We start from the raw sequence: 112005 nt of genomic DNA on the forward strand, positions 1-112005 counted from the left end.
TCGCCGCGCTGCAACGGTACTTCGAGCCGCTGCACCAGGCCGCGGCCACCCTGCCGATGACCGACTTCCGCCGCCTGACACCGGACAGCCTGGTGCAGCGGACGGCCTTCGGCGACGGCGCTCTGACCGTGACCGCCAACTTCTCCACCACTACGCACGACGGCCTGCCCGGCGGCTGCGTCGACGCGGTGCTCAAGGGCGGCAAGGCCCGGCGCATGTGTCCGCCGGGCCTGTGACCGCACGGGTCCGGTGAACCGTTGCGGTTCGACGGCTCGACGGTTCGACGGCCGGGGCCGATCAGCAGGTGCGGAAGGTGTAGTTCCCGGAGCCGCGGACCGAGACGTCCAGGTCGCGCCGCACGATGCCGAGCTTCGACCCGAAGCCCGCGCAGGCGCGGTCGAAGCCGCTGTCCTTGTACTCGATCACGAAGACACGGTCGGCATACGCCTTGGCGTACGCGCCGCACTCGTTGTACTGCCCGCACTCCTCGGCGACGGCGAAGTCGAAGCCGATCTTCGTGCGGTCCGAGAGCATGTCGGCCGTGTTCTTCTGCCCGACGGCGAGACCGGCGGCGTGTGCGCGGCCGGCCAGCAGCTTCGCGAAGGCCGCGTTGTCCGCCTTCGTCAGCCGGCCGCCGGAACGCTCGTAGGAGTCGAGGTTGTCCGGCTCCACCGCCTGGAAGCCGCTCCTCGCGCAGCCGTCGATCCAGCCGCCGACGACCGCGGCGAGACGGGAGCGCTTGCCGGGCGTGGACGTGTCCAGCAGCGCCTCGTCCCAGTCCTCGTCGATCACCGGACGCTTGCCCTTGCCCCGCAGGACCAGGTCGGGATGGTTCTTCGTCCACCAGCTCAGCGCCTCGGGCTGGGCCTGGAACGCGTTCACGTAGCACACGTTGTAGAGGCCCTTGGCGGGCTTGGCGGACCGGTCGCGGGACACGGCGGTGACGCCCTTGGCCGGGGTGTACGGGCCGCCGATCTGGTAGTCGAACGTGGCGTCCGCCGCGGGGAGCACCACCTTCGGCGCCGCCTTCGCGGCCGGGGTGTCCGCGAAGACGTCGGACAGCGTCAGCCCCGTCCCGAGAGCGGCGGCTACCCCGACCGCACCGGCGACGACGGTGCTTCGGCGGCGGAGGAAAGGTACAGCGGAGTGCTTCGACACACGGACTCCTGTGCAAAGGTCGTACTGACCCGCACATCCTGGGCCGCCGACCGTGAGGATTTCATGAAGGGCGCGGTGCCCGGCGGTGCCCGGCCGACCGCGGCAGCGGTCCCAGCGTCAGCACGAAGGCCGAACCGCCGCCCGGCCTGCGCCGGACCGTCACCTCCCCGCCGTGCGCGGCGGCGACCTCCCGCACCAGCGACAGCCCGATGCCCGTGCCACCGCCCCCGGAGCGGAACCGCTCCAGCAGGCCGGGCAGCTCCTCCGGGTCCACCCCGGTGCCCCGGTCCGCCACCGTCACCGCCGTACCGCGCACCATGACGTCCACCTCGGCGCGGTCCTGTGGATCTCCCGGTGTCCGCCCGTGGCGCAGGGCGTTGGCCAGCAGATTGCGTACCGCGATCCGCACCAGCGCCGGATCCGCCGTCGCCACCGACGCGTCCAGAAAGGTCGTCACCGTGTGCCGGGAGACCGGCAGTTCCTCGCAGACCCGCTCGACCAGCTGGTCGAGGCGCAGCGGCACCGGCCGGAAGGTGTCCGTCGCCTGGAGCCGGCCGCGGGTGAGGATGTTGTCGACCACGTCCGTCATCCGGTCCGTGGCCCGCCGCAGCCGTGGCAGATGTGAGTGCAGGCCTCCCGGATCGGTGTCCGCGATGTCCACCGAGCCGCGCATGACCGCCACCGGGGTGCGCAGCTCGTGTGCCGCGTCCGCGAGCAGCCGTTCCTGCGCGTCCAGCGCCTCCCAGGCGGGCCGCATACTCCGCCCGGACAGCACGTATCCGGTCACCGCCGACAGCAGGACCAACAGGCCCGAGCCGGACAGCACCGCCACCACCAGCCGCCGGTGCTCGGTCCGCCCCTTCCCGGGGTCGCCGACCACGACCACCGCGCCGGCCGTCTGCTGCGACTGGTCCTGGTAGTACGGCAGCGCCAGCAGGTACACGGAATCGCCCGCGTCGGTCCGGGCCCGCGTGCTCACCGTGTCGTCGTCGGACATCGCCCGGTGCGCGATCCGGTCGACGGCGTCCGTCTCGACGTCCATGCCGGGGCCGCGCGAGGTGAAGAGCCGCCGCAGCCGTCCCCCGTGCGCCTGAAGCACGATCACCTGCGCGCCCGCGCTGGTCGCCTCGTCGTCGTACAGGCCGTCCAGCTGGATCCCCGCGTCGGTGTAGTAGATCAGCGACACGGCCACCGCCGCCCGCCGGTGCAGGTCCTCGTACTCGGCGGACTGCCAGGACCGCGCGTCCGTACGGATCACCAGCCATGACAACGCGCCCACCCCGGCCAGCGTGATGAGCGTGTACGCGAGCGTCAGCCGCCACTGGAGCCGGCCGAGACGGCGGCGAGCCGGGGACGGACGCGCGCTACGCCGCTCTCCGGCGGTCCGGCCGTCCCGCCAAAGGAGAAACCGGGTCAGGAGCCTTTGCCGCGGTGCCCGGCGCGCACGGCTTTCCGCCGAGCGCCGCTCTTCGTGAACGCCCGTCACACCGGATCCGCGCCGCCGAGGAACCGGAACCCGTGCCCGCGCACGGTCTGGATCGGCGAGGGCGGTCCGAGCTTGCGCCGCAGCCCCGCCACGACCGCGTCCACCACGTTCGAGACGGGGTCGGCCATCTCGTCCCAGCAGTGCTCGATCAGCGCCGAGCGGGTGACGACCTCCTCGGGGTGCAGGAGGAGCAGGCGCAGCACCGCGTACTCCTTGGGCGTCAGGGACAGCAGGATCCCGGCCCTGCGGACCTCGCGGCGGGCCTCGTCCATCTCGACGTCGGCGTGGCGAAGCCGTACGGGCGTCCGCTCCGGTGCCCGGCGGACCAGACTGCCCACCCGCACCACCAGCTCCACCATCGCGAACGGCTTCGCCAGATAGTCGTCCGCCCCGGCGTGGAAGCCGTCCACCCGGTCCGGGACCTCGTTCATCGCCGTCAGACACAGCACCGGCGTCGTCCACCCCCGACGCCTCCGCTCCCGGAGCGCGTACAGCGTGTCCCCGGACGGCACCATGCGGTCCAGGACCACGCAGCTGTACGGCGCGAGGTCGAGCAGCACGTCCGCGTCCGGCCAGTCGCCGACAGCGTCCACCGCGTACCCGGCACCCCGCAGCCCGGCCTCGATGACATGCCGAAGATCTTCATCGTCCTCGACCAGGAGCACACGCATGGTTCTGACTCGTCCTTGGGACTAGGGCGGCGCAGGGGGAGGGGCGCGCCGCTTCGCCGGAGGGGGGTGGGGGAGTCGGCGAGGACGACATAGTAGACACCTGGCGAGAACCCGGCGGCGCCCGGGTGGCCGGCCATGCCCACCCTGCCCTGAGTCGTACGGCGAGTCGCGCCGGCCCCCTGAGCCAGCCCCGAATCCCGCCCGAGCCTCGCCCGTCCCCCCGACCTCACCCCTCCCCACCCACCAGCAACCGCGACACCCCCTTCGCCGCGCCCTCCATTCCGCCCTTCGACAGCACCTCGCCCAACAGCGTGATGTGGTGCACCACCGTCCCGCCCTGCCGCTCCTTGGCGGTGAGGCCGGCGTCGGCCAGGATGCCGGCGTGTTGGCTGGCGGTGGCCGGGGAGATGCCGAGGGCGGTGGCCAGTTCGGTGGTGCTCAGGGGGCCGCCCGCGGCCAGGGTGCAGAGTGCGGCGGCCCGGGTCCGGCCCAGCAGGGCCGTCAGCGCGGGCGGCGGGCTGACCTGTTCGTCCATGAGCAGCAGCCGGTCACCCGGTATCGGATAGATGAGCACCGGCTGCTCCTGCGGGGCCTCGAAGCCGGCGATCACCAGCCGCCCGGACGCGAAGACGGCCGGCTGAAGCAGCAGGCCGCGCCCGCCCAGGTCGACCTCGGTCAGACAGGGTGACATCGGCAGGGTCAGCACGGGCCGCTCCCAGTGGATGTCCGGGCGCAGCGCGGCCAGCACCTCGTCCAGGCCCCCGGCGGCCAACTGCCGTGCCCGGCGGCGGTGTTCCGCCGCCACCAACAGGCCGATCCGCTCCCAGTAGGGGGTGATCGCCGCCGCCTGGTACTCCGCCGTGAGATCGCCGAGCAGCACCCGTGACCTGCGCTCCCCGGCTGCCAGATCCCTGGCGAACGGCGTCAGCCGGCGCAGCCGGCCCAGCCCGTGCACATAGTCGCGGCCGGTCCGGTCCAGCCCGGCCGCGGTGGCCTCGGCGGTGTCGCGGCCGTCCTGCCGTACGGTCAGGAACTCCGGCAGGTCCGTCGCCGAGAACAGATCGAAGAGCATCGCCGAGCGCGGCCGCCAGCGCCGGGCGAGCTGCTCGCGCCACTGCCCGAGCCCGCTCCCGGACCTGCGGGTCGCCAGCATATGGAGGCTCAGGACCAGTTCGCAGGACATGTCCGCCGCCGGAGCGATCCGGGTGCGCGCGAGGTCCTGTTCGGTGAAACGGATCTTCAGCACCCCCCGATCCTGGGCTCGTCACCCGCCCGCGACAAGGGATTCGACCAGAGACGAAACCTTGGCCCCGGGCGCCCTCGCCGCCGCATCGTCATCGGCAGCCGGACCGAGACGGCCGGACGGCGGACGAGAGAAGGTCCGCCGCCGGGCCGACACCCACGCAATCCCGAGGAGAGAAACCGATCATGCGCATGCACAGCTGGACCCGCCGCACCGCCGCCCTCACCCTGGGCGCGGCCGCCGCCCTCGCCCTCGCCGTCGGTTCCGCCGACGCCGCCGGGAACCTCGCGACCGGCAGCAGCGGCCCCGCCGTCGTCTGCCTCCAGCGCGCCCTGGACGACGTGGACGGCGCCGGCCTCGGCCAGGACGGCCAGTTCGGCACCCTCACCCGCAACGCCGTCATGCACTTCCAGAGCGAGCACGGCCTGAGCGCGGACGGCGTCGTCGGCCCGAACACCGGCGCCACCGTCAAGAACGCCGTCAGCCAGGCCTACTACGCCGCTCACCGTGCCAACGACCCGTCCCAGGTGGAGCTCGGCAACTGGACCTCCACCTGCAGCGGCCGGCTGCCGGGCTGACCCCGGGACGGAGGAGGGGTCCAGCGCTTGGGGGTGGTGCTGGACCCCGCCCCATGGATCGCCGGGAAGGGCGGTCCGGGAACCGCGAACTCGGTGACGTACGGCCGAAGGCGGCTCCACCCGCCGTTGTTCCTGCCGCACCGCCCATTGGTAGCGTGGCCTGGTTCGCGAGGCGATGGATCGGAGGGTGCGGTGGCCACGGAGGTCGTCGTCAGGGCGGGGCTCGGGTACGGGCCCAGTGGCAAGCTGCTGGACGTGTACCAGCCCGCCGATGTGTCGGAGCCGGCGCCCGCGGTGCTGCTCTGGCACGGCCAGGGCCCCGACGAACGGGACGTCCTCGGCACGATCGCCCGCGCCGCGGCGGAGCGGGGCGCCGTCGTCCTCGTCCCGGACTGGCGTCCCGACGCCCCGGACGACGGCCGGACCCACCTGGAGGAGTCGGCCGACTTCGTACGACGGAACGTGGCCGGTCTCGGCGGGGACCCGGAGCGGATCGTGCTCGCCGGCTGGTCCCGGGGCGCCAAGGCGGCGGTGGGCGTCGCGCTGAACCCCGAGGGGTTCGGCAACTGGCGGCCGCGAGCCGTCGTCGGGATCGCGGGCGCGTACCGCACGGCGGCCCCGAGCACCGGAACCGTCCCCATCGAGGACCTCCGCCGGAACAGCGACTCGCTCGCACCCCTGCCCGTATGGCTGGTGCACGGCACCGCGGACCCGGTGGTGGACGCCGAGCGCTCCCGCGAGCTGCACACGGCACTGGCCGAACACGGCTGGCCGACCTCCCTCGACGAGGTCGCGACCGATCACGCCGGTGTCATCATGACCGAGTTCGTGCCCGAGCGTCAGCGCTGCCTGCCGAGCAGCGCCGACCACGCGGTCGCGGCGGGATCGCGGACCGCCGACGTACTGGCCCGCGCCGCCGGAATCGCCGTCCCGCGCGAGAACCGTCGACCGTGATCGTCCGGGCCTCGTCCGCCGCTGAGCGACGGGGTGTTCAGCGAGGGCCGGTGGGCGGCGGATGGCCGAATGGCGCCGCCGCCGACGGTCCGAACGGCAGAGTGGCCCCATGACGACACCAGATGCCAAGGCCGATCTCCGCCGATACCTCCAGTCCGCCCGTGACGCCCTGCTGTGGAAGCTCGAAGGGCTCTCGGAGTACGACGCCCGCCGCCCGCTCACCCCGACCGGCACCAACCTCCTCGGCCTGGTGAAGCATGTCGCCAGCATGGAACTCGGCTACCTGGGCGACGTTTTCGGACGACCGTCCGGTGAGCCGCTGCCCTGGCTGGCCGAGGGCGCCGAGCTGAACGCGGACATGTGGGCCACCGCCGACGAGTCACGCGCGTTCGTGGTGGAGCTCTACCACCGCGCCTGGGCGCACGCGGACGCGACGATCGAGGCGCTCACGCTCGACGCGACCGGCAAGGTGCCGTGGTGGCCGGACGGCAAGAACGAGGTGACGCTGCATCGGGCCGTCGTCCATGTGATCGCCGAGACGGAACGGCACGCCGGACACGCCGATATCGTCCGGGAACTCATCGACGGCGACACCGGACTGAGCCAGGGCAACGACAACATGGCGTCGCACGATCCGGCGTGGTGGGAGACCTACCGCAGCCGTCTGGAGCGGGCCGCACGGGACGCCGACCGGGGCACGTCACCGCGGACCTGAAGGGGGGCGCCATGCGAGAGGGGCCGGGGCCATCGATTCGCGTGCGACGAGGAAGGCCATGCCGACCGACTCGTCCATGGTGACCCGGTCGGCCGGATCCGCGGCGGCGGTGCCCTCGGGCAGGCCGACCCACCCGGTCCGCTCGGCCGGCGGCTCAGGGACCCCGACCGATGAGGCTCGGCTCGGGCGTCGGTGAAGCGGCCCTGGGGCGGCGGAACAGCGTCTAGGTTGGCGCGCAGGTCGCCCTGCCGCTGGTCGCGGTCGTCGCACTCGGAGCGAGCACGTCCGACGTCGGGCTGCTGACCGCCGCCACCACCGTGGCGTTCGCGGTGATCGCGCTGCCCGCGGGCGCGCTGGTGGACCGCGGCTCCAAACGGTCCATCATGATCGTCTGCGACATCCTCCGGCTGCTGATCATCGGCTCGGTCCCGCTGGCCGCCGCCCTCGGCACCCTGACGATGACACAGCTCTACGCCGTCGCCGTGGCCGCCGGTGTGTGCACGGTCTTCTTCGACGTCTCGTACCAGAGTTACGTGCCCTCACTGATCCGCGCCGAGCACCTGCTGGACGCCAACGGCAAGCTCGGCGTCACCCAGGCGTTCGCACAGCTCGGCGGCCCCGGCCTGGGCGGGGGACTGGTCGCGCTGTTCGGCGCCGCGGGCGCGATGACGGCCGACGCGATCTCCTACCTCGCCTCGGCCGGGGCGATCCTCGGCATCAGGACGCGCGAGGAACCACCAGCACCGCGGCGCGCGGACGAGACCCTGCGCGGCCAGATCGCCGAGGGCCTGGCCTTCGTCGTCCGGCACAGGATATTGCGGCGGATCGTGGCGTGCACGGGCACCTCGAAGCTGTTCAGCGGCATGGGCAGCGCGCTGTCCATGGTCTTCCTGATCCGGGTGCTGCATGTGCGTCCCGCGCTGACCGGGCTGATCATGGCGGGCGCGGCCGTCGGCGGGATCGTCGGGGGAGCGTACGCCGGCCGGCTCGCCCGCCGGATCGGTTCGGCACGGATCATCTGGGTGTCGATGCTGGTGTTCAGCGCACCCCAGGTCATCGCGGCGGCCGCCTGGCGCGGCTGGGGGATGCTGCTGTTCCCGCTGGGCTGGGGCATCGCCTACTTCGCCGAACATCGCGCAGGTCAGCTACCGGCAGTCCGTGACCCCGCCCGAGCTGATGGGCCGGATGAACGCCGCCGTCCGCTGGGTCGTCTGGGGCACGCTCCCTGTCGGCGGCGTCCTCGGCGGGGCACTGGGCACGCTGATCGGGGTGCGGCCCGCGCTCTGGCCGGCGTTCGGCGGGTCGTGGGCGGCCTGGTGGTGCGGGTGGCGGAGAGGGCAGGATTTGAACCTGCGTGGACCCCTGGGGGTCCGACCTTGAGGCGTGCTCGCTGGTCCCCGATCAACCACTCCGGGCACCTCTCCTCGCTCCCGGCTCCCGGTCGTTCCCGAGTGCCGTTCACATGAACAAGAGTGGCAGGGGCCCCTGACGCGTGGCTGATGCGTCCCTGACGGGGCTGTGCCGATCCATCGTCACCGGGGCGGGGACGCGGGCCGGCCGAGGTCTTCCCCGCCGGGTGCTCCGGTGACGGTGGCGAGGGCATGCCGCAGCGCGTCGGCCAGCTCGCCCGCCTGTTCGCGCGTGTACCAGGCGCGCGGCTGGACGAGGTCCAGGCAGATCGCCTCCCGATGGCGGGTGACGAAGAGGGTGGGGAGGGGGCCCGGCGGGACGGTGATGACGTACGGGCGCTCGGCGGTCAGACCGTCCGGCAGGGTCGGCGCGGTGCAGTGGCGGGAGACGTTGCTGACGGCCACTGTGATGGCCGCGGAGGCCAGCCGGGTGAGCATGCGCGAGGTGGCCAGGTACTCCAGCTCGGCGTGACCGGAGTCCAGGGACGCGTGGACCTGCCGGTCGATCTCGGCGGCGACGAGGCCGAGTTCGGTGTCGGGACCGACGAGGGCGGTGGCGGAGGTGGTGGACGCCGCGAAGGCGAACTCGTCCGCCGGAAGCGGGGGTTGCAGCCGCGATCGTACGTCGACCGGGATCAGGCAGGTCAGTTGTACCGTTCCGTGCTCGCAGGGCAGCAGCTCGCGTACGGCCCTCATCGCCAGGGCGCAGACGGTACTGTTGACGCTCGCCCCCGAACGGCGCGCGTGCCGCACCAGTGAACGGGTCTGTCCGGCGGACAGCGCTAACCGGTGGCGGTGCGCCCCCTGCTCCGGCCCGGGTGCGCCGTCGCGGGCGGCGCGCGGAACGAGGACGGCCGGCCGCGCCGCGTCCAGCCGTGCCGACCAGTCCGCGGCATAGGCGGCGACATCCGAGGCGCCGTACCGCTCCCGGAGCCGTTCCTCCACCGGCCGGGGCAACTCCTCGTGAGGGTCGGTAGCCGCCGTGCCGGTTCCTTCCTCGGCCAGACCCCGGTAGATCCCCCAGAGCCGCCGATGCAGCGCCATCAGGCAGGCGCCGTCGCTGACCGCGTGCCAGGCGAGCAGTGCCAGGGCGTGCCGGTCGGGTCCCTCGCGGTGCAGAAGGACACGCAGCACCTGCTCACCCGGCCGCAGGAAGGCCGCGTCCTGCGGCGCCCATCCGTCGGGTACGACGTCCAGATCGACGGCCGCGTCGGCGTGCTCACGCCGCAGCACCAGACCGTCGGGCCCCTCGACGACGCGGGCCGCGAGCACGGGCATCCGGTGCGACAACTCCCGTACCGCTGCCCGCAGAAGCGCGACGTCCAGATTCCCGTGCACCGTCCAGCCGACGACGACGGGACCACCGGCCATGGCCATCGCCGCCTCACTGGGCGCCAGTACTCGCCGCGGTTCCAACTCCGCCTCCTGCGCTCGCGCTTGGCAACTACCGCTTCACATAAGGAAGTTGGCGATGCTTAATGGTCCCACTACGGACATCGAAGCACCTTGCGTACGGGGGAACCATGGACAGAAACGGGTCCGCCGGGCCACCGGTGCCCTCTTCGCCGCCGCCCTCCGAAGGCGTCGATCTCCGGGTCGGCAAGCGACTGCTCTGGGTGGGCGAGGCGGCCTATCCGCTGCACAACCTCGTGCGGGTCTACACCGCCGAGTTCAAGCCCAAACGATGGGAAGCCTTCTGGCACTTCGCGATCGGAGGCGCCATCGGGCTCCTGGTGGCGCACGGGATGCCGCCGCTGCGGCTGGTGGGATTCGTCGTGGCGGTCGGGCTGTTCCTGCGCTTCCTGAAGGTGCTCTCGGCACCGAGCAAATACGTGCTCGCCATCGACACGTCGGGCGCGGCGAGCGCGCTGGTGACGCTCCCGGACCGAAAGGAGCTCCACCGGCTCGTGGAGGCCATCGTCGAGGCCGTGGAGAATCCGGACAAGGAACTCCATGTGCGGGTGGACTCCGTCCAGTTCAACCGCCGGGAGTACCACCAGGGCGATCGGGTCAATGTGTACGGCGGACTGAACAACGTGGGCATCCTGAAGAAATGAGCGGCGTCGCCCACCGGTACGGGCGACGGCAGGGACTGGTACCCCGGGGTCGAGCGAGCGGGGCTCGGCACGCCATGACCGCCCCCAACGGGTAGCCCGTACGACGTACTCGCCGAACAGGGTGCCCGCTCACCGCCCGCTCACCCGCTCGCCGTCCCACCGGCCTACTCGATCGATACGATCGGCGGATGATACGGGTGCGCCCCATGCGGGAAGAAGACATCCACGGTGTCTCCACGGTGCGGGTGAAGGGCTGGCAGGCCGCCTACGCGGGCATGGTGCCGCAGGACCACCTGGACGCGCTGACGGTGGCGGAGGACGCCCGCCGCCGACGCGACATGTTCGAACGCGCCGGGGGTACCGTGCTGAACCTCGTCGCCGAGGAGAACGGCACCGTCGTCGGCTGGGCGGCACTGGGCCCCTCCCGCGAAGACGACCGCCGGCCTCGGGACGGCGAACTCCTCGCCCTCTACGCCGCGCCCGACCGCCTCGGCACCGGCATCGGCAGGGCCCTGATGCGCCGGACTCTCGCCGCCGCCCAGGAACGCTCCTTCCGCCGCCTCGTGCTGTGGGTGCTCGCCGCCAACACCAGGGCCCGGCGCTTCTACGAGCACGCCGGCTTCCTACCGGACGGCGCCTCGACGCACTGGCCGGTCAGCGGCGTCCTGGTGCCGGAGGTCCGCTACAGCAGGGACTTGGCGCAGCCGAACCCGGCCCTCTCGCGGCGACCGGCCGCCGATTGACCTGGCCGTCACCACATCCGCCCTATACCGACAGGGAGTTCAGGTCCGCGACCTCGCTCTCCGACAGACGAATCGCACCGGCCGCCACGTTCTGCGCGAGGTGGTCGACGTCGCCGGTGCCGGGGATCGCGAGGACGTGCGCGCCCTGGTGCAGGGTCCACGCGAGCCGGATCTGGGCCGCGCTCGCTCCGTGGACGCGGGCGATGGTCCGCAGGGCGCTGTGGTGGTCGTCGGCGGTCGCTCCGGCCGTGCGACCGGTGCCCGCGATGGAGTAGAACGGCACGAAGGCGATGCCCTGTTCGCCGCAGGTCCGCACAAGCCGCGCCTGTTCGGGCGCGGCCCCGACGCCGTGCATGTTCTGGACGCAGACCACGGGGGCGATGGCCTGGGCCTCGGCGAGATGAGGGGCGTGGATGTTGGACAGGCCCAGGTGGCGGATGAGCCCCGCGTCCCGCAGATCGGCCAGCGCGCCGAAGCGCTCCGCGATCGGATCGGTGCCCACGATCCGCAGGTTCACCACGTCCAGATGGTCGCGCCCGAGCTGGCGCAGGTTCTCCTCGACCTGCCCGCGCAGTTGCCGTGGCGTCGCATGGGGCAGCCACTTCCCCGAGGTGTCCCGGCCCGGTCCGACCTTGGTGACGATGACGAGGTCGTCGTACGGGTACAGCGCCTGGTTGATGAGCTCGTTGGCCGACCGCAGCGGCGAGAAGTAGAACGCGGCCGTGTCGATGTGGTTCACACCGAGCTCGATCGCGCGCCGCAGCACCCGGATCGCCTGCTCGCGGTCGCGTGGCACCGCGTCGGGCACCAGGGCCTCGCCGTGCTGCGGCAACCGCATCGCGCCGAAGCCGACGCGGTTGACCGTGAGATCGCCGAGTGTCCAGGTGCCCGAGGCCGCCGCGTCGATCGTGCCGGAGGTGATGTGCGAAGTCATACCGGAATGATCCGCACCCGATAGCGTGACCGCCATTGATTCGAACATGTGTGAATCCTCGGGGGTGTTCGTCATGGCCGAACTGGCCTTCACGGCCGGCGACCTGGCACAGGTACGGTTCGTCGTCTCACCGATGTGGCAGGTGGTGACCAGCTTCCGGCTGCTCTCGAACCACGCCGACCACGCCCGCCACGCCGACCGCACCTCCGTGTCCCCGGTGCACCGCCCGTGGATCGAGCAGGTCCGGCCACGGCTGGCCGCCGCCGGACTGCACCGGGGATGGCTCGCCGGGCTGATCCCGCCGGCCGGCTTCTTCCCCTACTTCCTCAACCCCGCTCCCACCGGCGCGGCCCCGACCCTCGCCACGGAACTGGCCGCCGTCCGGAACGCCGACGCCGACCGGATCCGCCGCGACCTCGACCACCTCGCACACCATCAGGGCCCCCTCGACCCCCGCCTGCGATCGCTGCGCCACGACCCGGACACCCGCCTGGCCCGCCTCACCGAGGAGATCCACACCTACTGGGAACTGGCCCTCGCCCCCTACTGGGCACGCATCCGGGCGACGCTGGACACCGATGTCTTCCACCGCGCCCACCAGGTCGCCGAGCACGGCGCGGGCCACGTCCTCAACGACCTGCACACCGCGGTGAGATGGGACGACGGCAAGCTGCACCTCACCCGCCGGAGCAGACCCCTGTCCCGCGCCGCGGCGGGCCCCGGACTCCTGCTGGTGCCCTCCGCCTTCACCGGCCCGCGCGTACCCACCCGGGTCGCACCCCCCGAACCACCGCAACTCGTCTACCCGGCCCGCGGCACCGCATCGATCTGGACACCCCGTCCCGCCACCGGCACCGACGCCCTCGCCGCCGTACTCGGCCGCTCGCGGACCCGTCTGCTGACCGAACTGGACAGCCCGGCCTCCACCACCCAGCTGGCCCACCGCACCGGCCTGTCCCCGGCCGCCGTGTCCCACTACCTCACCGCGCTCCGCGACGCGGGCCTGGTGAGCGCCCACCGGGCCGGCCGCTCCGTCCTCTACGCCCGCACCACCGCCGCCGAGACTCTCCTCGAAGCAGCCGCCGACGCCTGAGACGTCAGCGCCGGGCAGCGGCCGGAAGCCGCGCAACTCGCCGCCGTACACAGGGCGTTGCGAGCACCCTCAAGCGCCGCCCACCGCCCTGAGGATGAACGGCAGCAGCCGGTCGGCCGTGCGCTCCGCGGTGACCGCGTCGACCTGGTCCGGCCGCCGGGGAGTGAGGAGGAACCTGCTCATCACCGGCCCCGCGACCACGTCGCCCAGGAGATCGATGTCCTCGACCGGGGGGATCTCCCCTCGGTCGACCGCCCGCCGCACCGCCTCCTCCACCCGTCGGTGCACCGGGCTGAGGAAGGCGTCGGTGAGGGCCTCGGCCAGGGCGGTGTTCTGGGTGGCTTCGCCGATCAAGGCCTGCATCAGCCGGCCGCCCTCGCCGGTCAGCGTGGCCGCCTTGGCGCGCAGGACGGCCCGCAGGTCGCCTTCGAGGCTGCCGGTGTCGGGCTGCGTGTCGAGGGTCTCGTTGTAGGCCGCGGCCGCGGCGATCACAAGGTCGTCCTTGGAGGACCAGCGGCGGTAGAGCGTCGCGGTGGAGACGCCCGCGCGGGCGGCCACCGCGGCGGTGGTCAGCCCGCCGTAGCCGCTCTCGGTCAGGATGGCCAGCGTGGCGCCCAGCAGCGCCTGGTCCCGCCCGGCGTCCCGGGGCCGCCCGCGGCGCGGCGCCGCCTCAGACATCGCGCATCCGGGCACGGCGGCGGTCGGACGCGCCGGTCGTGGCCGCCGTACCGGCTGGGTCGGGGAACGTGGTGCAGACCATGCCATCAGCATACCGTCAAACGAAACGAAAATATTTCGTTTCGTATATGGTCGCGGGTATGAGCGCCTCCACCGAAGCACGGTCTGCCGAAGCCCCGTCCGCCGAAGCCCCGCCCACCGGTGCCGTGCCGCCTGCCGACGCGGCGGCGACCGTCGCCCGCCTGCACTCCGCCTTCGCCACCGGCCGCACCAGGCCGATCAGCCGGCGGAAGACCCAGCTGCGCGGCCTGCGCCGACTGCTGACCGAGCAGGAGGACGTCTTCGCCTCGGCCCTGCGTGCCGACCTCGGCAAGAGCGCCGTCGAGGCGTACGTCACCGAGATCGGCTTCACGGTCAAGGAGATCGACCACACCCTCCGCCACCTGGACCGCTGGCTGAGCCCCCGCACGGCCTCCGTGCCGCTGACGCTGCGCCCGGCCAGGGCCCGCACCGTACGGGAGCCCCTGGGCACCGTCCTGATCATCAGCCCCTGGAACTACCCGCTCCAGCTGGCCCTGGCCCCGCTCGTCGGCGCCCTCGCCGCGGGCAACTGCGCCGTCGTCAAGCCCAGCGAACTCGCCCCCGCGACCTCGGCGGCGCTCGCCCACTGGCTGCCCCGCGCCCTGGACCCGGAGGCGGTGGCCGTCGTGGAAGGCGGCGTACCGGAGACCACCGCCCTGCTGGAACAGCGCTTCGATCACGTCTTCTACACCGGCAACGCCGCCGTGGGACGCATCGTGATGCGCGCCGCGGCGGCCCATCTCACCCCGGTCACCCTGGAGTTGGGCGGCAAGAGCCCCGCCGTTGTCGAGCCCGGCGCCGATCTGCGGGCGGCGGCCCGCCGGATCGCCTGGGGCAAGTACATGAACACCGGCCAGACCTGCGTCGCCCCCGACTACATCCTCGCGATCGGCGAGACCGCCCCCGAGCTCGAACGGCACCTGACCGACGCGATCCACGCGATGTACGGCGCCGACCCCGCCACCAGCGGCGACTACGGCCGCATCGTCAACGAACGCCACTTCGACCGGCTGACCGCGCTGCTGGCGGACGGCCGTACGGTCACCGGTGGCGTGTACGACCGTACGACCCGCTACATCGCCCCCACCGTGCTCGCCGATGTCGCCCCCGAGGCACCGGTGATGCGGGAGGAGATCTTCGGCCCGATCCTGCCGATCGTCCGCGTCCCCGACCTGGACGCCGCGATCGACTTCATCACCGCACGGGACAAGCCCCTCGCGCTGTACGCCTTCACCGCCTCCGCCCGCTCCAAGCGCCGCCTCGCCACGGAGACTTCTTCGGGCGCTCTGTCCTTCGGCGTCCCCAACGCCCATCTCGCCGTCCCCGGCCTGCCGTTCGGCGGCGTGGGCGCGAGCGGCATGGGCCGCTACCACGGCGAACACTCCGTGGACACCTTCAGCCACCCCAAGGCCGTCCTCGACAAACCGCTGTGGCCGGACACCCTGCGCCTGGCCTGTCCGCCCTTCACCGCACGCAAGACGGGCCTGCTCCGGCGCTTCATGTGACACCACCGGACGCCCACCGCGTACGACCGACCGGTGCGGCGGGCCGCTTTCCGGACGTGAGTACGAACAACTGGGCGTCGACTGCCTCCTGGTGTCCGTGATGGTCGACGGCGCCGCGCGTGCGGCTGTCGCGCAGGCCCATGCGACCCCTCTACGACTACTGGGTGGGCCACTCGGTCCCGGCCCAGTCCGGGGCGACCGCTCCCGCCACGATCACCGCGCCCGGTGGACAGCAATTGGGCTCTCGGCCTTGGCTACTGGAGGGGTGTGAGGGTGTGGGTGAGAGCGGTGAGGGCGCGATGGGTGTGGGTTTTGACGGTGCCGACGGTGACCTGGAGGAGGGTGGCGATCTCGTTCTGTTTGAGGTCGTGCCAGTGGCGGAGGACGAGGGCTTGCTTTTGACGGATGGGGAGTTGCTGGAGGGCTTGGTGGAGAGTGTGGTGGTCGTGGTGCTGGAGAGCGGTGGTCTCGGCGGATAAGACGGTCTCGGTGGTGGTGGACCGGGCGTGGTGGTGGATCGTGTGCTGACGGCGGTGATGCATGCGGGTGAGGTTGTGGATGGTGGTGCGGAGATAGGCGAGGGCGGCTTGCTTCCGGTGGAGGTGGTGCCAGCGTTTGCAGAGCTGGAAGTAGGCCTCGGCGACGATGTTCTCGGGGTCGTCGGCACCGAGACTTGAGGCGAGGCGGAGCAGAGGCGTGTACTGGGTTTGGAAGAGCCGGGTCAGAACCGTCTCCCGGTCGCTTTCCTCAAGGTCCAGGTCGAGGTCCCGGTTCAGATCCGGGTCCCGGTCCGCTTGCGTGGCTGCCGCTGTTTCGTCGGCCGTGGTTGCGCGTGGTGTACGTCTGGTGCCGGTCATGAAGTGGTGACATCCCCTGTTGCGTAGCCGCGTCACGGCCCACGTCCCTCGGATCCCCCGGGCTTCCAGGTGCGCTGCCCGTCGGGGCTCAACTCCGCCGTTTGGGCGTGGTGTCGAGGTGCGGGAGGGAGTGATTCGCCTCGTGCGCCGTGACGTTCTTCGGCTCTTTGCTGTCAATCCATTGCGGGTCGAACCGGTCTGCGGTGCTCTGCTGTCAGGTCGGCGCGTGGAGTCGTCTCCTGTCGAGTCGGCGCGTGGTGATGTGCCATGAACGAGGTGTGCGATCCCGTCGGCACTGGTCTTCGGGATGACCCCGGGGCAGAGGCGAGGATTGGAGCCCGGTGGCGGGATCAGGGAGTGGCCGCGGGTTGCCTCATGGCGGGTGGTTGTCCGGATTCACTCCTTCCGATAGCGCCCGCCCGCTGCTCATTTCACATGTCCGTGAGAGGTGCGGGCGCCCACAACCAGGCTGCGGGAAGGCTGGTTTGTGCTCCGGGCGGCGCGCCGTTCACCCGCCCGCCCCGGACTTCCGGCCATGCCGGCGAGTGAGCGGTCGGGTGGTGATTGTGCCTGGTGAGTGAGCATGCCGGCGCGTCTCGCGGCCAGCGGCCTCGGCTCCTGTGCGCCGCCCCCGGAGTGAGCGTGCCGGCGCACGAGGAGCCGTCTCCTCTGGCTGGTTCGGTGCGCAACTGTTCCCATCCTGTGGGCCCCCGTTGTTGCGTTGATGTGGTGATGCCTGCGTGGCAAGATCCGGCCGAAAACTTACACCTTCGTGTCAACGTTCCGTGGGTCCTGCGCAACTTTTACGTGAGGTTCTCATCCACATTGATCAGAGGGGGACATGCGGCATGAGTGTCGAGGAGTCGGGGATGGACGACGGGATGTGGCTGACGACGGAGCAGGCGGCGAGACGGCTGGGGGTGAAGCGGGAGACGATCTACGCCTACACGAGCCGGGGGTTGCTGCGCAGGGCGAGCGACGGAGCGCGGGGGAGCAGATTCCGGCGCGATGACATCGAGCGTCTTGCGGCGCGGGGGCGCAAGACGCGGGAGCGCGAGGGATCGCGTGCGGTTCTGGAGTCGAGTATCGCTTTGATCCGTAACGACCGGTTGTTCTACCGCGGTTACGACGTGCTGCTGCTGTGCCGGGGGATGGGCTTCGAGAACGTGTCCCATCTGCTGTGGGGGGCGAGTGTGGAGGCGTTGCCCGCGGTGCCGCGCGCATGGGCGTTCCCGCAGGAGTGGCGGGCGATCGCCGAAGCGGACCGGGACCGTTTCCCACTGCCGTTGGACCGGATCGTCTCCGGGCTCGCCGCCCTGTCGGGGTCCGGGCATCGCAGTGTGATCGAGGAGGACTGCACCGTCGAGGCGCAGCGGATCATCGCCTACGCCGTGTACTGCGCGACCGGGGTGCTGCCGGTGGAGCACGGCGGGGTGGCCGGGGCGTTGGCGAAAGGGCTGCTGCCCGCGTCGGAGCGAGCGGTGATGCCGCCCGCGCTGGTGTCCCTCGTGGACGTGGCGCTGAATCTGGCGGCGGAGAACGGGCTGGCGGCGCCGACGGTGTGCAGCCGGATCGTCGCCTCCGTCGGGGGCGACATGAAGGCGGCCGTACTGGCCGGGCTGTGCGCGATGCGGGGCACCGCCCCCGGGGCGGCGGCGTACCGGGTGGAGGAACTGCTGGGCCGCTACTACGAGAACCCGGGCTGTGCGCAGGTCGCCAAGCTCATCGCCTCGGACCGGCCGGTGCCGGGGATCGGGCATCTGGCGTTCCGCCAGCGGGACCCGCGGGCGGCGATCCTGCTGGAGCGGATGGCCGCGGAGTGGCCCCCGGACGCCGAACTGCCCGCGGGCGGTGCGCTGCGGATGGCCGCCCTGCGCGAGGCCCTCGCGGACATCCGCGAGGCCGGCCTGGTCCCGGTCAACCTCGACTTCGCCGTGAGCGCCCTGTGCTTCGTCGCCGGTATGAGCCCGGGGGCGGGGGAAGCCCTGTTCTCCATAGCCCGGATCTCCGGATGGGTCGCCCATCTGCTGGAACAGCTGGCCCAGAACACCAACTTCCGCATGCAGTTCGTCTACACCGGCCCCGTCCTGCGCGGCAGCAACGGCTGATCGCCAACCGGTCGACGGGCGCCGCCGCAACCCACGGCGGCGCCCGCCCCGGGTAACACTTTCCAGCGCGCCGACACCCGGCAGCACTGTCCGGTCACCCGAGACCGTTCGAAGACATCGGCCCGGGACGTCAGTTGACCGGCAGCGCGCTGTTCTCCTGCGGGGCGACTGCGCCGAGCAGGGTACGCGCGACGTCTTCCAGCGATCCGAGCAGCGGGTTCGGGTCGCCGGCGCGCGTGACGAGCACAACCTCGCAGGGATCGCTGTCGATCACGGGCACCAGGGCGATGTCCTCGCGCACGGCGGCGCGTCGATCACTGGCCGGGAAGACCGCGACACAGTGGCCGGTGGCGACGAGCTCCAGCTTGTCCTCGAAGCTGTCGTCGATCGTGGGCTGAAGCGGCGCCGGTCGGCCGCCGACCGGCTTGGGAGTGCTCCAGAGGACCGGGGTGCTCACGCAGGCCACCAGTTCCTCGTCCGACAGGGCCCGCATGCTGACTGCCTTCTCGTCCGCCAGAGGATGACTCGCCGATGTGACGAGCACCCGCGGTTCCTCATGGAGCGTGGTCACCCGGAAGCCGCCCGTGGAGAAGGGCAGGGGTTTGTAGGCGATGAGGGCGTCGACCCGCCCCTCGGCGAGCGCGCGCGTGTCCCGCCAGTCGAGGTGCCGGGTGCGGACCTGGCCTTCAGGGTGCCGACGGCGCAGTTCCTGCATACAAGCCGTGATGACCAGCCCTTCGGCGCAGCCGACGGTGAGGGCACGAGGCCGCACGGCGGCTCTGGCAACACGAGCGGCCAACTCGGCGTCCTGGAGCAGGATCCGGGCCCGCGGAAGGAACGCCCGACCGGCGTCGGTCAGGCTGCTGCCCTGCGGCGAGCGGTTGAGAAGCCGGACCCCGACCTGAGCTTCCAGTCGCTGGATCTGGCGGCTCAGCGACGGCTGCGCCAGGTGCAGCCTGGTGGCGGCCCGGCCGAAGTTGCCGTACTCCGCCACGACCGTGAAATAGCGCACGAGCCGCAGATCGACGTCCATCCGCCCAGCGTACGTCGCGTGCCGCCATGCGCCCGGCGCATGACGGCATACGGAACGGGTCTTGGACACGGTGTGCCAGCAGCCATTTGGCTTGCGGGCATGACCACTTATGACGGCAAGAAGATCGTGATCACGGGCGGAAGCAGCGGTATCGGCCTGGCTGCGGCCCGGTTGTTCGCGGACGGCGGGGCGCACGTATTGATCACCGGCCGCACCCGGTCCACCCTGGACACCGCGCTGGAGGAACTGGGTGACAAGGCGATCGCCGTCCGCAGCGACGCCGCGTCCCTGAAGGAGATCAAGGCGCTGGCCGACACGGTTCAGGAGCGGTTCGGCGCGGTGGACGCGCTGTTCGTCAACGCCGGCGTCACCGCGTCCGCGCCGTTCGAGTCGACGACGGAGGAAATGTACGACGCGCTGTTCGACATCAACACCAAGGGCCCGTACTTCACGGTGCAGGCGCTGGCGCCGCTGATGCGCGAGGGAAGCGGGGTGGTCCTCACCACGTCGGTGGTCAATGTCCTGGGCCTCGACGCGCTCAGTGTCTACTCGGCGAGCAAGGCGGCCCTGCGGTCGATGACGCGCACGCTGGCCCGCGAGCTGCTGCCGCGGAAGGTGCGTGTCAACGCCGTGAGCCCCGGCCCGACCGACACGGGCATCCTGGACCGCACCGTCCCCGCCGATGTCGCCGAGACGGTGAAGGACACCTACCGGAGCACCAACCCGATGCAACGGCTCGGGACGTCCGAGGAAGTGGCCGCCGCGGTGGCCTACTTGGCGTTCGGTGCGACCTTCTCCACGGGAACGGAGTTCCCCGTCGACGGAGGGGCGTCGCAGCTCTAGGCCGTCGCGGCACGGGACGACGGGCCATCAGACCGGCGCGTTCGCGGCGCCCCGGCGGCAGGACCTCGCGGCATGGCGGGCGCTCACCGTGCCGTGCCGCTGTACGCAGGAGTGGGATTCCACACGAACTGCTGCGGCGGGCCCGGTCACCGGCCGCGCACTCCGCGCGAGATGCGCGAGCCGATGGCGTACGCGCGGCGCGGTGGCACGCCGGTCGCCGAGGCGCTCGTACGGCGTGATCCGCCACGGCACGGGCCCACCGGGCGTTCCCGTCCCCGGGGGCCGGGGCTCAGCGGGGTGTGAGCCGTGCGACCGCGCCGGTCTCCAGGGCGGTCCAGACCGTACCGTCCGGTGCCACGGTGATGCCGTGCGGTTCGGAGGAGGGGCTGGGCAGGTCGTGCTCGTCGATCCGGCCGCCGGGGGTGATCCGGCCGATGCGGTTGGCGCCCCATTCGGTGAACCAGCAGTTTCCGTCGGCGTCGGCCGCGATGGCGTGCGGGCGGGACGCGCGGTCGGGCAGGGCGAATTCGTCGATCGTTCCGTCCGGTGTGATCCGTCCGATCAGGCCGGCGCCGATCTCGACGAACCACAGGGCGCCATCGGCGCCCGCCGTGATGCCGACCGGGGCACCGGCCGGTGTCGGCAGCGGGTTGACGACGACCGTGCCGTCGACCCCGATGGCGCCGATCGCGTTCGCCCGGTTCATGGTGAACCACAGGCGGCCGTCGGGGCCGTTGGCGATGGCCGAGGGGAAGGCTCCCGGGAGCAGGAGAGGGAACTCGGTGATGTCACCGCCGGGCGTGATGCGGCCGATCCGGTCGGCGCCCGCCTCGGTGAACCACAGCGCCTCGTCCGGGCCGACGGTGATGCCGAACGGCCCGGCGTCCGGCGTCGGCAGCGGGAAGGAGGCGATGGTCCCGGTCGTGGTGATGCGACCGATCCGGTGGCCGCGGAACTCGGTGAACCACAGCGCGCCGTCGGGCCCCGTCGTGATGACCGACGGTCCGCCGGAAGGGAGTTCGAGCTGGTAGGAGGTAACGCTGCCATCGGGGGCGAGGCGGCCGATCCGGCCGTGATGGACCAGGGTGAACCACAGTGCGCCGTCGGGGCCGCAGGTGATGCCATAGGGACCGGCCTCCCTGTCGGACACGGGGAATTCCGCGATCAGTGGGGTCGGGCGGCGTGGCATGGGGCGGTTCCCTCGGCGGTGGGTGGTGGAGTTCGGCGACTGCGGATGCTATCCGAAGGACTCCGTAACCACTCCTTCGCTTTGTGTCACCGCGCGATGCAACCGCTTTCCCGTCCTGTATCGCAGCCCCGTATCGCAGTCCTGTATCGCCTCTGTGTATGTGCGTCCCGTTTCACCGTGGTGCGTCTTTGCTTCGCGTTCGCGTATCCCGCGTTTCGCCGTGCGCCCGGGCCGTCGCCTCGGGTTTCTGTGGATGTTGATTGATTTGCTAATCACGATTGACCGTGGCGCGGGGTCCTGCGGAGACTGGGTAATGATCGAGACCGGGCTGCGATCTGCGTCCGGCAGTATGTGGCGGCTTTGAATGGAGGTGTCATGGCGGGCCTGATCCTTGAGGAATCCGAGTCTTCCCTGGCCGAGGTGGCGGGTATTCTCGGTGACGGCGGTGTCGTCGTCGTTCCGAGCCGGACGAATTATGTGCTGATCTGTGACGCGGAGAACGAAAAGGCGATCGCGCGTGTCTTCGAGGCGAAGAAGCGCACAAAATTCGGTCCGTTGACACTCGCGGTGCCGAGGATCGAGGACACGGAAAAGTATGTCGGGTTCCCCACGGGATTCGGGCTGCCCGAGCTGAAGCGGATCTGGCCGGCGGAGATCTCGTTCATCTTCGATCTCACGTACCCGTTCTCGCCGCGGATGACGATGGGCGCGAACACCGTCGCGGTGATGTACCAGCGCTCCTGCGCGCTGAACCGGCTCCTGGAGGTGTTCGGGCGGCCGGTCGCGCTGACCTCGGCGAACCTGTCGGGGCAGGGGAACTTCGTCGTCACCCGCGAGAAGGCGATCGCGGACGTCGGCGGCGCGGTGGACGCGGTCCTGGTGAACGACCGCGACGACGAGTGCGTCGATGTCGAGGCCGAGGGCGTCAACCCGTCGAACACCATCGTGGACTTCACCTTCGAGCGTCCTTACCTGGTGCGCGACGGCGCCTACCCGCCCCCGCTGCTGCTGCCCGTCATCCCGGACCTGGTCCTCGACACCGACGCCTACAAGGCCGCGCTGGCCAAACGCCTGAGCGTGGCGCTGTGAGGCACACGGCCACCACAGCCACCGCGGTCGGCGCAGCCGACGCAGCCCACGGACACACGAACTAGGGGACGACCTGGATGAGCAGGACAGCGCACGAGACGCCCGGGGTACCCGAGCCGCGGACCGCCGCCGGGAAGAACGTCGTACAAGCCGAACTCGCCGTCAGCGAGCCGGTGATGGGACGCCCGGCCGTCGCGGCGGCGGATCTGGCACGCGAGGGCTACCTGGTCTACGACCCGGGCCTGGCCGACACCGCGATATGCCGGTCCGAGATCACCTACATCGACGGTGACGCGGGCATCCTCCTCTACCGCGGCTATCCCGCCCAGCAGGTCGCCGAGAAGTGTACGTTCCTCCAGACGGCCCACCTCCTGACCACCGGTGAACTGCCCACCGGCGCCCAGGAGGAGCAGTGGCTCGCCCGGATCGCGGCCAGCACACTGCCCGGAAACCCGGTCTGGGGGCCGCTGTTCGACGCGATGCCGGCCGGGACGCACCCCATGGCGATGCTCGCCGCCGCGACCTCCGTGATGACCTCGCTCGCCCCCGACGGCGCGTCCTCCATCGAGCAGGCCGGCTTCGACCTGCTCGCGACGATGCCGGTCCTGGCCGCCCACGCCTTCGCCCGCGTCGAGGACCGGCCCCGACGGCCGTACGACCCGTCGGCCGGGTACGTCGAGAACTTCCTGCACATGTGCTTCGGGGACAGTCCGGTCGCCACCGACCCGGCGATGGTCCATGCCCTGGAGACACTGCTGGTCCTGCACGCCGACCACGAGCAGAACTGCTCGACCGCGACGCTGCGCCTGGTCTCCTCCAGCAACGCCGGGTTCTTCTCCTCCGTCAGCGCGGCCCTGTCCGCCCTGTGGGGACCGCTGCACGGCGGCGCGAACCAGGCCGTGATCGAGATGCTCCAGGCCATTCGCGACGACGGCGGCGACCTGGGCAAGTACGTGGCCAAGGCCAAGGACCGCAACGACCCCTTCCGCCTCATGGGATTCGGCCACCGGGTGTACCGCACCTTCGACGCCCGCGCCCGGGTGATCCGTGAAGTGGCCCGCGAGGTGTGCGGCAAGGCGGCCCACGACCCGCTGCTCGACATGGCCCTGGAGCTGGAGGAGATCGCTCGCAACGACGAGTTCTTCCTCGAACGCAAGCTCTACCCGAACGTCGACTTCTACTCCGGCCTGATCTACCGGGCCATGGGCTTCCCCGTCGAGATGTTCACCGCGCTGTTCGCCGTCGGGCGCGCGCCCGGCTGGATCGCCCACTGGACGGAGGCGGCCACCGCCCCCGAGCGCCGCATCGGCCGGCCCGCCCAGCTGTACACCGGGCCCAAGACCCGCGACCTCCAGTTCTGAGCCGTCGCCCCAGCCGCGCCCCCGCCGTGCACAAGGACACCCCGGGGGCGCCCCACGGACGGCTGCGCGCGTCTCTCCCTCACAGAGGCGCGCGCAGCCCCTGGCCCGGCCTATCCCGCTCCGTTCCGGTTCGCGCCGCTCCGCTTCGCCGCGGCCGTCGCATCCCGCTTGATTTCCGGCCCGCGCCCCGCACCCGTGTCTATTCTTCCGTCGCACGTCTTTGTTTCGTGTTCTTTTCCGTGGTGTTCCAATGATGCTTTCCGCGGTACGGCCCTCCGCACCGGGCCTGCGCCTTCTTGCTTTCGTGTATGGATCAACTTTCGCTGATACTGATTCGGCGATCAACCTTGACCGGATTCTTTCCCTGCGGCGAATATCTCAGTCGAGCGCCTTCGAGATCCCATGAGCACGTGAGTTTTGTGGGGCGAGGGTGTAGTCGATCCCCCAGGGGGAGGGAAAGGGTGACAGTGTTCATTCCGGAGCAGCGGAAAGAACCTTCAGAGAACGAATCCCGGGCCGCCGCGGCGGAAACACTCGCGGAGTTCGCACACCAGATATACCGCGACGGAATTCCGTCGTCCGTCCAGGAGTACGTCACCAAGCTGATCATCGATCAGCTCGGTCTCCAGCTGGCCTGTTCACGGCTTCCGTGGAGCGAGGCCGCCTACGACTACGTGCGCGAGTTCGGTGCGACGGGATCGTCGACCGTGCTCTTCCACGGGCTGCGCACGCACCCCGAGCACGCGGCGTTCGCCAACGCGACGTTCGGGCACGGCCAGGACTTCGACGACACCTGCCAGATGGTGCAGACCCACGCGGGCGCCGTCATCATCCCGGTCGCGCTGGCCGTGGCCGAGGAGGTCAACGCCACCGGGGAGCAGCTGCTGCGGGCCACCGCCGCCGGCCTGGAGGTCATGCTCCGCGCCGCGCACGCGGTCTCGCCTGACTGCCTGCGCCGCGGGCACCACACACCGCCGGCGGCGGGCCCGTTCGGAGCCGCGATCGCCGCGGGCCTCCTGCACGGCCAGAGCCCGCGGGAGCTGGCGCAGTCGCTGGCGATCGCAGGCAGCTTCTCCGGCGGCCTGATCGAGTACACCCAGTCCGGGGGCTCGGTCAAGCGCATCCACACCGCGATCCCGACCACCGCCGGGATCCGCGCGGTCGCCCTGGCCCGGCGCGGCATGACCGGACCCTTGACCGTCTTGGACGGTGCCAAGGGCTTCGTGAACGTCTTCGCCGACAAGGGCAGCGTCGAGCGCCTCACCGACCGGCTCGGCACCCGGTACATCATCGAGAAGGTGGGCCTGAAGGCGTACAACTGCTGCTACTTCATCCACGCCCCGCTCGAGGCCTTCCAGTTCCTCATGCGGCAGAAGAACCTGACCCCGGACGACATCGCCGAGGTCACGGTGGGGCTGTCCGCGCACGGCGCCGTGCACGTCGGCACCATCGTGCACCCCGTCGACCCGCTCGGCGGCCAGTTCAGCGTCCAGTTCACCCTCGGCATGGCCGCCTACGGTGAGCTGCCCGGCCTGGACAGCTACAGCGACGAACAGCTCGCCGATGCCCGCTTCCACGACTTCGCCGACCGCGTGAAGGTCGAGACCGATCCCGTCGCGGAGGCCGAGTACCCGGAGAACTGGGGCGGCGTCGTCACCCTGACGACCACCGACGGGCACACCTACCGCCGTCGCGTGCGCTACGCCACCGGGACCCCGCAGAACCCCATGACCGGCGACGAGGTCTGGGGCAAGTTCTCCCGGATCACCGCCGACGCGCTGGACGGCGAACAGGCCGCCCACATCCGCGAGATGGTCCACGACCTGCCCGCGCTGGACTCCGTACGACGGCTGTCCGCGCTGCTGGTGCAGCGCGCCCTGCAGCCCAGCCGCTGACGCCCTGCCGCCCCGGCGGGGCCCCCGGCCCCCTCCATCCCCGAAAGCCGCCCAGGCCACCGGACCCGTCCCCTTCAAGGAGAACCGCAGAAGATGAGCGCCCCCCAGGCACGGCAGAACACCCACTTCGTCCGCAACGGCAAAGAGATCCACGCCTACCTCGCGCTGCCCGCGTCCGGCCGTGGGCCCGGCGTGATCCTCATCCAGGAGTGGTGGGGGCTGACCGACCACATCGCCGATGTGGCCGACCGGCTCGCCGAGGCGGGCTTCGTCGCCCTGGCGCCGGACCTGTTCGGCGGCCGTACCACCCACGACTCCGACGAGGCCGGGCAGATGATGAGCGACCTCCCCCTCGAACAGGGTGTCGCGGACCTGGTCGGCGCGGTGGACTGGCTCCTGGAGCACGAGGCCGTCAAGGGCGACGCCCTGGGCACCGTCGGGTTCTGCATGGGCGGCGGCTTCGTCCTCGCGCTCGCCGCGGCCGCCGGTGAGAAGATCGCCGCGGCCGTCCCCTTCTACGGCGTCTTCGCCGGCGAGGACCCCGACTTCTCCGGGATGAAGGCCGCCGTCCTCGGCCACTTCGGGGAGAAGGACACCTACGCCCCGCCGGAGCGCGCACAGGACCTCGCCCGGCAGATCCGCGGCCAGTCCGGCGCCCCCGTGGAGCTCCAGTTCTACCCGGCGGGCCACGCCTTCCACAACGACGAGAACCTCCTCGGCACGTACGACGAGACCCAGGCCCAGCTCGCCTGGAAGCGCACCCTGTCCTTCCTCACCGAACAGCTGACCGTCCCCGCGACCGCCTGACCGGCACCGGTCCGCACCGACCTGATCCACCCCGGCAGGACCGGCCGCCCGACGGCCGGTCCTGGCGGGCCGACCCACCGGGGCCGCCACGACCACCGTGCCGGTACGACACCCGTGCCGCTACGGCCCCGGCCCGCCGCCGGAGCATTCCGCCCCGGCCCGCATTTCTTTTCCTGACGCAGAGGTGAGACATGCACGCTCTCGACGCAACCCAGCTCGACCAGTACGCCGCCAAGGGCTACCTCGTGGTGGAGAACGTCCTCAGCGCTTCCGAACTCCAGGAACTGCGCGAGGTCACCGACAGCTTCGCCGCCCAGGCCGGCGACGAGAACGCCGACCGCCGCATCCTCGACATCGGCGAGCACGAGGGCAGCCCCTACGTGCGGCGCGTCAAGTCGCCCCACCGCCACCACCCGGTCTACGACGCCACGGTGCGCCACCCGCGCATCCTCGACATCGTCGCCGGCCTCCTCGGCAACGACCTGCGCCTGTACGGCAGCAAGATCAACCTGAAGCTGCCCTCCGGCACCGGCGACGCCATCCAGTGGCACCAGGACTGGGGCTTCTACCCGCACACCAACGACTCCCTCGTCGCGGTCGGTGTCCTCCTGGACGACATGACCGAGGAGAACGGGCCCCTCCTGGTCGTCCCCGGATCGCACCTGGGCGAGGTGTACTCCCACAACCAGGGCGGCCGTTTCGCCGGTGCCCTGGACCACACCCAGATCAAGGACATGCTCGACAACGCCGTCCAGCTGACCGCGCCCGCCGGGTCCATCACCCTGCACCACGTCCGCGCCGTCCACGCCAGCGGCCCCAACCGCTCCACCGGTTCCCGCCGGATCATCTTCCAGAACTACGCCGCCGCCGACGCCTGGCCGCTCGTGGGCTGCGGCGCCCCCGGCGACCGCCACCTGTGCGCGGGCGGCGACTGGGACGCCTACCAGGACCTCCTGGTGCGCGGCCAGGACCGCCAGGTCCGCCTCGCCCAGGTCCCGGTCCACCTGCCGCTGCCCGGCGCGAAGGACTCGTCCTCGGTGTTCACCACCCAGAGCGGCGCCGACAAGAACTACTTCGCCTCCTCGGGGGCCATGGAGTGAGCAGCGCCCGCCAGTCCGTCACCCCGCCCGGAGCCGAGGCCGCTCCGGGCGGGGCCGGCGACACGCCCCGCCCCGGCGCCCTGCGCGCCCTGTTCGTCTACCGGCTGATCTCCCGGGCCTACTTCCACCTGCCGGTCCTGTTCGCCTTCCTCTATCTGCACCACCTCGGCATCGCCCTCGCACAGACCCTGCTGGCCCTGTACGGCTTCACCGTGATGGTCTCCGGAGCGTTCGTCGGCCGCTTCTCCGCCGCGTTCGGCCCCCGCACCCTCCTGGTCGGCGGCGAGATCGTCAAGGCCGCGGGCCTGCTGCTGATCGGCACGGTCGCCGGCGGCACCCCGGGCCTGGTCGTGGGACAGGTCCTCAGCGGCTTCGGCTACGCGCTGACCGCGAGCGTCGAGTCCCCGCTGGTGGGCGTCCTGGAACCGGACCGCGAGCGGGCCTCGAAGATCCAGGCCCGCACCCAGAGCTGGATCTTCGCGGTCGTCATGGTCTCCGGCATCGCCGGCGCCGTGATCTTCCAGCACACCCGGCTCACCGTGTTCCTGCTGTCGGCGCTCGCCTGCGCGGCCGCCGCCACCGCCGCCACCGGCGTCGGCTCCGTACGGCTCCCCGCGGCCCGGCCCGCCGCCACCGCAAACACCCCTGCGGAAAAGGGGAGTTGGACGGGCGGGGCCGGATGGTGGATCGCCTACTACGTGTGCCTGCGCGGTGTCGCCCTGGCCGCGTTCGTCGGCTTCATCCCCTACCTGCTGTTCGTGCGCACCAAGGTCTCCCTCGCCCTGTTCGGCGTCCTGCTCGCCGTGTTCAACGTCGCGGCGCTGCTCGTCGCCCGCTGGACCGCGAAACTGCTGCGCACCAAGCCCGCCGCGCTGCTGCTGGCCGCCACCCTCGCCTGCGTCGCCGCCTCGCTCGTCCTGCTCGCGACGACGTCCCGCCTGGTGCCCGTGATCATCGCCATCGCCCTGCTGGGCCTCGGCGCCGGAGCGGCCCGGCCCCTCACCCAGGACGGCCTGTCCGCGCTGGACGGTCCCACCCGGGGCCGGGTGACCGTCCGCATGGAGCAGCTCACCGGAAGCGCCAACACCCTGGTGCTGGTCCTGGGCGGACTCGGCCTGGGCGCCGGCCACGCACCCGCCGTCATGTGGGGCTCGGCCGCCGTCGTCGCCGTCACCGGCGTCGTGATCCTCGCCGCCCGGCCCGGGGCCCGCACCGCGAACCCGGCCCAGGCACTCAACTGACCGGAACAGGCACCCACTCGAGGAGGAACGAGCGATGACCACCCTGGACAGCACCGCACCCGCCCTCGGCACCGCACCGCCCGGCGACCGGCCCCACCCCGCCACCCCCGGACAGCCCCCCGCGGGGGAGCCGTCCCGGCTCGGCGAGGTATGCGCACGCGGACTGTGGCTCGCTCCACGCCCCCTCCACCTCGCGGGATACCCGGACGACCCGGACGACGCCCACATCGTGCGGGGTCTCGACTGATGACCCCCCACCAGGCGGCGCCCCAGGTCCCGGTGCTGCACGTCGGCTGGATGCCCCGGGCCGTGGCCGCACTGGCCCGCGCCGGGGCCCGGGTCACCTGCGCGGTGGCGCCCCGTGACGCCGCCGCGGCCCGGGCGAGCGACACCGTCGCCCGCACCGTCGTCGTACCCGACCCGGCCGGCGCGCAGCATGTGCTGGCCGGGCTGGCCCGCGAGGGCCTGCCGCTGCACTCCTTCACGGCCGTGTGCAGTGTCCTGGAGTACTGCATCGTCCCGGCCCAGATCCTCGACGACCTGCGCCGGGACGGCACGGGCGGCGGCAGCCGCGCGCTGCGGATGCTGGCGATGCGCGACAAGGCCCTGCAGAAGGCACTCGTCCGCGAGGCCGGGCTGCCCGTCGCCGACTGCACCGTCACCGAACACCCCGAGACCACCGAGGTGCCCCCCGCCGCACCGCGCACCGTCCTCAAACCCCTGGACGGCGGCGGAGCGAAGAACACCTTCCTGATCACCGGCCCCGACAGCCTCCGGGCCGCGGTCGCCGCGCTGCGCGCGGACGGGGCGGGCCCCTGGCTGCGCGAGGAGTACATCCCCGGCACCGAGTACCAGGTCGACGGCATCGTCCGCGACGGACGCCTCCTCGTGCTGTCCGTCTCCCGCTATGTGCAGAACCTCATCGAGGTCCACGACGGGGGAGTGGTCGCCCACATCGTGCTGCCGCCCGCGCGGCACCCCGTCCTGTACACGGCGACCCGCGCCCTGACCTCGGCCGCGCTGAAGGCCCTCGGCTACCGGGACGGCCCCTTCCACCTGGAGATGTTCCGGGACGGCGACCGCCTGGTGTTCGGCGAGTGCGCGGCCCGGGTCGGCGGCGGCAGGACCGACGAGGTGGTCCGCCTCGCCTTCGGCGCCGACCTGCGCGACGAATGGGCCCGCATCGTCCTCGGCCGCCCGTCCGTCCTCACCCGCGAACCCGCCCACCGGGAAGGCGCGTTGTTCGCCGGGATGAACCTGCCCGCACCACCGGGCACGGTCCGCCGTGTCCCCACGCGCGAACAGGTCCTCGCCCGCCCGGGCGTCGTGCACGCCGGCATCGAGGTGGCCCCCGGCGACCTCATGCCCGACATCACCGTCGCCTCCCATCTGCGGGCCGGCCTCGCGATCGTCCGCGGCGCCACCGAGGCCGAGACCGAGGAACGGGTGAAGGACCTCGCCCACTGGTTCCACACCCACACGCAGTGCGCACCCACGACGCCGACCGGCGCGCCACCGCCGGGGAGTTCGACTCGGTACGAGGCTTCACCAACTCGCCTCGTCACGCAGGGGAGTTCACCAACCGCCCCCGTTCCCGGGGCCGCCCGGTGAACGCACCCCGCCCGGCCGCCCGCCCCTTCGCGGCGCGCCTGCGCCCGATGCTGCCCGCGCCGGGTGCCGAACGCGCCCTGGCCGCCAGCACGTTGAGCCGCAGCATCGGCAACGGCATCGTCATCACCGTCGTCGTCCTGTACTTCACCCGCCGCCAGCACCTGCCCGCGGGAAGGGTCGGCGGCGCCCTGACCATCGCCGCGCTCGCCGCGATGGCCGCCAGCGTCCCGGCTGGGCGGCTCGCCGACCTGCTGGGCACCCGCCGTATCGCGGTCGGCGCGCTGCTGCTGCAGGGATGCGCCATCGCGGGCTACGCGGCCGTCCACACCTTCACCGGCTTCCTCGCCGCGGCGACGGCCGTCGCGGTCGCGGACTCCGCGTCCACGGCCGCCCGCGGCGCGCTCGTCGCCACCGCCGTCCCCCGCGAACAGCGCATCCGCACCCGCGCCTACCTGCGAGCGGTGACCAACGCCGCCTTCTCCGTGGGGGCGTTGGCCGGAGGGCTCGTCATCGCCCGGAACACCCCCGCCGCCTACACCGCGGCCCTCCCGGTCGGCGGCGCCCTCTTCCTGCTCTCCGGCCTGCTCCTGCTGCCGATCCCCGAGACCCCGCCCGAGCCCGCCCCCGAGGGCGCGCCCCGCTGGATCGTGCTCCGCGACCGCGGCTACATGGGCGTCGGTCTGCTGAACGCCGTACTGATCATGAACGCGGGCATCCTCAACGTCGCCCTGCCCATCTGGATGACCCAGCACACCCCCGTGCCCTCCGCCGCGTTCTCCGGGTTCCTCCTGGTCAACACCGCGCTCGTGGTGTTCTGCCAGATCCGCGCCAGCCGCGGGGTGACCGACGTGCCCACCGGGGCGCGGGCCCTGCGCCGCTGTGGGTGGTGGCTCGCGGCCTGCTGCGCCGCCTTCGCCGCCGCCGCGCACGGCTCCCTCTGGCTCGCGGCCGCCCTGCTCACCGCCGGGGTCGTCGCCCAGAGCGCGGGCGAACTCCTCTACAGCGCGGGCTCCTGGGCGCTGTCGTACGAACTGGCGCCCGAGCACGCGCACGGCCAGTACCAGGGCATGTTCGGGCTGACCTCCCAGCTGGGTACGGCGCTGACACCCGCGGCGACGACATTCGTCATCCTCGGCTGCGGCCCCGCCGGCTGGCTCCTGCTCGGCCTGGCCCTGGCCGCCGCGGGCGCCGCCGCCCCCGTCGTGGCCGCCTACGCCCAGCGCACCCGCCCCTTCACCCCGCACCCCGCGCAGCCGGCTCCCCGCTGACGACACCCGAGCGGCACCCCGCGCCCCCGGCGCGCGCCGCAGTCCCGCACGCCCCGCGCACCCCGCGCGCCGTGGCCCCCGTACGCCCGCAGTCCCCGTACGCCGCTGACCGTGAACCTCCGGTACCACCCCACCTGAAAGGTTCCCGCATGCACCCCACCCTCTCCGCGACCCTCGCCGCGTTCCGCCCCGCGGGCCCGCCCGGAGCCGAGGTACGAGAGCGCCGCCGGCGCCTCGCGGACTTCGTCCGCTCCTGCGAGGACCGCGTCCACCATGCCCCCGCGAGCGAGCGGCAGCGGATGAGAGAACTGCTGGGCTGGGACGACGCCTCCCTGCACCGGTTCATCAACTCGCCGATGTTGGTGCACAGTTCGACCCATGTCGCGATGAACGCGTTCGCGCCGATGCTCACCTTCCCCTGGTTCTGCCTGCGCCTGATGACCCGCGGGGAGGCCGGCACCGACGCCGGCGGGGCCAGCCATCTGCGCACCCTGCTCACCCACAACAACCTCAGCGACAACCGCTGGAAACCCCATGTGTGGTGGCGCCGCGACACCCGGGGCCGCCTGGTCCGCGTCCCCCTGTTCAGCAAACAGCCCCGCTTCAAGCACCAGATCCTCCTCGCCCAGCCCGTCCCCGCCATCGACCCCGACGAGCCCGGCATGACGGACGCGGACCGCGAAGCCCTCCACCTGGCCCGCCACGCCACCAACTACGCCTACTTCGCGATGCTCTACCGCCTCGCCCTAGAGCGCCGCGCCGGCCTCCACCTCCCGCACGCCACCGTCGAGATCCCCCTCGACCTGATGAACGTCCACTCCCTCGACCGGCGGTCACTGCCCCTGTGGCGGGAGGCGATGTACGACCACCGGCTCACCCTGCGCGTGATCGGCGACGACCTCGAACTGCGCGAGGCCGACCGCGCCGAGGCCGCCCGGCTGCCCGCCCCCGACCCACACGATGCGCGCACCACCCTGATCTGCCCCAACTACCTGAACCTGTGGCACTCCTACCGGCTCGGGCTCAGCGCCACCATCGGCACCGAGCGGATGGCCGGCTACGAGGCCGCCATGGCCGACACCCTCGCCCCCTTCCTCGACCGCATCGGGGAGAGCGAGCCCTTCCCGCAGTTCCTCGGCATGTCGAAGGTGGACCTCGACACCGTCGCCCCCCTGCCCGAGGGCCTCCTGGCCGAGCTGCGCGAGGCGGGCGGCCGCCCCTCCTTCCCCCTCTACCTCGCCACCCACGGCGAGAGGCTGCTGCCCGCCCTCGACCGCATGCTGAGCGACGCGCCCCGGGCCCATGCCGACGTCCTCACCCGCCGTCTGCCCGAACCCGTCGCCCCCTGACCCGTCACGCTTCGACGCCCCACCGCCTTTGGCCCGTTGCGGGCATCCCGACCTCCCCGCTCCCACCCGACCACCCCGTGAAGGAGAAGCACATGAGCGCCTACAAGGACTACGGCATCCTCATCCGCGGCAGCGAACTGGAGTTCGACAAAGTGGACGGTGTGCTGGTGAGCCGCCCCGTCGGCCCCCACACCGGCGCCGACTTCGTCCGCGTCGACGTGGTCCGCGTCCCCGCCCTCGCCTGCTGGGAACCCGCCGACTACACCGGCGAGGAGGTCACCGCGGTCGTCTTCGCCGGTACCGGCGCCGCGCGCGTCGGCGCCGAGACCCGGGAGGTGGAGAAGGGCTCCACCGCGTACGCGCCCAGCGGGCAGCCCCTCTCCTTCACCGCGGGCGGCGAGGAGCTGACGGTGTACTTCTGGCGCGGCGACCTCCCCGCGGACGCCGTCCGCGGCACGGACCCCGCCCTGTTCAACTCGGTGCACGACACCTCCGCCGGGATCAGGGACTTCGCCGGTACCGGGGAGGTCGCTCCCGTCGGCAGCGAGCAGCGCGCCTACATGAACTTCCCGCACTGGCCCGGCAACGGCTGCGCCTACCTGTGTGTGAACACCGGCGTCGCCGCCCCCGGGCACACGTTCAACATCCACGGCCACCCCGGCGCGGAGGACGCCCTGTTCGCCCTGCACGGCCGGGGCCAGTTCTTCCTGGGCGACCAGTGGTTCGACATGAGTCCCGGCGACGGGGTCTTCGCCCGAGCGGGAGTCCTGCACGGCACCCGGCACCCCGAGGGCCCCGACGACAGTGCCCGGTTCATCTCCGTGGGCGGCCCGGTGCCCTACGACCCGGCCCTGTACCGCTCGGCGGGCCTGTCGTCCGAGGTCGTCTGACATCGTCCGACCCGCATCGCGCACCACCCGTACAGCAGAATCAACACCGTTTTGGACAAGGAGAGTTCTCATGCCTGTGGTCACCGTCGACTGGTGGGCGGGTCAGGAAGGCGACGCCCGCAAGGAACTGGTCGAGGAGGTCTCGGCGACGGTCGCGCGGATCGCGCACTGCCCGGTGGGCGCCGTCACCGTCATCGTCCGCGACGTCGAACGGTCCCACTGGGCGACCGGTGGCCGGCTCGCGGACCATGACTAGCCCCGCCCCCCGGCCCACCGCCGGGCACCCCGCACGCGGCGCCGTCCTCAAGGCCGCCGACCTCGCCTTCCGTCCGGCCGGAGCCTGCCACGTGGCCGAGGCCGTGGGCCCGCACACCGGCGCGGAAACGGTCCGCCTCGATGTCGTCCGCATCCCCGCGGGCGCCTCCTGGCAGCCGGAAGGAAGCACGGAAGAGGAGAACGTGGCCGTCGTCTTCTCCGGCAGCGGCCACGGCCGCTCCGGCCCCGAACACGCCGGACTCACCCGCGGAGCCGCCCTGTTCGCGCCCACCGGCGACCCCTGCACCCTGACCGCCTCCGCACAGGACGAGCTCCTCGTCTACGTGTGGCGCTCCCGGCTCCTCCCCGGCCGCCGGCACGGCACCGCGCCGCGCAGGTTCAGCCGCCTGGACAACGACGAGACGCAGCTGACCGGGTTCACCGGAACCGGCCAGAGCGAGGCCAGCGCCCGCACCGCCACGATGAACTTCGTGTTCTGGCCGGGCACCGGAACCCCCCAACTGTGCCTGCACTGCGGCATGATGCGCCGCGGCGAGTACTTCAACGTCCACGTCCACCCGGACAGCGAGGAGGCGTTCATCGCCTTCGAGGGCAGCGGCCAGCTCTGCCTGGACGACCGCTGGATCGACGCGAGCGCCGGTGACATCCTCTTCGCCCGGCCCGGAGTCCCGCACGGCACCCGGCTGCCCGACACCCACGCGAGCGACCGCTTCGTCACCTGCGGCGGCCCCACCCCCTTCGACCCCGTCCTCTACGCACGGGCCGGCGTGCCCGGCGAGGTCCGGTGACCGGTCCATGTGCCGCATCCACGGACAGTTCAACACCCCTGCCCGCCCAGATGAGTTGACGGCCGTCTCCGCGGCCCAGCACCATGGCGGCCCCGACGCCCAGACGCAGGCGGCGGGGCCCGGATGGGCGCTGGGCAGCAACCGGCTCGCCGTCATGGACCCGGCAGGCGGCGCACAGCCCTACCGGCTCGGCGCCCACATCACCGTCGTCTTCAACGGCGAGATCTACAACCATGACGCACTCCGCGCCCGCCTGCGCGCCCGCGGCCACCACATCCCCGACCGGTGCGACGGCTCCGTCCTGCCCGCCCTGTACGCCGAGTACGGGACCGCGTTCACCGACCACCTCGACGGCATGTACGCCATCGCCGTCGTCGACACCCGCCGCGAGCCCACCCTGGTCCTCGCCGTCGACGACCTGGGCATGAAACCCCTCTACTACCAGCACGATCCGCACAGCGGGCGGATCAGCTTCGCCTCCGAACTCCCCGCCCTCCTCGCCTTCGACACCGTGGCCGCCCGCGTATGGGAACCCGGCCTGGACGAATACCTCGCCACCAAGACCCCGTTCGGCGAGCAGACCATGTTCGACGGCGTCCGCGTCCTGCCGCCCGCGAGCACGCTGATCGCCACCCGCGGCACCGGCCCGCGCCTGATCCACCGCACCGCCGAGCCCCGGCCCGCCGACCTGGCCCTGCCCGAGGCGGCCGCCGGTCTCCTCGACCGGCTGCGCCACGAGGTGCACCGCCTGCTGCGCGCCGACGTCCCCGTCGCCGCGGTCGTCAGCGGCGGCCTGGACTCCAGCCTCGTCGCCGCCCTCGCGGCGGAAGCCCACCCGGGCCTGCACACCTTCACCATCGGCTACAAGGGCGACAACTGGCCCGGCGACGAACGCCACTTCGCCCGCCAGGTCGCCCGGCGGATCGGCGCCCACCACCACGAGGTCGAACTCGACCCCGCCGCCTTCCCCGACCTGCTGCCCGACGTCGTACGCCACCTCGGACAGCCCAACGCCGACCCGATCACCCTGAGTTCACTCGCCTTGTTCCGCGAGATACGCGACGCCGGCTTCACCGTCGCCCTCACCGGCGACGCCGCCGACGAACTCTTCGCCGGTTACGACCGCGTCCGCCAGGCCCTCGCCACGCCCCCGGACCTGCCCTGGGCCCCCGCCTACACCGACGCCCTGGCCGCCGTACCCCGCGCGCTGCGCGAGGAGTTGTACACCGCCGACTACCGGGCCCTGCTCCATGACCGCGAACCCGTCACCGACCGCCTGACCCGCCACCTCGCCACCCGGGACGGCGAACGCCTCGCCACCCTCACCCGGTTCGAGACCGGCATCCGCCTGCCCGCCTACCATCTGCGCCGCGTCGACCACATGTCCATGGCCGCCGCCCTCGAAGTGCGCCTGCCCTACTGCCAGTCGGCCGTCCACCACTACGCCCGCACCCTCCCCGCGCATCTCAAGGTCACCGCACAGCGCGGCAAGGACGTCCTCTACACCGCGGCCGACGGACACCTGCCCCGCTCGGTCCTCACCCGCCCCAAACAGCCCTTCACCCTGCCCGTCACCGCCATGCTCCGCCCCGGCACCCCCCTGTTCACCCACGCCCGCGACATCCTCGCGCCCGGACGCCTGCGCCAGGGCGGCCGACTCGAACCCGCCCGCGTGCAGCGGCTGTTCACCGAACAGGCACAGCGGCCCTGCGACCGCTCGGCGCTGGCGATCTGGGCGCTGCTCGTCCACCAGCTGTGGCTCGACCGCTTCTTCCCCGGCGACGGCGCGTCGGCGGCCACGGGCGGGCGAGCGGACCGGGAGCCGGCCGGGTGATCGGATACCTCGCCCAGGCCGAGGGCGCCCCCTGCCCCACCCTCGTCCTGCCCACCAGCGGCCCCCTCGACGGGGCACCGGTCCCGCACGCGACGCTCGCGGGCGTGCGGGCCTGGCTGGTGCGCACCGGCCGGGCCGCCGTCATGAAGATCGCCTTCGTGGCCCCCTCCCGGCACCCGCTGGCCGACCTCGACTTCCGCTTCGTGCAGTGCCTGCCCGGCGGCGGCTTCGACTCCACCGGGAACTGCGGCCACTCGATCGCCTGCGCCGCCCTCGCCGCGAAGGAGCACCGCCTGACCCCGCCGCCGGGCGAACCGGTGCGGGTGTACGTCACCAACAACGGCGACCACGTCCTCTGCGAGATCGGCGAAACCGCTCGCCGCGAGGCCGAGTTGAGCCTGCACTTCGTCCACACCCCCGCGCCCCTGCTGTCCGCGCTGCTGCCCACCGGCAACCCGGTGGACAAGCTCGCAGTCGGCACCCGCACCCTTGAGGCGTCCCTGGTCAGCGCGGGCAATCCCTATGTCTTCGTCGACGCCCGGGACCTGGGCCTCACCGGCCGCCGGGCCCTGTTCACGGCGGGCGACGACGTCCTGGAGGAACTGCGCGCCGTGCGGGCGGCGGCCGCCGAACTTCTCGGCCGGCCTCCCGCCGGCGCCTTCCCCAAGGCCGCCGTCGTCGCCGCCCACGGACCGGGCCCCCTCGCGGTGCGGGCCCTGTCGGTGCCCGCCTGGCATCCCACCCTCGCCCTGACCGGCGCCGTCTGCCTCTGCGTCGCCGTCACCCTGGACGGCACCCTGCCCGCCCGACTCGCGCCCGGACCGGCCGACTTGGGGCCCCATGGGCGCCGTATCGAGGTGGCGTCCCCGGGCGGCCCCCGCAGCGTCACCGTGGCCACCACCGACACCCCGGCCGGTCCCGCCCTCACCCGCACCAGCGTGCACGGCAAACACGCCCGCATCCTCACCGGCCCGCTCCACCTCCCCACCGCCCTCCACGAGACACGCAAGGAGGCCGACCTGTGCCTGCCGCCACGGACCTGAACCAGGTCCCCGACCAGAGCGGGATCCGGATCGAGATCCCCTCCCGCAGCCACCTCGCCGCCCGCCACGCCGGCCTGCTCAGCACCCTGGAGACCCACGCCGCCCAGGCCGACACCGAGGCCCGTCTGCCCGCCCCGGTCCTCGCCCAGCTGCGCTCCAGCGGCATTCTCGGCGCCGCGATCCCCGCCGAGTACGGCGGCCACGACGGCACCGCGCCCCTGGTCAACCGGCTGACCGAACTCGTCGCCGTAGCCGACCCGTCGGCCGCGATCGTCCTCTACCAGCACTGGGCGGTCAGCGCCCGCATCACCGAATGGGCGACACCGCAGCAGCGCGCCCATTGCCTGCCCCGCCTCGCCGACGGCCGCTGGCTCGCCGCCTCCGCCTGGAGCGAGCAGGGCGCCGGCGCCGACAAGAGCAACATCCGGACCACCGCCGTCCGCGTCCCCGGCGGCTGGCGCCTCGACGGCGCGAAGGCGTTCACCACGGGCGCCGGCCTCGCCGACCTCTACCTCGTCCTCGCCCGCACCGCGTCCCCCTCCCGCACCGACACCGGCTACGGCCGCGACGGACAGACCTTCTTCCTGATCGAGGCGGACAACCCCGGCCTCACCGCCCACGACGGCCTGGACCTGGTCGGCATGCGCGCCTCCGCCACCGGCACCGTGCACCTGCGCTCCTGCACCGTCCCCGACGACGCCGTCCTGGGCCCCGAGGGCAAAGCCGCCGACATCATCCGGGGCGTCCGCGAGACCGGCGCGAGCCTCGGCGCGGTGGCCGTCGGCATCGCCGAATCCGCCTACCGCCTCGCCTGCTCCCACCTGGACAAACGCGGGGGAGCCGCCCCCCAGGCCGTACGCCACCGCCTCGCCGACCTCGCCGCCCGCGTCGCGCAGGCACGGGCGATCGTGGACAGCGCGGGCCACCGCGACACCGCCGACCCCGGGACCCTCACCCTGCACAGCAAGATCGCCGCCTCCGCCCTCGCCGAGGAAGCCTGCCTGGAGGCCCAGCGCCTCATCGGCAGCGCCGCGTTCCTGCGCGGCCACCCCGTCAACCGGATCAGCCGCGACGCCCGCGCGATCGCCCTGATGGGCCCCACCAACGACCTGTGCCGAGAGCTGGTGACCACCCGATGGACCGACTGACCCCGACCCCCGCCACAGAGCCCTACGACCTCGTCGTCGAAGGCGGCCGCCTCGTCACCCCCGACGGCGTACGGGAGGCCACCGTCGCCGTCCGCGCCGGACGCATCGCCGCCCTCCTGCCACCCGGCACCCCCACCCGCGCCGCCACCCGCATCCGGGCCGCCGGCCGCCACGTACTGCCCGGACTCATCGACTCCCACGTCCACTTCCGCACGCCCGGCCTGACCTACAAGGAGGACTGGGCCCACGGCAGCCGCGCCGCCGCGGCGGGTGGCGTCACCACCGTCATCGACATGCCCAACACCCGCCCGCCCCTGCACAGTTCCCGGGCCGCCCACGCCAAGGCCGACCTGATCAAGGGCAACTCCCTCGTCGACCACCGCTTCCACATGGGCGTCGCCCCGCACACCCTCGGCGAACTCAAGGACCTCGACCCGCGCATCGCCACCTCCGTCAAGGTCTTCATGGCCGGCCACCACACCGCCCCCGACGTCATCCACGACCCCGCCACCCTCGACCGCGTCTTCGCCATCGCCGCCGAACACGGCCTGCGCGTCGTCCTGCACGCCGAGGACCACACCGTCCACCACCTCCTCGACGACTACCTCGGCACCCCCCGCGCCTACCGCGACTACGAAGCACACCGCCCCCGCAGCGGCGCCATCATCGCCGTCGCCCGCGTCCTCGACCTCGTCCGCCGCCACGGCACCCGCGCCCACATCCTGCACGTCTCCAGCGCCGAGGAATGCGACCTGCTCGCCGCCGCCCACCACACCGGCCTGCCCGTCACCTTCGAGACCACCCCCCACCACCTCTCCTTCACCCACCACGACACCCTGCGCACCGGCGCCCGCACCCGCATCAGCCCCGCCATCCGCGCCGAGGCCGACCAGGACCGCCTCTGGCAGGCCCTGACCGACGGCGAGCTGGCCACCATCGGCTCCGACCACGCCCCCCACACGATCGAGGAGAAGAGCAGACCCCCCGCCGACGCGCCCCCCGGCCTGCCCGGCGTCCAGGAACTGCTCCCCGTCCTGCTCACGGGCCTGCGCCGCCGGTATCCCGACCGGCCGCTGGACGACCTCCTCACCCTCGTCGCCACCGTCTGCGCCAGCCGCCCCGCCGAACTCTTCGGCCTGGCCGCCCGCAAGGGCCGCATCACCCCCGGCCACGACGCCGACCTCGTCGTCCTGGACGCCGACGCGACCTGGTGCCTGACGGGCGACCAGATCCGCTCCAAGTGCGGCTGGTCCGCGTACGAGGGCTGGACCCTCACGGGACGGCCCGATACCACGATCCGCCGCGGCGAGGTCATCTACGACCACGCGAGCGGCCGCTTCGGCTCGGCGACGGGGGAGTGGCTCGACGCCACGGCTCCCTGAACGGCGAGGCCGCGACCCACACACGGCTTACGGGTCTGACCTGTGAGCGTGGGGAGCGTGTTGGGCCGACCGGCCGTCAGCCGCCGGTCTGGACACGGACGCTCGGCGGGCGGCCGGTCGGCTACCAGAGTTCAGCAGGGATCAGACGCTTCGACGGATCGGCACCCACGACCGGCATCATGCCGTACGCACATCACGCCACCTGAGACAACCTCTACGCCTTGACCGGTGCGGCCGACCTGGCGGCCCGCTCGATCTGCGCGCAGTAGGCCGCACGGGCTTCCTCGTCGATCGGCTGCTCGTTCTCGGCGCGCACCCCGGTCCTGCCGTCGAGGCCCTCGCGCAGGATGTCGGCGTGCCCGGCATGCCGGATGGACTCGCCGAGGACATGGACCAGGACGGCGAACAGGTTCGTGTTGGGACCGGGCTCCGGCCACCACGGCACGTGGCCGGGGGCGTCGAGGGGAAGCCCGTCGATCGTCGCGTCCGAGTGTTCCCACGTGCGCCGGTAGAACCCGACGATCTGATCGCGGGTCTCGTCCTCGGTCGCCCACAGGTCGCTGCCGTCGTGGTCCTGCCACCTGGGCAGCGGTTCCGGGGACGGGCGGTCGAAGACCTCGCCGAAGTACCTGGCCTCGACGGTGGCCACGTGTTTGACCAGGCCGAGGAGGTTGGTCCCGGTCGCCGTCAGAGGTCGGCGGGCGTCGTACTCGGACAAGCCGTCGAGTTTCCAGAGCAGCGCCTCGCGGTCCCGCCGCAGTCTCCCGTGCAGGCTGCCTTTCGCGAATTCATCGATCACACGGGCTGAGCCTGCCATGGGCTGCTCGTGGTCTCAAGATCCCGTACGTGCTCCGCAACGACGCGCGGAGCCGAGGGTCCAGTACAGGCTGCCGGTCATATGGTGCGCCCGCCACGAGATGGTCAGGGGAGGGGCGTGCCGCCGGTGGCGTTGACGCGGATGCCGCGCTCGGCGACCGTCTGGGCCAGGCCGCGGGTGAAGGCGGTGATCGCCGACTTCGTCATCGCACAGGTCCGCGCCTGCCTGTGACCCGGCGGTGTGAAGCCCAGCTCATCGGCATCGTGACAACGCGGCCCCCGAGCCGGAGCCTCCCGCACGTCACGGGTCCTGGTCTGCGCGGCTCGTTTCGTCCGAAACACGGGTGGGGACCCGGCAGGGGCGGCAGTGCCCGCTTGTCCGTCGTCCGGTGGCCTACGGCTTCGCCGAGATGGGGCCGTACCAGGGCGGTCAGGCCGAGTACCTGCGTGTTCCCTACGGCGACTTCAACGCCCTGCGCCTGGGCGAGGACGCGATGGAGCGGCAGAAGGACTACGTGATGCTCGCCGATGTCTTCCCGACGGGCCACCACGCCACCGAGGTGGCCGGTGTCGGTCCGGGAGACCAGACCACCATCGTCTGCGGCGCCGGGCCGACCCTCGGGCTCGGTGCCGACAACGGCTGCGAGTGCGTCGGCTACCAGATCCATGATTCCGCAGGCCACGAAGGCGCCGCTCTCACGCTGAACGGGCTCATCGGCAGTGTCCGCTTCACCGGATCCCTGGGCGTGGCCGGGGTGTTCCTGCCCGAAGACCCGGGCACCGGCCAGGCGCCCATGAAGCGGTACAACCGCGCCCTGCGCGACCTGATCGCCGGTGGCCGGGCCGAACCCGGCTTCATCGTCTCCCACGAACTTCCGCTGGACGAGGCGGCGTCGGCGTACGAGCACTTCGACAACCGGGACGACGGCTGGACCAAGGTGATCCTGCACCCCGACGGCCGGCGCCGAACCAGTTCAGCGGGTGGCGTGAGCGAGGTGAGCGCGTACCCGGTCCGCCGCGTCCAGGTGCGCCTCGCGGACGACGTACCGGGTGATTCCCCAGCGGCGCCGGTGCTCGGCCGTCGAGGCTGCGATCTCCTGCACCGTGCCGACCCAGACGTAGGGCGAGGCGAGGACGTCGGCCGCGGCGCACCCGAAGCGAGCGGCGATCCGGTGCGCCGCGGCCTCGGCGTCGTCGGTGATCTCCGCCACCTGGATCAACGCCTCGCGGGCCGGTGCGGCGGCTCGGGCGGCGGCGCCCTGTTCGATCAGAGAGACCTGCTGGTCGATGTCCTCGCCGTTCCAGCGCGCCTCGTGGGTGTGGCCGTCGGACAGGGTGCGCCCGAGCCCGCTCAGCCCCACCACGTCCGCGTGCGCCCCGGCCCAGCGCAGCAGGGCGGTGTTACCGCCTCCGAAGGTGAACGGCACCCGGTGCTGGACCGGACGCGGGCCGGTGAGCCGGGCCTCGCGGGCTCGTGCCTCGGGGCCGTCGAGGGTGACCGTCGCACCCGAGAGGAGCGCGCGGCACGCCTCGGCCACCGCCCGGAAACGCCGCACGCGCCCCGCCACGTCGGGCCGTGTCCCGCCCAGCATGTCCCACTCGGCCGGGGTGTGGCCGGCGCCCAGGGCCAGCCGCGCCCGACCGCCGGAGACCAGATCCAGGGTGGCGACGTCCGACGCGAGCAGCAGTGGCTCACGGACGCCCGCGTGGGAGACATAGGAACCCACGCCGAGGCGTTCGGTGACCGCCGCCGCAGCGGCCAGTGCGACGAACGGGGAGGCGGCGGTGCCCGGGTGGTCGGCCACGAGCAGCGCGTCGTACCCCGCTGCCTCCAGGCGCCGGGCCAGAGCGGTCCAGGAGGCGGCGTCCCGCGGCTGGGCCTGTACGGACACGATCGGTATCTGCATGTCGGCAGGCTAGGACGCGGATGAGCCGGGCGGAGCCCGTTGCGCGTGCGGCGAAACCGACCGCGACGGGCAGTTGCCGGCCCCCCCCCGCGAACAGGGCCGGTAAGCGGTACAGGTGACTCTGCGGGCACGCCGCGCCGCGGTGACGACGAGTCCGGCGGACGATCACAAAAGGCGGGGACTCGGCAGGAGAGCTGCGAAGGGCTGACGGTGCAACACGACGTACTCGGTATCTATCTGAACGACCATCTGGCCGGAGCCACGGTCGGTGCCGACCTCTCACGGCGCCTGGCCCACCGTCACCGGCGTGGTGTCCGTGCCGCGGTCCTGGAACGCGTCGCCGACGAGATCGCCCAGGACCGGCAGAGCCTCTTGACGATCATGGACGGGCTCGGCGTGCCCGCCCACCGCTACAAAGTACTCGCGGGCTGGGCCGCGGAGAGGCTCCGCCGACTGAAACCCAACGGCGTCCTGCGCCGGCACGCCGGCCTCGACACGGTCCTGGAACTGGAGACTCTGCGTCTGGGGGTCGAAGGAAAGTCCCTGCTCTGGCTCACCCTGATCGCGCTGGCACCGCAACGGACCGCTCTGGACGCGGCACAGCTGCACGCGCTGCTCGCTCGCGCGCGCACCCAGCTCGACATGGTGGAAGATCTGCGCCGCACGGCGGCAGCCGCCGTCTTCTAGACGCGCCGACAGCCGCTGGAGGGGTGTGTGGCGGTCAGGGGCGCGCTCCCGGGGGAGTCGGATCCTGGAGGTCGCGGTTCGTTCTCCGCGCCGCGACCGCGGGTGGCCCCGCCGCGCACCCTGCCCGGCTCGCGCGGAGTCGTCCGGCGGGGCTGACCTCCCGCCGAGCGGTCAACGGCCGGTAAGACGGGCCGTCAGGCGGGACAGCAGGGCGACGGACTCGCGAAGCCGCCGCTTTTCGTCGGGGTCGAAGGTCTCGCGAATGGCGGCGCCGAGGGCGCCCGCGCGCAGGGTGCGTTCCCGCTGGAGGCGGGAGCGGCCGGCGTCGGTGAGGTGCAGCAGGAGCTTCCGGCCGTCGTCGGGGTGCGGCTCACCGCGGACCAGGCCGTCGGCGGAGAGGTCCTTGACCGACTTGGCGGCCGACTGGTGCGTGACGCCACGCAGCCGGGCGAGGTCCGCCGTGGTCAAGGGGCCACCGCGGTCGAGGAATCCGAGAATCGCCGCCTCGCCGGACGGCATGGTGTCCACGGTCCGCACCGCCCGGACCAGCTCGCCGAGCGACCGTCGCAGCTCCTCGGCCAGCGCGTCTTCGTTCATGGGGCCATCCTAGCTGTCCATCTCACACCTAGTTGTACAGTTCAGTTGTACAACTAGGTTCAATGATGAGGGAAGGGTGTGCCGGTCATGGAGCTCACCAAGTTCGGTCATGCGTGTGTGCGGCTGGAGAAGGACGGGCGCCGCCTGGTCATCGACCCGGGCGGTCTGACCGACCCGAGGGCGCTGGAAGGCGCCGACGCCGTGCTCGTGACGCATGAGCACTTCGACCACTTCTCGGAGCAGGTGCTGCGCCGGGCCGCCGAGGCGCACCCCGGTCTGCGCATCTGGACCAACCCCTCCGTCGCCGGGCGCCTCGACGGCCTGGGCACGCGGGTCACCGCCACCGGGGACGGGGACGCCTTCAGTGTGGGGGGCTTCGACATCACGGTTCACGGGGCCTGGCACGCGGTCATCCACCCGGATGTCCCGCGCGTCCCCAATGTGGGCTTCCTGGTGGACGGGACCCTCTTCCACCCCGGCGACGCCCTGACCGTCCCCGGGGCTCCGGTCGGCACGCTGCTGCTGCCGGTACACGCCCCCTGGTCCACGGTCGGCGATCTGATCGACTACCTGCGCGAGGTCGCTCCTTGTGACGCCTACGCCGTGCATGACGGCGCCCTCAACGACATCGGCACCGCCATGGTCGACGGCTTCCTCGGTGAGCGGGGCCCCGGGGTCCCGGCCCGCTACCACCGGCTGGCCCCGGAAACGAGCGTCCGCATCGGCTGAGGGCCGCCGCCACCGACGACGACGGCGCCTCACTCGCTGCCCCGCCCCGGCCTCATCGCCCCTGCCCCCCTCGCCGCGGCCCTGTCCCCACCGCCCTTAACCGGTTCACCCGGCCGATGTTCAGGCGCGGGGGCGGTGGCGGAGCTCGCGGAAGAACGCGGTGATGTCGTCGGCGAGCAGGCCGGGTTCCTCGTGGGCGGCGAAGTGCCCGCCCGGGCGCCGGCACCCCAGAGCGCTCAGCCGCCCCAGATGGACCAGGAGGTGGCTCCGTGGACGGATGCCAGGACGGCGAACACGACCAGGTCGGCGATGCCGAGCCCCAGTCCGAGCAGTGCTCGCAAGCGGCGGGGCGTGTCCCGGCGCAGGGCGATGACGGCGAGCACGATGGCGATCGGACCGAGGACCAGGTTGAGGACGAGCAGTCCGAGCAGCCCCAGGACGAAGGAGGCCACCGCCATGCCCTCGGTGTCCCGTCGGCCCGTGCGCGCGGAGGGTGGTGCGGTCAGCCGCATGGTCAGGCCCTCCTCGTCCGGCTGCGCCGACGCCGCTCGCGTCCGGCGAACACGACGAGCCAGCCGACGATCACGGCACCGACCACCAGCGTGACGGGCCAGGGAAGGTAGGCGGCGGAGCCCAGGATGACGCCCAGCAGGAGCAGGGCGACGACCAGGAAGAGCATGTCTACCTCCTCGGTCGGGCAGCGCCGGTGATGGACGACGGTTCGCCGCTTTGTCCGTACGGCGACCTCTGCGGCCGTTTCCTCAACACGTTCATGACATCGCCGTTACCCCCGGGTACGCGTCTCACGCGCGGCGAGATCGGCCCCCGGCACCTGAGGCGGCCGACGGCGCCCCGCGCATCCGGCGGTCCGGAACCCGATGGTGCCGTACGGCTGTAGGGTCCGGGTCCGCTTCTTCAGCGCAGTTGCTCGGCCAGCCCGACGATGATGCCCTCCGGACCGCGTACGTAGCAGAGCAGATAGCTGTCCTCGAACCGGGCGATCTCACCCAGGAGTTCGGCGCCGTGCGGGCGCAGGCGGGCAACGGTGTCCTCGATGTCGTCGACGGCGAACATGACGCGGTGCGTGCCCGGAATGTTGTGCGGCCGGTCGCGCGGCCCCGCGCTGATCGCCTCGGGGCTGCGGTACTTCGCCAGTTCGAGCCGGCTGTTGCCGTCGGGGGTCCGGACCATCGCGATGTCACAGCGGACGCCGTCGAGCCCAGTGCACCGGTCGGCGAAGCGGCCCTCGATCTCCGCCCTGCCCTCCAGTTCCATACCGAGTTCCACGAAGAACGCGATGGCGGCATCCATGTCCTCGACGACGATGCCGACGTTGTCCATCCGCAGGATCGCCATGATGGTTTCTCCTTCTTTCTCGCCGGGTCGACCTGTCTCTGCGAGCAGCCTCGGCCGACGGCGAGGCCCGGGCCGTCACCTCCGCGGCTGCGGCCGCGGTCTGCCGCGACGAGAACGACCTGGCCGTGGTGCCCCAGGGCTTCACCGGCTTCGTGAACCTCACCGCCCACCACTGGCGCGGCATCGCCTCGACCATAGACCTGCTGGGGCCCCCGGCCGAGAACCACGGCCGGAGTCTGGCTGGCCGACCCCACACCTGGGCCCGCGTGAGATCGATCAAGGAGCCGGGCGGTGCGAATAGAGCGCCACCACATTGACGAGGCCGCCGTGTCGGCAGCACGCGAGGACTTCACGGGCCGCATCGGGGGCCGGGTGCGGTCCATGTCGAGGGGCGGTCAGATGGTCAGCGCCGCGGTCGTGGCGAGTCCGGCGTCGAGCGTGATCGGGCGGGCTTCGCCCATCAGGTGGACGGCGATCGCGCCGGTCTGCAGGAGTACGAAACCGATGGCCGCGGCGACCGACGGCGCGGGCGCGATGCCGGTCAGCGGCGGCAGGATCAGACCGGTCGCGCCGAGCATTTCGACGGCCCCCAGCGTCCTGACTGCGGGCCAGGGTATGTGGTCGACCCCAGGCCGTCATCGGCCGTGGCTGATCGCGGCTGCGGATCGCCTTCAGCGTGCCCGCGTAGGCGTGGAGGACGGCGAGCAGCCCGAGTCCCGTGCCGTCGGCGTCAGGCGGGATCGATGGCGGGCTCGGTCGCATAGCGGCTCATCGCGTCGATGGTGGCCTGGGGCGTCAGCGGGCGGCCGGCGGCGAGTGCTTCCTGGAGGTCCCGGAAGTACTGCACGTACAGATCGGGGGTGAACGTGCTGAGTACGACGGCGGGTTGGTCCGTCTAGGCACATGAGTGCGGGCGATCGGAATCCCGCGGTCCCGCCCGCGCCAACCACCCTCCTCCGGCGGCCAGTTCAAATATTCGCAAAGGGTACGTGGCGTACCCCGGTCCGCCGCCCCGGTGTCCCTGAGCCCTCGCCCTGTGCCGCTGTACATCGGCCTCCCGCCCCGCATACAACGGGTCCTTTCAGTGCGGCCAACCATCTCTTATGGAATCAGGGCGACATGTGACCACCGTCTCCGCTCCGCCGGGAACCGGAGCAGGCGCGAATTCGTCGCCTCCGTGCCAAGCCCCTTGCCTGAAAGACGCGTTGATGCAAGCCCGTTCCGAATGGTGAGATACGCTGGGTGACAACGGTTGACGAAACGGTTCTCCGGCCCGACCTCCGGGGTGGACCGAATCCTCCGTACCCCCGTCGTGCCCATAAGCCGCCGACGGGTACTCCTCTTCGAGCAGGAATTGATGCCCGTTCAATCATTGGCGGAGCTGGTACGCTTCGCGCGCCTCAACTCACCGTTCTACCAACAGCTTTACTCGCACCTCCCCGACCAGGTCACACAGCTCACGGACCTACCGGTCGTGCCCCAGACGGAATTCTGGCGGGCCAACTCGCCCCGTGAGAACAGGCTGCTGACGGCCCCGCTGCAGGAAGCGGTCGTCTTTCGCAGCGGCGGGACCACGGGGTCCCCGAAGTTCTCCTTCTATACATGCACGGAATGGCGGGAATTCACCTCCGCTTTCGGTGCCGGACTTGCCAACGCCGGTCTGCGGCCGGGCCATCGAGTGGCCGATCTGTTCTACGCCGGGGACCTGTACGCGAGTTTCACCTTCATACTGGATTCACTGCACCGTTCCCCGGTGGCCAACGTGCGGCTTCCGCTGGGCGGCGCGACGCCCTGGGAATCCACCGCGGCCACCCTGGAGGAGTTCCGCGTCGAGGTGGTCGCCGGCACCCCGACCACCCTGTGCGCGCTCGCCGAACGCCTCACCGCGGCCGGCCGCACCCTGCCCGACGTCGAACTCCTCTTCTTCGGCGGGGAGTGCCTCTTCGGCGACCAACTCCCGCTGCTCGGCAAGGCGTTCCCGAATGCCGAGGCCCGCTCACTGGGCTATGCGAGCGTGGACGCGGGCCTCCTCGGCGAGGCCGTACCGGGCGGCGACCCGCGGGTGCACCGCGCGTTCGTCCCGCACACGGCCGTGGAGATCCTCGACGACGAGGACACGCCCGTCGAGGACACCGGCGTCCCCGGACGCCTGGTCGTCACGGATCTGCGCCGCCGGCTGATGCCGGTGCTGCGCTATCCGGCCGGCGACCGCGCGGAGTGGGTGGACCGGGACGCGGGCGTCTTCCGCATCCTCGGCCGCGCCGAGGAAGGCGTACGGGTCGGCCCCGTCTCCCTCTACACCGAGGACGTGCACGACATCGTGCGCGGCGCCGACACGGCGGACGAGATCACCGGGCTCCAGCTCGTGATACGCCGCCAGGACGGCCGCGACGGCCTCGTACTGCGCCTCGCCACCGCCGAACCCGCCGACCGGCACGGCGCGTTGGGAGCCGCCGTGGCCGCGGCCGTCCTCGCCCAGCGGCCGGCCTACACCGGCGCGGCGGACGCCGGACACGTCAACCCGCTCACCGTCGAATGGGCACGGCACCAGGACCTCGCCGTCAACTCCCGTTCCGGGAAGCTGGTACGGGTCGTCGACGAACGGCCGCATTCATGAGCGCGGACGCCCCGCGCGGCCGGCGCCTGCCGCTGGTGCTGCGCAACCCCTCCTTCGGCCGGGTGTGGACCGCTCAGCTCCTCACCCAGGCCGCAGGCCGGATGTTCCAGGTGGGCGCGGTCTGGTGGCTCGTCGGCTTCGCCGGGGGCGAGCGGCGCGGTCTGGAGTCGGGCCTCTTCCTGATGGTGAGCACCCTCCCCGCGGTCGCGCTCGCCCCCGCTGTCGCCCGCGTCGTCGCGCGCCACGCGCACCGCACGGTGCTGGCCGTCGCCGCGGCCGTGGCGGGCGCGGTCGCCGTACCCGCGGCGCTCTGGGCGTACGCCGGTGATCTGCCCATGGCCGCGGTGTACACGGTGGGTCTGGCCCTGGCCGCCTGCCAGGCGGTGTTCGACCCGTGTCTGACGACGTCGGTGCCCGAACTGGTCGAGGACGCCGACATCGAGGCCGCCACCGGCTTCGAACTGTCCACCCAGTCGCTGGCCGGACTCGGCGGCGGCCTGCTCGGGCCGCTCCTGGTCGACGCGGGCGGCCTCCCGGCGGTCGTGGCCGTCTGCGGCACCGCCTATCTGCTCGCCGCCCCGCTGGTCGCCTCGGCCCGCTTCCGCCACGCGACCGTCGCGTCCGACGCGCCGCAGGACCCGCAGGACGCGTCCACAGCCGGAGAACCGGGGCGCGGCACACCGCCCGCGCGCCGGACGCTGCGCCAGATCCTGGCCGGGCTCCCGTTCATCCGCCGTGTGCTGCTCTGCTTCGCCGCCGCGAACCTGTTCACCACCGCCGTCTACGTCGTCATGCCGCTGTACACCCGCGGGGTGCTGCACTCCACCGGGACGACCGTCGCCACCCTGGAGGCCGCGCTCGGCGCGGGCACCCTCGTCGGCTCCTTCACCGGGGCGCGCGTACCCGGGCGGCCGGTCGCCGTCGGCAGCGCCTGCCTGGCCGTGCTGGCCGTGGCGCTCGCACTGCCGGGCCTGTGGGCCGGGCACGCGACGGCGATGGGCGCGCTGGCGATCGCCGGGTGGTGCGTCGGCGTGATCGGCGTCCGCTTCGTGGCCCTGTTCCAGCGCCTGGTGCCCACGGCCGACAAACCCGGCTTCTTCGCGGTCATGCAGGCACTCCTCGGAGCCACCTTCCCGCTGTCCTCCCTCGTCTTCGGCGCGCTCGGCGACCACCTGGGCGCGCGTGCGCTCTGCCTCGTCCAGGGCGCCGGACTGGTCCCGGTGGCGCTCGCGCTGTGGTGGCTCGGCGACCGCGCGCGGCCCGACGCACCGCGCACCTCTCCGGACGACGCGGCGACGGCGGCGCACCTCACCCCGGCGGGAGAGACGTCATGACCGTCGTCCTCGCCCCGGCGGCGGTCCAGGACATCGCCGAACTGCGGCAGTTGTACTTCGACGTGTACGGCCACGGTTACCCGGTGCCGCTCGGCAGCGACCCGGCCGTGATGCGCCGGATGATCACCGACGGCTCCGCCCACTGGCTCACCGCCCGTACGGACCGCGGGGACCTCGTCGGCTCCGCCGTCGTGCAGACGGACGCGGGCAGCCGCGTCGGCAAGCTCCTCGGGCTCGCCGTGCATCCCGGGCACCGCGGCGGCGGACTGGCCTCCCGGCTGACCGGCGCCGTGTGCGAGGCGGCCCTCGCCACCGGTGTGCCCGACTCGCTCTACGCCACCGTGCGCGTCGTCACCGAGGGCCCCCAGCACGTCGTCGTACGCAACGGCTTCCGGCCCCTCGGCCTGCTGCCCAACGCGGTCGAGGTCGACGGCTGCGAGAGCCTCGCGCTCTTCGCCCGCTACGCCGACGGCGTGCTGGAACGGCGGGCCCCCGTGGACCGCGTGCCCGAGCGCCTCACCGGGCTGCTGGCCGCCGCGTCCGCGGGCATCGGCATCGACTGCGCCGGCACGGCACGGGCCGTCGCCCTCGAAAGCGCGCCGCGCCGGGCCCTCGGAGCCGAGCCGATCGAGCTGATCGCCGCCCCGGCCTTTGTACGCCGCCGCTTCCTCGAACGGTTCCCCCGCGCCGCCGACCGCTTCTTCCCCCTGCACACCCCCAACGCGCTGCTGGTCGCGGCCGACGGCGGCTTCGAGGCGTACGCCGACCTCGACCCGGTGGCGGGCAGCTGCGCGCTGGTGGCCGTCCACCCGCGCCCCGCGGCGCTCACCGGCGCCCTGGAGGCGCTGATGACCACGGTCACCCGGGCCGGCGCCGACTACGCCGAGACCCTGCTGCCGCTCGCCGACACCGAGGCCCTGGAGATCTTCCTGGCCTCCGGATTCGTACCGAGCGCGGTCTACCCGGCGATGCGGCGCGTCGGCGACCGGCTGCACGACTACGTGGTGCTCTCCCGCACCAGCCGGCAGATCGACTTCCGTACGACGGCCGTGAGCCCACTGCTCCAGCCCTATCTCGGCGCCTATCTGAGCGCCTGGGCCTCCACCTATCTGCCCCTTCACGAGGTGTCCCGATGAACCCCCATCTCGCTCCCGTCGAGGTCCCCGACCCGGCGGCGCTCGGCCAGGTGCAGCGCCTGTGCGACCTGGCGGACCCGTACGCGACCGGCGCCGAGACCGACAAGCTGTTCGCCGCCGCCATGGCCGAGACCAACGCCTGGCACGCCGCACGGTCCCCGTTCTTCGCCGCCCTGCTCCAGGAGCGGCCCGAAATCCCGGCGCCCACCGTCGGCGACGGCGTGCGCACCCCGCTGGTGCCGGCCGCGTTCTTCAAGCGCCACGAGGTGCTCTCCGTCCCCCGCGACGAGGTGTTCCTGCACCTGACCTCCTCGGGCACCACCGGCCAGAAGTCCCAGATGTTCTTCGACCGGTGGACGATCCGCTCGGCCCAGCGCATGGTCGCCCGGATCTTCGACCACTACGGCTGGATCACCCCCGACCGGCCGGTCAACTACCTGCTCTACAGCTACGAGCCCGCGCCGTCGCTGAAACTGGGCACGTCGTTCACCGACAACTACCTGTGCGACTTCGCCCCCGCCCGGCACACCACGCATGCGCTGCGGCACACCGGCTCCGGCCATGAGTTCGATGTGCACGGCTGCATCGCCGCGCTCCAGCGCTACGCCGACGAGGACGCGCCGGTCCGCATCCTCGGCTTCCCGGCGTTCCTGTACTTCACCCTGGAGCGGATGAAGGCCATGGGCATGGCCCCGCTGCGGCTGCCCGAAGGGTCGCTGGTGGTGCTCGGCGGCGGCTGGAAGGGCCACACCGACCGGCAGATCGGCAAGGACGAGTTCCGCGCCGCGGTCACCGAACGCCTCGGCATCCCGGCCGAGTCCGTCCGCGACACCTTCGGCTCCGTCGAACACTGCGTGCCGTACGTCGAGTGCGCGCACCACCGGCTGCACGTCCCCGTGTGGTCGCGCGCCGCGGTCCGCGACCCGGGGACGCTGCGCCCGCTGCCGTACGGCGAACCCGGCTTCCTGCACCTGGTCAGCCCGTACATCACCTCCGTACCGGCGCAGAGCGTCGTCATGGGCGACCTCGCCTCGCTGCACCCGGGCGAGGAGTGCCCCTGCCCGCTGTCCAGCGACTGGTTCACCGTGCTGGGCCGTGCCGGGGTGAGCCGCAACCGCAGCTGCGCGGTCGCCGCCGCCGAAATGATGAAGGGAATGTCGTGACCGCTTCCGTACCCGTACTCCACCTCTGGCAGGGCGAGTTCGTCGACGACGCCGAGGCAGGACGGCGGCTGGCCGGTCTGCCGGAGACGGCCGCCCGCGTCCTGGAGCGCCCGCTGCCCACCGACGTCGTGCTCGGCGCCTGCGCGGCGGTCGGCGCGGACCTGGCCGACCCCGGCTCCGCCCTTTACACCCGGCTGGCGGCCCACCTGCCCGCCGCGGAAGCCGGCTCCACCCTGGCCGAACTGGCGGGCGCGCTCACCCGGCAGGCACTGGAGCGCAAGCTGCGCCGGGAACTGGGCGGCCTGCGCCCGGAACGGCTGACCCGGCCGGACGGCCGCGAAACGGTGTTCGAGTCCTGGGCGCCGGTGGGGCTCCTGGTGCACATCGCGCCCGGCAACGCGGCCGCGGTCGCCCCGCTGAGCGTCGTGGAGGGCCTGCTCGCCGGGAACGTCAACGTCCTGAAGACCAGCGGCTCGGACACGGCACTCGCCCTCGACCTGCTCGCCGCGCTCGCCGCGGCCGACCCGAGCGGACTGATCGCCGAGCGGGTGATCGCCCTGCGCTTTCCCTCCGCGCGCCGCGACTGGCTGGAAACCCTGTGCGGGCAGGCCGACGCCATCGCGGTCTGGGGCGGTGAGGAGGCGGAGGGCGCGGTGCGTGAACTGGCGCCGCCCGGCTGCCGCGTCGTCGCCTGGGGCCACCGGATCTCCTTCGCCTACCTGACCCGGGCTGCGGCGGCCGAGGACGGCCTGCTGGACGCGCTGGCCGAGGACGTCTGCCGGTTCGAGCAGCAGGCCTGCTCCAGCCCGCAGGTGGTCTATCTCGACACCGACGACACCGAGGAGGTCTTCGCGTTCGCCGGCCGGTTCGCCGAGCGGCTCGCGAAGGTCTCCGGCGCCCGCCCCGCGCCCCGGCCGGGCCCGGCCGAACTGGCGGAGATCACCACCGTGCAGCAACTCGCCCGGCTCGAACAGCACTTGGGCCTCACCCGGGTGCTCACCGCTGACGACGGCTCCTGGCGGGTGCTGGCGGACACCCGCTCCGCGCTCGCGGCCTCTCCGCTGCACCGCAGCGTCTGGGTCAAGCCGCTGCCCCGGCACCGGATCACCGAAACGCTGCGGCCCATGCGCCGCTACCTCCAGACCGCGGCGGTCGGCGGCGGCCGCGCGGACGTGGCCGCGCTGTCGCGCGCCCTGTTCGCCGCGGGCGTCACCCGGATCACCCCCGTCGGTTCCATGCTGGAGAGCTACGAGGGCGAGCCGCACGACGGCGTCTACGCGCTCCAGCGCTACAGCCGCCGGGTGAGCGTCCGGGCGGCGGACGCGGAGTTCGGGCCGGTGGCCTGCCTGGACGACCTGGTGTCCGCCCCCGTCCTGCCCCCGATACCGGACGCGCCGCTGCTCGGCAAGGAGGGCGTGCAGCGCGCGCTGGCCTCGCTGGACGCCCGCCACGCCCATCTGTACTTCCGCAGCGGCGGTTCCACGGGCGCGCCCGCGCTGTCGGTGTTCACCGTCGACGACTACGACAACCAGATGCGGGCCGCGGCCGACGGGCTGCTCGCCGCCGGCTTCGACCCGGCGCGGCACCGCGCGGCCAACCTGTTCTACTGCGGCGGGATGTACGGGAGTTTCATCAGCTTCTTCTCCATCCTGGAGCGGCTGAACGCCACCCAGCTGCCGATGGCCGCCGGACCCGACCACGCCACGGTCGCCGAGGCGCTGGTCACCCACCGGGCGGACACCGTGTTCGGCATGCCGTCCTACCTGTGGCAGCTGTTCCACGCCGAGGCCGACCGGCTGCGCGCGTACGGCGGCATCCGCACGGTGTTCTACGGCGGGGAGCACTTCACGGGCGAGCAACGCCGCGTCCTCATGGAGGAGTTCGGCGTCGAGGTGATCCGGTCCGCCGCGTACGGCAGCACCGACCTCGGACCGCTGGGCTACCAGTGCGCCTCCTCCGACGGCTCGGTCCACCATGTGCTGACCGACCTGCACACCCTGGAGATCCTCGACCCGGGGACCGACCGGCCGGTGGCACCCGGCGAGCCCGGACGGCTGGTGTTCACCACCCGGGCACGCGCGGGCCAGCGGCTGGAGCGCTACGAGATCGGCGACCTGGGGCGCGCCGTCGAGGGCCCGTGCGCCTGCGGCAGCCATGTACCCCGGCTGGAACTGCTCGGCCGCTACGGCGACGTCGTGCGCGTCGGCACGTACTTCGTCAACTACCGGCGCGTCGTCGCCGCGGCGCAGGAACGCCTCGCCTACCACGGCGAGGTGCAGCTCGTGGTCCGCTCCGGCGCCGGCCGGGAGGAGCTGACGATCCGCCTGGACGAGCAGTACGCGGGCGACCCCGGGGCCGCGCACCGCGCCCTGGCGGCCGAGGTGTCGGAGCTGGCCTCCGCCGAGGCGGAGGGCCTGCTGGCCCTCACCGTGGAGACGGTGCCGAGGGAGGCGTTCGAGCGCACCGCGACCAGCGGGAAGCTGCGCACGGTCATCGACCTGCGCGCGGCCTAGCCGAGGGCGCGGGCGGCGCGTCCGTACGACACTGGCGCGCCGCCCGCGCGGTGGCGCGTCCGTGTCAGCGGCGCGTCAGGGGTTCCTGGCAGTCTTCTTCCTGTGAACGGCACCGGGAACCACCGGGGCCGGGAACAGGGAGAGGTGCCCGGAGTGGTTGATCGGGGACCGCCGAGTCCGTCTCGAGGTCGGGCCCTTCGGGGCCCACGCAGGTTCGAATCCTGCCCTCTCCGCCTTGAGGCCCGCGTGCGGGCGGTAGCGCGGGCATGCGGGAAGCGGGACGCGAGGCGGCCGGGAGCCGCGGTCGAGTCGGGTGGCTCGCCGAAGCGGCGCCCGACCGGTCGGCCGCGAGATGAGTACGGACACTCAGGCGTACCTCCGTTCCATCGGCGACGATGTGGCTCATCCCGAGCGAACCGGAGAACCCTGTGCTCAGCCGCCTCGCCGATCAGCTGGTCCCCGCCGTCGGACGGCTGACGATCACCGCCGACGAAGACGCCTGCCTCCCCCCGGCCGGGATCATCGCGGCCAACCACACCTCACTCGCGGACCCGGCGATCGTCCTGGCCGCACTGCACCGCCTGGGCGCCCGGCCCGTCGTCATGGCGACCGCCGGCCTGTGGCGGGTGCCGCTGCTCGGCCGTGTCCTCGCCCGCGAAGGCCATATCCCCGTCCACCGCGGCGACCCCCGCGCGCCCCAGGCGATCGACCTCGCCCAGGAGGCGCTGGAGCAGGGCCGGCACATCCTCATCTACGCCGAGGGCGGACTGCCCGACCGCAAGGACGCGACCGAAGCCGCGCCGGGCACCTTCCGCCGCGGACTCGCCCGGCTCGCGCACCGCACCGGCGCGCCCGTGATCCCGGTCGGCCAGGCCGGGGCGCGCCGCGTCGCCTCCGGTTCGGCCGTGAAGCAGCTCGCGGGCCTGGCGACCGCTCCACTGCGACGCCCCCGCCTCCACCTCCACGTCGGCCCGCCTCTGCGGCTCGACGGAGACGGACCGGCGGCCACCGCGCAGGCCCAACTCGCCGTCACCGCCGCCTGGAAGACCGCGGCCGGTCTACTGGGCGAACGGGTGAAGGCATGTCCGTCATGACAGGCCGGCGTCGCTTTCCGTAGGACGGAACGCACAGTTGGCGAGGCTTGTCCGGTCCGTTCCCCACCTCGCAGAATCTCCCTCGTACGCCATCCGGAGACGGGGGAGGGGGACTTGGTGACGATCGATCACGACGAGGTGCTGCGGGCCCGTGTGCTGTTGCTGGGGTCCGGTCGGCCGAGCCGGGCCCAACTGCTGGGCGCGTACCGGGTGCTGGCCGAGGTGAGTCCGAAGGCGTACCTGCCGAGGCTGGTCGACGCCCTGCTCGCGCTGCGCCGTGAGAGCCGGGACCCGCAGATGGAGGTCGCGCTGGCCGCCGAGGCTTCCCGGGCCGCTCGCCGGACGGAGGCCGGGGCGCCGGACAGGGCGGAGCGGTTGTGCCGGGCCCTGGACGCCTACCAGGCTTCCCTGTTCGCCCTCGGGCGCCGGGCTGCATGACGCCGCGTCGACCGTGTTCCGCGAACTCCTTGAGGAGACCCGGCGCAAGGCCGCCGGACAGCGCACCGCTCTGGCCGTACTCACCTGGGAGCTGGTCCACTTCTCCCGGATGCGGGAGAGCGCCGGGGACGGGGCGGGCGCCGCCGCCGCCCGGCGAGAGGCCCTGGGCGTCCTGGAGGAGCTCGCCACCACCGGCGAGCCGAAGAACTGGAGTTGCCTCCTCGGGTGGTGGAGAACGCTCTTCGTCCTGTCGGGGCGGGCGGCCGAACCCGCCGCGAGCCCAAAGTCCCCGATGCCGCCGTTCGGCGCGGCGCTCGGATGCTCGCGCGACGTACGGGACGGTTTTCTCGGCATGCTGCCGGACCTCGAAGCGGAGGCGACGCGCCTGCGTGCGGCCGGCCGGCTGCCCCAACTGGCCGACGTCCGACGCAGGATCGGCATCCGCGTGGCCCTCCGCGAAGGCGACCGCCCCCATCTGTTCGAGGAGCGGTTCACGCCGTACTTCGACGAGGGCGTGACGCTCGCCCGCCGCCTGCCCGACGACCCCGCGCGCCTCGCCCGCGCCCTCACCGACCGCTCGATGTTCCTCGTCGCGGCGCGATCCTTCGAACCCGCGCACGCCGACTTCGCCGAAGCGGTCGCCCTCCTTGACGATCGCTGATCGGTACCGGGCCCCCGGCCGAAGCAGCCGCCGTCCCGGGCCGCCCCGCACACCGTTGCGCCGCGCCGCGCGGCCGGTTCGGCGAGAGGCCCCACAGCCCACCGGGCCGTGCGCTCACGGCGCCGGGCGCGTCGGAGCACTGGTGGACCACTGCGGCGGCCGGCCTCCAGCGGCCGGAGCGGGGCCGGTCCGCAGGGCGGAGAGCCGGGCGGCGGCGTCCGCGGCCGAGGGCGAGCCGAGCCGGCGATAGAGAGCCAGCGCATCCTCCAGGCCGGCCAGGGCGGCGGCGCTGTCACCGAGAGCGAGGGCGCAACGGGCGGCGCCCTCCAGAGCGCGCGCCTCGCTCAGCGGGCTGCGGGTGTCGTGGGCGAGCGCCAGCGCCTGCTGATGGAGGAGCAGCGCCGCGCGCGGGTCCGCCGTCCGCTCGGTCAGCGCCCCCAGAGCGAGCAGGGCCTTGGTCTCGCCGACCCGGCTGCCGATCTCCTGGTAGAGCGCCAGCGCCCGCCGGTAGAGCGCGACGGCGTCAGCGTCGTCCCCCAGCGCGTCGCGGGCCCGGCCCAGGCCGAGCAGCGAGTCGGCCTCGCCATGGCGGCTGCCCGCCTTCCGGCAGGTGTCCAGCGAGCGCTGGTGCAGCTCGGCCGCGGCACGGTGGTCACCGACGGCGTGCCGGACCCGGCCGAGTCCGCGCAGGGCGTTGGCCACGCCCTGCACGCTGTTGAGGTCCTCGTAGATCGACAGCGCCTCCTGATAGAAGTCCCCGGCGCCGTCCCGGTCACCCATGTCGTCCAGGACGTAGGCCAGATCGTGCAGGGCGGCGGCCTCGCCGCGGCGGTCTCCCATGGTCCGGTACAGGGTGAGCACCTGCAAGGTCAGCTCGACCGCGGCGGGGGAGTCGCCCGAGGAGTGCCGGGCCCGGCCCAGATCGCACAGCGCGCGGGCCTCGCCCAGCCGGTCGCCGAGAGCCCGGAAGGCGGCCACGGCCCGCTCGTGCAGCCAGGCCGCCTCCTGGATCTCCCCGGTCAGCAGCCGGATGCGGCCGAGCTCGTGCAGGTCGTTGGCCTCGCCGTGCCCGTCGCCCAGCTTCTGGTGGATCGCCAGGGCCTCCTCGTACAGCTCCGCCGCGGCCCGGTAGTCGCCGGTCGCGTGCCGGGCCCGGCCCAGATCGCACAGGGCGTCCGCCTCGCCGCGGCGGTCACCGGCCGCCGCGGCCGCGGCCATCGCGGACCGGTGCAGCGCGGCGGCCTGGCCCCAGTGCCCCTCCAGCAGGAGGAAGGCCGCCAGGTCGGCGGAGATCGACACGGTGAACGAGGGGAGGAGTGCGAGGGCGGGGTGGCCGAGGAGCGCGAGCAGGTTGCGGTGCTCGCTGCGCATCCAGGCCAGGGCCTTCGGCCGGTCGGTCAGCGCGGGGAGGGCAGCCGGTGCCGCCGGCTCCGGGCGCCGGCCGGGGCGGGTACGGCGTGCCAGGTGCTCATTGGCCCGCGCGGCGGTGTCCTGGTAGTACCTGGCGAGCCTGTGCAACGGGGCGTCGCGGTCCGTCTCCCCGGTCTCTTCTTCGGCTTTCGACCGGGCGTAGAGACCGATGAGGTCGTGGAAGAGGTAGCGCCCGGGGGTGCGCTGGAGCAGCAGGTTGTGGTGCAGCAGGGATTCCAGCAGCCGCTCCGCGCCGCGCTGGTCGATGCCGGCCAGGGCGGCGACGGCACAGGTGTCGATGTCGTAGCCGGGGAATCGGCCCAGCAGCCGCAGCAGGTTCTGTTCGTCGGGGGCTATGGAGGCGAAGGAGGTCGCGAAGACGGCGGTCAGGCTGCGGTCCTCGTCGGTCAGATGAGCCAGGCGCTGGTGCTCGTCGCGGAGCCTGTCCACCAGGTCGTCGAGGTCCAGGCCGCGGTGGTGGCGCAGCCGCCCGGCGGCGATGCGGATCGCCAGCGGCAGCCGGCCGCAGAGCCGGACGAGCTCGTCGGTCGCCGGATGACCGGCGGGGATACGGCCGGGGCCCGCGCCTTCGTGCAGCAGCGCGATCGCGTCCGCGTCCGGGAGCACGTCGACGGCGAGACCGTGTGCGTCGTCGAGGCCGGTCAGTCGCTTGCGGCTGGTGATCAGGACCAGGCAGCCGGGCGTGCCGGGCAGGAGCGGGCGCACCTGCGCGCTGCTGGCGGCGTTGTCGAGGACGATCAGGGTGCGGGTGTCGGCGAGCCGTTCCCGGTACAGGGCGGAGCGGGTGCTCAGGTCCTCGGGTATCTGCTGCGGCGGCACGCCCAGCGAACGCAGCAGCCAGTCCAGGGCGTCGGCGGGCGTGACCGGCGAGATCCCGGCCGTGTGGCCGTGCAGGTCCACGAAGAGCTGCCCGTCGGGGAACTGGCCGCGCACCCGGTGCCCGGCGCGGACGGCCAGCGCGGACTTGCCCACGCCGCCCATGCCGTCGATCGCCGAGATCACCACCATGCCGGAGGAACTGCCCGCAGGCGCCGACCTGGCCAGTGCCAGCAGTTGGTCGAGCTCCCGTGCCCGGCCGGTGAACAGCCGGGTGTCGTAAGGGAGTTGGCAGGGTGCGCCGGGGCGCGGCCGCGCTGGTCCGCGGGCGACGGCGGGGCGGGGCGGGGCGGATACGGTGCGCGCCGCCGCGAGCAACTGCTCACGGCGGCGCGGATCGAGCGCGAGGGCGTCGGCGAGCCGGCTCACCGAGGAGAGCCGCGGCTGTCGCCGCCCCGCCTCCAGCACGCTGATCGAGTGGGACGACACCCCTGACCGGTCGGCTAATTCGTCCTGTGTCCAGCCGGCCGAGAGCCTGCAGTCGCGCAGAAGCTCTCCAAAGGCACTACTGCCCATTTCCCCCCCTGGAAACGGTTGGCCGTCGAAACGGCACAAGTCAGTCGAACCATTCTCGGTCAACAGCCTGTACGGGTTCAACTGCCGCTTGTTCTGGGGGAGGGCAAGTCTGCACCGGGCTCGCGGCCGCTCAGGCGGAGGGGAAGCGTGGCGCGTGGGTCCCCTGTTCAGCGTGCGGGCCCGGTTCAGCCGGGGTGGCCACCGGCGGTCAGGGCGGCGGTGGCGTTGCGCACGGTCCGGGCGATGGCGGCCGGGACGGGAGCGAGCTCGGCGGCATGGCGGGCGGCCGCCTCGGTCTGCAGGGTCCGTTCGACGGAGTACCACACCGACAGGAGCCCGACCTGGCGTTTGCAGGCCACGTCAGCGCGGGCCACGGCCACCTCGCGCGGGCCCGCCGCCGGGACCGGTCCGGTCCCGCTGGGCGCCGTACCGACGAGCGCCTTGTCACGGGCGGGCGCGGTCGGGTCCGGATAGTGATACCCGGCCTGCCGCATGCAGGCCGACCAGGCGTGGAAGACCGTCTGAACCTGGGCGGTGCGCTGGGAGAGCGCGTAGCTGTCATCGGCGATGGCGCGGATCACGTCGGGGAGGTCGACGCGGCCTCCCCCGCTGTCCAAGGCGCCGCGGGCCGAGCCGAGGCAGCCGCCCGTGGGGACGGGACGCCCGTTGCGTCCGTGCCGGGACTTGCCGAGCAGCGCGCCGTACTCCTCGCCGGTCGGGTCCGGGGCGCCGGCACCGGTGGGGTCGGCCTTGCGCAGCATCCAGCGGTAACCCTGAGCCGCCTGGGCGTCCGTCACCGGTCCGTAGCGGAAGGCGTTGTGGTCGGGGCCCGGGTGCAGCCGTGTGGGCAGGTCGGTGGAGTAACCCAGGCCGCGCATACAGGAGTTGGCCAGCGCGTAGACGGCGCCCTGGATCTCGGCGGACTGGGCCGGTGTGTACTGGTAGGCGTCCATGGGCAGTTGCCAGGCGGTCGGGGACGCACCGACCGATGTCACCGGGACCCTGGCGGGCAGGGGCATGTCGGCGGCACTGACCGTGGCGTGCCCGGCGTCGGAGTGCGGCCGAGCCGTCGGCGGGCCGTCGCAGGCGGTCGCGGCGCCCGTCAGCACGCACGCGAGCAGGAGCGGTCCGGTGGCGCGGCCAAGGTGGTTGGGCTTGGGGATCACGGGCGGGACCTCGGCTCCATCGTGATGCGGATACGGCGGGGATGTGGCGGGGGTCTGGCAGGCCGGCGCGGCGACCACTGCCGTGGCACGCCGCGCCGACGGTCTGCGACACCGGACGCCGACCGGCCGGCGGTTGCGGATGCCGGCCGGTCGGCGATTGCGGTTCAGGACGCCGGTGTCAGTTCCAGTCGGGCGTCCAGCTCAGCGAGTTGAGGAGCCCGAGGCCCTTGAGGTTGTTGCTGGAGGTCGCGGCGTACTGGATGTGCAGGTTCCCCTGGCCCCAGGCGCCGGAGTACATGTTGGCGTTGCGCCAGCTGTCGTTCTCCGCACTCCAGACCTGGCCGCCGGTGACCGTGACACCGTTGCTGAAGGTGATGCCGGAGGTGTCGTGCCAGGTCGCCCAGAACTCCTCGCAGGGCCCGGAGTAGCCGGTGAGGTAATAGGCCCTCAGCGCACCGTAGGAGTTGGAGCACTTCGGGGACACGTTCGCGGAGGGCGACCCGGTGGCGGCCTGCGCCTCGCCGGCGAACGCGAGCCCGGAGGCCAGCAGGCCGGCCGTCGCCACCACGGCGAGCTTTGTGCGGAACTGCATCGGAGCTGTCCCTTCTGCCGACAGGAGGCGACGGGTGCCGGGCCGGCCCCTGTTCTCGCCCCTGCCGTTGCACCACATCCTCGGCGCCCCCGGTCGGCGTCTCCATGACGGCAGCTTGACGTTCGCCTGGCGTTCGGCCCCGGCCCGGTGGGGCTCCCGACGCAGGGACACCGCCGAGGCGACGACGAGGGTCCGGACCGTCCACCGCTCCGCTGCCGGATCCGACTCAGGGCCGGGGCCGGGCCTGTTGATCGCGACTCAACCGGTGCGGGAGGTCGCGGGACTCGTTGACAGCGAATCAGCCGGTACGGGAGGTCGCGCCCGACGGCGATCGACGGCGAGGCGCGCGTCCGGGGCGACGACCGGCGCGTCCGGGGAACCGGCTCGACGGCGACGTCGCCCCGACCCGGCCCGACGACATCGGCCGGGGACGGCACCCAGGAAGCCAAGCCCCGGTGCCCAAGCCCCGGTGCCCAGGCCACCGAAGGGCCGTCCTCGGCACCGGTACGGCCGACACCACCGGGCGGAGCCGCGGGCTCAGGCGTCCGACGGCTCGCCCGCGCTCCAGACGACCGCCGGGAGCGGCACCCGCCCGCACAGCGGACCGCCCCGGGCGTCGGTGAGAGCGAGCCGGGCCACCAGCACGCCGCTCAGCCGTGCCTCGTCGAGCACCTGCGGCGCGACCTCGTCGAGCATCAGCTTGGCGCGCCGGAACATCCGTGAGACCTCCTCGCCGGGCCGCCTGCCGAGCCAGGAGAGGTAGACGAAGCGCCCGCCGAGCCGGTTCTGCACGTACGGACCGTGCAGCTCGCCGTCGCCGGTGAACGCGCAGGGGAGCGTCCAGGTCGCCGTCGGCGCGTCGCCGGGCTGCGGATCGAGCAGCTCGCCGGGCCGGTCCTTGCGCTGGACCGCGACCTCGATCCCGCTGATCCCCGGGAAGCCGGGGCCGGGGCCGCAGTTTGGGCCGGGCAGGGTGTGAGCTTCGATGTGCAGATGCATGCCACCAGTGTGGGCGAGGAGAGGGAGAGGGCGGCGCCTTCCCGGGCTCCGACGCAGGAGGACGCGCGCGGACCGACGCGGGCGTCAGGCCGCGAGCCGTTCGGTCACCCCACCGGAGACGGGCCGCCGCCTTCGGCTCGACGGCGCCCGACAGCACGCCCGGCAGCCCGGTGCCGCCCGCCCCACGGCCTCGTACCGCGCACCCACCTGTGAGCTGTGAGCTGTGAGCTGTGGGCCGTGCGACGAGCGGCCATCTGGCAGATCGCCGCCCGCTCGCCCGGCACGCCGGTGACGTCATCGCCCCCTGGTCCGGTCCGCCGCTCCGGTCGGCGGCGGGCCGGATCGGAAGTGGGTGCCGGGGATCAGCTGTTGTTCAGGCGCTCCGCCTGGTACGGGCTGCACGCGGAGGACTGGATGCCGTTGGCGGAGACCCAGTATCCGGGCGGGGTGGGGGAGTCGGCGCAGGCGATGATGCCGTTGTAGGCCACGTTCAGACGGCCGCCCAGGTACTGGCCGCAGCTGCTGATCTGGAAGTTCGCGGTGATCACGTAGTTGGCCGGGATCGGCGAGTTGCCGCAGAACGTCATACCGTCGGAGGCGGTGTTGAGCCGGGCGCCGAGGTAGATGCCGCAGGCTGCGTTCTGGTAGCTGGACGTGATCACGTAGTTGGCGGGAATCGGCGAATTGCCGCAGACGGCGATGCCGTTGCTCGCGAGGTTGACCGTCTCGCCGTACCACTGCGAGCACGTGCTGTCCGGTCCCTCACCGGTGATCACGTAGCCGTTCGGCAGCGAGTCATTGGAGTTCCCGCAGATCCGCATGCCGTTGCTGACCGTGTTGATCCGGCCGGTCTGGTAGGGGCCGCAGTTGTTGGTGGTGTAGATCGAGGTGACCGCGTAACCGGTCGGGACCGGGCCGTTGAGGCAGACGGCGAGTCCGTTGGACGGCGGCTGGATGGTCTCGGTCAGGTAGCCGCCGGTACAACTCGCGGTGAGCGACTCCGAGGTGATCACATAGCCCGGCGGTACCGAGACGTTGCCGCATATGGTGGCGGCCTCGGCGGTACCGGAGAAGAAGACGACTCCGCCCGCGACCAGGGTGAGCGCGGATAACAGGCGCACCAGCCATGCGGTGGCGGTGTTGAGGGGTCTCGCAGAGGTCATGTGCGTCTCGCTTCCGATCGGTTGGAAAGGCTGTCGAGAGACTAGTGGCAGCGGCCGTCGGCATCAGCCCCCGGACCTCTGCCGGCCGACGGCTATACACTCCTCGCCGGGATCGACTTGTGTGGGGGAGACGGCCGTCATGGGCACCGAGATCTATTTCAGCAACAACCACCGCGACCTGTGCGTCCAGCAAGGCACCGGCGCGGGTTTCCAGTTCGAGTTCTCGTGCTCGCGCTGCTGGGACACCTGGCGTTCGCCGTTCGAGCCGTTCCGGGCCGGACAGATGGCCGGCTGGCTGTCCCGGGGTGTGAACGCCGCCTGGTCGGTCATCGGCGGCAGCACCGGCCAGAGCGTGACCAACGCCGCGGACGGGCTGGCGGGAGCGAACTTCGGCAGCCAGCGGGACGCCGCCTTCACCCGCGCCATCGAACGTGCCCAGGGGCATTTCAACCGCTGCCCGCGCTGCACCTCCTACGTCTGCGCCCGCTGCTGGAACCAGGGGCAGGGACTGTGTCTGACCTGTTCGCCGGACACCGCGGCCGAGGCGCAGGCGGCCCAGCAGCGTGGCCTGAACGACATGGTCGCCCAGCGCGCGTACGACGTCGGCCAACAGCAGGGGACGGGGTACGACGTCACCACCCCCCGCCAGCTGGTCTGCCCCAACTGCCGTACCGAGACCCGGGGCGGCGCCTTCTGCCATGGCTGCGGCCACCATCTGGCCCAGCCCCTGAGCTGCTCCGCCTGCCATCAGAGCCTCCCGCACGACGCCGCCTTCTGCCCCTCCTGCGGAGCCAGGCGCTGACCCCGGTGTCCCCGGGCGCGATCGGCCGGGGACACCACATGCACCGGACCGGCCGAGCGCCCGGCGTCGAACACCGGCCACGATTCCTGGACCCTTCCGGCTACGGCTACGGCTGGGACCGGGGCCGGGGTTGTGCGAAGTCGTACACCGCCCAGTCGGTCACCCGGACGTACCCGAGGCGCTGGTACAGGGCGTTGCTCGTCGCATTGGCCGCGTTCGTGAACAGGACGACGCTCTCGGCGCCCGCGGCCAGCGCCACCCGGCTGACCGCCACCGTCACCGCGCCCGCGTACCCGCGCCCCCGGAAGCGGGCCGGGGTGTAGACGGGATCCACCTGGGCCACCCCGGCGAGCACCGGATTCACCCCTGCCATGGAGACCGGCACGCCGTCGGGCGACTCCCAGAACGTGTACCGCTTGCGGGCGAAGCGGGTGCCCGCCCAGGTGCCGGCGTCGATGGTCACGTCCTCCTCGACATCGGCCGCGAACTCCCGGCACCAGTCCATCAGCCGGTCCCGGTCGCCGCCGTGCTCGCCGACGGGCCGTCCTCGCCCCGCCGGGACCGGCCGCGGTGGTGTCAGTTCCCCGAGCCGGTACAGACACAGCCGCACCCGCACGGCCGCCCCCACCCCGGTATGTCGCTGCCACGCCTTCACGAACGCGGCCGCGGTGTCGCGGTCCGCGCTGACATGGGGCAACGAATACCCGAGGCCGGCCAGCCGGGCGGCGAGAGCGTCGGCCTGCGCGGGGGACAGGGGGGTGAGCCCGATGCCGCCCGAGGGCGGATGATAGAAGGTCCCGGCGACCTCACCGGCCCGCTCCACCCACCCGAGGACGGGGACTCGCGTTTCCGTCGTGGGGCTCTGGGCGCCGCTCGCGCCCGCCTCCTGCTCCCGTAGTCTCCGGAACGCGGACAGGGTGACGAGGTGTCGTACCGGTCGCGCGTGCAGGAACGTGCCGGTCCGGTCGAGAAAGCCGTCGACGTCCTGGGTGAGACGCCAGTCATCCGCTCGTATGCTTCACCCTCCCCGACCAGCGGGCCGGGCGGGAAGACCCGATCCGGCCCGGGGGCGCGCTCCGCCGTCCCCCGCACGTCTGCGCCGGTCCGGCCCCGGGTTATTCTCGCAGTCATGTCGCCTCGGGAATGCTCTATAACGGACACCTTGAGTCTGGTGGGGGAGCGGTGGGCTCTGCTCATCGTGCGTGAGCTCAGCCATGGTGTACGGCGCTTCGGGGGGATCGCGGCGAACACGGGTGCGCCGCGGGACATTCTGACCACCCGGCTGCGCAAGCTGGAGGCCACCGGCATCGTGCGCCGTGAGCTGTACAGTGCGCATCCCCCGCGCTACGAGTACCACCTGACCGAGGCGGGTGCGGAACTCAACGACGTGCTGCTGACGTTGATGGCGTGGGGTGACCGGCATCTGAACGCCGAGGACCCGCCGATGCGCTTCCAGCACGCGTGCGGGCACCGTTTCCAGGCGGCGGTGGTGTGCGCGCATTGCGGTGGCCCGGCCCGCGAGCAGCTCCACTCGCCGTCCGGCCGCGGTGTCATCACGCAACCGGCCGGCTAGGGTCTTTCGTTTGGATCAGGCCGGATCAGGGCACGGTGCCAGGGCCCGCGAGCCCGGCATGATCCAAACGAGAGGCCCTGGACCGGGCGCTCACGCCGCGTCGGCCGGGCGCCCCTGGAGATGGTCGCGGGTGACCTTGGTGATCTCGTGCCAGAACGGAACCGCCGTCAGATAGAGACCCAACGCACTGAGGATGCCCAGGGAGACGTCCACGCTGATGCGTCCCTGTCTGGCCCAGTACACGTCCTTGAGGTCGAGAAGCAGGGCGAACTCGTCGGCGATCAGCGCCGAACCGGCACCGTACAGGGCACCGATCCCGGGATGGCCGACGTAGGCCTCGTCGCCACGGACCGCCACCAGTCCGACGCCCGCGAGCGTGGCGATGCCGAAGTTGTAGTGGTGCAGATGCGTCCGGCCGGCGGAGATGTTTCCCCAGGGCAGCCAGCCGCCCCGGATGCCATGAGTGATCAGCCGTGCCGCGCCGAAGGTGCAGCCGAAGCCGAGCCAGGCAGCCATGAGCGAGCGCTGGGCGGGCACGGTGTGATCGTTCAGCACCCGGCGCCAGCGTTCCCGCAGCGCAGGGCGCCGGAGACCGTCTGAGGGCCGGGACACCGGGCTTGGGGGCATCGTCACTCCTGATCGTGGCCTTGAGTGACCGGGAGGTCGCGCTCGCGCCCGGACACCGGTCAGACCTACCACCAAGAGGGCGGGCTGATGCCGATGTGTCGCCCGGATGGCACGCGGCCGGACCGTTCGGCGGCCCAGCCGCCCATGGCCGTCGGGGCGCGGGGCGCCGGCCGGCCCTGATGCCCGTCACATATCGGGGTACCCGGCTCGGTATGGCACCGAAGACCGAACGTATCGAATTCCTGCGGGCCGTGCGGCAGTTGCACCGCGTCCGTTCCTTCTACGCCGCGGGTGTCCTGCTGTGGGCGGGGTCCACGGTGTGGTCCGTCCGGCAGGCGCCCGGTAGCCGGGAGATGTGGGTGTCCGTCCTCCTCCTGGCCGTCTTCACCGCTCTCCTCGTCACCGCGAGCCTGTCCCTGCGGCGTCTCGCCGTTCCCGCGACGGGCCGGCCCGCACATCACGCCGCCCCGCACCGGACGACAGGCTCCCGCCGCGCCCGCGCCCGCGCCTGAGACCGCGCCGACGGGGCATACGGGTTTCACTTCCTACCGAGAGGGGCCCGTCATGCTCGGCATCGTCGCGGCAGTGCTGTTCTTCGTGTCGTTCCTCGTCAACGCGGCCGAGATCAGCACCAACCACACGTTCTCGTCCGTCAACATCATGCTCCTGGGACTGACCGCGCTGGCCCTGCACGTCGCGGGAATCGGCAGCGGCTGGTCCCGCAGAAGGTGACGGGGGGTCTCAACTCCCACAGTGGGGGAGTGCCCGGTCACCGCGGGTCCGGGGGCCGACGGCGTGGCACTCGCCGGCGGGTCGGCTCAGGCGAGTCTGACGCACAGCGCCGTCTCGCCGAAGGAGTGGGTCCGCCAGCGGGACGTGTCGCCGAGATGGGAGGCGACCGCCGGGTCCGGGCCCAGGATGAGGTTGCCGACGATCAGCGTCCCGCCGATCCGCAGCAGTCGGTGGAGTTCACGGACGACTTCGCCGGTGGGGGTGAAGCCGTCGAAGAACGCCACGTCGTAGGAGCCGCCGTCCAGTGTCCTCAGAACCGCCTCGGCGGTGCCCGGCAGGACGTCGATGCGATCGTCCATCCGGTGCGCGCTGATCTGTTCCCGGGCCAGACGGACGTGGTCGGGATCCATCTCGACGGTCTCCACCCGCGCGCCCGGCGCCGCGTGGGCCATCGCCAGAGCCGTGTAGCCCAGGGCCGTACCGACTTCCACGATCCGCCTGGCACCGACCGCCGCCACGATCGCGGCGGGCAGCGAACCCTCCCCGTAGGCGAACGCTCCGCAGCGGTGGGCGCGCCGGTGCCGCCGGGTCGCGGCCTGGACGTCGGCGAACGGATCCGCCACCTGCAGTGGCCGGCGGACGGCGGCGATCGCCGCGACGGCCACCGGCCGGAACCTGTTCACCAGCGTGCTCGGCATCGTCTGCTCCTGCGTCGTGAGTGGGCCGGTTCATCGCCGAGGCCCTTCGATACGGTGCCATGTGAGGCGAGATGCGCGTCAAGGGGACGGTTCGTGGACGGACGGCTCCTCGCCATCGCCGAGGCGGCCTCCCGCACGGGGTCGGGTCCCTCGCCCCTTCCCCGTACGGGCTGTTGAGTCTCTTGCGTCCCGGCGGTCCCACGGGCAGTGCCGCACGGACGGCGCCGCACGAACCGGGCCGAAAGCCGCCGTCCGTATCGTCCCCGTTCGGTCAGGCCCCCAGGGCCCGGCCGGCCGCGGCCAGGGTGATGCGGCGCGGGGCGAGCCGGGCCGCCGTGGCCGACACACGGTTGCCGAGCCCGGCGATGACGCTGGACGGGGTGCGGCGGCCCTCCAGAGCGCTACGGGCCGCCGCCACCACCTCGGCGGCCGTGGCCATCCGGCCGACGATCGCCTTCCTGCTGCCGACGACATCGAAGAACTCGGTGGCGACCGGCCCCGGGGACACCGCCAGCACCCGCAGCGCGCGGTCGCGGCTCTCGTGCGCGAGTGCCTCGGTCAGGCTGAGGACGAATGCCTTGGTGGCGCCGTACACGGCCATGGCCGGGGTGGGTTGGTAGGCGGCCGTACTGGCGACGTTGACGAGGGCGCCGCGGCCGTCGGCGGCCAGCTGCGGCAGGAAGGCCCGGGTCAGCTCGGTGACCGCCCCGACGTTGAGCCGGATCATGCGCGCGATCTGCTCCGGGTCCTGCTCCGCGAAGGCGCCGTGGCTGCCGAATCCGGCGTTGTTGACCAAGGTCTGGACGGACCTGCCGCGCGCGGCGAGTTCCTCCCGCAGTGCGACGCCGGCGCCCGGCTCGGCGAGGTCCATGGCGACCGGCGTGGCGGAGACGGAGTGCCGCCCCTCCAACTCGGCGGCGAGGGTCTCCAGCCGGTCGAGGCGGCGGGCCACGAGCACGACGTCGGCGCCGCGTTCGGCCCACTGCCGGGCGAACTCCTCGCCCAGGCCGGAGCTGGCGCCGGTGATCACGGCGGTGGTCCCCTGATAGGACATGGTGGGCATGGGAGGCGGCTCCGCTTCGGTCGGTCGTTCGGGGTGGGCCGGCCATGCCAATGTAGGCGCGTGACATCATTGTAGTCAACTGACAACATCGGGAGAGAAGCATGGCCGAGGGCTCCTACCACCACGGCAACCTGCGGGCCGCTCTGCTGGAGCGGGCGGAGGAAGTGTTGGCCGAGAGCGGCGCCGTCGGGCTGTCCCTGCGCGGGCTGGCCAGGGACCTCGGCGTGAGCCATGCCGCCCCGACCCGGCATTTCCGCGACCGGCAGGCTGTGCTGGACGCGCTCGTGACCGACGGTTTCACCGACCTGAACCGGCGCATGGAGGCGGCGGCGGAAGGCCCCGGCCCCGTCGAAGGCCGGCTGGCCGCACTGGGGCGCGCCTACATCGGGTTCGCGACCGAGCGGCCCGCGCTGCTGGAGCTGATGTTCACCGCCAAGCACGAGGTGGATCCGGACGCCGAGATCCGGGTGCTCGGGCACCGCAGCCTGGAGATCGCGGCCGAGGTGATCGCCGAGGCCCAGCGGACCGGCGCCGTCCGTTCCGGCGACGCGGTGCGCCTCGCCCAGGTCGCCTTCTCCACCGTCCACGGCCTGGCCGTGCTCGCCGTCGGTGCCCTGCTGGACGACACACCGGTCGGGGAGGCGACCGACCTGGCCCTGGAGATCCTGCTGACCGGCCTGCGCGGCACTGCGTGAGCGGCCTGCGCGGCGCCCTGTGAGCGGCCTGCGCGGCATCCGTGAGCGGGCTGCCGGAATACTGGGCGGGGTGCGGCGCGCCCGACGGTTCTGCCGCGCTTCGCGACCGAAACCCCTTGCCGCCGAGCCGCGCGGGGGCAACCGGCAGGAGTCCTCCGATGGGATGCCGCCGGGCGAGGACGAACCGGCCGCGGTCGTGGCCGGGGCGTGGCTGATCCGCGACGCCGACGTATGAACACGGGTGGCACCCGGACCACAGGCCCGGGTGCCACCGTCGGTCGAGCGGGGAGACGGCTCAGTGCACGTCGACCCCGGTCCAGGCCGCCTCGACCGCCTTGTACTCGGCGCTGTCGGCGCCGTACAGGTCGGTCGCCGCGGACAGCGTGCCCTTGCGGGCGTCGGCGTAGTCGGTGGTCGACGTGAAGTACGTCGTCAGCGCCTTGTACCAGATCTGGAGCGCCTTGTCCCGGCCGATACCGGTGACCGTCGAGCCGTCCTTGGTCGGCGAGTCGTAGTCGACCCCGTTGACGGTCTTCGCGCCGCTGCCCTCGGACAGCAGGTAGAAGAAGTGGTTGGCGACGCCGGACGAGTAGTGGACGTCCTCGTCGCCGACGGACGAGCTCCAGTAGTCGGCGGAACCGCCGTCCTTGCTGGGCTTGTCCATGTAGCGCAGCGGGGTGCCGTCACCGTTGATATTGATCTTCTCGCCGATGAGGTAGTCACCGGGGTCCGAGCTGTTGTTCGCGTAGAACTCCACGCCCGTGCCGAAGATGTCCGAGGTGGCCTCGTTCAGGCCGCCCGACTCGCCCGAGTACTCGAGGCCCGCGGTGTTGGAGGTGACACCGTGGCTCATCTCGTGACCGGCCACGTCCAGCGCGGTCAGCGGGTCGTTGTTGCCCTCGCCGTCGCCGTACGTCATGCAGAAGCAGCTGTCGTCCCAGAACGCGTTCACGTACGAGTCGCCGTAGTGGACCCGCGAGTAGGCGCCCACACCGTCGTTCTTGATGCCGCTGCGCCCGAACGTGTTCTTGTAGAAGTCCCACGTCTCCTGCGCGCCATAGGCGGCGTCGGCCGCGGCGGTCGCGGCGTTCGACGTGGTTCCGTCGCCCCAGGTGTCGTTGTCCTGGGAGAACAACGCGCCGGTGCCGTCCTGCTGGTGGTCCAGGTTGTACGTCTTGTGGCCGCCGCGGGTGTCGTCGGTCAGGTTGTACGACGAGCCCGACTGCGCCGTCGCCAGGTCGACCTTGCCGCTGTACTGGGTGTTGCCGACGCCGGTCTCGATGCCCTGGTACTGGAAGAGCTTCTTGCCGGTGGCGGCGTCGGTGATGACGTGCAGCTGGTTCGGCGTGCCGTCGTCCTGGAAGCCGCCGACCACGGTCTCGTAGGCGAGGACGGGCTTGCCGCTCGCCGCCCAGACGACCTTGCGCGGAGCCCGGTCGACGGCGGGCTTCGCCGAACGGTCCTTCTTCGCCAGGCTCAGGGCCTGCTGCCGCGCGGTGGCCGCGGCGATCCGCGGGGTGAGCGAGGCGAGCTTCAGCGTGGTCTTCGACGCTCTGGTCACGCCCTCCGTCCTGCCGGACTTGGAGGTGTGCACGATCAGGTCGCCGCCGAGCACCGGGAGGCCGGCGTAGGTGCGCTCGTAGCGGGTGTGGACGGTGCCGTTGCCGTCCTTGACGACATCCTTGACGACCAGCTTCTCCTGGCTGCCCAGGCCGAGGGCCTTGGCGGTCCCGGCGAGCCCGGCCTGCGCGTTGCGGATGAGACCGGTGCGGGCGGCGGCCGACAGGGTGACGGGCGCACCGGCCGGGCGAGCGGCGTCGGCGGTGGGCCGGGCGGCGGCCGAGGCGGTGAGCGAGGTGCTCAGCAGGGCGGCCGCGGCGGCGACCGCGGTGGCCGCCGCGAGGGCTGTGCGCTGGTGACGTATGTTGCCGTGGGTCATGCAGGCTTCTCTTTTCGTGGGGGGATTTCCCGGTCGGTGTGGGGCCGGCCGGTGTGAGCCACATGAAGGACACACCCCGGAATGGCAGGGGCATGCCAATGCAGAGCAAGGGGTCTGCGGTCTTTCAATTCCCTTCATTGCGTGGGGGGTTGGCAGTGACATGCAGAGAAAACCCCAGCAACGACCGCTCGCGCTATACACGTGGGTCACAAGCGACAACAACCCCACGCCTCCTTCACAGGCGACACACAGCCTGTTCCGCATGTGTACGGCGCGCGAACAGTCAGGCCCTCGGGGCTGCTCCCTCGTCGACGGGCAGCGCGACGGGTTCTTCGGCCGGGAGCGGCCCGGCCTGCGCGGATCCCGCATCCGCGCCGGGTGCCGTACCGCCCCCGCGCGTCCGCGCCGCCCGGTTCGTGTGGCGCAGCGCCAGATGGAGGGCCGGGATCAGCACACAGGTGACGGCGGCCGACTGCCACAGCAGGGCGTCGAGCCGGCCCGCCGCCAGAAAGGCGCCCGCGGCCACCGCGGCCAGGGCGCACACACCGCGGTCCACGATGCTCTCCACCGACAGCAGGGTGGCGCGCGGAGCGTCCTTCGGGATCGCGTCGTTGATGAGTTTGCGCTGCACCGGATAGCAGAAGCCGGTGATCGCGGCGAACACACAGAGCAGAGCGGCCACCGTCCACGGGCCGCCGGCGGTGGTGCCCGCCAGCGTGGCCGCGAGCGCGACACTCAGCAATGACACCCAGGCCGTGGGCGACAGCCGGGAGCCCAGCCACTGGGGCCGCGCGGAGGCGACCGCCTCGGCGACCGTCATCGCCGCGAGCACACCGCCGGTGCTGCCCTCGCCGATGCCGTGGTGCAGCAGCACCGGCTGGAAGAGGTTGACCTGGCAGATCCGCGACAGCGTGAAGACGGCCACGCCCTGCACCATGAGCAGGGCGAGCCACGGCGACGCCCGAAGGGCCCGCAGCGCGGCACCGGTGTCACGCAGCAGCGCCGCCTCGCGCCGGCCGGAGGCGCGTGTCGCCCCGCGCGCCTCGCGCGGGGCGAGCCGTGGCAGAGCGAGGGCGCAGCCGAGCGAGCCTGCCGCGCTCGCCGCGCTCAGGACGTACGGAGCCTGCGGCGCCAGCACCATCAGCGGTCCGACGAGCGGCCAGCAGACCACCTTGGCCGCAAGTCCCAGGGCCCGCGCCGTACCCTCCGCGCGGAGGTAGTGCGCGTCCGCCCCTTGCGCACGCAGCCCGTCGTAGAGGCAGGCGCTGGCCGCGCCCGAGGTCAGGGAGCGCCCCGCGGCGATGGCCAGGAAGTGGAGGAGGAAGCCGGTGTAGGAGGGGGAGAACACCGGCATCAGGTTCGCCGCCGTCATGACCACCGCGCCCGCCCACAGGCAGTTGCGCGCGCCGATGCGGTCGGCGACGAGTCCGGTCGGGATCTCGAAGAGGCAGAAGGCGATGTAGTAGATGCTCTGGATACCGAAGATCTGGCCGTCGGACAGGCCCGCGTCACGCTGGTAGGCGTAGAAGACGGGCATCCACCACAGCAGGTTGAACAGCAGCTGGAACCCGTTGTTGAGGCGGATCACCCGGCGGGCCGCCGGGGTCAGGTCCTCCTGCGGAGCGCGGCGCCACCGCGCGGGCCCACGGCGCCTCATCGGGCGTACGGGCGGACCTGGACCAGCTGGAACGCCCCCTCGCCGGTCATCAGCCACTCGATGTCCAGGGCGTCGTCCGGGTCGTCCGTGCTGAAGTGGGACTGCAACAGGCGCCCCGCCAGGGCCAGTTCGGCCAGCGTCGCCCTCGTGTCCCCCGGCAGGTCGGTGCCCGAGGATCCGACGGCGACCGTACGGCCGCCGCCCTCGACCGTGTTGTACAGGTACTGGTGGGGCAGGACCGTGCCGTCCACCACGCGCTCGGGCGAACCGGCCGTGCAGTTGAGGTACACGTTCCGGAAGTCCTCCCGGCGCGTCGGGTTGCAGGTGACCAGCACGCCCCCGAGGTCGGCCGGCGTGTACTCCTGGACGATCACCCCCATGTAGGTGTCGTCCAGCGGGATGCCGACCTGGTGCCGCATCCGCACGCTCCGCGGCGACAGCAGCGACGCCCACACATGGATGACGGCGTCCAGCAGCTGATCCGTGCCGCGTACCGTCGTCACCGAGTCGTAGATGCCCGCTGCCGAGAACCCCGGCAGGTCCTCGGCGTTGGAGGAGGAACGCACCACCAGACGGCGGTCGTCGGCCACCAGCCGCGGCACGGCTCCGGTGATGGCTCGCGCCACCTCCTCGGGCATCGGCGTGCTGCGCATCAGGTGCTGGAGATCCAGCGAGAGCGGGTCGATCATGTCGAGCGCGTCGAGTTCGAGTGCCATCTTCAGCTTGCCGATGCCCTGTTGGAGCGCAGGCGACGAGGTCAGATGGAGATGGTGCAGATGGAACGGCAGCGCCACGCCCCGCGGCGCCCGGACCGTTCGGGCCACGCGTTCGGCGGCCGTGAACCGGAGCCGCTCCAGGGGTGCTTCGGGCTCGCCGAGCCGGGTGCCGAGATGGGCGAGCAGATCCGGCCGCGGCGGGCGCGGGCGGGCGTAGAAGGCCGTCAGGTCCGCGGTGCGGCTGTCCAGCACATGGTGCAGTTCGCCGAGGTGGGCGGCCTTGGTGCCGTAGCTGTCGCGGTCGGTGAGCCGCAGCCGGTGCAGTTCCATGATCGGCGCGTCCTCGATCAGCGGTGCGTCGATATGGATGCGCTGGGTGTCCCAGACCGGCCGCTCCAACGCCGGGGCGCAGGACAGCGGTTCGAGGCTGACGGCATCCTCCCGCACCCGGTAGCGGACCCAGGCGCCGTCCAGGCCGTGCCGCTCCACCAGGGCGTCCAGGTCGCGGACGATCGCGTTCGGGATGCCCCAGCCCGAGGCCAGCACATTGGTGTGCGAAAGCGGTGTCGTGGGGCGGGTGTTGATGAATCCGGCCACCCGGGGCACGTCGTCGGGCAGGCCCGCCATGGCGACGATGTCCGCCCAGCCGAGGTCCGCGGCGCCTGCGCGGTACTCCTGCGGAGTGCGGAAGTACCGCAGACGCCCCTCCGCCACACCCGGGTTGAGGCAGGTCCGGGTGCGGCTGCCGAACAGCTCCTGGCTCAGGATGCGGGCGTCGCCGGCCAGGGCCAGCTCATGCTCCTGGCCGTGGTTGGCCGGCTTCAGCAGCAACGGGAGGCGCCCGTCCACGCGGTGGCGGACGTAGTCGTAGAACTCCTGGAGCAGCGCACCGTGCATGGTGTCCGCCTCCGTCGTCTCCAGGACGAGGAAGGGCCGTTCGGCGCCGTCGGCGTCCTCGTCGCTGTGCAGCGAGAGGATTCCCAGCAGGAAGCGACGGTCCGGCGCCATGTACACCGAGGCGTTGAACGCGTCCAGCTCCGCGTCGAGTTGCCGCGGTGTCATGCCGAGTACGCGCGTGGCGATGTAGTCGACGTGGAAGGGGTGCACCCGGGTGTCGAGCAGATGCCAGGTGTCCTCGGTCCGGTCCACCACGACCTTCAGATACGGGTGTCCGGCGAGCACGCCGGACAGCGTGCGGAACAGCGGCAGCGACAGGTTGACGCCGACCACGGTACGGTCGACCGCCGCCTCGGCGCCGCGGACCTCGTCCGGCGCGGGCATCATGCGCGTGCCCCCTCGGCGGCGTCCACCTGGAGGATGTCCGGCAGCGCGGTCACCAGGGCGGTGAGGTCGCGTATGACGGACTGCGGCCGGTCGGCCGACAGCAGACACAGCCCCGCCATGGTGTTGGCGCCGCCCGCGGGGTCGTAGACGGGGACCGGCGAGCCGTCGGGGAGGGAACTCTCCCGGACCACGGACAGCGTGCTGCCGGCACCGATCGGCGCCTTGCGGACCACCGCCGAGGAGTCCCACAGATGCCGCCGCGGCCACGGCGCGCCGTCACCGTCGACCGCCAGCACCACCAGGGAGCCCGTCGCGCCCTCGGCGTCCGCGGGCGTCAGCGTCCGCGCGGGCCAGCCGGGCGAGCGGCCGAGCAGCTGATCGGTGAACATACCGACCAGGTCGAGGCCGAAGACGTCCTCGATCTGCGGCACGGTCATCGCGCCCCCGAACCGGGCGGCCGTCTCGATGACCCACATGCGGCCGTCCGCGCCCAGCTTGATCTCCGTGTGGGTGCCGAAGTTCTCCAGCCCCAGCGCGTTGACGGCCCGCCGGGCCAGCTCCACGATCCTGCGCTGGGCCCCGCTGTCGACGGCGGCCGGAGTGATACCGGCGCGCTCGGTGAACGGCCACACCGTCGGCATGCGCCCGCTCAGGCAGACCGGCCGGAAATCGCCGTCGACGACGACGCCCTCGACGCTCACGTAGTCACCCCAGCCGGGGCCGTCGAACCACTCCTCGGCCCGTCCGGTGACGATCTCCTCGACGATGAAGTCCTCCGACGCGCCGCGCACATGCATTTCGGCGAAGCCGAGTTGCGCCGACTCCGCCATGACCTGACGCGAGCGGCGCCAGGCGTGCCGCGCCTGCCCGGGCTCGTCGATGATCTGGTGCGCGGTCGAACCCGCGCTCCACGCTGCCTTGAGTAATAATGGGCATGACAATCGGGTGGTCGCCCGCTCCAGCCCGGCGAGCCCCGCGACGGGTCGGAAACGGGGCTGCGGAACACCGTGGCGGTCCCACGTGGCACGCATCAGCCGCTTGTCGCGGGCGAGATGGGCGGCCGCCCCGGCACCCCTCAGCCCGAGTCGCCCGCACGCCTCGGCCACCGCGACCACCGCGTACTCCGAGAAGGTGAGGACGGCGTCCGCCCCCACCTCGCGGGCGCGCATGACGATCAGCTCGACGAGGTCCCGGTGCTCCGCGCGGGGAGGCGTCACCACCGAGGCGCACAGCCGCGCCGCGTCGTCCGCCACCCCCGCGGGCAGCCCGCTCAGCGCCAGCAGGTGCACCGTGGCCCGCCCGGCCACCCGCGTCAGAGCGTGACCCACCGGCGGCCCGCCCTTGGCATGCACGTACAGCACCTGGCTCACGTAGACCCATCTCCTTCGATGTAGCGGCACTTGATGCCGGGAGCACTCACGCCCCGCCCGCCGGTTCTCCTCCTTCAAGCGAACCAGTCCGAACTCGCCTCCCAGCGGCCGCATTACGCGAACCATTCAGGCAAATGCCTTATCCGGCTGGGCTATTGGCGTCATGTGAAGGTGTCGTGATGCGCTAGCGCGCAGAGGGTGCAGAGCCTGAGAGCGCCCGGTTCTCCCGTGTTCCCGGAGTGCTACGGCTTACGCACGAGACGTCACCCAACGTCATATCGTGCAGTATTGAAGGAGTGGGCCGTGGACGAGACGGAACGCACAACACCCCTGGACGAAGCGATCGGCCCGCCCGGCCACAACCCCTTCGGAGCCCTCGCCGAACTCACCCCGGCCGCCGCGTTCATGCGCGACGGCACCGGCCGCCATGTGTGGGCCAACCACGCCTACGCCCACCTGTACGGGACGACACGCGACGCGGTGATCGGCCGCCACCTGTCCGACCTCGACGAACCCGCAAACGCCGGCCGCTTCCTCGCCATGGACCAACAGGTCCTGACCGAGGGCAGGTCCATACGGCACGCCCTCACCTACCGCCGCCCCGACGGAACTTCCGCACACGCGGCGGGCTACCGGTTTCCCGTCCGCTGGGGTGACGAACGCTGCGTCGCGGGCATCTACGTCGATGTCACCGACTACGTCCGGGCGATGGACCAACGGCACCGGGCCGAGGCGGACTTACGCGCACTGCGCGACCACAGCGGACTGGCCTGCGTCCGCCTCGCCCCGGACGGAAGAGTGAGCGAGGCCGGCACCGCCGCGGCCGAGATCCTGCGCCTCCGCCTCTCCGAGCTGACCGGATCGCGCGCCGCCTCGCTCCTCGCCGACACACCCGAACGCGGCGCCCTGCTACGGCTCTGGGACGACCTGATCGCCGGACGGCGCAGGAGCGCCCGCGCCTCGGCGGTGCTCGTCGACGGGGAGGGCTGGCAGCGCCGGGCCCGCATCCGGCTGACCGCCGTCGGCGCGGCGGCGCCGGGCGTGACCGGCGTGTGGGCCGTCGCCACCCATCTGGGCCGACGCCAGCAGACCCAGCCCACCCTGACCGCCGCCCAGATACGCATCGTCGCCCTGCTCGCGGCGGGCCGCAGCAACGCGGACATCGCCGAGGAACTGCGGCTGTCCCGGCAGACCCTGGACTACCACCTGAGCCGGCTCCGCGTCCTCCTCGAAGCGCCGACGCGCCCAGCACTGGTCGCCCGGGCCTACGTCCTCGGCAACCTCTCGCCCCGGACATGGCCACCCCGCTCACCCACGGCGGCCCACCCCGCCAGCCCGGTGTGACCGCCCTCGCCCTGTGCGCGGCCTGAAGGACGGCGAGCAGTGCTCCGTCGTCCGGCGAGTGGCTGGTGTTCTGCTCGCCGTGAATTTCCCTCGTGCGAACGGCGCACCTTGCGAGTTCCCGACCACAGCCGGGTGCCCCAGCCTCCGGAGCAGACAGAACTGGCGCATGTCGTCGGCGAAGTCGGAGAAAGTCCGCGCGGGCGCGGGCGTCGAGACACCGCTCATACGACAGTTTCGTACGTGTGCACAGTGCGTTCGGCGAGAGCGGGAAGGGCCCTGCCGACGACGTGGGTCCGAAAGGCGTCGGTCGCCTTGTGATCGTCGTAGCCGCCGGCGTCGGTGTACTTCTCCACCAGGACGAACACACCGGGCGCGGCATGGTCCTCGAAGGCGTCGAAGGAGATCATCTTCTCCTCGGCGCGATTGAGCGGCGCGACGGTCGCGAGAACCTCTCGGACGAGACCCTCCTGACCGGGTGCGGCCTTCCAGGTGGCGATGACGACATGTGCCATGGTGCTGAGGTGTTCCTTTCGGGTGTGCCGGGCCCGCGGCGGCCCGGCAAGCGGTCAGAAGCGGTTGAAGCCGATGGCCCGTAGCTGATCGCGGCCGTCCGGCGTGATGTCCTCCGGGCGCCAGGCCGGTCGCCACACCCACTCGATCCGGTGGCCGGCGACACCATGACGCGCCCGGTCCGCGAGGACGGAGCGGATCTGGTCCTCCATGACACCGGTCAGTGGACAGGCGGCGGAGGTGAGGGTCATCGTGATCGTCGCGCGGTCCTCCTCGACGGTGATGTGACGGACGAAGCCCAGATCGACGATGTTCACCCCCAGGTCCGGGTCGAGCACGTCGTACAGCAGGTCCCGGACCTGCCGGGCGCGCGCGTCCGGCAGCTCCGCACGGGGCCCCGCGCACGGTGACGGGCCGGCCGCGACGGCGGCGGGGCGGTCACCGGCCGCCGGTCGATCCTCGTCCAGGATCGGGCCGGTGGCCGCGCACGGTCCGGTCGGCTCCAGCCGGACCAGCACATCGGCCGTCGCACTGCTGATCCAGTCCGCCTTCCCGTGCGCCTTGCGCCGTATCCGCACGATGTCCTCGCCACGGTGCGCCTCGCCTCCGGACACCACGAGCAGGTCGGCCCGCAGCCCCGATCGCCCGGCCTTCGCCAGGGCGCGGTCGAGGACCCGGGCCACTTGTTCACAGGTGCGGCCGGGCCCGTGCCGGAGCCGGGCGACCGCCTCCTTGACGGGCAGCCCCGCGACGGCCCGCAGGGCCCGCTGCGCGTCCGGCTCCGGGACCCGGACGCGCTCCTGGTGCCAGACGAACTCCGCTGTCGCTGTCACGGTCGCACACCTTTCACGCTCGGTCCCGCGCCGGGCGAGCGGCGGCGGCACGGGGCAGGAGGCGCCGCAGCGCCACGGACTCGTCCCGCAGCTGTTCCGGCGAGATCTCGTGCTCGGCGAAGACAAGCCGGCGGACGTCCAGGACATCACGCGGACGGTTCAGGGCGACGACCCCGGTCACCTTGCCGTCCCGCCAGGCGAAGGCGGAGAATCTGCCCTCTTCCACGCGCCCGCGCAGCACCGGTTCGAACGGGTCGGGCAACCGCCCGGCGCTCTGCACACTGTGTCCGTACTGGTCGGACCAGAACCAGAACGGCTCGGCGAACTCCTCACCCGCGCCCAGCATGTTCCGGGCCGCCTGCGCACCCTGCCGTACGGCGGTGTCGTGGTGCTCGACCCGCAGGTGCTCGCCATAACGCGGGTGGTACTGGCGTGCCACGTCACCGGCCGCCCAGATCCCGGCGTGCGAGGTCCGGCCGAGAGCGTCCGTGACGATGCCGTGGTGCACCTCGATGCCCGCGGCCCGCGCGATCTCGGAGTTCGGCACCGCGCCCACTCCCACCACCACGAGGTCGCTCTCCACCGGGGCGCCCCGGACCGGCACGACCAGGACGCCGCCGGGGGTCTCGCGGACCTCCCGGACGCCGGTGCCGAGGCGGACGTCCACGCCCTGCCGGCGGTGGATGCCGATCAGGGCCGATCCGACCTGCGGGCCGAGGCTGCGCCGGAAGGGCACGGTGTCCGGCTCGAACAAGGTGACCGACTTGCCGAGGCCCACCGCCGTCGCGGCCACCTCGCACCCGATGAAACCGGCTCCGACCACCGCTATCCGATCCGTGGTGCGCAGGTGCGCGCGGAGCGCCAGCGCGTCGTCGAGGGTGCGCGGGTAATGGACCCGCTCACCCTCGAAGCCGGGCAGCCGCCGTGCTCGTACGCCCGTCGCGAGCAACAGCGCGTCGTACGTCATGCTGTCCACGTCGTCCGCCGAGGTGAGGGTCAGTCTGCGCCGCACGGTGTCGAGGGCGGTGACGCGGGTGCCAAGGAGCAGCTCCACGCCCTGCTCCCGGTACCACTTCCCCGGCTGCGCCCACAGTCCCTCCTCGTCCGTGTCGCCGGCCAGGAACTCCTTGGACAGCGGCGGACGCTGGTAGGGCCGGTGCCGTTCGTCGCCGACGAGGACCAGCTCGCCGTCGAAGCCGCTCTCGCGCAGGGTGCGGACGGCGGACGCTCCCGCGACGCCGCCGCCCGCGATCACGTATCTCTCCCGTGTCATCCGACGTCCACCATGATCGCGCCGTCCTCGCCGACCCGGCACGGATAGGACGTCAGCCGGCAGCTGCTGGGATTGACGCCCTGGCCCGTCTTCGCGTCGAACTCCCACATATGGCGGGTGCAGACGAGGGTCTCGCCGTCGAAGTCGCCCTCGTCCAGGGCCCATGCCTGATGCGGGCAGCGGTTCTGGTAGGCGCGGATCTCGCCGCCGACGTTGACGAGCAGCAGTTTGGTGTGCTCCACCTCCGCCGCCGCCATGTCGCCCTCCCACAGGTCGTCGATGTCCATGGCCTTGTGCCAGGTGCCGGTGGTGGCTCCCATCACGCTCCCTTTCGCTCCGCCGGAACCTCACCGGTTTCGCCGGTACCCGCGAAGACGCGGGCGTGGCAGACCCTGCGGGCCGCGCTCGCCTCGGACACGACGCGCTCCGTGGTCCAGCTCCGCGGCCCGTACCGGGCCAGGAGCGAGCCCAGTCCGGCGGCGGCGTCGTCCGCCGCCGGGGTCCACCGGTCGATCCAGCGGCGCAACACCTCCTCGTTGCCGCCGCGCCGGCGCACCGCGAACGCGGCGAGTGCCGTGCTCCAGCGCAAGCGGCGGTCGGCGTCCTCCTGGAGATACTTCGAGAGCAGCCAGGACTCCTCGTCCCCGGACTGTGCCGACGCCTCGCCGAACTGCCGCAGCAGGACATCGTCCAGGGTCGGGCCGAGCACCAGGCCGAGGGCGGTGAACGCCTCCCCCCAGTCGTAGCTGACCAGGGCTCTCTCCACGGCGCGCCGGGCCGGCTGCCAGGACTCGTCCCGCTCCCACTTCTCGCGCTCGCCGGTACCGAACCCCGCCTCGGGGTGGGCCAGTTGGAGTTCCCGGGTGCGGTACGCGATCAAGGTGAGCCGGCGCAGCAGGTCCGCGGTGGCGAAGCCTGCCGCGTTGGTGACGTAGGAGGTGGGTGCCATGTACCCGACGTACGCCTGGATCTGCTGGAATCCGTGGACCAGATAGCGGGACGGCGTGTGCAGCGACGCCAGCAGGCCGGTCTGCCCGGGCGCCAACCGCTTGTCCGCGCCGGCCTTGGCGTACTCCGCCAGCACACCGCCGGACTTGGCCTCGGCGTCCGACTGGAGGTTGACGTAGGCGCGGTAGGTGAGAGCGTCCGGGTCGCGGAACTCTTCCCAGTCGTCCACCGCCAGCGGGGACTTGTCACGGTAGGTCAGGAACCAGAGGTTCGGCGGGGACGAGGGGTTCTGCTCGAAGGCACCGCTGCGGTTCCGCCGCATCGTCCAGTTCTGGCCATGGGTGACGATCTCGTACTCCGTCGGCATCTTGCGGACGTCACCGAAGGCGCTGAACGTGCGCCTGGGCCGGGGCTTTCGCGGGGTGCCGGTCACGCCGATGCTCCTTTCGCCGCCCGCGTCCTGCGGGCGGTGATGTCTTCCCAGGTGATGGAGTCGCTGGTGGTGATGACGCGTCCGACGAACGAGGACATCAGTGTCTCCATCGACCTGATCTCGAAGTCCGCGCCGAGGTACCGGCGCAGCGTCGGGAGGGTCAGGGTGACCCTTTCGGGGCCGCGCACCCGCACATAGGCACCCCGGTCCACCACGTCGATCTCCCGGTCGGGGTTGTCGTCCTCGATGGCCGCGATGATCTGATCGACCTCGTGTCCCATGCGCAGGACCGGTCCCACCCACTGGCTCATCGCGTCCCCTCCGGGATGTCGTACTCGACCCGTACGTGGTCGAACGGTTCGAAGCCCGCCTGTGCCACGGTGGTCGCCGGGTCCAGCCGCCGCCCGTTGTGGAACACCACCCTGGGGTGGGGCAGCGCGCGCACCCGCTTGCCCTCGACATGGTGCGCGACGGCCGCCGCCACCTGCTCCGCGGTGTCCTCGGTGGTGACGGCCACGAAGATCTGCACGAAGTCGTCGGCGAAGACCGCGTTCAGCGGGATCACGGCCGGACCGCAGGGGTCGGTGGGCTCGGTGGGTTCCGTCGTCTGCCGGCTCATGAGGTCCTGGCCTCCGTGCCCGCCAGGGCGAGGCCCGTGGCCGGGCGGCCCACGTAGTCCTTCGTCCAGGCGTCGTAGTCGGGATCGTCACCCATGACGTCCGGCGTCATGCCCATGTACGCGAGGATGCCGCCGACGTCCATCGGCTGGATCTGGCCGGCGACGAACCGCTCGATCAGCGTCTGGTGATTGACGTTGTCCCGGTCCTTCCACCAGATCTGCCGGCAGGCGTTGGTGCAGAAGTGATAGGTCCGCCCGTTGTACTTCAGCGGCCAGCTCGGCACCCGCCAGCGGCCCGACCTGCTCTGTACGGCATTGCAGCACGGCAGATTGCACATGCTGCACAGCCACGGGAGCGTCTCGGGCAGCGTGGCTTCCACGTTGTCCGCGTTCACGTTGTCGATCAGCGTGTCCCACTTGCCGCCGTAGACGGCCTCCCAGTTGGGGTACTTCTCGTTCAGCCACTCCCGTTCGTCCTTGGAGACGCCGGCCTTCGGGCGCCACCACAACGTGGGACGCCAGTACCACAACCCCATGTGCAGCCCGTGGTGCCAGGTGTCGAGCCCCCGCAGGAACTCGTCCCAGTACCAGGGCTTCTTCAGACCGTAGTCCTCGATGGTGTGGATGTACTGGTCGATGATCCACTCCTCCATGAACTCCCGGTAGGACTGCTTGCGGTGCTCAAGGGGGGTGTAGTAGTCCATGGCCGGACCGGTGAGCGCGGCGAACGCGCGGGCCGAACCCCAGAAGTTGCGGTCGATGACCCACTGAGCCCGTACGGGATCGTGCTCGACGAGGATCTCCAGCGTCGGGCCGCCCTGCTGGGAGTGCCGGGCCTCGTCCGTCTGGATGGAGGAGATCATGTTGGCGAAGTTGATGTCGCCCGCCTCCAACGCGTCCGCCGCCAGCGCCACGAACTGGAGATTGGTGAAGCCCGTCTCGAAGGTGAACGGAAGCCCGATGGCGAGGTCCACCACGTTCGGCGCGATCATCATGTTGTCGAAGAGATTGCGCAGCGCCACCGGCACCCAGTTGTTCTGGTGGAACGTCTTCTGCGTCCAGTCGTACTGCGGGTCCTTCTTGATGAACTCATGGCCGAAGAAGGTCGTGATCTGCGCGTGCCGCATCTCGTCCAGTGCGCCGAGCGTCGCCATGTTGCGCCAGGAGCCGTTCATGCCGAACCGTGCCATCTTCAGTTCCCCGAGCACCGCGGCGTACTCCACCAGGGCGACGCCGCCGAAATGCATCTTGGTCGAGGAGCGCCAGCCCTCGTCCAGCCCGTCGAAGTTGGCCGACCGCTGCAGGGCGGCCTTCACCGCGTAGGCGGCCGACTCCTTCTCGCGCTGGGTGGCGACGTACTCGGGGTAGGTGATCTTGTAGTCCTCCTCCCAGCTCGCCCACGCTTCCCTCGGGACCTTCCCGGTGCCGCTGTGCCACTCCGGGAAGACGGACTCGTCCTTGACGTAGCCGTAGGTCCAGTCCACCTCCCGGACGAACCGCTGCCATTCCTCGCGCTTGAGCAGAGTCATCTCTCTCCTGATCTCCGTTCCGGTTTCCCGTGTCCTAGTCGACTTCGAGATGGCCGAGCCGGCGGTTGATCCCCGCGCCGTCCCAGTACGCCCGCACCGATCCGATCCGTCCGTCCTCGTCCACCCGGAGGATGAACAGATGCGGTTCGCGGAACGCCCCGCCGCACGGCTCGGCGAATCCCCAGGCGAGCTGCTGGGTGCCGCCGATGTCACAGCGGACCAGTACGTCGCCGGCATCGTTCGCGTCGATGTCGTGGACCTCGTTGAACAGATCCGGGAATGAGTTGATCAACCCGGTCCAGATGGTCTTGCCGACGGTCCCGACCATGCCGTCCCCGCGCAGCACGCGCTGCTTGCCCCACACCTCGTAGGGCACGTAGGAGAACTCCGCGGTGTCCGTGCACATCTCGGCCATCGCCTCGATGTCGTGCCGGCGGTACGCGGCGAAGAACCTCGCGGCCGCATCGGCGGCGACCGCGGCGCGGGACCGGCTGTCCCCGGCCCGCTGCGCGGTCACCGGACCGTCCCGGTGGGCGATGGTCATACGGCCCCTCCTGTCACGATCGCGACCTGGTCCAGGCGTTTGACACCCAGCCGGCGGTAGAGCTGGTTCTGGCACCAGTAGCCGTCCACGGTGGTGATCCGGCCGTCCGTCACCGTGAAACGCCAGGCCTGGTCGAGGTCGATGTGCTTCTCCTGGTTCACGGCACCGAGGTAGTCCGCCGCCTGGGTGCCCTCCAGCTTCAGCTCGGCGCCCACCACCCGGCCGCACTCCACCAGGTGCGTCAGCGTCAGGCGCAGATCGGGGAAGGCTGTTCCGGTGGACACCACCCAGTCGCGCAGCGCGGCGGGTGCCGCGCCCACCGTCCCCAGCGGGTACAGGCTGACCACCGCGCTGGGATCGACGAGCGCCATCGCCTCGGCGACGGACCCTCGCCGTACCGCGTCCAGGAACGCCGTGACGGTGCCGGCCGGCGTGTCACTCATGTGTCGTCACTCCTCGGGTTCGACGTGCGGGGCCGGGCCGGCCGAGACCGCCGCCGGGTCGGGACGCGGTGTATGTCCGCCTCATACGGCGAGCGCCTTGAGCAGGGCGTCCGCGGTGGCCTCGGTGGAGGCCGGGTTCTGACCGGTGATCAGCTCGCGGTCCACGACGACGTGGGACACCCAGGCGCTCGGTCCGTCGTCGAAGACGGCACCCGCGTTCTTGAGAGCGGTGTCCACGTACCACGGCAGTCCGAGCCGGCCCGGCACCGTCTGGTCCTCCTCCTCGTCGGTGAAGCAGGTCATGCGGTAGCCGTCGAAGAGCCACTGTCCGTCCTCGCGTTCGGGAGCGGAGAGCAGCAGCGCGGGGCCGTGGCACAGGGCGGCGATCGGGGCCCGGCGCGTGTGCAGGACGGCGATCAGCCGGGCCACGTCGCGGTTGTCCGCCAGGTCGACCATGGGCCCGTGGCCGCCGGGCGCGAACACGGCGTCGAAGGCGGCCAGTTGTCCGTCGCCCAGGGACGACAGCGCCACGGGGGCGCGGAACCGCGGGAAGCTCGCCAGCCTGTCGCGACGGGCCGCCGCCAGTGCGCGGGCGTCGTCCTCCAGCGCTTCGGTCTCCGCCAGGAGGTCCCGCCGGCTCAGTCCGCCGTGCAGATCCTCCGCGACCATGACGTCCGCCAGCGGACGGTCCCGCCGCCAGGCGAGGCGAGCCGCACGGCTCACCAGTTGGTGTGCCTCGCCCGGATCGGTGCCCCGTTCGGTCAGCCGCCGTACGATCCGGCGGCCCGCCATCAGACCGAGTTCCGTGGTGTGGTGCAGGGTGATCCGGATGTCATCAGGGTCGTGGTGGAAGGTGCGGGTGACCGAGGCGAAGAAGTCCTGGTCCTCCTCCGGGTAGTGGAAGAAGTGCTCCAGGCCGTAGGGATCGGCGGTGGGCGCCGCCCCGTCCGGTGTGATCACGGTGACCTCGTGCCCTGCCGCCAGGAACCGCTCATAGGGTTTGAGGGCCTCTTCCGCGAAGTAGCCGGTCGGGTGCAGGGTGCCGTCGCTCAACTCGATCTGTTTCGCGCTCGACACCAGGTACGCGATATGAGCCATGTCAACTCCAGGTGAACAGTGTGTTGCCGCGACGCTTCGAAGGTAGGCCGGGTGCCGGGGCGGGGCATCGCAGATTCCTGGCGGAGAACTGCGGATTCCGGCAACGGGCGGCTCGCGTATCGGCTTTCGTGCGAGAAGTAGCGGATTCCAACGGAAACGAGGAGAACCCTTGGGTGTCCGCGCCTAACGTGAGGGACGCGCCGCCCTGCCGGGAAGAAGCGGCAGGGACCCACGACAGAAGGGTTTTCGATGACTCGCGTGCTGTTCGCGGTATCGGGGTCCGACCATTGGACGCTCAATGACGGCACCAAGCACCCTTGCGGGTACTGGCCGGAGGAACTGGTGGTCCCGCACAAGATCTTCCGCGACGCGGGGTTCGACATCACGGTGGCGACACCGGGCGCGGTGCCCCCGACCGCCGACGAGGCGGGGTTCGCCGCCGCGGCCAACGGCGGCTCCGAGGAACCCGGCCGTCGTTTCCGCGCCTACCTGGAGACGATCTCGGCGTCCCTCGGCGCGCCGCTCGACCTCGACGCGGCCGACGCCGCCGAGTACGACCTGGTGTTCGTCCCCGGCGGTCACGGCCCTATGGAGGACCTCGCCACGTCGGCGAGGTTCGGCGCGCTGATCGGCGCGTTCACGGCGGCGGGCAAGCCGGTGTCCGCGGTGTGCCACGGCCCGGCGGCCTTCCTGCCGGCCCGGGACGCCGCCGGCGGCTGGCTGTTCGCCGGTCGGGCGGTCACCGGCTTCAGCAACGAGGAGGAGGCGGCGATGGGCTTCGCCGCCCGGGCGCCGTGGCTGCTGGAGGATCGCCTGGGCACGAGCGGCGGCCGCTATGAACGGGCCGGTGCCTTCGAGGCACACGTGGTCTCCGACGGAAACCTCCACACCGGCCAGAACCCCGCGTCCTCCGCCCCGTTGGCCGAACGGCTGGTGAGGCTGAGCGTCCAGGGCCTCTCGTTCAGCCCTGCTGCTGCGAGCCGAGTTCCTCGGAGATGAGCCGTAGATTGCAATAGGCTCGGGGAGTGGCACCGAATCTGTCGCGGAACTCGTTGATGAAATGTGACGTACTGGAATATCCCACGGTCCGCGAGACCTTGGTGACACTCATCTGCTGCTCGATGAGGAGATCCCTTGCCCGGTTGAGTCGCATTTCCTTCACGAACTGGTACGGGGATTTTCCGGTGACCTCCCGGAACAGATGCGAGAAGGCGGAGGGGCTCATGGAGACTCGCTCCGCCATATCGCTCACCGTGAGCGGATCCGACATGTTGTGCTGGACGTACGCGATGACGTCACTGACGGGGTTTCCCACCACCTCGGACGCGGCGATCGCGATCAGCCTCTCGTACTGTTCCGCCTGAAGCACCCGGTACACCATTTCGCGCAGATACAAGGGCGCGAGCACCCGGCGGTCGGCACCGACGTGCGTGGCTTGCAAGAACCGGATCGTGGCCGACATCAACGCGCTGTCCAGCGGGGAGACGAAGGCGGGCTCCGGCTTCCCGCCCAGCTTCGGTCCGAAGGGCACCGCCCGCCTGTCGAGGATGTCGGAGGACACGCGCCGCACCAGGGTCGGGTCGATCTGGAGGACCAGGGAGAGGAAGGGCTTCTCCGCGGTGGCCTCGATGATCTCGGCCGTGAAGTGCTGGCTGCTGCTCAGCACCAGGTAGTTGAGGGGGTCGTAGTAGTGCGGCTGCCCGGAGGACACCACGCACTTGCGTCCCTGGGCGATCACGCAGAGGGAAAGCGACTTGACCTCTTCCCATTGTGGTGCCGTCGGCTGTGTGTAGCGGTAGAACGTGAGTCCCGGCCACCCTCCGGAGTTACCGCCGTTGTCCGGCGTGCGGGAACGTATCTCGGCGAGGAGATCTCCCGAGGTCAGCGTCTCCTGGAGTGGGTGGGGTACGAGGGTCATCCGGCGGCTCCCTTGCTCAGGTCCTCGGCGGTTCGTCCGTGAGGGGGCCTGGGACCGCGCCGGTCTCCGATGGCTGCGGACAACCCCTGGGCCCCGAAGGGCGGTAGACGGCATGCGGGGCGGATCCTCACGGACACGAGCCGATGCTACGAGTCCTTCCACTCCGGGCAATCCCGTATTCCTCCTGGGAAGTTGCGTACTCCACGGCCGACCGGGGCCCTCGCCCGCACCTCACATGCCCCGGACACCGCTGCTGTGCCCTCCAGGACCGCTTTGCCCTATTGACATGTGCGTAACAATTCAATCGTCAATGTTCACCGAGGCGGGCATCGCCCCGCCCGACAGGAGGTCGACATGCCCCCGTTCAGGAAAGGAATGGCGGCGACCGGGCTGTCGCTCGTCGTCGCCCTGCTCGCAGCGACTCCCGCGGCCGCCACCGCAGGTCCCCGTACGGGCGCCGACGCCCGCACGGCCGCGACGGCGGCGATCTGCGACACGTACTGTGACGCGCGCGACCCCTCCGCCGCCACCTCGGACCGGATCCCGGCCATCAGTTCCCTGTACGGCCGGACCGTCCGGCTGCACCTCTCCGACAACGATGTCATGGGCTGGGCGTCCATAGACGACGGAAACCCCGGCGACGAGGTGTGGCTGGACCGCAGTTTCGACGGCGGCAGGTCCTGGTCCTCCGGAAGCAAACTCGGCGACACCAAGACCCCGCAGGAATACCGCGGCTGGCGGACCCAGATGTACAACGTCGACGACTGGAACACGGCCGGAGTCGGGGCCCTGCGCGCGTGCGGCAAGGCCGGTGACCGGGCGGAGATCACCTGCACCTCCTGGGCCCGGGTCGACCGGAACGCCTGGAGCCGGGGGACCGCGGCGGCCACGGCACTGATGATGTCCTACGACCGCGGCACCGGGCTGTTCGGCGGCAACGGCTGGTGGACCGCCGCGAACGCGCTGACGGCCGTCATCGACAACGCCCGGGTCAGCGGCATGCCCAGCTACAAGTATGCCATCTCCACCACCTACGACAAGAACCTCGGGGCGCAGGGCGGCAACTTCACCAACGACTACCTCGACGACACCGGTTGGTGGGGGCTGGCCTGGGTCGCCGCGTACGACGCGACCGGCGACAGCCGGTACCTCAGCACCGCGCGCACCGACGCGGACCACATGAACGCCTACTGGACGGGCACTTGCGGGGGCGGGGTGCTGTGGAACGAGACCAAGACCTACAAGAACGCGATCACCAACGAGCTGTTCCTCCAGCTCAACGCGGCGCTCCACAACCGGATTCCGGGCGACACCGCCTACCTGGACCGCGCCCGGCAGGAATGGTCCTGGTTCCGGCAGAGCGGCATGATCAACCAGGATCACATGATCAACGACGGTCTCACCGACGCGTGCGCCAACAACGGCCAGACCACGTGGACGTACAACCAGGGTGTCGTGCTCGGTGGCCTCACCGAGCTGTACCGGGCGACCGGCGACAACGGCCTCCTGGACACCGCCCGCCAACTGGCCGACGCCTCCACCGCACGGCTCCAGACCGACGGGGTGCTCCGTGAGCCCGGGGAGTCCGACGGCTGCACCGGCGACGGTCCCTCCTTCAAGGGCGCCTACGTACGCGGGCTCGGCAGACTGAACGCGCAGTTGTCCGGCCATCCCTACGCCGCGACGTTGACCCGGTGGGCGGACACGGCCTACGCCAAGGACCGCAACACTCTCGACCAGTACGGCCCGCACTGGAACGGCGGTTCGGGCACCACCGACTACGGGTGCCAGCAGAGCGTTCTCGATCTCCTCAACGCCGCAGGGCAGTAGCCCGGCCGGGGCCAGGGAGCCGCCGAGGTTGCCGTTTCGAGCGGCGGGGACCACCGGCCTAGGCCGGACGGGGCCGGAGTTCCGGTCGCGGTGCGCTCAGCCGCCAGGCGCCGGCGCTGTCCTGCTGCTGCCAGAAGTCCGCGAACCGGCCGCCGGCGGCGAGCAGTTCGTCGACCGGGCCGTCCTCGACGACACGGCCCTCTTCGAGGAAGACCACGCGGTCCGCGGTGCGGATGCTGGCGAGCCGGTGGGCGACGATCACCTTGGTGCGGGGGAGGGGGTCGGTGGTGAGGGCGGCCGTGACGGCGGCTTCGTTCTCGGAGTCCAGCGCGCTGGTCGCTTCATCGATCAGAAGGACGGGAGCAGGCTTGAGGAGCGCGCGGGCGATGGAGACGCGCTGGCGTTCGCCGCCGGAGAGCGTGGTGCCGCCCTCGCCGACCCGGCTCGCCCACCCGTCGGGCAGCCGGCGGACGACGTTGTCCGCGCGGGCGAGGCACGCGGCGCGCTCCACGGCGTCGTCGTCCGCTTCCGGGGCACCGGCCAGGATGTTGTCCCGTACGGTCCCGTCGAACAGGTAGGGGTCCTGGAAGACGGCGCTGACGAGCGCGCGGCGGGACCGGGCGTCCAGGGTGGCGCAGTCGGCGCCGTCGATGAGGACACTGCCGGAGGCGGGCCGGTACAGGCCCGCGAGCAGAGCGAGAACGGTGCTCTTGCCGGATCCCGAGGGGCCGACGATCGCGGTGGTCGTGCCGGGTTCGAGGACGAGGTCGAGGCCATCGAGCACCGGCGGTGTGCCCGTGCCGTCGTAACCGAAGGTGACTTTGCGCAGTTCGATCCTGGGAGGTGCGGCCGGGGTGGCGTACCGAGTGCCCCGGGTGCCTGTGCTGTCGGCGGGGGCGTCGAGGACACTCCGGATCCGGTGGAGCGTACCGATGCAGCTCGCGACGCCGGGAGACAGCTCCGCGACCGTGGTGAACGGTTCGAGGTAGCGGACGACGACCACGATCAGGGCGACGGCCTCGGGCGGGGTGAGCGTACCGCGCACGGTGAGGGTGACCGTGGTGCCCGCGAGCAGAAGCAGCGCGAGCTGACCGGCCAGGCCGAAGACGAGTTGTCCGGGGACCTGGAGGAGCAGCAGGCGCACCGAGGCGCCGTGCTGGGAGGACAGCGCGGCCCCGGCGTGGCTGCGGGCGGGTTCGGCACGGCGGGCCGCTCGCAGTGCCTGCTGGGTCCGGGCGAACTCCATGATGCGTTCCGTCAGCGCGCTGTTGGTCGTGGCGGCCGCCCGGTCGGCGTCGCGTCCGAGACGGCCGGAGGCCCAGAACGCGGCCAGGAGCACGGGCACTCCGGCCAGCGCGGCGAGCCCGAGCTGCCAGGAGACCGGTATGAGGGCCACGGAGATCGCGACGGGAAGCAGGATCCCGTTCAGCAGCGGGGTGACAAGGTAGATGACCAGCCCCACGAGATCGGGTCCGGTGGCGGCGATGGCCTGGCGGCTGGTGGCGACGTTCTCGGCGGTGAACCAGGTCAGACGGATGTCGGCGATGCGGTCCGCGACGGTGCGCTGGCCGGTGTCGAGAAGACCGAAGCCGAGGGCGAACCCGCGGCGGGCCGCCGCGGCGTCGACGGCCCAGCCCGTCGTCGTGACGAGTGCGAGCGCCCCCAGCCACGGCCAGGCCCTGCCCGGTTCGTCGCCGAACAGCCCGGCGACCAGGGGGATGAGGAGCACCACGCCGACGGCGCGCAGGACGACGCCCAGGGTGGTCAGGGCCAGGTGGGCGGTGATCGTCCGCCGGCTGTCGGCGGGCAGCAGGGACAGCAGGGTGCGGATCATCGGGGTGCTCCCGTCTTGTCGATGTCCGCCGTCGCGGCATCCCAGAGTTGCCGGTACCTGCCGTCGTCGGCGAGCAGCTGGGCGTGCGTGCCGCTCTGCGCGATCCGCCCGTGGTCGAGCACCACGATCCGGTCCACGCCGGTGATGGTGTGCAGGCGGTGCGCGATGACCAGGACCGTCCGTCCGGCTGTCAGTTCGTTGAGCGCCTGCTGGACCAGGAACTCGGACTCGGGGTCGGCGAAGGCGGTGGCCTCGTCGAGCACGAGCACCGAGGTGTCCGCGAGGATCGCCCGGGCTATCGAGAGTCGCTGCCGCTCGCCGCCGGAGAGGGCGGCGTCGGGACCGAGAACCGTGTCGTAGCCGTCGGGCAGCCGGATGATCCGGTCGTGGATCCGGGCGGCGCGGGCCGCGGCCTCGATCTGTTCCTGACGGGCGTCGGGAACGGCCAGGGCTATGTTCTCCCGGACCGTGCCGTGCACGAGCTGCGTCCGCTGGAACACGAAGCCGACCCGGGAGTACAGCTCGTCCGCGGTCAGTTCGCGGATGTCCCGGCCGCCGGTCCGGATCGCGCCGTCGGTGACATCGTGGAAACGGGCCAGCAGCGCGGCGAGGGTGGACTTCCCCGAACCGGAGGGGCCGACCAGGGCCGTCACGGTGCCCGGTTCGAGGGTGAGCGAGATGTCCTTGAGGACGGGGACGCCAGGACGGTAGGAGAACCCGACCTGATCGAACTCGACCCTGCCGGCGGGAACTCCTGGCGCCCTCTCCCGGCCTGCGGCCGTCTCCAACTCCCGCTCGTCGAGCGTCACTTGGATACGGCGTGCCGCGAGCAGCCCTTGGCGCAGTCCGGAGAGACCGTAGCCGATGCCCAGCAGGCGCGCGCCGAAGGTCGTTCCCAGCAGCAGGAAGGGCAGCAACGCGACCGGGTCCATATGTCCGGTGGTCACGAGCAAGGTGCCTGAAGCGCAGATGAGCAGCAGAAATGTCGCGGGCCGGGTGGCCAGATCGATGAAGGCCTTCTGTCCGCAGAGCGGTCGCTGCCAGGAGTCGAGGAACGCGATGTACTCGCCGAGGCGCGCACGGAAGCCGGAGGCGGCCGCACCCCCGAACACCCGGATGACCGGCTGCCCCTCCAAGTAGGCGCCTGCCTCGACGTTCATACGATCCGCCCAGCGCATGGCCTCTTTGGTGCGGGGACCGGACTGCACCACCATGATGGCCATCGCCACGATGTACACCACCACGGGAACCAGCAGCAGGAGCGCGATGCGCCAGTCGACCACGAAGAGGTAGACGAGCACCGCGACCGGGGCGACCACCGCGGCCACCGCGTCGGGGACCGCGTGGGTGACCAGGTAGTGCAGCGCGAGGGTGTCGTCCTGCACGATCTGTTTGACCTGACCGAAACCCCTGCTGTCGAACCAGCCCAGCGGCAGCCGGGCGAGTTTGGCCAGCAGCCGCCGGCGCAGGTTCCGGGCGAACCGGGCGTCGACCCAGTGCAGCCAGAGCAGCAGACCGGACGCCAGCAGCAGACCGGCACCCATCAGGACGGCGGCCCAGATCCCCAGAGCCCACAGGCGGTCCGTGTCCGCTCCCGAGATGAGCCGTCGCGACAGCTCCACCATCAGTACGAACGGGGCGAGTTGGACGAAGGTGACGAGGGCCTGGGCGACCCCGGCGGCGATCAAGACGGGGCGCAGCGGAGCGATGAGCCGGCTCCCGGCCTGTGCCCGCCAGGCGCCCCGGCGCGGCCCGGTCCCTGCCTGAAGGGTGTCCGTGACGGCATCGGCCGGTTCCCGGACGGACACGGGTTCCGCGGCGGCCGTACGCCGGTTGGAACCGAAGGCCCGCCCGTGGTACCAGTACGCCTGGGCGTGCGTCTCGGTGCGGGGGAAGCCGAACTCGTCGCGCAGCCGTGTGCGCAGGTGCTTGAGCGAACCGGACTCCGGCGTGACCCAGGCGTACCAGTCGGACCAGTCCCGGGCCGGGATCGCGGCGGCGAGCGACTCCGGCCCCCGGCGCGGCACCCAGTGGACGTTCATCCGGGGGTGCTCCCCGAGGGGAATGAGACGGTCCGTCTCCTGATGCTCCTCCAGGTAGAGCTCCACGGGCACTTCCGTGGGCAGCGCGTCGAGGATGCCGTTGACCGCCGGTACGGAAGCGGCGTCACCGACCAGCAGGTATCCCGCGGGCAGATCGGACGGCAGGTCGAAGCGGCTGGAACCCAGCGAGGTCACCCCCACCGTCGTTCCGGGTGCTGCCCGCCGCGCCCAGGCGGACGCCGGGCCGGCCGGTTCGTGGAGTACGAAGTCCACCGCGAACGCACCGGTGGCGGGGTCGGCCTCGGACAACGTGTATCCGCGCTGATGCTCGGTCTCGGGGTCGTCCGGATCCGGCATCCAGAACCGCACATACGCCGCCGGGCCCACCACCACGTCCTCCAGCAGCGTGGGGGAGGTCATCCGGACGCGCAGGAAGTGCGGGGCGAGCAGCTCCGTTCCGGTGACCGTGGCCTCGTGGTCGCGCGCACCGTAGGCGCGCATGATCACCCCGCTGACGCCGCGTCTGGCCATCACTGTCCCTCTCCGGCGGCGAGCAGCGCCGCCCTGATCTCGTGCAAGGGGCGGCCGGGGGGCGCTGCTTCCACGAAGCCGCGGATCGCGGCTCCCAGCCACATCCGGACGTATTCGTCGGGGGTGATCGTCGGCAGGGCGCGGTGTGCCGCACCGAGGCGGGCGTCGGCCAGGAGTGCCTGTTCGACGCCCCTGCGCTGCGCGTCGAGTTCCTCGGTCCGCTCCCGCTGGGTCTCCTCGGTCGCCGTGTAGCCGATGACCACGGACGCGACGGCGGCCGACAGGACGATGCCCGCCTCGGTGGAGTACCCGCGCCGCGTCAGCGACTCCGCCGCCGTGGCGAGCAGCCGCCTGCCTCCTTCACCCCGCGGGAACAGGGTCTGCACATACCCGGTCAGGCCGGGATGCCGCAGCATGAACGCCCGCAACTGGAGTGCGGTGGAGAGCAGATGGGGCACCGGACCGTCGGACGGGTCGTCGCGGAGGTCGAGTTCCGCCAGCAGGCTCTCGCCCACCAGCCGTTCCAACCCCCACCGCCCGTCCACATGGCGGTACAGCGCGGCGGACGACACCCCCAGGCGCGCCGCCACGGCGTTCAAGCTCAGGTTCCGCAGTCCGAGTTCCCGTCCGACCCGGATGATGTCCGCCGGCTCGATCTGCCGTGGTCGGCCGCCGGTTCGTGCCATCCGGATGCTCCCGCCCCTTAAAGTTACCCCCACTAACTAAGGTTAGCCTAACCTTTCACGGGGTGATAGGTAACCCCTGGCGCCGTCGCAGGTGCAGGTGCCGGTGCAGCGACGGAACGTCACAAGTGGGGGCGGAGGCACGGCGGACGGCTTCTCGGCAACGCGTGAGAAGGCGGCGCCGGGGACGGCCACGGCCTGGTCCGCTGCAGCCTTCTCCGTCGAAGATCCGCCGTCGGCTCAGAGGAAGTTGTTCGGCCAGATCATGGTGCGCCACATGTGGGCCACAGGAGAGCTGTCGAAGCCCAGGCCCTCGGCGGGCTGGCGGAAGTGGCGCCCGACCACGTCCTCGAACTCCTCGAACTCGACATGGACATCGGGGTCGAAGGTGTACAGGTCGTTGATGGTGACCATGCGCGCCGACATGTACCAGCGGTGCCGGCGGGCCTCGAGATAGGCGGCCCGAGTGTGGGCGGGTGGCTGGTACTCGGCACCGAAGAAGTCGCTGTACGCCTCCGGGTAGCCGTAGCCCACGCTCTCGTCGGGGAAGTAGCGCAGGATCTCGTGCTGGCGGATCGCCCAGGCCACTTCCTCGTCGACGTACGGACCCACCAGTTGGGCGCCCCAGTGGCCGTGCTGGCTGCGCAGCAGGCCGGCGACCGAGATGTCGTGCAGCAGGCAGGCCAGCACCACTTTGTCGTCCGCCCCCTGCTCCCGTGCCTTGCGCGCGCTCTGCATCATGTGCCGCGTGGTGAAGGGATCGAGAGCGAGCCGACGGCGGAAGAAGTCGGCGAGGGTGGGCTGTTCGGGCATGGCGGGAAGCGTGGGGTTGTCTCCCATCATGAACACCTGTCCCGACTCTCTTGAGGACAGCCACCTGTCGCCGGAGCGGTGACCATCGGTCCCCAGGGTCGCAGCGGCCGGCGGACAGATGACGCGGGCGTGCTGGTGCTGGCCGTGAGACACGTACTGCCTTTCTGACGGGTGCCACCCGATCGGGCACCGAGACCTTGATCTCATCAGGAAGATCAACAGCCGAAGTTCCTAGTTCACCCGAATGGCGGAGCTTGTGACGGGAAACCCCCCGCTACGGTGAGCCCGGCGCACAACAGCTCGAAGTGTCGCGCCCCCGGCTGCGCGTGCACGTGGCAGCGGGCCGGCCGGGTCCCGCCGAGGCGGCGGGCGGCGACGGTGAATGAGGGGAGTTCATCCATTTGACCGACGATCCGGCTGGTTGAATGCTGGACGTCGTGACGCGCCGAAAGCGAGGAACCGCATCAGCCGGGACGACCACTCCGGGGGAGCCCCGCGCCGAGGCCCAGGGAGACATCCCGGAAGGGGCGGCGGGCTCCGGTCTGCCGACTCGTCTCCTCGTGCTCATGTCCGTCGGAGCGGGTATGTCGGCGGCCAACACGTACTACGTGCAGCCGCTGCTCGACACGCTCGGCCATGACTTCGGGGTCGGCAGTGGGATCGCCGGGCTGGTCACGACCTTCGCCCAGGTCGGCTACGTCCTGGGCCTGGCCCTGATCGTGCCGCTGGGGGACCTGGTGGAGCGCCGCCGCCTGGTGACGATCACGACGGCGGTCACCGGGCTGGGGCTGCTGGGGATGGCCGCGGCACCGAACATCGCGGTACTGATGGCGCTGGCGGCGGTCGTGGGCTTCTGCACGGTGACGGCCCAGATCTTCGTCCCCTTCGCGGCCCATCTGGCGACCCCGATGAATCGCGGGCGCTCCGTGGGGATCGTCATGAGCGGGCTGCTGATCGGTATTCTGCTCGCCCGGACCGTGTCCGGCGTCATCGCCGGTGCCACGAGCTGGCGGGTCGTCTACCTGGTCGCCGCCGCGCTGACGTTCGCGCTGTCCGTGGCCTGCCGCATGGAGCTGCCGTCCTCGGCGCCGACCACCCGCACCGCTTATCACCGGTTGCTCGGATCGGTGGCCCGGATCTATCTTGACGAACCCGCTCTCCGCCGCCGCGGACTCTACGGGGCCCTCGTTTTCGCGTCGTTCAGCACCTTCTGGACCGCGATCGCCTTCCAGATGGCCGACCAGTACCACTTCAGCCAGACCGTGATCGGGCTGTTCGGTCTGCTCGGCGTCGCCGGCGCCGGCTGTGCGCAGGTGGCCGGGCGCATCGCCGACGCGGGCTGGGGACGTGTGGCCACGGCGGGATTCATCCTGCTCACCGCGGTCAGCTGGATCGCCGGGTGGGCCGGTGGCTCCCGCATCGGCTGGCTGGTCGCCGGGATCGTGGTGCTCGACCTGGGGGTGCAGGGCACCCATATCTCCAACCAGAGCGAGGTCTACCGGTTGCGCCCGGAAGCGCGCAGCCGGCTCACCACCGGTTATATGTGCACCTACTTCGTCGGCGGGGTCACCGGCTCCGCGCTGGCCGGTGCCGTCTACGGCGCCTACGGCTGGAAGGGAGTCTGCCTGCTCGGCGCCGTTTTCCCCACCCTGGCACTCCTCGTCTGGCTGACCGAAGCCCGCTGGCCACTGCGGACCATGGCCCGAGGATGACGTCGGATCCGCGCGGGCGGGCCACGGCGCACCGGCATTCGGGCATCGCCGCGGACAGCGACCCGGAGCCTGCTGCTCGGCGGCTCCGGATCGGATCAATTCCGGGCGTGGTCCGTCCTGTTCGTCCGCCGGCCGTCGCGCGGGCCCCTGCGGTCAGATCTGGGCCAGACCGCCGTCGACGAAGAACTCCCCGCCCGTGCTGAAGGAACTCTCGTCGCCGGCCAGGAAGAGGGCGAGGGCGGCGACCTCGTCCGGACGCCCCATCCGTCCGAGCGGGACCTGAGCGGTGAAACCGTCCGTCAGCCGTCGGCGGGCCGCAGGGTTGTCACCCGCGAGACCGAGGATGCCGGGGGTCTCGATCGGGCCGGGGCTCACGGCGTTGACGCGGATACCGCGCTCGGCCAGTTCCGCGGCCCAGGAGCGGGCCAGGCTGCGGATGGCCGCCTTGGTCGCGCTGTAGACGCTCATGGCGGGCACGCCCTTGGAGGCGTTGGTGGAGGACAGCAGGATGACCGACCCTCCCCGGTCCAGCAGGGGCAGCGCCTTCTGGGCGGTGAAGACGATGCCCTTGACGTTGATCGCGAAGGTACGGTCGTAGTCCTCCTCGGTGATGTTTCCCAGCCGTGCCAGGTCACCGCCGCCCGCGTTGGCGACGAGGACGTCCAGACGGCCCGAGCGGTCACGGATCTCGGCGAAGAGACGGTCGATGTCGTCGAGGTCGGACACATCACCGCGGACCGGGACGGCCCTGTCGCCGAGCCGCTCGGCCGCGGCCTTGAGTTCGCTCTCGCGGCGGCCGGTGATGTAGACGGTCGCGCCCTCCTTCACGAAGCGCTCGGCTATGCCGAGTCCGATACCGGTCGAGGCGCCGGTGACGAGGGCGATCTTGTTGTCGAGCTGTCCCATGGTTTCGCTCCTTGTAACTGTGACGGTGTAACTGTGACGGTTACGTCTATGGGCGAGGTCGGACGTCCCGTGAGCCGGATGGTCCCGGCCCGCGGTCAGCGAGCGGCGAGAACGCCACGCAGGACATCGGCCAGGGTCGACGCGGCGAGCTCCTGCCGCACAGCGGCCTCTGCCCGGTCGTAGATCTTTCCGATCGCGGGCTGGATTCCCCGGCCGACCGGACACTCCTGATTGGGCGGGGTGCGGTGCATGGCGAACAGGGGTCCGGACTCGACGGCGTCGTACACCTCCAGGAGGCCGATCCGAGCCGGGTCACGAGCCAGGACCCAGCCCGCGCCCGCGCCGCGCCGGGAGGAGACGAGACCGGCCCTGCGCAGGTCACCGAGCAGGCGGCGGACCACGACCGGGTTGGTGTTCACGCTCTCGGAGATCTGCTCGGACGTGGCCACCGTGCCGCCCCGGCGCCGGTGCAGCTCCATCCACACGAGCACATGGGTCGCGACCGTCAGCCGGCTGTTGGCGCTCACCCGTACCACCTCCCAGATGTAACCGTAACAGTTACATCGCCGTCGCGTGCCGTCCGAGCCGTTTCCCTCCGCACGAGACCGCCGACGGATGCAGCAGGATCCGGCACCGCAGTGGGCGGACAGCCGGGCTCTCCTGGCGATGTCACGCTGCGCCCCCGTCCTCGCCTGCCAGGAACGGACGCAGCAGCATGAGCAAGGCGTGCGGCCGGTGCAGCGGAATAATGTGGCCGCAGTCCTCGATGACGTGCCCGACGAGGTCGTCCGCGACCGGGCGGAGCTGGCGTTCCAGCGCGGAGCCGACGGGCCGGGCACCCAGCGCCATGGTCGGCACGGTCAGGCGGGCGTCGGTGGTCGCCTGCTCGATCTGCAGCGCGCTCTCGGGCAGGGCCCGGTAGTACGAGAACGCACGGCTCAGCGCGTCCCTGCCCGTGTACGCGCGGACGAAAGCATCCCGGACGGTGGGGGACACTCCGTCGCCGAGCGTACCGGCGTGCAGGAACCAGTCGATATAGGCGGCCTCCTGGCCTTGCAGCACGGTCTCGGCGAGTCCGGGCTCGGCGGAGTGGAAGCCGAACCACCACGGCGGGCCGTCGGCGAGGAAGTCCTCGGCGCCGGGCAGCCGTCCCAGCAGGGACTCCATGACGACCAGGCGCCGCACGAGACCGGGATGGCGCAGGGCGAGGAGGAAGGCCGGCGGGGCGCCCGCGTCGATCCCGACGACCGCGGCCGGGGACACGCCGAGCGCGGTGAGCAGCGCGGCGGCGTCGTCGGCCAGGGTGCCCGCGTCATGTCCGGATGCGGTCCCGCCGCTCGCGCCGAATCCGCGCAGGTCCGGCGCGATGACGCGGTAGCGGTCGGACAGGTCGGCCATGATGTCCGTCCACAGCTCCCAGGTGTGCGGAAAGCCGTGCAGCAGCAGGACGGCCGGGCCTGATCCGGCGAGGGCGACGTTCAGTTCGACGCCGTTGACGGGGATGCGCCGCAGCTCGGGCACGAGCGGACTCCAGGAGTGGTGAGGAATGGTGACAGGGTCACGCTAGGGAACTACCCTGGGCCGTCCAAGACGGCACTTTCCTCTCAGGTGGTGAGCCCCGGGTGACCACATCGAGGTCCGACGGACCTGGTCGGCGGCCCGGTGCGCGCGGTGATCTGCTGGATCCGCGCTGCCCGACGCGCCGGTTGCTCGACCGCATCGGCACCAAGTGGACGTCGATGGTGGTCAAGGTGCTGGCCGAGGAGGAACCCGGCGAGGTCCGCTTCGCGGAACTGAGGCGCCGTATTCCGGGCATCTCACAGAAGATGCTGTCGGTCACGCTGCAGAGCCTGGCCCGTGACGGTCTGGTCGCGCGCCGGGTCGAACCCACCGTGCCGCCCGCCGTCCACTATCGGCTCACCGAGCTGGGCCTGTCCCTCGAAGGGCCGCTCTCCGCACTGCGGGTGTGGGCCGAGACGCACATGCCGGAGATCGACCGGAGCAACCAGCTCGCCGAAGCCCGGCAGACATGCCGGGAGGAGTGGGAGCCGCCGACCGAGGGGCGATGACGGTTCGGAGTACGGCCGCCTCGTGGCGGGCGGCCGTACCGGCCGACTGCCGTGACGGCGCGGCGCCTGTCGCGGCAGTCGATCCCGCACCCCGCGCCGCGTCCTCATGCGGCGTCGCCGGTGGTCGTGAGCCCCTGGGACGGTACGACCCGGGTACGTGGGGTCAGCGTCTGGAGGCGCAGGAGGGCAGCAGGCGGCATCGTGCGGCAGGGCGTGGGAGAGCCGTCCTCACGTCGAATGCGGTGACCGTGCGTCCTGCCGAGGTCGGTGGGAGGCCCGGGTAGGGAGCCCGAGGTGGCGCAGCAGCCGGGCCGTGGCCTGTTCGCCGGAGCGGAGGGCGCCGTAGGTGCTGGAAGGGCCGAAGTAGTCACCCGCGAGCTGGATACGGGGGTCCCGCGAGCGGCGTCGGCCGTTGAAGGCGCGCAGTTCGGCGTAGCCGCCGGGGGGCCGGACGACGAGGGCGGGGTCCTGGCGGCTGACGTGGCTGGTCAGGACGGTGCTCCGGATGCCGGGGAAGACACGTTCGGCGGCGGCGACGGCCTGCTCGGTGACGGTGTCGTCGGTCGCGTCCCACCAGCGGTCCGTGAAGTCCTGGCGGGGATGGAGGGTCATGAGCCCGCGCCCGTCGTCGACCCGCCCGGTGATCTTGTTGTGGTGGAGTTCGACACCGACAAGCGAGGGGTGCTCCCGCTGGGAGAGGAACAGCGCGAACGCCCTTTCCGCGGGCGGGCGTTCCGTCGCCAGCGAGATGATCAGGGCTCGGGAGTAGGGGACGGAGGCGAGGTAGGCGCCGTCCGCGCGGGGAAGGCCGGGCAGCAGAGCCGGAACCTGGGGAGCGGGTACCGCCACGACGGCGGCTTCCGCCTGTTCCGTGTGCTCGCGGCCGTCGGCGTCCCGCCATGTGACGGAGACGCCCTCGGCCTCCGGGCGGACACAGCGGACGCGGGCGTCGAGCCGCACGGGAACACGGCGGGCCAGCGTGCGGGTGAGGAGCCCGACCCCCTGGGGACTGTTGATGTGCGGGACGAGGAGTTTCGCGGTGTAGAACAGCATGTCGGCGGCGGCCAGCCGGTCCGGTGAGGCGAGGACGATGCCTCCGCCGAAGAGCGGCTCGATCAGATAGTCGATCGCTTCCCGAGTGAGATGGCGGTGCGCGTACTCGGTGGCGCTGAGGTCGTCCAGGTAGGTGTTGCGGTCCATGCTGTCCCAGTCGAGACACCGGCGGTGGGCGAGAAAGGTCGGCAGTGCGCGGAACACCGCCGCCTTGGTCCGCGCGCCGATCAGACGGGTGCGCAGCAGGTCGGCCCGCGCGTGGGTGCGCAGCCGGTGGACGGCGTTGCCGCGCTGGAACGCGCAGAGGGTGTTGGCGGGCCCGAACTGGCGGGTGAGACCGAGCTCTTCGATGAGGCGGAGCATGCCGGTGTAGTTGCGGCCGAGGATGCTGGCACCGGTCTCGATCCGGAACCCGTGGTGGTCGATGGTGCGCATACGGCCGCCGGGCGCGCCGTCGCGTTCGAGGACGCGTACGGACACCCCGGCCTGTTGCAGGCGCCAGGCCGCGGTCAGCCCGGCGATGCCGGCCCCCACGACGATGACGGTGGGCGAAGTGGGCACAGCGGTCAGCCTGTTCTGTCGCTCGGGTGGTTGGCGAGAAGGTGGTGCCAGTACGGCTCGACGGCCGTCGCGCTGCCCCGTACCCAGCCCGTGACGGCCTGGACGAAGCGGCGCTGGGCCTCGGTGAGTGTCACGTCGTCCACCAGACGGGCCCGTTCGGCCTCGAAACGGTGCTGGTGTGCCGCGTGGAGCACGACGGTGGCCCGGTACGCCTCGGGCAGGGGCAGCGCGTAGGAGTGGGCGAGGACGGAGACCGCGTTCACGGGGTCTCCGCGTTCGTGCTCGGCGGCGTGACCGAGAAGGTCGTTGGCGAGCGCGCCGATCAGGAAGGCGAGTTCGGCGAGGCCGGTGAGGGCGGCGGGCAATGGCTTTGCGGCCGATGGCATACCGGGGGCCAGCAGGTGCAGGTACATCGGATGGCCGCCCGAGGTGTGAACCCGCTCGGCCAGATAGGTCCCCAGATCCGGGGGCGTACCCGTGGCACGCCACGGGGCCTCCCGCGCACAGCTCTCCATGTACCGGCGCAGTCCTTCCGCGAGCCGCGGGAGCAGCGCGGTGCCGCCCGCGGCCGTGATGCCCGCGCGCAAGGACTTCAGCGCGGTCAGGTGCGCACACGACCGTGCCCCGGCCGGCAGCCGCCCGGTCAGCAGTACCCCGGGCGGGTCCCAGCGGCGGTGCGCCGCCAGCCGTCGCGTGTCCTCGGCGACCGTGTCGTCGAATTGGAACACCCAGGCCAGCTGGCGTGCTGTCAACCGGGCCACCGCGAAGGGCACGTCCGGCATGCAGCGGCCGACGAGACGGCCGATCCTCCGGCGCTCCAGTCCCGCCCGCCTGCCGTCGGCCGTCAGACCCGCGCGTTCGGCCCAGGTCCGTACGTCCGTCTCCAGCTCCCGGGCCATGGGGTGGTCCCCGGCCGGCGGAGACAGCCTGAGCAGATGGTGCCGGGCGAACGCGGCCAGCGCCCGCGCCTCGTTCCCCGCCGGACCGGTCATGCCCCGAACCTGCGCTGTCGGCGGGCGAACGAGGCGAGCATGGCGTCGAAGGACCCGCGGTCGAAGTCCGGCCACAGCTCCGGGCTGAAGTACAGTTCCGCGGGCGCGCACTGCCACAGCAGGAAGCCCGAGAGGCGCTGTTCGCCCGAGGCACGCAGGATCAGGTCGCAGTCGGGCAGCCCCCACCGGGCGAGGCGGTCACCGATCGCCGCGCTGTCGAGGCGCCCGGGCCCGGACTCGGCCAGTACGGCGCGTGCGGCGGCCACGACCTCCTCCCGGCCGTCGTACGCCACGGCCAGGTTGACCGTGAACCGCCGTGCGGCGTCCGCCGGTTCAGGGCTCCGGGCGAAGAAGCCGGGGAGCGAGGGCAGCCCGAGGGCGGCCAGCCGCTCCGGTGACCCGACGATCCGGACGTCCCATGGGCCCGCGGCCCGGACCCGCTCCATGAGCGTGCCGATCGCGTCCAGCATGACGGGCAGTTCCGGACGCTTCGCCATGTTCTCCAGCGACAGGGCCCAGACGCTGACCGTTTCCACCCCCGCCTCCTCGCACCACCGCAGCACCTGGACGGTCCGCTCCGCTCCGCGCGCGTACCCCACCCGGACCGGAACGCCGCGCGCACGCGCCCAGCGCCGGTTGCCGTCCGGCACGATGGCCAGGTGCCGGGGAACCGGCCCGCTCAACGGGTCACCGCCAGCGACCGGCCGGGCCCGAGCCGCGCCGGGGCCGTCCGGCCCGCAAGATGCCCCAGTGCCAGGACGGTGAAGATGTCGGCCAGGACGGGCACGGCGAAGACGAACGGCCGGGGTCCGACCGAATCGGAGAGCGCTCCCCGGACCCGGCCGTCGTGTTCGGCCGCCATCAGGAAGGAGACGGCGCCGCGCGCGGGCCCTGGATCGTCCTGCCCGCACACGGCGATCAGACCGTAGGCCGTGGACAGGACATCGCTCTCGTCGCCCTGCCGCATCCCCCAGCCCCCGTCGGGATTCTGGCGCGACAGGACGGCGCCCAGGGCGCGTCGCGCCATCCGCTCGATCCCGGGTGTCCTTCGGCCGGGAGCGCGGGAGGCGGCCAGCAGGACCCGGAAGACCGTGTGCAGGGTGCTGCTGCTCCAGTCGGGCGGGAAGAACCCGTCGGCACACTGGAGTCGCGTCAGGTAGTCGAGCCCCTCGCGGATCCGGACCTCGTGTCCGGCGGGCCGGAGGGCCAGCGCGTCGACGACGGCTGCGGTCATGCAGGCCTCCGACGGCGCCCCACGGCGGTACGTGGGGAAGCCGCCGTCCGGTCCCGCGACCGAGTTCATCGACCGGATCCCCCGCGTGATCGACTCTTCGTACCGAGAGGCGTCCAGGATGTGGAGGAACTGCACCGCGACGGAGGTGTCGTCCACGTCCGCCTGGCAGGACGCGTCGGTGTACGACCACCCCCCTGCGGGAAGCTGACGGTTCACCAGGTGGGCGGCCAACCGGTGCAGCACGTCAAGCGGAGCACCCGCGCTCGCCAGGGCGATCCCCGCCGTCGCGGTCGCCCAGGTGTCGGTGTCGGTCACGAACGGAAGCCCGCCGTCGGCACGTTGGTGTTCCAGCGCCGCACGGACGCCATCGGCCACCACCCGGTTCGTACCGGGAAGACGGGACAGGGCGTGCAGCACGGAGAGGTGCAGCAGCACATTGCCCTCCCACACACCGGTGCCACGCCGGGTGTCGAGCAGGATCCGTACGTCCTCGTCGTCGACCGCGTGCGTGTTCCCGGTCGCGTGCGCCAGGATCACCTTGCTCGCGGTCATCTGGACGACGGCCCAGGCGTGCAGGCCCGAACGGTCGAACGCCGCGCCGTCCCATCTGGGCAAAAACCTTTCGTCCACGGCTGCTGCGAGCGCGTGCACGAGCGCCCGTTTGCGTCCGGCCGTGAAGTGCGGGGCGGCCGCCGCCACTTCCTCGACCAGCGTGTCCGACACGGCGACCGTCCCGCCCTCCAGCACGGTCCGAGCCAGCGCCCGCTCTACCGCGGTGAGCGTGCCGGCTCGTGGTCCCCTCGACAGGAAGCCCCGCATCGCCGCCGACTCGGCCCGGTGGCCGCCGACGCGGTCCAACAAGGCCCCGGCCAAGGCCGTTTCGAGCACACGGCTCTCACACGGGTCCCGCAAGGATCCGTCCGGCCCCACCCGCGCGGCCAGGGCTGCGACCATACGGCCACGCGCCGACGCGCTTCCCGGCGGCATCTTCGAGGCAGGCCAGGTACTCGCTCCCGACCGGTCCCTCATCCGCATCGACTGGTCCTTCCGTTGATCATTCCGACGGCGGTTCTCCAGTAGAGATCAAGAACAAGAACCACGAACCGAAGTCGATCCGGTTCACCCGAAAGTGGTACCCGCAGGGGGAGAACGCGAGCCGGAGGGTGCACGGTGGGGACGCCGTGCCGGGCCGCAGAGCAGGGGAGGGGTTAGGTTAGGCTTACCTTATGAAAAACTGGACCGGCCGGATCTTGCCCGTGGTGGTGGCGACCCTCTGCCTGGCAGCGGCAGGCTGCTCGAACGGCACTGCGGATTCCCCGAACGCGTCGTCCGGCGGAAAGAGCGCCGCAGGTGACTCCGCGGCCTTCCCCGTCACCATCGACTCCGCCGTCGGAAAGGCCACCATCACCGCCCGACCCGAACGAGTGGTCACGATCGGCTGGGGCAGCCAGGACGTCGCGCTGGCTCTGGGCGTCGTCCCCGTCGGCATGCAGGACATGAGCGGCGACACCGGGGACAAGACCGGGATCCTGCCGTGGGACACGCCGAAACTGCACGGCGCCAAGCCTCAGTTGCTGAAGTACACGACCGCGAACGTGCCGTACGAGCAGATCGCGGCGCTGCGCCCGGACGTGATCCTCGCCGTCGATTCCGGCCTCACCGGTGCGCAGTACCAGCAGCTCAGTCATATCGCCCCGACGGTGGGCTACCCGGGCAAGCCATGGCTCACCTCATGGCAGGACCAACTGCGCCTCGTCGGCAAGGCGTTGGGAATGTCCGCGAAGGCCGCCACGCTGGAGAGGTCGACGGATGCCCTGATCGCCGACGCGAAGGCCAGGCACCCGGAGTTCAGCGGCAGGACCGTCGCCTTCGGCTCCGGCACGACCGGCGGCTCCTACAACCTCTACCTGTCCTCCGACTCCCGGGTGCAGCTGCTGCGCCAGCTGGGCTTCACCGTGTCCCCGAGCCTGCCGTCACGGGCGAAGTCGTTCGCGGCCCAACTGAGCCTGGAGAAACTCGACTCCGTCGACTCCGACGTCCTGGTTTCCTGGTACCTCAGCAAGTCCGTACAGCGGCAACTGGAGGACAGCACCCTGTTCCGGCGCATGCCGGCCGTCCGGCGCGGCGGGTACGTGCCCCTCACCGACCCCGCGATGGTGTACGCGACCAGCGCCGTGTCGGTGCTGAGCCTGCCGTGGATGCTCGACCGGTACCTGCCGCTGCTGAGCACCGCCGCCAAGGGAAAGGCGTCGTGACCGGACCGCACCGGCAGGCACGGCGGAAGACCGCGGCCGCGCGGGAGGGCGGGCCACCGCCACTCGACGGGGGATGCGCGGTTCTGCTGGACCAACTGGCCGCGGACGCTCGCGTGATCGGCTGGTCGGAGGGCGTCCATCTGCGCAGCGAGTACCTGATCGCCCGCAACGCGGCCGTCCGGCACCTGGTCGAACGGCACGGCGTCCGGGCGATCGCCGCCGAGACCAACTTCGAGCTGTCCCGGCCGAGCGACGCCTACATCCGCGGCCTGGGACCCGCCGAGCCCACCCCGGCCGCCGTCCGGGGCATGTGGTCCTGGAGCCGGGAGCCACTGGCGGACAATCGCGCGCTGCTGCGCTGGCTGCGCCATCACAACACCGCTCGCGCTCCCGCGGAACAGGTGCGGTTCTACGGCCTGGAGATGTACGGCACGCCCACCGGGGAGCCGCCTGCAACTCCTGCCCCCACCACGCTCCACGACCCCGCCGTGCGCGGCGACTTGGCCGACCTCCGGCATGCCGGCCGTCTGCGCCGTCTGCTGAGGGAACACCGCGCCGCCGGCGGTGACCACCGAGACACGGTGGTCCGGGACTCCGCGCAGTACCTGACAATGCGGGAGATCGCGCGTCGCCATCCGGACAGCCCGATCTTCCTCTTCGAACAGGTGGAACACCTCGACCGGCGGGTCCCCGGGTCACTGGGCGAACACCTCGCACGGGGCGGCCTCGGCCGCTTCCGCGTGGTCGGGGCGGTATGGCGCGACGGTGACCCGACCGTACGGTACCCGCTGGGCCGCTACCGGGAGTTGAGCCGCCGACTGCACGACCTGACGGAGGCTGGTCCGACGGGCGGCACCACCCCCCTGCTCGTCGGACCGACCGGACCGACGGTGTTCGATCTGCGGCCATGGCGGTCGGCCGGCCTGGGGACGCCCCCGGTCCGACGGCTCGACACGCCACTCACCGACGCCGCCACCGCTTTCGACGCCGTCCTGTACACCCCGGCCCTGCACGCCGCGACGGTCCTGGCATAGCGGAGGGCTATCCGCTCACGGTCGGGGTGCGGGTATGTACGCCAGGCCGTGCGCGCCCGATCCACCCACGTGTTCGACCTCCAGGGTGGTGACCACCTTGATCTCCGCCAGGTCGACCACCGTCACGGTGCTGTCGAGGACGGCGGCGACGTAGCCGAGCCGGCCGTCCGGCGAGGAGGTGATGGTGAGGGGGAAGGCCCCGACGGGGAGTCGCCCGAGCGGCTCCCCCTCGGCGTCGTGGATGTGGAGCACGCCGCCCTGCTGCGCGCCGAGGGAGGCTCCCTCTGTTCCGGCGGTGAATCGGAGCTCGCCCGCCAGCAGCAGGCCCTGGGACGTCGTGTGCACGGGGAAGACCACGTTGTCGGTGGCGAGCGTCCGTACGGTCCGGCCGGTTGCCGTGTCGATGGTCCTGACCCCCGCCCCGGGTACCGTCCCCGGGTGGTAGTCGCCCTTGGGCGTGGCGACGTACACGTAACGGCCGTCGGGTGAGATGTCGATGCCCTCGCTGCCCGGAACCGCGATCGGCTCCAGCGACTCGCCGGTCTCCAGGTCCGCGACGGAGAGGAAGGGCGCTTCCTTGTTGGCGGAGTAGGCTCGGCGGCCGTCCGGGGTGATGGCGAACCAGTGGGGCCCCGGGGCGTGCACCGGGACCCGCCGTACCCGCTCGCGCGTGGCGGCGTCCAGGGCGACCAGGCCGCCCGTCTCCTCGGCGGTCGCCTCGACGCTGACCCAGATCAGGTCGCGCACCGGGTCCAGCCGGATGTCGTGCGGGGCGTGGTCGGGGGCGAGGTCCACCGTGTCCACGATCCGGTGGGCGTCCGGGTCGATGACCACCAGTTCCCGGGCCCGGCCGGCGTTCGCGTGGTAGTAGCCGGAACGGTAGGTGATGCTGGCGTAGAGCAGCCGCCTGGCGGGGTCGTAGCACAGCTCGTGCGGCTGGCTGGGAAGGGGAAGCCCGCCGAGCCGGCCGTGGCCGACGGCGTCGAAGAAGGTGACGGTGGAGCTGCCCTGGCTCACCACAGCGAGCATGTCACCCGTCCTCGGCGACCGGGTCTCAGCGGCTGTGGCGGCGGCCGCGGCGGCCGAAGAGCGGCCTGTGTCAGGTGTGTTGGTCATGACCCAAGCCTGGCGACGGGCGTCGATCGACTCCAGTGCGAGGTACGCAAGGATGACTTGCGCCAGACGCAAACGAGCTGGCGGGGCCGGCGCCGACCCGCCGTTCAGTGAGGACAGTCACACCGTGACATCGGTCGTCCACTCGTCCACTCGTCCGCCGACGTGCCGCATCCGGGTTCGCTCGATCTGAACCTCCTGGTCACGCTGGACGCGCTGCTGGAGGAGGGAAGCGTCACCGGCGCCGCCGAGCGACTGCGACTGCCGGCGCTCGCCGTGAGCCGCACGCCCGGCAGGGTCCGGGCGGTCCTGGGTGATCCCGCCCCCGTGCGGGCCGGCCGTAACCTGGTCCCCACGCCATACGCTCTCGAACCGTGCCCGTGTGTAAGGGTGTTGGTGGAGCGGGCCCGGGCGGTCCCGGCATCGCAGCCGGCCACCGACCCCGCCGAACTCACTCGGCGCTGCACTGCCCAGGCCGACACGCCGGAGATGAGGGGGAGGGTCATTTCGCGGTGGATCGGGTGAAGGCCGCCGGTCCAGGCGCAGCGGTGCGTCGTCAGGGCGCATCCGACGGATCCGGTGCCACAGCGAGGACGGCATCGCCCGCTCCAGGCGGCCAGGGTGTACCGCGGTCAAGCTGTCACTGGGGCCGAGAGCGCAGCTCTTTCAACATCTGTTGCTGATGGCCGTATCCGATCGTCTCGTATCCGGTCACGGTGACGAAGGGAGCGAGCATGACCACGAGCAGACACACGGCGACAGAGCCACCCGCGACCGACAGCAGCACCGCTGCGGCCAGCACGACAAGGGTGAGAACGATGAGCAGCAGGTGGAACCGATCTGTCGCCGACAAGAGCAAGGTGTGGAGCACATAGACCATGAGCAGATAGAGCCCGGCCGGGAGAGCCAGGGACAGCACGACGGCAGTTCCGCCGATACGCGCATGGTGTTCCATGTACAGACCGGCCACGTGCAGTCCCGCTCCGACACCCGCGATGCCGATGAAGACGGGGATGTGCCCGTAGCCGAAGAGGTATCCGCGCCTGCGGCGGTGGACGAGTACGTCGCCGAAGGGGGTGGCGAAGTAGACCCACCACATCCCGAAGGTCAGTCCGACGCCGGCGACCACCACGGCGAGGGCGTCGCCGGTCCACCGCGTCCCGTCCGCGCCTCCGAGGAGATCGCCCGAGGAAGCCGCGGTGCCGACCACGCTCTCGCCCAGCACGATGATCGCGAACAGGCTGTAACGCTCGGCGACATGGTGCGGATGCCAGGGCGTGCTGCCGGCCCCGCCTTGGGCGAACATCGGCAGCAGCAGCTCCAGGGCTCCGATCACGATGACGGAGACGATCACCGCCAGGAGCGGCAGATGCCCGAATCCCACCACGGTCCAGCCGACTTGGGCGACCAAGGTCCAGAGGATGTTCGCCCAGGCCACTTCGCGGAATGATGGGGACTCCCGGGACACGCGCCACCATTGGAGCACCATCGCCACGCGCATCACGATGTAACCGATGACCATCACCCGCAATTCCAGGTGGTCGCCCTCTTCGACGGAGTGGAACATCGCAGGGATGCCGAGCGCGAAGACGACGACTCCGATCATCTGCACCATCGTCAGTGCCCGGTAGAGCCAGTCGTCTGTGCCGAACGCGGAGGCGAACCAGCTGAAGCTGATCCAGGCGACGCTGATCGCGAACATAGCGAGGGAAAACGCGCCGACAGCCTGCGCGGGATGCCCGCCGGCGAGCAGTTCAGCGTACTGGGAGGCCGCAGTGCCGACCGCGACGACGAACGTCAGGTCGAACAACAGCTCCAGCGGTGTGGCGACCCGGTGAGCCTCCTCCGGGTCGCGTCCGGTCATCGGCACCAGCCGACGCGCGAGCGTGCCTCTGCCGCTGCCTGTGGTGCCGGTACTTCGAGAGTCGCTCATGCGCATGATGTTCTCCTGAGGAGACGGCGAACGTCCCGGCTCGCGATCCGTCGGGTGGCGCAGAGCGGCTGCCGTGAGCGCCAGTGATGGTAGACGGCGGCGTGCGGGGAGCCGTCGGCGATGGGCAGCGCTTCGTCGGCCGTCTCATAGGCGATGACGGGCATGACGGGGCTGAAGATCTCCGCTCGGGCCGTGGTCATGCCGTTGGTGACGAGCCGGGCTCCCGCGTCGATGCTCTGACGGATACAGCCTTTGACGGTGTCCCATCGAGTTCAGCGGTGACCGCCCGGTCGGGTCCTTGTCCGAAGGCGAGGGGCGCTGGGTGAAGGGGCCGGCGCCCGGCACCCCGGTCCGCGGGCTGGGGCGGACGTCCGCCGGTCAGCCGGCGTGCGGGGTGAACACGCCGCGGAAGCGCATCCGGCCCGAGGCCAGCCGGTCGTAGGCGTCCGTGGCCCTGTCGAGCGAGAAGGTCTCGGTGATCGGTTTGACCTTGCCCTGCGCGGCGAGGTCGAGGACCTCGGCCAGGTAGTGCTGGCCGCCGTGGGTGGATCCGA

106 protein-coding genes and 9 pseudogenes (2 of these 115 cut by a window edge) are annotated in these 112005 nt (G+C 71.8%); 54 read left to right on the forward strand and 61 right to left on the reverse strand.

Features of this window, described 5'->3' with window-relative positions; genetic code table 11:
• A protein-coding gene (locus tag AB0N90_RS18575) for a glycoside hydrolase (RefSeq protein ID WP_365197793.1) crosses the window boundary here: on the forward strand, positions 1-236 show its end. The gene continues 1753 nt to the left of window position 1, outside the view; only the last 236 of its 1989 coding nucleotides appear in the window; its start codon lies beyond the left edge, outside the window; the stop codon is at positions 234-236.
• 61 nt (positions 237-297) lie between these two features.
• On the opposite strand, the gene AB0N90_RS18580 is transcribed toward AB0N90_RS18575, so the two are convergent.
• From AB0N90_RS18580 to AB0N90_RS18595, 4 genes are all read right to left on the reverse strand, one after another.
• The gene (locus AB0N90_RS18580) at positions 298-1158 is read right to left on the reverse strand and encodes an endo alpha-1,4 polygalactosaminidase (RefSeq protein WP_365197795.1); all 861 of its coding nucleotides are present in this window, start codon (positions 1156-1158) and stop codon (positions 298-300) included.
• 61 nt (positions 1159-1219) lie between these two features.
• The gene (locus tag AB0N90_RS18585) at positions 1220-2437 is read right to left on the reverse strand and encodes a HAMP domain-containing sensor histidine kinase (RefSeq protein ID WP_365197798.1); all 1218 of its coding nucleotides are present in this window, start codon (positions 2435-2437) and stop codon (positions 1220-1222) included.
• Positions 2438-2640: 203 nt separating this feature from the next.
• Positions 2641-3315, reverse strand: coding sequence for a response regulator transcription factor (locus tag AB0N90_RS18590; RefSeq protein ID WP_361682056.1), 675 nt, complete (start codon positions 3313-3315; stop codon positions 2641-2643).
• A 226-nt stretch (positions 3316-3541) separates the two neighbouring features.
• Positions 3542-4561 carry an ArsR family transcriptional regulator gene (locus AB0N90_RS18595; protein WP_365197801.1) on the reverse strand — a complete coding sequence of 340 codons (1020 nt, stop codon included), beginning with the start codon at positions 4559-4561 and terminating at the stop codon, positions 3542-3544.
• A 182-nt stretch (positions 4562-4743) separates the two neighbouring features.
• Here AB0N90_RS18595 and AB0N90_RS18600 point away from each other — a divergent pair, with 182 nt between their 5' ends.
• The 4 genes and pseudogenes from AB0N90_RS18600 to AB0N90_RS18615 all read left to right on the forward strand — a co-directional run.
• A complete protein-coding gene (locus AB0N90_RS18600) occupies positions 4744-5136 on the forward strand; it encodes a peptidoglycan-binding domain-containing protein (protein WP_365197803.1) in 393 nt (130 codons plus the stop codon).
• 192 nt (positions 5137-5328) lie between these two features.
• Positions 5329-6090 carry an alpha/beta hydrolase gene (locus AB0N90_RS18605; protein ID WP_365197805.1) on the forward strand — a complete coding sequence of 254 codons (762 nt, stop codon included), beginning with the start codon at positions 5329-5331 and terminating at the stop codon, positions 6088-6090.
• 109 nt (positions 6091-6199) lie between these two features.
• A complete protein-coding gene (locus AB0N90_RS18610) occupies positions 6200-6805 on the forward strand; it encodes a DinB family protein (RefSeq protein WP_365197808.1) in 606 nt (201 codons plus the stop codon).
• Positions 6806-7104: 299 nt separating this feature from the next.
• Positions 7105-7866: pseudogene (locus AB0N90_RS18615) on the forward strand (MFS transporter); the annotation flags it as partial.
• A gap of 265 nt (positions 7867-8131) precedes the next feature.
• Here the strand turns inward: AB0N90_RS18615 and AB0N90_RS18620 are convergent.
• Both AB0N90_RS18620 and AB0N90_RS18625 read right to left on the reverse strand, forming a co-directional pair.
• Positions 8132-8229 (reverse strand): annotated as a pseudogene (locus AB0N90_RS18620).
• Between the two features lie 108 nt (positions 8230-8337).
• Complete coding sequence (locus AB0N90_RS18625; protein WP_365197811.1) at positions 8338-9630, reverse strand: hypothetical protein; 1293 nt, start codon at positions 9628-9630, stop codon at positions 8338-8340.
• Between the two features lie 107 nt (positions 9631-9737).
• On the opposite strand from AB0N90_RS18625, the gene AB0N90_RS18630 reads away from it, so the two are divergent.
• Positions 9738-10271 (forward strand): DUF6232 family protein, encoded by a 534-nt coding sequence (locus AB0N90_RS18630; RefSeq protein ID WP_365197814.1) that lies wholly within the window; start codon positions 9738-9740, stop codon positions 10269-10271.
• A 206-nt stretch (positions 10272-10477) separates the two neighbouring features.
• Positions 10478-11014, forward strand: a complete 537-nt coding sequence (locus tag AB0N90_RS18635) for a GNAT family N-acetyltransferase (RefSeq protein ID WP_365197817.1) — start codon at positions 10478-10480, stop codon at positions 11012-11014.
• Between the two features lie 22 nt (positions 11015-11036).
• Here AB0N90_RS18635 and AB0N90_RS18640 read toward each other — a convergent pair whose 3' ends face one another.
• On the reverse strand, positions 11037-11948 hold the full coding sequence (locus AB0N90_RS18640) for an aldo/keto reductase (protein ID WP_365197820.1): 912 nt from the start codon (positions 11946-11948) through the stop codon (positions 11037-11039).
• Between the two features lie 46 nt (positions 11949-11994).
• Between AB0N90_RS18640 and AB0N90_RS18645 the strand changes: the two genes are divergently transcribed.
• Positions 11995-13041 (forward strand): DUF5937 family protein, encoded by a 1047-nt coding sequence (locus AB0N90_RS18645; RefSeq protein WP_361682083.1) that lies wholly within the window; start codon positions 11995-11997, stop codon positions 13039-13041.
• A 69-nt stretch (positions 13042-13110) separates the two neighbouring features.
• Here AB0N90_RS18645 and AB0N90_RS18650 read toward each other — a convergent pair whose 3' ends face one another.
• Entirely contained in the window at positions 13111-13719 is a 609-nt protein-coding gene (locus tag AB0N90_RS18650; protein ID WP_365197823.1) for a TetR/AcrR family transcriptional regulator, read from the reverse strand.
• A gap of 140 nt (positions 13720-13859) precedes the next feature.
• Between AB0N90_RS18650 and AB0N90_RS18655 the strand changes: the two genes are divergently transcribed.
• Complete coding sequence (locus AB0N90_RS18655; RefSeq protein WP_365197826.1) at positions 13860-15305, forward strand: aldehyde dehydrogenase family protein; 1446 nt, start codon at positions 13860-13862, stop codon at positions 15303-15305.
• Between the two features lie 254 nt (positions 15306-15559).
• Here AB0N90_RS18655 and AB0N90_RS18660 read toward each other — a convergent pair whose 3' ends face one another.
• Positions 15560-16162 carry a sigma-70 family RNA polymerase sigma factor gene (locus AB0N90_RS18660; RefSeq protein ID WP_365197829.1) on the reverse strand — a complete coding sequence of 201 codons (603 nt, stop codon included), beginning with the start codon at positions 16160-16162 and terminating at the stop codon, positions 15560-15562.
• 848 nt (positions 16163-17010) lie between these two features.
• Here AB0N90_RS18660 and AB0N90_RS18665 point away from each other — a divergent pair.
• Positions 17011-18270, forward strand: a complete 1260-nt coding sequence (locus AB0N90_RS18665) for a citrate/2-methylcitrate synthase (protein WP_365197832.1) — start codon at positions 17011-17013, stop codon at positions 18268-18270.
• 130 nt (positions 18271-18400) lie between these two features.
• On the opposite strand, the gene AB0N90_RS18670 is transcribed toward AB0N90_RS18665, so the two are convergent.
• The gene (locus tag AB0N90_RS18670; protein WP_365197835.1) at positions 18401-19303 is read right to left on the reverse strand and encodes a LysR family transcriptional regulator; all 903 of its coding nucleotides are present in this window, start codon (positions 19301-19303) and stop codon (positions 18401-18403) included.
• Positions 19304-19402: 99 nt separating this feature from the next.
• On the opposite strand from AB0N90_RS18670, the gene AB0N90_RS18675 reads away from it, so the two are divergent.
• A complete protein-coding gene (locus tag AB0N90_RS18675; protein WP_361682101.1) occupies positions 19403-20146 on the forward strand; it encodes an SDR family oxidoreductase in 744 nt (247 codons plus the stop codon).
• A 37-nt stretch (positions 20147-20183) separates the two neighbouring features.
• A pseudogene (locus AB0N90_RS18680) lies at positions 20184-20449 on the forward strand (deoxyxylulose-5-phosphate synthase); the annotation flags it as partial.
• Here the strand turns inward: AB0N90_RS18680 and AB0N90_RS18685 are convergent.
• Positions 20436-21335 carry a virginiamycin B lyase gene (locus AB0N90_RS18685; RefSeq protein WP_365197838.1) on the reverse strand — a complete coding sequence of 300 codons (900 nt, stop codon included), beginning with the start codon at positions 21333-21335 and terminating at the stop codon, positions 20436-20438. The pseudogene AB0N90_RS18680 and the gene AB0N90_RS18685 overlap by 14 nt on opposite strands.
• Positions 21336-21710: 375 nt before the next feature.
• Between AB0N90_RS18685 and AB0N90_RS18690 the strand changes: the two genes are divergently transcribed.
• The 17 genes from AB0N90_RS18690 to AB0N90_RS18770 all read left to right on the forward strand — a co-directional run bounded on the left by AB0N90_RS18690 (position 21711) and on the right by AB0N90_RS18770 (position 40417).
• On the forward strand, positions 21711-22424 hold the full coding sequence (locus AB0N90_RS18690) for a Sua5/YciO/YrdC/YwlC family protein (protein ID WP_365197841.1): 714 nt from the start codon (positions 21711-21713) through the stop codon (positions 22422-22424).
• Between the two features lie 77 nt (positions 22425-22501).
• Positions 22502-23785, forward strand: a complete 1284-nt coding sequence (locus tag AB0N90_RS18695; protein ID WP_365197844.1) for a citrate/2-methylcitrate synthase — start codon at positions 22502-22504, stop codon at positions 23783-23785.
• A 461-nt stretch (positions 23786-24246) separates the two neighbouring features.
• Positions 24247-25680: an MmgE/PrpD family protein gene (locus AB0N90_RS18700; protein WP_365197847.1), complete on the forward strand. Its 1434-nt coding sequence runs from the start codon at positions 24247-24249 to the stop codon at positions 25678-25680.
• 93 nt (positions 25681-25773) lie between these two features.
• Positions 25774-26487 carry a dienelactone hydrolase family protein gene (locus tag AB0N90_RS18705; protein ID WP_365197849.1) on the forward strand — a complete coding sequence of 238 codons (714 nt, stop codon included), beginning with the start codon at positions 25774-25776 and terminating at the stop codon, positions 26485-26487.
• A gap of 191 nt (positions 26488-26678) precedes the next feature.
• Positions 26679-27587, forward strand: a complete 909-nt coding sequence (locus tag AB0N90_RS18710; protein WP_361682120.1) for a phytanoyl-CoA dioxygenase family protein — start codon at positions 26679-26681, stop codon at positions 27585-27587.
• Positions 27584-28828: an MFS transporter gene (locus AB0N90_RS18715; protein ID WP_365197852.1), complete on the forward strand. Its 1245-nt coding sequence runs from the start codon at positions 27584-27586 to the stop codon at positions 28826-28828. Before AB0N90_RS18710 ends, AB0N90_RS18715 begins: the two co-directional genes overlap by 4 nt.
• A 34-nt stretch (positions 28829-28862) precedes the next feature.
• A complete protein-coding gene (locus AB0N90_RS18720; RefSeq protein WP_361682126.1) occupies positions 28863-29075 on the forward strand; it encodes a hypothetical protein in 213 nt (70 codons plus the stop codon).
• Positions 29075-30439 (forward strand): ATP-grasp domain-containing protein, encoded by a 1365-nt coding sequence (locus tag AB0N90_RS18725; protein WP_365197855.1) that lies wholly within the window; start codon positions 29075-29077, stop codon positions 30437-30439. The genes AB0N90_RS18720 and AB0N90_RS18725 overlap by 1 nt, the downstream gene beginning before the upstream one ends.
• Positions 30440-30486: 47 nt before the next feature.
• Positions 30487-31707: an MFS transporter gene (locus AB0N90_RS18730; protein ID WP_365198064.1), complete on the forward strand. Its 1221-nt coding sequence runs from the start codon at positions 30487-30489 to the stop codon at positions 31705-31707.
• Positions 31708-31856: 149 nt separating this feature from the next.
• The gene (locus tag AB0N90_RS18735) at positions 31857-33056 is read left to right on the forward strand and encodes a hypothetical protein (protein WP_365197858.1); all 1200 of its coding nucleotides are present in this window, start codon (positions 31857-31859) and stop codon (positions 33054-33056) included.
• Between the two features lie 92 nt (positions 33057-33148).
• The gene (locus tag AB0N90_RS18740; protein WP_365197860.1) at positions 33149-33946 is read left to right on the forward strand and encodes a cupin domain-containing protein; all 798 of its coding nucleotides are present in this window, start codon (positions 33149-33151) and stop codon (positions 33944-33946) included.
• Between the two features lie 70 nt (positions 33947-34016).
• Positions 34017-34202: a tautomerase family protein gene (locus AB0N90_RS18745; protein WP_361682136.1), complete on the forward strand. Its 186-nt coding sequence runs from the start codon at positions 34017-34019 to the stop codon at positions 34200-34202.
• Complete coding sequence (locus AB0N90_RS18750; RefSeq protein WP_365197864.1) at positions 34195-35010, forward strand: cupin domain-containing protein; 816 nt, start codon at positions 34195-34197, stop codon at positions 35008-35010. Before AB0N90_RS18745 ends, AB0N90_RS18750 begins: the two co-directional genes overlap by 8 nt.
• Before the next feature lie 7 nt (positions 35011-35017).
• Positions 35018-36844, forward strand: coding sequence for an asparagine synthase (glutamine-hydrolyzing) (gene asnB / locus AB0N90_RS18755; protein ID WP_365197867.1), 1827 nt, complete (start codon positions 35018-35020; stop codon positions 36842-36844).
• Positions 36841-37887 (forward strand): PrpF domain-containing protein, encoded by a 1047-nt coding sequence (locus AB0N90_RS18760; protein ID WP_365197869.1) that lies wholly within the window; start codon positions 36841-36843, stop codon positions 37885-37887. The genes asnB and AB0N90_RS18760 overlap by 4 nt, the downstream gene beginning before the upstream one ends.
• Positions 37866-39035 (forward strand): acyl-CoA dehydrogenase family protein, encoded by a 1170-nt coding sequence (locus AB0N90_RS18765; RefSeq protein ID WP_365197871.1) that lies wholly within the window; start codon positions 37866-37868, stop codon positions 39033-39035. Before AB0N90_RS18760 ends, AB0N90_RS18765 begins: the two co-directional genes overlap by 22 nt.
• The gene (locus tag AB0N90_RS18770) at positions 39023-40417 is read left to right on the forward strand and encodes a dihydroorotase family protein (protein WP_365197874.1); all 1395 of its coding nucleotides are present in this window, start codon (positions 39023-39025) and stop codon (positions 40415-40417) included. The genes AB0N90_RS18765 and AB0N90_RS18770 overlap by 13 nt, the downstream gene beginning before the upstream one ends.
• 214 nt (positions 40418-40631) lie before the next feature.
• Here AB0N90_RS18770 and AB0N90_RS18775 read toward each other — a convergent pair whose 3' ends face one another.
• A complete protein-coding gene (locus AB0N90_RS18775; protein ID WP_365197877.1) occupies positions 40632-41216 on the reverse strand; it encodes a DinB family protein in 585 nt (194 codons plus the stop codon).
• A 409-nt stretch (positions 41217-41625) separates the two neighbouring features.
• Between AB0N90_RS18775 and AB0N90_RS18780 the strand changes: the two are divergent.
• A pseudogene (locus AB0N90_RS18780) lies at positions 41626-42192 on the forward strand (aldehyde dehydrogenase); the annotation flags it as partial.
• Positions 42193-42207: 15 nt separating this feature from the next.
• On the opposite strand, the gene AB0N90_RS18785 reads toward AB0N90_RS18780, so the two are convergent.
• Positions 42208-43140: an LLM class flavin-dependent oxidoreductase gene (locus AB0N90_RS18785; protein WP_365197879.1), complete on the reverse strand. Its 933-nt coding sequence runs from the start codon at positions 43138-43140 to the stop codon at positions 42208-42210.
• 210 nt (positions 43141-43350) lie between these two features.
• Here AB0N90_RS18785 and AB0N90_RS18790 point away from each other — a divergent pair, with 210 nt between their 5' ends.
• Positions 43351-43827, forward strand: coding sequence for a hypothetical protein (locus AB0N90_RS18790; protein ID WP_365197882.1), 477 nt, complete (start codon positions 43351-43353; stop codon positions 43825-43827).
• Between the two features lie 171 nt (positions 43828-43998).
• Here AB0N90_RS18790 and AB0N90_RS18795 read toward each other — a convergent pair whose 3' ends face one another.
• Positions 43999-44424 (reverse strand): MarR family transcriptional regulator, encoded by a 426-nt coding sequence (locus tag AB0N90_RS18795; RefSeq protein WP_361682161.1) that lies wholly within the window; start codon positions 44422-44424, stop codon positions 43999-44001.
• 87 nt (positions 44425-44511) lie between these two features.
• Between AB0N90_RS18795 and AB0N90_RS18800 the strand changes: the two genes are divergently transcribed.
• The gene (locus AB0N90_RS18800) at positions 44512-45153 is read left to right on the forward strand and encodes an MBL fold metallo-hydrolase (RefSeq protein ID WP_365197886.1); all 642 of its coding nucleotides are present in this window, start codon (positions 44512-44514) and stop codon (positions 45151-45153) included.
• A 236-nt stretch (positions 45154-45389) separates the two neighbouring features.
• Here AB0N90_RS18800 and AB0N90_RS18805 read toward each other — a convergent pair whose 3' ends face one another.
• From AB0N90_RS18805 to AB0N90_RS18825, 5 genes and pseudogenes are all read right to left on the reverse strand, one after another.
• The gene (locus tag AB0N90_RS18805; protein WP_365197888.1) at positions 45390-45665 is read right to left on the reverse strand and encodes a DUF4190 domain-containing protein; all 276 of its coding nucleotides are present in this window, start codon (positions 45663-45665) and stop codon (positions 45390-45392) included.
• A gap of 2 nt (positions 45666-45667) precedes the next feature.
• Positions 45668-45832, reverse strand: a complete 165-nt coding sequence (locus tag AB0N90_RS18810) for a hypothetical protein (RefSeq protein ID WP_365197890.1) — start codon at positions 45830-45832, stop codon at positions 45668-45670.
• Positions 45833-46068: 236 nt separating this feature from the next.
• Positions 46069-46509, reverse strand: coding sequence for a VOC family protein (locus AB0N90_RS18815; RefSeq protein ID WP_365197893.1), 441 nt, complete (start codon positions 46507-46509; stop codon positions 46069-46071).
• Between the two features lie 395 nt (positions 46510-46904).
• A pseudogene (locus AB0N90_RS18820) lies at positions 46905-47271 on the reverse strand (DoxX family protein).
• Positions 47240-47422 (reverse strand): annotated as a pseudogene (locus AB0N90_RS18825) (cupin domain-containing protein); the annotation flags it as partial. The pseudogenes AB0N90_RS18825 and AB0N90_RS18820, both read right to left, overlap by 32 nt.
• Before the next feature lie 444 nt (positions 47423-47866).
• Here AB0N90_RS18825 and AB0N90_RS18830 point away from each other — a divergent pair.
• From AB0N90_RS18830 to AB0N90_RS18870, 9 genes and pseudogenes are all read left to right on the forward strand, one after another.
• A complete protein-coding gene (locus AB0N90_RS18830; RefSeq protein ID WP_365197896.1) occupies positions 47867-49126 on the forward strand; it encodes a phenylacetate--CoA ligase family protein in 1260 nt (419 codons plus the stop codon).
• Complete coding sequence (locus tag AB0N90_RS18835; protein ID WP_365197899.1) at positions 49123-50460, forward strand: MFS transporter; 1338 nt, start codon at positions 49123-49125, stop codon at positions 50458-50460. Before AB0N90_RS18830 ends, AB0N90_RS18835 begins: the two co-directional genes overlap by 4 nt.
• Positions 50457-51596, forward strand: a complete 1140-nt coding sequence (locus tag AB0N90_RS18840; RefSeq protein ID WP_365197902.1) for a GNAT family N-acetyltransferase — start codon at positions 50457-50459, stop codon at positions 51594-51596. The genes AB0N90_RS18835 and AB0N90_RS18840 overlap by 4 nt, the downstream gene beginning before the upstream one ends.
• On the forward strand, positions 51593-52759 hold the full coding sequence (locus AB0N90_RS18845; protein ID WP_365197905.1) for an acyl-protein synthase: 1167 nt from the start codon (positions 51593-51595) through the stop codon (positions 52757-52759). The genes AB0N90_RS18840 and AB0N90_RS18845 overlap by 4 nt, the downstream gene beginning before the upstream one ends.
• Positions 52756-55272, forward strand: a complete 2517-nt coding sequence (locus tag AB0N90_RS18850) for an acyl-CoA reductase (protein ID WP_365197908.1) — start codon at positions 52756-52758, stop codon at positions 55270-55272. The genes AB0N90_RS18845 and AB0N90_RS18850 overlap by 4 nt, the downstream gene beginning before the upstream one ends.
• Before the next feature lie 138 nt (positions 55273-55410).
• Positions 55411-55505 (forward strand): annotated as a pseudogene (locus AB0N90_RS18855).
• Between the two features lie 162 nt (positions 55506-55667).
• Complete coding sequence (locus tag AB0N90_RS18860) at positions 55668-56366, forward strand: lysophospholipid acyltransferase family protein (RefSeq protein ID WP_365197910.1); 699 nt, start codon at positions 55668-55670, stop codon at positions 56364-56366.
• Between the two features lie 117 nt (positions 56367-56483).
• A complete protein-coding gene (locus AB0N90_RS18865; RefSeq protein WP_365197912.1) occupies positions 56484-56804 on the forward strand; it encodes a hypothetical protein in 321 nt (106 codons plus the stop codon).
• Between the two features lie 13 nt (positions 56805-56817).
• Complete coding sequence (locus tag AB0N90_RS18870; RefSeq protein WP_365197915.1) at positions 56818-57465, forward strand: hypothetical protein; 648 nt, start codon at positions 56818-56820, stop codon at positions 57463-57465.
• A gap of 114 nt (positions 57466-57579) precedes the next feature.
• Here AB0N90_RS18870 and AB0N90_RS18875 read toward each other — a convergent pair whose 3' ends face one another.
• The 5 genes from AB0N90_RS18875 to AB0N90_RS18895 form a co-directional block, all read right to left on the reverse strand.
• Complete coding sequence (locus AB0N90_RS18875; protein ID WP_365197918.1) at positions 57580-60288, reverse strand: tetratricopeptide repeat protein; 2709 nt, start codon at positions 60286-60288, stop codon at positions 57580-57582.
• A 185-nt stretch (positions 60289-60473) separates the two neighbouring features.
• Complete coding sequence (locus tag AB0N90_RS18880; RefSeq protein ID WP_365197921.1) at positions 60474-61454, reverse strand: hypothetical protein; 981 nt, start codon at positions 61452-61454, stop codon at positions 60474-60476.
• Between the two features lie 178 nt (positions 61455-61632).
• Entirely contained in the window at positions 61633-62046 is a 414-nt protein-coding gene (locus AB0N90_RS18885; RefSeq protein WP_361682218.1) for a hypothetical protein, read from the reverse strand.
• A gap of 537 nt (positions 62047-62583) precedes the next feature.
• On the reverse strand, positions 62584-63045 hold the full coding sequence (locus AB0N90_RS18890) for a DUF5990 family protein (protein WP_365197924.1): 462 nt from the start codon (positions 63043-63045) through the stop codon (positions 62584-62586).
• A gap of 362 nt (positions 63046-63407) precedes the next feature.
• Positions 63408-64208, reverse strand: coding sequence for a hypothetical protein (locus tag AB0N90_RS18895; protein ID WP_365197927.1), 801 nt, complete (start codon positions 64206-64208; stop codon positions 63408-63410).
• A 139-nt stretch (positions 64209-64347) separates the two neighbouring features.
• On the opposite strand from AB0N90_RS18895, the gene AB0N90_RS18900 reads away from it, so the two are divergent.
• Positions 64348-65010, forward strand: a complete 663-nt coding sequence (locus AB0N90_RS18900) for a zinc ribbon domain-containing protein (RefSeq protein ID WP_361682227.1) — start codon at positions 64348-64350, stop codon at positions 65008-65010.
• Between the two features lie 106 nt (positions 65011-65116).
• Here the strand turns inward: AB0N90_RS18900 and AB0N90_RS18905 are convergent, their stop codons facing one another.
• Positions 65117-65833: a GNAT family N-acetyltransferase gene (locus tag AB0N90_RS18905; RefSeq protein ID WP_365197929.1), complete on the reverse strand. Its 717-nt coding sequence runs from the start codon at positions 65831-65833 to the stop codon at positions 65117-65119.
• Between the two features lie 306 nt (positions 65834-66139).
• Between AB0N90_RS18905 and AB0N90_RS18910 the strand changes: the two genes are divergently transcribed.
• Positions 66140-66583: a helix-turn-helix domain-containing protein gene (locus AB0N90_RS18910; RefSeq protein WP_365197931.1), complete on the forward strand. Its 444-nt coding sequence runs from the start codon at positions 66140-66142 to the stop codon at positions 66581-66583.
• A 90-nt stretch (positions 66584-66673) separates the two neighbouring features.
• On the opposite strand, the gene AB0N90_RS18915 is transcribed toward AB0N90_RS18910, so the two are convergent.
• Entirely contained in the window at positions 66674-67138 is a 465-nt protein-coding gene (locus AB0N90_RS18915; protein WP_361683839.1) for a hypothetical protein, read from the reverse strand.
• Between the two features lie 284 nt (positions 67139-67422).
• Between AB0N90_RS18915 and AB0N90_RS18920 the strand changes: the two genes are divergently transcribed.
• Complete coding sequence (locus AB0N90_RS18920) at positions 67423-67722, forward strand: hypothetical protein (RefSeq protein ID WP_365197933.1); 300 nt, start codon at positions 67423-67425, stop codon at positions 67720-67722.
• 52 nt (positions 67723-67774) lie between these two features.
• Positions 67775-67942, forward strand: a complete 168-nt coding sequence (locus AB0N90_RS18925) for a hypothetical protein (RefSeq protein ID WP_164932666.1) — start codon at positions 67775-67777, stop codon at positions 67940-67942.
• Between the two features lie 86 nt (positions 67943-68028).
• On the opposite strand, the gene AB0N90_RS18930 is transcribed toward AB0N90_RS18925, so the two are convergent.
• Both AB0N90_RS18930 and AB0N90_RS18935 read right to left on the reverse strand, forming a co-directional pair.
• Entirely contained in the window at positions 68029-68640 is a 612-nt protein-coding gene (locus AB0N90_RS18930) for a class I SAM-dependent methyltransferase (protein WP_365197935.1), read from the reverse strand.
• A 271-nt stretch (positions 68641-68911) separates the two neighbouring features.
• A complete protein-coding gene (locus AB0N90_RS18935; protein WP_365197937.1) occupies positions 68912-69694 on the reverse strand; it encodes an SDR family oxidoreductase in 783 nt (260 codons plus the stop codon).
• 110 nt (positions 69695-69804) lie between these two features.
• On the opposite strand from AB0N90_RS18935, the gene AB0N90_RS18940 reads away from it, so the two are divergent.
• Positions 69805-70398: a WHG domain-containing protein gene (locus AB0N90_RS18940; protein WP_365197938.1), complete on the forward strand. Its 594-nt coding sequence runs from the start codon at positions 69805-69807 to the stop codon at positions 70396-70398.
• Between the two features lie 295 nt (positions 70399-70693).
• On the opposite strand, the gene AB0N90_RS18945 is transcribed toward AB0N90_RS18940, so the two are convergent.
• The 4 genes from AB0N90_RS18945 to AB0N90_RS18960 all read right to left on the reverse strand — a co-directional run bounded on the left by AB0N90_RS18945 (position 70694) and on the right by AB0N90_RS18960 (position 77364).
• The gene (locus tag AB0N90_RS18945; RefSeq protein WP_365197941.1) at positions 70694-72337 is read right to left on the reverse strand and encodes a M4 family metallopeptidase; all 1644 of its coding nucleotides are present in this window, start codon (positions 72335-72337) and stop codon (positions 70694-70696) included.
• A gap of 283 nt (positions 72338-72620) precedes the next feature.
• Positions 72621-73994 (reverse strand): MFS transporter, encoded by a 1374-nt coding sequence (locus AB0N90_RS18950; protein WP_365197944.1) that lies wholly within the window; start codon positions 73992-73994, stop codon positions 72621-72623.
• The gene (locus tag AB0N90_RS18955) at positions 73991-75994 is read right to left on the reverse strand and encodes a PEP/pyruvate-binding domain-containing protein (protein ID WP_365197946.1); all 2004 of its coding nucleotides are present in this window, start codon (positions 75992-75994) and stop codon (positions 73991-73993) included. Before AB0N90_RS18955 ends, AB0N90_RS18950 begins: the two co-directional genes overlap by 4 nt.
• Positions 75991-77364, reverse strand: coding sequence for an ATP-grasp domain-containing protein (locus AB0N90_RS18960; RefSeq protein ID WP_365197949.1), 1374 nt, complete (start codon positions 77362-77364; stop codon positions 75991-75993). Before AB0N90_RS18960 ends, AB0N90_RS18955 begins: the two co-directional genes overlap by 4 nt.
• A 303-nt stretch (positions 77365-77667) precedes the next feature.
• Between AB0N90_RS18960 and AB0N90_RS18965 the strand changes: the two genes are divergently transcribed.
• Positions 77668-78708 (forward strand): PAS domain-containing protein, encoded by a 1041-nt coding sequence (locus AB0N90_RS18965; RefSeq protein ID WP_365197952.1) that lies wholly within the window; start codon positions 77668-77670, stop codon positions 78706-78708.
• A gap of 93 nt (positions 78709-78801) precedes the next feature.
• Here AB0N90_RS18965 and AB0N90_RS18970 read toward each other — a convergent pair.
• From AB0N90_RS18970 to AB0N90_RS19030, 13 genes and pseudogenes are all read right to left on the reverse strand, one after another.
• Positions 78802-78927: pseudogene (locus tag AB0N90_RS18970) on the reverse strand (alpha/beta hydrolase); the annotation flags it as partial.
• A 2-nt stretch (positions 78928-78929) separates the two neighbouring features.
• The gene (locus AB0N90_RS18975; RefSeq protein WP_365197953.1) at positions 78930-79220 is read right to left on the reverse strand and encodes an antibiotic biosynthesis monooxygenase; all 291 of its coding nucleotides are present in this window, start codon (positions 79218-79220) and stop codon (positions 78930-78932) included.
• 54 nt (positions 79221-79274) lie between these two features.
• Positions 79275-79601, reverse strand: coding sequence for a metal-sulfur cluster assembly factor (locus tag AB0N90_RS18980; protein ID WP_365198067.1), 327 nt, complete (start codon positions 79599-79601; stop codon positions 79275-79277).
• Between the two features lie 132 nt (positions 79602-79733).
• A pseudogene (locus AB0N90_RS18985) lies at positions 79734-80102 on the reverse strand (uL22 family ribosomal protein); the annotation flags it as partial.
• Positions 80065-81324, reverse strand: coding sequence for an FAD-dependent oxidoreductase (locus tag AB0N90_RS18990; protein ID WP_365197956.1), 1260 nt, complete (start codon positions 81322-81324; stop codon positions 80065-80067). The pseudogene AB0N90_RS18985 and the gene AB0N90_RS18990, both read right to left, overlap by 38 nt.
• Complete coding sequence (locus AB0N90_RS18995) at positions 81321-81644, reverse strand: Rieske 2Fe-2S domain-containing protein (protein ID WP_365197958.1); 324 nt, start codon at positions 81642-81644, stop codon at positions 81321-81323. Before AB0N90_RS18995 ends, AB0N90_RS18990 begins: the two co-directional genes overlap by 4 nt.
• Complete coding sequence (locus AB0N90_RS19000) at positions 81644-82705, reverse strand: hypothetical protein (RefSeq protein WP_365197961.1); 1062 nt, start codon at positions 82703-82705, stop codon at positions 81644-81646. Before AB0N90_RS19000 ends, AB0N90_RS18995 begins: the two co-directional genes overlap by 1 nt.
• Positions 82702-83016 carry an MmoB/DmpM family protein gene (locus AB0N90_RS19005; RefSeq protein WP_365197963.1) on the reverse strand — a complete coding sequence of 105 codons (315 nt, stop codon included), beginning with the start codon at positions 83014-83016 and terminating at the stop codon, positions 82702-82704. The genes AB0N90_RS19000 and AB0N90_RS19005 overlap by 4 nt, the downstream gene beginning before the upstream one ends.
• On the reverse strand, positions 83013-83324 hold the full coding sequence (locus tag AB0N90_RS19010; protein WP_365197966.1) for a toluene-4-monooxygenase system B family protein: 312 nt from the start codon (positions 83322-83324) through the stop codon (positions 83013-83015). Before AB0N90_RS19010 ends, AB0N90_RS19005 begins: the two co-directional genes overlap by 4 nt.
• Complete coding sequence (locus AB0N90_RS19015) at positions 83321-84853, reverse strand: toluene monooxygenase (RefSeq protein ID WP_365197968.1); 1533 nt, start codon at positions 84851-84853, stop codon at positions 83321-83323. Before AB0N90_RS19015 ends, AB0N90_RS19010 begins: the two co-directional genes overlap by 4 nt.
• A gap of 34 nt (positions 84854-84887) precedes the next feature.
• Positions 84888-85397: a nuclear transport factor 2 family protein gene (locus AB0N90_RS19020; RefSeq protein ID WP_365197971.1), complete on the reverse strand. Its 510-nt coding sequence runs from the start codon at positions 85395-85397 to the stop codon at positions 84888-84890.
• The gene (locus AB0N90_RS19025; RefSeq protein ID WP_365197972.1) at positions 85394-85840 is read right to left on the reverse strand and encodes a nuclear transport factor 2 family protein; all 447 of its coding nucleotides are present in this window, start codon (positions 85838-85840) and stop codon (positions 85394-85396) included. The genes AB0N90_RS19020 and AB0N90_RS19025 overlap by 4 nt, the downstream gene beginning before the upstream one ends.
• A gap of 81 nt (positions 85841-85921) precedes the next feature.
• Positions 85922-86938 carry a DJ-1/PfpI family protein gene (locus AB0N90_RS19030; protein WP_365197974.1) on the reverse strand — a complete coding sequence of 339 codons (1017 nt, stop codon included), beginning with the start codon at positions 86936-86938 and terminating at the stop codon, positions 85922-85924.
• 249 nt (positions 86939-87187) lie between these two features.
• Here AB0N90_RS19030 and AB0N90_RS19035 point away from each other — a divergent pair, with 249 nt between their 5' ends.
• Positions 87188-87937 carry a type 1 glutamine amidotransferase domain-containing protein gene (locus AB0N90_RS19035; protein ID WP_365197976.1) on the forward strand — a complete coding sequence of 250 codons (750 nt, stop codon included), beginning with the start codon at positions 87188-87190 and terminating at the stop codon, positions 87935-87937.
• Here the strand turns inward: AB0N90_RS19035 and AB0N90_RS19040 are convergent.
• On the reverse strand, positions 87900-88856 hold the full coding sequence (locus tag AB0N90_RS19040) for an AraC family transcriptional regulator (RefSeq protein WP_365197978.1): 957 nt from the start codon (positions 88854-88856) through the stop codon (positions 87900-87902). The two genes, AB0N90_RS19035 and AB0N90_RS19040, sit on opposite strands and share 38 nt — an antisense overlap.
• A gap of 354 nt (positions 88857-89210) precedes the next feature.
• Between AB0N90_RS19040 and AB0N90_RS19045 the strand changes: the two genes are divergently transcribed.
• Entirely contained in the window at positions 89211-90686 is a 1476-nt protein-coding gene (locus AB0N90_RS19045; RefSeq protein ID WP_365197980.1) for a glycoside hydrolase family 76 protein, read from the forward strand.
• A gap of 58 nt (positions 90687-90744) precedes the next feature.
• On the opposite strand, the gene AB0N90_RS19050 is transcribed toward AB0N90_RS19045, so the two are convergent.
• The 4 genes from AB0N90_RS19050 to AB0N90_RS19065 form a co-directional block, all read right to left on the reverse strand.
• Positions 90745-92520 carry an ABC transporter ATP-binding protein gene (locus tag AB0N90_RS19050; RefSeq protein ID WP_365197982.1) on the reverse strand — a complete coding sequence of 592 codons (1776 nt, stop codon included), beginning with the start codon at positions 92518-92520 and terminating at the stop codon, positions 90745-90747.
• Positions 92517-95093 carry an ABC transporter ATP-binding protein/permease gene (locus AB0N90_RS19055; RefSeq protein WP_365197983.1) on the reverse strand — a complete coding sequence of 859 codons (2577 nt, stop codon included), beginning with the start codon at positions 95091-95093 and terminating at the stop codon, positions 92517-92519. The genes AB0N90_RS19050 and AB0N90_RS19055 overlap by 4 nt, the downstream gene beginning before the upstream one ends.
• A complete protein-coding gene (locus AB0N90_RS19060) occupies positions 95093-95779 on the reverse strand; it encodes a hypothetical protein (protein ID WP_365197984.1) in 687 nt (228 codons plus the stop codon). The genes AB0N90_RS19055 and AB0N90_RS19060 overlap by 1 nt, the downstream gene beginning before the upstream one ends.
• Before the next feature lie 237 nt (positions 95780-96016).
• Entirely contained in the window at positions 96017-96589 is a 573-nt protein-coding gene (locus AB0N90_RS19065; RefSeq protein WP_197697376.1) for a hypothetical protein, read from the reverse strand.
• Between the two features lie 566 nt (positions 96590-97155).
• On the opposite strand from AB0N90_RS19065, the gene AB0N90_RS19070 reads away from it, so the two are divergent.
• A complete protein-coding gene (locus tag AB0N90_RS19070) occupies positions 97156-98301 on the forward strand; it encodes an MFS transporter (protein WP_365197985.1) in 1146 nt (381 codons plus the stop codon).
• A gap of 153 nt (positions 98302-98454) precedes the next feature.
• On the opposite strand, the gene AB0N90_RS19075 is transcribed toward AB0N90_RS19070, so the two are convergent.
• The 3 genes from AB0N90_RS19075 to AB0N90_RS19085 all read right to left on the reverse strand — a co-directional run bounded on the left by AB0N90_RS19075 (position 98455) and on the right by AB0N90_RS19085 (position 100728).
• Complete coding sequence (locus AB0N90_RS19075) at positions 98455-99207, reverse strand: SDR family oxidoreductase (protein ID WP_365197988.1); 753 nt, start codon at positions 99205-99207, stop codon at positions 98455-98457.
• 95 nt (positions 99208-99302) lie between these two features.
• Positions 99303-99734 (reverse strand): Rrf2 family transcriptional regulator, encoded by a 432-nt coding sequence (locus AB0N90_RS19080; protein ID WP_365197989.1) that lies wholly within the window; start codon positions 99732-99734, stop codon positions 99303-99305.
• 142 nt (positions 99735-99876) lie between these two features.
• Positions 99877-100728 carry an alpha/beta fold hydrolase gene (locus AB0N90_RS19085; RefSeq protein ID WP_365197990.1) on the reverse strand — a complete coding sequence of 284 codons (852 nt, stop codon included), beginning with the start codon at positions 100726-100728 and terminating at the stop codon, positions 99877-99879.
• A gap of 101 nt (positions 100729-100829) precedes the next feature.
• Between AB0N90_RS19085 and AB0N90_RS19090 the strand changes: the two genes are divergently transcribed.
• Complete coding sequence (locus tag AB0N90_RS19090) at positions 100830-101276, forward strand: helix-turn-helix domain-containing protein (protein WP_365197992.1); 447 nt, start codon at positions 100830-100832, stop codon at positions 101274-101276.
• Between the two features lie 228 nt (positions 101277-101504).
• On the opposite strand, the gene AB0N90_RS19095 is transcribed toward AB0N90_RS19090, so the two are convergent.
• Genes AB0N90_RS19095 through AB0N90_RS19110 form a run of 4 tightly spaced genes read right to left on the reverse strand, consistent with a single transcriptional unit; the run spans position 101505 to position 106004 of the window.
• Complete coding sequence (locus tag AB0N90_RS19095; RefSeq protein ID WP_365197993.1) at positions 101505-102890, reverse strand: NAD(P)/FAD-dependent oxidoreductase; 1386 nt, start codon at positions 102888-102890, stop codon at positions 101505-101507.
• A 5-nt stretch (positions 102891-102895) separates the two neighbouring features.
• Positions 102896-103882 carry a terpene synthase family protein gene (locus AB0N90_RS19100; protein WP_365197995.1) on the reverse strand — a complete coding sequence of 329 codons (987 nt, stop codon included), beginning with the start codon at positions 103880-103882 and terminating at the stop codon, positions 102896-102898.
• Positions 103879-104565 carry a polyprenyl diphosphate synthase gene (gene uppS / locus AB0N90_RS19105; RefSeq protein ID WP_365197997.1) on the reverse strand — a complete coding sequence of 229 codons (687 nt, stop codon included), beginning with the start codon at positions 104563-104565 and terminating at the stop codon, positions 103879-103881. Before uppS ends, AB0N90_RS19100 begins: the two co-directional genes overlap by 4 nt.
• Positions 104562-106004, reverse strand: a complete 1443-nt coding sequence (locus AB0N90_RS19110) for a prenyltransferase/squalene oxidase repeat-containing protein (protein WP_365197999.1) — start codon at positions 106002-106004, stop codon at positions 104562-104564. Before AB0N90_RS19110 ends, uppS begins: the two co-directional genes overlap by 4 nt.
• Before the next feature lie 338 nt (positions 106005-106342).
• Between AB0N90_RS19110 and AB0N90_RS19115 the strand changes: the two genes are divergently transcribed.
• Positions 106343-107371 (forward strand): iron-siderophore ABC transporter substrate-binding protein, encoded by a 1029-nt coding sequence (locus tag AB0N90_RS19115; protein WP_365198001.1) that lies wholly within the window; start codon positions 106343-106345, stop codon positions 107369-107371.
• Positions 107368-108405, forward strand: a complete 1038-nt coding sequence (locus tag AB0N90_RS19120) for an erythromycin esterase family protein (RefSeq protein WP_365198003.1) — start codon at positions 107368-107370, stop codon at positions 108403-108405. The genes AB0N90_RS19115 and AB0N90_RS19120 overlap by 4 nt, the downstream gene beginning before the upstream one ends.
• A 15-nt stretch (positions 108406-108420) precedes the next feature.
• On the opposite strand, the gene AB0N90_RS19125 is transcribed toward AB0N90_RS19120, so the two are convergent.
• Positions 108421-109434, reverse strand: a complete 1014-nt coding sequence (locus tag AB0N90_RS19125; RefSeq protein WP_365198005.1) for a YncE family protein — start codon at positions 109432-109434, stop codon at positions 108421-108423.
• A 249-nt stretch (positions 109435-109683) separates the two neighbouring features.
• Between AB0N90_RS19125 and AB0N90_RS19130 the strand changes: the two genes are divergently transcribed.
• A complete protein-coding gene (locus AB0N90_RS19130) occupies positions 109684-110043 on the forward strand; it encodes a LysR family transcriptional regulator (protein WP_365198006.1) in 360 nt (119 codons plus the stop codon).
• Between the two features lie 115 nt (positions 110044-110158).
• On the opposite strand, the gene AB0N90_RS19135 is transcribed toward AB0N90_RS19130, so the two are convergent.
• The 3 genes from AB0N90_RS19135 to AB0N90_RS19145 form a co-directional block, all read right to left on the reverse strand.
• Positions 110159-111451, reverse strand: a complete 1293-nt coding sequence (locus tag AB0N90_RS19135; protein WP_365198070.1) for a low temperature requirement protein A — start codon at positions 111449-111451, stop codon at positions 110159-110161.
• On the reverse strand, positions 111448-111651 hold the full coding sequence (locus tag AB0N90_RS19140; RefSeq protein ID WP_365198008.1) for a hypothetical protein: 204 nt from the start codon (positions 111649-111651) through the stop codon (positions 111448-111450). The genes AB0N90_RS19135 and AB0N90_RS19140 overlap by 4 nt, the downstream gene beginning before the upstream one ends.
• Positions 111652-111829: 178 nt before the next feature.
• On the reverse strand, positions 111830-112005 hold the final stretch of the coding sequence (locus AB0N90_RS19145) for an alcohol dehydrogenase catalytic domain-containing protein (RefSeq protein ID WP_365198011.1). Its footprint extends 847 nt past the window's final position; the window shows 176 of its 1023 coding nt (coding positions 848-1023); the start codon falls outside the window, past its right edge; the stop codon is at positions 111830-111832.

Source organism: Streptomyces sp. NPDC093018 (assembly GCF_040684035.1).
In the GTDB taxonomy this organism is placed as follows: domain Bacteria; phylum Actinomycetota; class Actinomycetes; order Streptomycetales; family Streptomycetaceae; genus Streptomyces; species Streptomyces murinus.

Excerpts from the sequence above, each read along its gene's own strand:
- AB0N90_RS18590 (WP_361682056.1), bottom strand. The coding sequence starts at position 3,315 with ATGCGTGTGCTCCTGGTCGAGGACGATGAAGATCTTCGGCATGTCATC.
- AB0N90_RS18600 (WP_365197803.1), top strand. The coding sequence starts at position 4,744 with ATGCGCATGCACAGCTGGACCCGCCGCACCGCCGCCCTCACCCTGGGC.
- AB0N90_RS18610 (WP_365197808.1), top strand. The coding sequence starts at position 6,200 with ATGACGACACCAGATGCCAAGGCCGATCTCCGCCGATACCTCCAGTCC.
- AB0N90_RS18630 (WP_365197814.1), top strand. The coding sequence starts at position 9,738 with ATGGACAGAAACGGGTCCGCCGGGCCACCGGTGCCCTCTTCGCCGCCG.
- AB0N90_RS18635 (WP_365197817.1), top strand. The coding sequence starts at position 10,478 with ATGCGGGAAGAAGACATCCACGGTGTCTCCACGGTGCGGGTGAAGGGC.
- AB0N90_RS18640 (WP_365197820.1), bottom strand. The coding sequence starts at position 11,948 with ATGACTTCGCACATCACCTCCGGCACGATCGACGCGGCGGCCTCGGGC.
- AB0N90_RS18645 (WP_361682083.1), top strand. The coding sequence starts at position 11,995 with ATGTGTGAATCCTCGGGGGTGTTCGTCATGGCCGAACTGGCCTTCACG.
- AB0N90_RS18650 (WP_365197823.1), bottom strand. The coding sequence starts at position 13,719 with ATGTCTGAGGCGGCGCCGCGCCGCGGGCGGCCCCGGGACGCCGGGCGG.
- AB0N90_RS18655 (WP_365197826.1), top strand. The coding sequence starts at position 13,860 with ATGAGCGCCTCCACCGAAGCACGGTCTGCCGAAGCCCCGTCCGCCGAA.
- AB0N90_RS18660 (WP_365197829.1), bottom strand. The coding sequence starts at position 16,162 with ATGACCGGCACCAGACGTACACCACGCGCAACCACGGCCGACGAAACA.
- AB0N90_RS18665 (WP_365197832.1), top strand. The coding sequence starts at position 17,011 with ATGAGTGTCGAGGAGTCGGGGATGGACGACGGGATGTGGCTGACGACG.
- AB0N90_RS18670 (WP_365197835.1), bottom strand. The coding sequence starts at position 19,303 with ATGGACGTCGATCTGCGGCTCGTGCGCTATTTCACGGTCGTGGCGGAG.
- AB0N90_RS18675 (WP_361682101.1), top strand. The coding sequence starts at position 19,403 with ATGACCACTTATGACGGCAAGAAGATCGTGATCACGGGCGGAAGCAGC.
- AB0N90_RS18685 (WP_365197838.1), bottom strand. The coding sequence starts at position 21,335 with ATGCCACGCCGCCCGACCCCACTGATCGCGGAATTCCCCGTGTCCGAC.
- AB0N90_RS18690 (WP_365197841.1), top strand. The coding sequence starts at position 21,711 with ATGGCGGGCCTGATCCTTGAGGAATCCGAGTCTTCCCTGGCCGAGGTG.
- AB0N90_RS18695 (WP_365197844.1), top strand. The coding sequence starts at position 22,502 with ATGAGCAGGACAGCGCACGAGACGCCCGGGGTACCCGAGCCGCGGACC.
- AB0N90_RS18705 (WP_365197849.1), top strand. The coding sequence starts at position 25,774 with ATGAGCGCCCCCCAGGCACGGCAGAACACCCACTTCGTCCGCAACGGC.
- AB0N90_RS18710 (WP_361682120.1), top strand. The coding sequence starts at position 26,679 with ATGCACGCTCTCGACGCAACCCAGCTCGACCAGTACGCCGCCAAGGGC.
- AB0N90_RS18720 (WP_361682126.1), top strand. The coding sequence starts at position 28,863 with ATGACCACCCTGGACAGCACCGCACCCGCCCTCGGCACCGCACCGCCC.
- AB0N90_RS18725 (WP_365197855.1), top strand. The coding sequence starts at position 29,075 with ATGACCCCCCACCAGGCGGCGCCCCAGGTCCCGGTGCTGCACGTCGGC.
- AB0N90_RS18730 (WP_365198064.1), top strand. The coding sequence starts at position 30,487 with ATGCTGCCCGCGCCGGGTGCCGAACGCGCCCTGGCCGCCAGCACGTTG.
- AB0N90_RS18735 (WP_365197858.1), top strand. The coding sequence starts at position 31,857 with ATGCACCCCACCCTCTCCGCGACCCTCGCCGCGTTCCGCCCCGCGGGC.
- AB0N90_RS18740 (WP_365197860.1), top strand. The coding sequence starts at position 33,149 with ATGAGCGCCTACAAGGACTACGGCATCCTCATCCGCGGCAGCGAACTG.
- AB0N90_RS18745 (WP_361682136.1), top strand. The coding sequence starts at position 34,017 with ATGCCTGTGGTCACCGTCGACTGGTGGGCGGGTCAGGAAGGCGACGCC.
- AB0N90_RS18750 (WP_365197864.1), top strand. The coding sequence starts at position 34,195 with ATGACTAGCCCCGCCCCCCGGCCCACCGCCGGGCACCCCGCACGCGGC.
- asnB (WP_365197867.1), top strand. The coding sequence starts at position 35,018 with ATGTGCCGCATCCACGGACAGTTCAACACCCCTGCCCGCCCAGATGAG.
- AB0N90_RS18770 (WP_365197874.1), top strand. The coding sequence starts at position 39,023 with ATGGACCGACTGACCCCGACCCCCGCCACAGAGCCCTACGACCTCGTC.
- AB0N90_RS18785 (WP_365197879.1), bottom strand. The coding sequence starts at position 43,140 with ATGCAGATACCGATCGTGTCCGTACAGGCCCAGCCGCGGGACGCCGCC.
- AB0N90_RS18795 (WP_361682161.1), bottom strand. The coding sequence starts at position 44,424 with ATGAACGAAGACGCGCTGGCCGAGGAGCTGCGACGGTCGCTCGGCGAG.
- AB0N90_RS18800 (WP_365197886.1), top strand. The coding sequence starts at position 44,512 with ATGGAGCTCACCAAGTTCGGTCATGCGTGTGTGCGGCTGGAGAAGGAC.
- AB0N90_RS18805 (WP_365197888.1), bottom strand. The coding sequence starts at position 45,665 with ATGCGGCTGACCGCACCACCCTCCGCGCGCACGGGCCGACGGGACACC.
- AB0N90_RS18810 (WP_365197890.1), bottom strand. The coding sequence starts at position 45,832 with ATGCTCTTCCTGGTCGTCGCCCTGCTCCTGCTGGGCGTCATCCTGGGC.
- AB0N90_RS18815 (WP_365197893.1), bottom strand. The coding sequence starts at position 46,509 with ATGGCGATCCTGCGGATGGACAACGTCGGCATCGTCGTCGAGGACATG.
- AB0N90_RS18830 (WP_365197896.1), top strand. The coding sequence starts at position 47,867 with ATGCCCGTTCAATCATTGGCGGAGCTGGTACGCTTCGCGCGCCTCAAC.
- AB0N90_RS18835 (WP_365197899.1), top strand. The coding sequence starts at position 49,123 with ATGAGCGCGGACGCCCCGCGCGGCCGGCGCCTGCCGCTGGTGCTGCGC.
- AB0N90_RS18840 (WP_365197902.1), top strand. The coding sequence starts at position 50,457 with ATGACCGTCGTCCTCGCCCCGGCGGCGGTCCAGGACATCGCCGAACTG.
- AB0N90_RS18845 (WP_365197905.1), top strand. The coding sequence starts at position 51,593 with ATGAACCCCCATCTCGCTCCCGTCGAGGTCCCCGACCCGGCGGCGCTC.
- AB0N90_RS18860 (WP_365197910.1), top strand. The coding sequence starts at position 55,668 with ATGTGGCTCATCCCGAGCGAACCGGAGAACCCTGTGCTCAGCCGCCTC.
- AB0N90_RS18875 (WP_365197918.1), bottom strand. The coding sequence starts at position 60,288 with ATGGGCAGTAGTGCCTTTGGAGAGCTTCTGCGCGACTGCAGGCTCTCG.
- AB0N90_RS18885 (WP_361682218.1), bottom strand. The coding sequence starts at position 62,046 with ATGCAGTTCCGCACAAAGCTCGCCGTGGTGGCGACGGCCGGCCTGCTG.
- AB0N90_RS18890 (WP_365197924.1), bottom strand. The coding sequence starts at position 63,045 with ATGCATCTGCACATCGAAGCTCACACCCTGCCCGGCCCAAACTGCGGC.
- AB0N90_RS18895 (WP_365197927.1), bottom strand. The coding sequence starts at position 64,208 with ATGACCTCTGCGAGACCCCTCAACACCGCCACCGCATGGCTGGTGCGC.
- AB0N90_RS18900 (WP_361682227.1), top strand. The coding sequence starts at position 64,348 with ATGGGCACCGAGATCTATTTCAGCAACAACCACCGCGACCTGTGCGTC.
- AB0N90_RS18910 (WP_365197931.1), top strand. The coding sequence starts at position 66,140 with ATGTCGCCTCGGGAATGCTCTATAACGGACACCTTGAGTCTGGTGGGG.
- AB0N90_RS18920 (WP_365197933.1), top strand. The coding sequence starts at position 67,423 with ATGGCACCGAAGACCGAACGTATCGAATTCCTGCGGGCCGTGCGGCAG.
- AB0N90_RS18925 (WP_164932666.1), top strand. The coding sequence starts at position 67,775 with ATGCTCGGCATCGTCGCGGCAGTGCTGTTCTTCGTGTCGTTCCTCGTC.
- AB0N90_RS18930 (WP_365197935.1), bottom strand. The coding sequence starts at position 68,640 with ATGCCGAGCACGCTGGTGAACAGGTTCCGGCCGGTGGCCGTCGCGGCG.
- AB0N90_RS18935 (WP_365197937.1), bottom strand. The coding sequence starts at position 69,694 with ATGTCCTATCAGGGGACCACCGCCGTGATCACCGGCGCCAGCTCCGGC.
- AB0N90_RS18940 (WP_365197938.1), top strand. The coding sequence starts at position 69,805 with ATGGCCGAGGGCTCCTACCACCACGGCAACCTGCGGGCCGCTCTGCTG.
- AB0N90_RS18945 (WP_365197941.1), bottom strand. The coding sequence starts at position 72,337 with ATGACCCACGGCAACATACGTCACCAGCGCACAGCCCTCGCGGCGGCC.
- AB0N90_RS18950 (WP_365197944.1), bottom strand. The coding sequence starts at position 73,994 with ATGAGGCGCCGTGGGCCCGCGCGGTGGCGCCGCGCTCCGCAGGAGGAC.
- AB0N90_RS18955 (WP_365197946.1), bottom strand. The coding sequence starts at position 75,994 with ATGATGCCCGCGCCGGACGAGGTCCGCGGCGCCGAGGCGGCGGTCGAC.
- AB0N90_RS18975 (WP_365197953.1), bottom strand. The coding sequence starts at position 79,220 with ATGGCACATGTCGTCATCGCCACCTGGAAGGCCGCACCCGGTCAGGAG.
- AB0N90_RS18990 (WP_365197956.1), bottom strand. The coding sequence starts at position 81,324 with ATGACACGGGAGAGATACGTGATCGCGGGCGGCGGCGTCGCGGGAGCG.
- AB0N90_RS18995 (WP_365197958.1), bottom strand. The coding sequence starts at position 81,644 with ATGGGAGCCACCACCGGCACCTGGCACAAGGCCATGGACATCGACGAC.
- AB0N90_RS19005 (WP_365197963.1), bottom strand. The coding sequence starts at position 83,016 with ATGAGCCAGTGGGTGGGACCGGTCCTGCGCATGGGACACGAGGTCGAT.
- AB0N90_RS19010 (WP_365197966.1), bottom strand. The coding sequence starts at position 83,324 with ATGAGCCGGCAGACGACGGAACCCACCGAGCCCACCGACCCCTGCGGT.
- AB0N90_RS19015 (WP_365197968.1), bottom strand. The coding sequence starts at position 84,853 with ATGACTCTGCTCAAGCGCGAGGAATGGCAGCGGTTCGTCCGGGAGGTG.
- AB0N90_RS19020 (WP_365197971.1), bottom strand. The coding sequence starts at position 85,397 with ATGACCATCGCCCACCGGGACGGTCCGGTGACCGCGCAGCGGGCCGGG.
- AB0N90_RS19025 (WP_365197972.1), bottom strand. The coding sequence starts at position 85,840 with ATGAGTGACACGCCGGCCGGCACCGTCACGGCGTTCCTGGACGCGGTA.
- AB0N90_RS19030 (WP_365197974.1), bottom strand. The coding sequence starts at position 86,938 with ATGGCTCATATCGCGTACCTGGTGTCGAGCGCGAAACAGATCGAGTTG.
- AB0N90_RS19035 (WP_365197976.1), top strand. The coding sequence starts at position 87,188 with ATGACTCGCGTGCTGTTCGCGGTATCGGGGTCCGACCATTGGACGCTC.
- AB0N90_RS19040 (WP_365197978.1), bottom strand. The coding sequence starts at position 88,856 with ATGACCCTCGTACCCCACCCACTCCAGGAGACGCTGACCTCGGGAGAT.
- AB0N90_RS19045 (WP_365197980.1), top strand. The coding sequence starts at position 89,211 with ATGCCCCCGTTCAGGAAAGGAATGGCGGCGACCGGGCTGTCGCTCGTC.
- AB0N90_RS19050 (WP_365197982.1), bottom strand. The coding sequence starts at position 92,520 with ATGATCCGCACCCTGCTGTCCCTGCTGCCCGCCGACAGCCGGCGGACG.
- AB0N90_RS19055 (WP_365197983.1), bottom strand. The coding sequence starts at position 95,093 with ATGGCCAGACGCGGCGTCAGCGGGGTGATCATGCGCGCCTACGGTGCG.
- AB0N90_RS19060 (WP_365197984.1), bottom strand. The coding sequence starts at position 95,779 with ATGGCACGAACCGGCGGCCGACCACGGCAGATCGAGCCGGCGGACATC.
- AB0N90_RS19065 (WP_197697376.1), bottom strand. The coding sequence starts at position 96,589 with ATGCCCGAACAGCCCACCCTCGCCGACTTCTTCCGCCGTCGGCTCGCT.
- AB0N90_RS19070 (WP_365197985.1), top strand. The coding sequence starts at position 97,156 with ATGTCCGTCGGAGCGGGTATGTCGGCGGCCAACACGTACTACGTGCAG.
- AB0N90_RS19075 (WP_365197988.1), bottom strand. The coding sequence starts at position 99,207 with ATGGGACAGCTCGACAACAAGATCGCCCTCGTCACCGGCGCCTCGACC.
- AB0N90_RS19100 (WP_365197995.1), bottom strand. The coding sequence starts at position 103,882 with ATGACCGGTCCGGCGGGGAACGAGGCGCGGGCGCTGGCCGCGTTCGCC.
- AB0N90_RS19115 (WP_365198001.1), top strand. The coding sequence starts at position 106,343 with ATGAAAAACTGGACCGGCCGGATCTTGCCCGTGGTGGTGGCGACCCTC.
- AB0N90_RS19125 (WP_365198005.1), bottom strand. The coding sequence starts at position 109,434 with ATGCTCGCTGTGGTGAGCCAGGGCAGCTCCACCGTCACCTTCTTCGAC.
- AB0N90_RS19135 (WP_365198070.1), bottom strand. The coding sequence starts at position 111,451 with ATGAGCGACTCTCGAAGTACCGGCACCACAGGCAGCGGCAGAGGCACG.
- AB0N90_RS19140 (WP_365198008.1), bottom strand. The coding sequence starts at position 111,651 with ATGACCACGGCCCGAGCGGAGATCTTCAGCCCCGTCATGCCCGTCATC.